This is a genomic window from Hymenobacter sp. 15J16-1T3B (assembly GCF_020711235.1).
In the GTDB taxonomy this organism is placed as follows: domain Bacteria; phylum Bacteroidota; class Bacteroidia; order Cytophagales; family Hymenobacteraceae; genus Solirubrum.
Genome location: NZ_JAJFAV010000011.1, coordinates 57,672 through 173,014, shown reverse-complemented (window position 1 = coordinate 173,014; position 115,343 = coordinate 57,672). Strand labels below are relative to the sequence as shown.

The 115,343-nt window shown below is 65.1% G+C and carries 89 protein-coding genes and 1 tRNA gene (2 of these 90 cut by a window edge); 36 read left to right on the top strand and 54 right to left on the bottom strand.

Features of this window, described 5'->3' with window-relative positions:
- On the top strand, positions 1-813 hold the final stretch of the coding sequence (locus LJ737_RS18415; RefSeq protein WP_227768215.1) for a hypothetical protein. Its footprint begins 1,008 nt before the window's first position; the window shows 813 of its 1,821 coding nt (coding positions 1,009-1,821); its start codon lies off the left edge, out of view; the stop codon is at positions 811-813.
- A gap of 128 nt (positions 814-941) precedes the next feature.
- Here LJ737_RS18415 and LJ737_RS18410 read toward each other — a convergent pair whose 3' ends face one another.
- Together LJ737_RS18410 and LJ737_RS18405 are read right to left on the bottom strand one after the other, a co-directional pair.
- Entirely contained in the window at positions 942-1,820 is an 879-nt protein-coding gene (locus tag LJ737_RS18410) for an SDR family oxidoreductase (RefSeq protein WP_227768214.1), read from the bottom strand.
- 106 nt (positions 1,821-1,926) lie between these two features.
- Positions 1,927-2,811: a hypothetical protein gene (locus tag LJ737_RS18405; protein WP_227768213.1), complete on the bottom strand. Its 885-nt coding sequence runs from the start codon at positions 2,809-2,811 to the stop codon at positions 1,927-1,929.
- A 166-nt stretch (positions 2,812-2,977) separates the two neighbouring features.
- On the opposite strand from LJ737_RS18405, the gene LJ737_RS18400 reads away from it, so the two are divergent.
- The gene (locus LJ737_RS18400) at positions 2,978-3,736 is read left to right on the top strand and encodes a phosphatase PAP2 family protein (protein ID WP_227768212.1); all 759 of its coding nucleotides are present in this window, start codon (positions 2,978-2,980) and stop codon (positions 3,734-3,736) included.
- A 38-nt stretch (positions 3,737-3,774) separates the two neighbouring features.
- On the opposite strand, the gene LJ737_RS18395 is transcribed toward LJ737_RS18400, so the two are convergent.
- Positions 3,775-4,776: a ComEA family DNA-binding protein gene (locus LJ737_RS18395; protein ID WP_227768211.1), complete on the bottom strand. Its 1,002-nt coding sequence runs from the start codon at positions 4,774-4,776 to the stop codon at positions 3,775-3,777.
- 269 nt (positions 4,777-5,045) lie between these two features.
- On the opposite strand from LJ737_RS18395, the gene LJ737_RS18390 reads away from it, so the two are divergent.
- Complete coding sequence (locus LJ737_RS18390; protein ID WP_317206662.1) at positions 5,046-6,506, top strand: family 43 glycosylhydrolase; 1,461 nt, start codon at positions 5,046-5,048, stop codon at positions 6,504-6,506.
- A 16-nt stretch (positions 6,507-6,522) separates the two neighbouring features.
- Here the strand turns inward: LJ737_RS18390 and LJ737_RS18385 are convergent, their stop codons facing one another.
- From LJ737_RS18385 to LJ737_RS18375, 3 genes are read right to left on the bottom strand one after another with little or no spacing between them, the layout of a single operon-like run.
- On the bottom strand, positions 6,523-7,437 hold the full coding sequence (locus LJ737_RS18385) for a hypothetical protein (protein ID WP_227768209.1): 915 nt from the start codon (positions 7,435-7,437) through the stop codon (positions 6,523-6,525).
- Entirely contained in the window at positions 7,427-8,212 is a 786-nt protein-coding gene (locus LJ737_RS18380; protein ID WP_227768208.1) for a UDP-2,3-diacylglucosamine diphosphatase, read from the bottom strand. The genes LJ737_RS18385 and LJ737_RS18380 overlap by 11 nt, the downstream gene beginning before the upstream one ends.
- Positions 8,193-8,849 carry a LutC/YkgG family protein gene (locus tag LJ737_RS18375; protein WP_227768207.1) on the bottom strand — a complete coding sequence of 219 codons (657 nt, stop codon included), beginning with the start codon at positions 8,847-8,849 and terminating at the stop codon, positions 8,193-8,195. Before LJ737_RS18375 ends, LJ737_RS18380 begins: the two co-directional genes overlap by 20 nt.
- 148 nt (positions 8,850-8,997) lie before the next feature.
- Between LJ737_RS18375 and LJ737_RS18370 the strand changes: the two genes are divergently transcribed.
- Complete coding sequence (locus tag LJ737_RS18370; protein ID WP_227768206.1) at positions 8,998-10,044, top strand: formylglycine-generating enzyme family protein; 1,047 nt, start codon at positions 8,998-9,000, stop codon at positions 10,042-10,044.
- Between the two features lie 162 nt (positions 10,045-10,206).
- On the opposite strand, the gene LJ737_RS18365 is transcribed toward LJ737_RS18370, so the two are convergent.
- From LJ737_RS18365 to LJ737_RS18355, 3 genes are all read right to left on the bottom strand, one after another.
- A complete protein-coding gene (locus LJ737_RS18365; RefSeq protein WP_227768205.1) occupies positions 10,207-12,261 on the bottom strand; it encodes an OmpA family protein in 2,055 nt (684 codons plus the stop codon).
- Positions 12,262-12,391: 130 nt separating this feature from the next.
- A complete protein-coding gene (locus LJ737_RS18360) occupies positions 12,392-13,447 on the bottom strand; it encodes a tetratricopeptide repeat protein (protein WP_227768204.1) in 1,056 nt (351 codons plus the stop codon).
- A 77-nt stretch (positions 13,448-13,524) separates the two neighbouring features.
- On the bottom strand, positions 13,525-13,821 hold the full coding sequence (locus LJ737_RS18355) for a hypothetical protein (RefSeq protein WP_227768203.1): 297 nt from the start codon (positions 13,819-13,821) through the stop codon (positions 13,525-13,527).
- 157 nt (positions 13,822-13,978) lie between these two features.
- Between LJ737_RS18355 and LJ737_RS18350 the strand changes: the two genes are divergently transcribed.
- Entirely contained in the window at positions 13,979-14,398 is a 420-nt protein-coding gene (locus tag LJ737_RS18350) for a BrxA/BrxB family bacilliredoxin (RefSeq protein ID WP_317206663.1), read from the top strand.
- A gap of 220 nt (positions 14,399-14,618) precedes the next feature.
- Here the strand turns inward: LJ737_RS18350 and LJ737_RS18345 are convergent, their stop codons facing one another.
- From LJ737_RS18345 to recQ, 3 genes are all read right to left on the bottom strand, one after another.
- Positions 14,619-15,143: a dihydrofolate reductase family protein gene (locus tag LJ737_RS18345; RefSeq protein WP_227768201.1), complete on the bottom strand. Its 525-nt coding sequence runs from the start codon at positions 15,141-15,143 to the stop codon at positions 14,619-14,621.
- 153 nt (positions 15,144-15,296) lie between these two features.
- Complete coding sequence (locus LJ737_RS18340) at positions 15,297-17,366, bottom strand: M3 family metallopeptidase (RefSeq protein ID WP_227768200.1); 2,070 nt, start codon at positions 17,364-17,366, stop codon at positions 15,297-15,299.
- A 151-nt stretch (positions 17,367-17,517) separates the two neighbouring features.
- The gene (gene recQ, locus LJ737_RS18335) at positions 17,518-19,749 is read right to left on the bottom strand and encodes a DNA helicase RecQ (RefSeq protein WP_227768199.1); all 2,232 of its coding nucleotides are present in this window, start codon (positions 19,747-19,749) and stop codon (positions 17,518-17,520) included.
- An 80-nt stretch (positions 19,750-19,829) separates the two neighbouring features.
- Here recQ and LJ737_RS18330 point away from each other — a divergent pair, with 80 nt between their 5' ends.
- Both LJ737_RS18330 and LJ737_RS18325 read left to right on the top strand, forming a co-directional pair.
- Positions 19,830-20,810: a KpsF/GutQ family sugar-phosphate isomerase gene (locus LJ737_RS18330; protein WP_227768198.1), complete on the top strand. Its 981-nt coding sequence runs from the start codon at positions 19,830-19,832 to the stop codon at positions 20,808-20,810.
- Positions 20,811-20,898: 88 nt separating this feature from the next.
- A complete protein-coding gene (locus LJ737_RS18325; protein WP_227768197.1) occupies positions 20,899-21,984 on the top strand; it encodes a mannose-1-phosphate guanylyltransferase in 1,086 nt (361 codons plus the stop codon).
- Between the two features lie 203 nt (positions 21,985-22,187).
- Here LJ737_RS18325 and rlmB read toward each other — a convergent pair whose 3' ends face one another.
- The 5 genes from rlmB to LJ737_RS18300 all read right to left on the bottom strand — a co-directional run bounded on the left by rlmB (position 22,188) and on the right by LJ737_RS18300 (position 29,270).
- Positions 22,188-23,036: a 23S rRNA (guanosine(2251)-2'-O)-methyltransferase RlmB gene (rlmB, locus tag LJ737_RS18320; protein WP_227768196.1), complete on the bottom strand. Its 849-nt coding sequence runs from the start codon at positions 23,034-23,036 to the stop codon at positions 22,188-22,190.
- Complete coding sequence (locus LJ737_RS18315) at positions 22,991-24,220, bottom strand: GWxTD domain-containing protein (RefSeq protein ID WP_227768195.1); 1,230 nt, start codon at positions 24,218-24,220, stop codon at positions 22,991-22,993. The genes rlmB and LJ737_RS18315 overlap by 46 nt, the downstream gene beginning before the upstream one ends.
- A gap of 204 nt (positions 24,221-24,424) precedes the next feature.
- Positions 24,425-27,454 (bottom strand): protein O-mannosyl-transferase family, encoded by a 3,030-nt coding sequence (locus LJ737_RS18310; RefSeq protein ID WP_227768194.1) that lies wholly within the window; start codon positions 27,452-27,454, stop codon positions 24,425-24,427.
- A gap of 144 nt (positions 27,455-27,598) precedes the next feature.
- Positions 27,599-28,231, bottom strand: a complete 633-nt coding sequence (locus tag LJ737_RS18305) for a T9SS type A sorting domain-containing protein (RefSeq protein WP_227768193.1) — start codon at positions 28,229-28,231, stop codon at positions 27,599-27,601.
- Between the two features lie 265 nt (positions 28,232-28,496).
- Positions 28,497-29,270 carry a biotin--[acetyl-CoA-carboxylase] ligase gene (locus LJ737_RS18300; protein WP_227768192.1) on the bottom strand — a complete coding sequence of 258 codons (774 nt, stop codon included), beginning with the start codon at positions 29,268-29,270 and terminating at the stop codon, positions 28,497-28,499.
- A gap of 42 nt (positions 29,271-29,312) precedes the next feature.
- Here LJ737_RS18300 and rsfS point away from each other — a divergent pair, with 42 nt between their 5' ends.
- Both rsfS and ftsH read left to right on the top strand, forming a co-directional pair.
- The gene (gene rsfS / locus LJ737_RS18295; protein WP_111478388.1) at positions 29,313-29,699 is read left to right on the top strand and encodes a ribosome silencing factor; all 387 of its coding nucleotides are present in this window, start codon (positions 29,313-29,315) and stop codon (positions 29,697-29,699) included.
- 183 nt (positions 29,700-29,882) lie between these two features.
- Positions 29,883-32,006, top strand: coding sequence for an ATP-dependent zinc metalloprotease FtsH (gene ftsH / locus LJ737_RS18290; RefSeq protein WP_410779957.1), 2,124 nt, complete (start codon positions 29,883-29,885; stop codon positions 32,004-32,006).
- A gap of 617 nt (positions 32,007-32,623) precedes the next feature.
- Here ftsH and LJ737_RS18285 read toward each other — a convergent pair.
- From LJ737_RS18285 to LJ737_RS18270, 4 genes are all read right to left on the bottom strand, one after another.
- Positions 32,624-33,637 carry an ABC transporter permease gene (locus LJ737_RS18285; RefSeq protein ID WP_227768190.1) on the bottom strand — a complete coding sequence of 338 codons (1,014 nt, stop codon included), beginning with the start codon at positions 33,635-33,637 and terminating at the stop codon, positions 32,624-32,626.
- Between the two features lie 26 nt (positions 33,638-33,663).
- Positions 33,664-34,671, bottom strand: a complete 1,008-nt coding sequence (locus LJ737_RS18280) for an ABC transporter permease (protein ID WP_227768189.1) — start codon at positions 34,669-34,671, stop codon at positions 33,664-33,666.
- A gap of 4 nt (positions 34,672-34,675) precedes the next feature.
- Positions 34,676-36,406 (bottom strand): ABC transporter substrate-binding protein, encoded by a 1,731-nt coding sequence (locus LJ737_RS18275; RefSeq protein ID WP_227768188.1) that lies wholly within the window; start codon positions 36,404-36,406, stop codon positions 34,676-34,678.
- A 63-nt stretch (positions 36,407-36,469) separates the two neighbouring features.
- Entirely contained in the window at positions 36,470-36,697 is a 228-nt protein-coding gene (locus LJ737_RS18270) for a hypothetical protein (protein ID WP_227768187.1), read from the bottom strand.
- A gap of 394 nt (positions 36,698-37,091) precedes the next feature.
- Between LJ737_RS18270 and LJ737_RS18265 the strand changes: the two genes are divergently transcribed.
- Complete coding sequence (locus LJ737_RS18265; protein WP_227768186.1) at positions 37,092-38,594, top strand: hypothetical protein; 1,503 nt, start codon at positions 37,092-37,094, stop codon at positions 38,592-38,594.
- 3 nt (positions 38,595-38,597) lie between these two features.
- On the opposite strand, the gene LJ737_RS18260 is transcribed toward LJ737_RS18265, so the two are convergent.
- The 5 genes from LJ737_RS18260 to LJ737_RS18240 form a co-directional block, all read right to left on the bottom strand.
- Positions 38,598-38,954, bottom strand: coding sequence for a hypothetical protein (locus LJ737_RS18260; RefSeq protein WP_227768185.1), 357 nt, complete (start codon positions 38,952-38,954; stop codon positions 38,598-38,600).
- Positions 38,955-39,184: 230 nt separating this feature from the next.
- A complete protein-coding gene (locus LJ737_RS18255; protein WP_410779956.1) occupies positions 39,185-39,679 on the bottom strand; it encodes a PKD domain-containing protein in 495 nt (164 codons plus the stop codon).
- 150 nt (positions 39,680-39,829) lie between these two features.
- Positions 39,830-40,558: a LytR/AlgR family response regulator transcription factor gene (locus LJ737_RS18250; RefSeq protein WP_227768183.1), complete on the bottom strand. Its 729-nt coding sequence runs from the start codon at positions 40,556-40,558 to the stop codon at positions 39,830-39,832.
- Between the two features lie 37 nt (positions 40,559-40,595).
- Positions 40,596-44,240 carry a hybrid sensor histidine kinase/response regulator gene (locus tag LJ737_RS18245; RefSeq protein ID WP_227768182.1) on the bottom strand — a complete coding sequence of 1,215 codons (3,645 nt, stop codon included), beginning with the start codon at positions 44,238-44,240 and terminating at the stop codon, positions 40,596-40,598.
- A 99-nt stretch (positions 44,241-44,339) separates the two neighbouring features.
- On the bottom strand, positions 44,340-45,311 hold the full coding sequence (locus LJ737_RS18240) for a hypothetical protein (RefSeq protein ID WP_227768181.1): 972 nt from the start codon (positions 45,309-45,311) through the stop codon (positions 44,340-44,342).
- A gap of 222 nt (positions 45,312-45,533) precedes the next feature.
- On the opposite strand from LJ737_RS18240, the gene LJ737_RS18235 reads away from it, so the two are divergent.
- Positions 45,534-46,118 carry a DinB family protein gene (locus LJ737_RS18235; RefSeq protein WP_227768180.1) on the top strand — a complete coding sequence of 195 codons (585 nt, stop codon included), beginning with the start codon at positions 45,534-45,536 and terminating at the stop codon, positions 46,116-46,118.
- Here LJ737_RS18235 and LJ737_RS18230 read toward each other — a convergent pair.
- The 3 genes from LJ737_RS18230 to LJ737_RS18220 form a co-directional block, all read right to left on the bottom strand.
- On the bottom strand, positions 46,115-46,825 hold the full coding sequence (locus LJ737_RS18230) for an outer membrane beta-barrel protein (protein ID WP_227768179.1): 711 nt from the start codon (positions 46,823-46,825) through the stop codon (positions 46,115-46,117). The two genes, LJ737_RS18235 and LJ737_RS18230, sit on opposite strands and share 4 nt — an antisense overlap.
- Before the next feature lie 131 nt (positions 46,826-46,956).
- Positions 46,957-47,784, bottom strand: coding sequence for an outer membrane beta-barrel protein (locus LJ737_RS18225; protein ID WP_227768178.1), 828 nt, complete (start codon positions 47,782-47,784; stop codon positions 46,957-46,959).
- Between the two features lie 171 nt (positions 47,785-47,955).
- Positions 47,956-48,675: a porin family protein gene (locus LJ737_RS18220; protein ID WP_227768177.1), complete on the bottom strand. Its 720-nt coding sequence runs from the start codon at positions 48,673-48,675 to the stop codon at positions 47,956-47,958.
- A gap of 226 nt (positions 48,676-48,901) precedes the next feature.
- Between LJ737_RS18220 and LJ737_RS18215 the strand changes: the two genes are divergently transcribed.
- The 3 genes from LJ737_RS18215 (at position 48,902) to LJ737_RS18205 (ending at position 56,725) form a co-directional block, all read left to right on the top strand.
- Complete coding sequence (locus LJ737_RS18215; protein ID WP_227768176.1) at positions 48,902-55,306, top strand: alpha-2-macroglobulin family protein; 6,405 nt, start codon at positions 48,902-48,904, stop codon at positions 55,304-55,306.
- Positions 55,307-55,457: 151 nt separating this feature from the next.
- Positions 55,458-56,117 (top strand): hypothetical protein, encoded by a 660-nt coding sequence (locus LJ737_RS18210; protein ID WP_227768175.1) that lies wholly within the window; start codon positions 55,458-55,460, stop codon positions 56,115-56,117.
- 134 nt (positions 56,118-56,251) lie between these two features.
- Positions 56,252-56,725: a hypothetical protein gene (locus LJ737_RS18205; protein ID WP_227768174.1), complete on the top strand. Its 474-nt coding sequence runs from the start codon at positions 56,252-56,254 to the stop codon at positions 56,723-56,725.
- A 166-nt stretch (positions 56,726-56,891) separates the two neighbouring features.
- Here LJ737_RS18205 and LJ737_RS18200 read toward each other — a convergent pair whose 3' ends face one another.
- From LJ737_RS18200 to LJ737_RS18190, 3 genes are all read right to left on the bottom strand, one after another.
- Positions 56,892-57,218: a 2Fe-2S iron-sulfur cluster-binding protein gene (locus tag LJ737_RS18200; RefSeq protein WP_111478403.1), complete on the bottom strand. Its 327-nt coding sequence runs from the start codon at positions 57,216-57,218 to the stop codon at positions 56,892-56,894.
- 73 nt (positions 57,219-57,291) lie between these two features.
- A complete protein-coding gene (locus tag LJ737_RS18195; RefSeq protein WP_227768173.1) occupies positions 57,292-58,308 on the bottom strand; it encodes an NAD(P)/FAD-dependent oxidoreductase in 1,017 nt (338 codons plus the stop codon).
- Between the two features lie 368 nt (positions 58,309-58,676).
- The gene (locus tag LJ737_RS18190) at positions 58,677-59,684 is read right to left on the bottom strand and encodes a hypothetical protein (protein WP_227768172.1); all 1,008 of its coding nucleotides are present in this window, start codon (positions 59,682-59,684) and stop codon (positions 58,677-58,679) included.
- 167 nt (positions 59,685-59,851) lie between these two features.
- On the opposite strand from LJ737_RS18190, the gene LJ737_RS18185 reads away from it, so the two are divergent.
- Positions 59,852-60,124, top strand: coding sequence for a hypothetical protein (locus LJ737_RS18185; protein WP_227768171.1), 273 nt, complete (start codon positions 59,852-59,854; stop codon positions 60,122-60,124).
- A 90-nt stretch (positions 60,125-60,214) separates the two neighbouring features.
- On the opposite strand, the gene LJ737_RS18180 is transcribed toward LJ737_RS18185, so the two are convergent.
- Positions 60,215-60,898: a response regulator transcription factor gene (locus tag LJ737_RS18180; protein ID WP_227768170.1), complete on the bottom strand. Its 684-nt coding sequence runs from the start codon at positions 60,896-60,898 to the stop codon at positions 60,215-60,217.
- Between the two features lie 300 nt (positions 60,899-61,198).
- Here LJ737_RS18180 and dinB point away from each other — a divergent pair, with 300 nt between their 5' ends.
- Both dinB and LJ737_RS18170 read left to right on the top strand, forming a co-directional pair.
- The gene (dinB, locus tag LJ737_RS18175; protein ID WP_227768169.1) at positions 61,199-62,281 is read left to right on the top strand and encodes a DNA polymerase IV; all 1,083 of its coding nucleotides are present in this window, start codon (positions 61,199-61,201) and stop codon (positions 62,279-62,281) included.
- A 129-nt stretch (positions 62,282-62,410) separates the two neighbouring features.
- Positions 62,411-63,829 (top strand): T9SS type A sorting domain-containing protein, encoded by a 1,419-nt coding sequence (locus LJ737_RS18170; RefSeq protein ID WP_227768168.1) that lies wholly within the window; start codon positions 62,411-62,413, stop codon positions 63,827-63,829.
- A gap of 63 nt (positions 63,830-63,892) precedes the next feature.
- Here LJ737_RS18170 and LJ737_RS18165 read toward each other — a convergent pair whose 3' ends face one another.
- The gene (locus LJ737_RS18165; protein ID WP_227768167.1) at positions 63,893-64,576 is read right to left on the bottom strand and encodes a sce7726 family protein; all 684 of its coding nucleotides are present in this window, start codon (positions 64,574-64,576) and stop codon (positions 63,893-63,895) included.
- Between the two features lie 70 nt (positions 64,577-64,646).
- Positions 64,647-65,183 (bottom strand): GNAT family N-acetyltransferase, encoded by a 537-nt coding sequence (locus LJ737_RS18160; RefSeq protein ID WP_227768166.1) that lies wholly within the window; start codon positions 65,181-65,183, stop codon positions 64,647-64,649.
- A 225-nt stretch (positions 65,184-65,408) separates the two neighbouring features.
- Here LJ737_RS18160 and LJ737_RS18155 point away from each other — a divergent pair, with 225 nt between their 5' ends.
- Entirely contained in the window at positions 65,409-66,437 is a 1,029-nt protein-coding gene (locus LJ737_RS18155) for a LacI family DNA-binding transcriptional regulator (protein WP_227768165.1), read from the top strand.
- A gap of 169 nt (positions 66,438-66,606) precedes the next feature.
- On the opposite strand, the gene LJ737_RS18150 is transcribed toward LJ737_RS18155, so the two are convergent.
- From LJ737_RS18150 to LJ737_RS18125, 6 genes are all read right to left on the bottom strand, one after another.
- Complete coding sequence (locus LJ737_RS18150; protein ID WP_227768164.1) at positions 66,607-68,304, bottom strand: sodium/sugar symporter; 1,698 nt, start codon at positions 68,302-68,304, stop codon at positions 66,607-66,609.
- A 105-nt stretch (positions 68,305-68,409) separates the two neighbouring features.
- Positions 68,410-69,738 (bottom strand): xylose isomerase, encoded by a 1,329-nt coding sequence (xylA, locus tag LJ737_RS18145; protein ID WP_227768163.1) that lies wholly within the window; start codon positions 69,736-69,738, stop codon positions 68,410-68,412.
- A 190-nt stretch (positions 69,739-69,928) separates the two neighbouring features.
- On the bottom strand, positions 69,929-71,437 hold the full coding sequence (locus tag LJ737_RS18140) for a xylulokinase (protein ID WP_227768162.1): 1,509 nt from the start codon (positions 71,435-71,437) through the stop codon (positions 69,929-69,931).
- 170 nt (positions 71,438-71,607) lie between these two features.
- A complete protein-coding gene (locus LJ737_RS18135) occupies positions 71,608-73,296 on the bottom strand; it encodes a glycoside hydrolase family 43 protein (protein ID WP_227768161.1) in 1,689 nt (562 codons plus the stop codon).
- A gap of 412 nt (positions 73,297-73,708) precedes the next feature.
- The gene (locus LJ737_RS18130) at positions 73,709-74,107 is read right to left on the bottom strand and encodes a group III truncated hemoglobin (protein ID WP_227768160.1); all 399 of its coding nucleotides are present in this window, start codon (positions 74,105-74,107) and stop codon (positions 73,709-73,711) included.
- Between the two features lie 46 nt (positions 74,108-74,153).
- Positions 74,154-74,651 (bottom strand): hypothetical protein, encoded by a 498-nt coding sequence (locus LJ737_RS18125; RefSeq protein WP_227768159.1) that lies wholly within the window; start codon positions 74,649-74,651, stop codon positions 74,154-74,156.
- A gap of 307 nt (positions 74,652-74,958) precedes the next feature.
- On the opposite strand from LJ737_RS18125, the gene LJ737_RS18120 reads away from it, so the two are divergent.
- From LJ737_RS18120 to LJ737_RS18075, 10 genes are all read left to right on the top strand, one after another.
- Positions 74,959-77,466, top strand: a complete 2,508-nt coding sequence (locus tag LJ737_RS18120; protein ID WP_227768158.1) for a heavy metal translocating P-type ATPase — start codon at positions 74,959-74,961, stop codon at positions 77,464-77,466.
- Positions 77,467-77,480: 14 nt separating this feature from the next.
- Positions 77,481-77,645, top strand: a complete 165-nt coding sequence (gene ccoS / locus LJ737_RS18115) for a cbb3-type cytochrome oxidase assembly protein CcoS (RefSeq protein ID WP_227768157.1) — start codon at positions 77,481-77,483, stop codon at positions 77,643-77,645.
- Positions 77,646-77,797: 152 nt separating this feature from the next.
- Positions 77,798-78,232, top strand: coding sequence for a DoxX family protein (locus LJ737_RS18110; protein WP_227768156.1), 435 nt, complete (start codon positions 77,798-77,800; stop codon positions 78,230-78,232).
- Positions 78,233-78,579: 347 nt separating this feature from the next.
- On the top strand, positions 78,580-80,772 hold the full coding sequence (gene ccoN, locus LJ737_RS18105) for a cytochrome-c oxidase, cbb3-type subunit I (protein WP_227768155.1): 2,193 nt from the start codon (positions 78,580-78,582) through the stop codon (positions 80,770-80,772).
- A gap of 96 nt (positions 80,773-80,868) precedes the next feature.
- Positions 80,869-81,075: a hypothetical protein gene (locus LJ737_RS18100; protein WP_227768154.1), complete on the top strand. Its 207-nt coding sequence runs from the start codon at positions 80,869-80,871 to the stop codon at positions 81,073-81,075.
- Positions 81,075-81,983, top strand: a complete 909-nt coding sequence (locus tag LJ737_RS18095; protein WP_227768153.1) for a cbb3-type cytochrome c oxidase N-terminal domain-containing protein — start codon at positions 81,075-81,077, stop codon at positions 81,981-81,983. Before LJ737_RS18100 ends, LJ737_RS18095 begins: the two co-directional genes overlap by 1 nt.
- 382 nt (positions 81,984-82,365) lie before the next feature.
- A complete protein-coding gene (gene ccoG, locus LJ737_RS18090; RefSeq protein ID WP_227768152.1) occupies positions 82,366-83,784 on the top strand; it encodes a cytochrome c oxidase accessory protein CcoG in 1,419 nt (472 codons plus the stop codon).
- Positions 83,785-84,009: 225 nt separating this feature from the next.
- Positions 84,010-84,501, top strand: a complete 492-nt coding sequence (locus tag LJ737_RS18085; RefSeq protein WP_227768151.1) for a FixH family protein — start codon at positions 84,010-84,012, stop codon at positions 84,499-84,501.
- Between the two features lie 112 nt (positions 84,502-84,613).
- Positions 84,614-85,339 (top strand): sulfite exporter TauE/SafE family protein, encoded by a 726-nt coding sequence (locus LJ737_RS18080; RefSeq protein ID WP_227768150.1) that lies wholly within the window; start codon positions 84,614-84,616, stop codon positions 85,337-85,339.
- 101 nt (positions 85,340-85,440) lie between these two features.
- Positions 85,441-86,340 carry a universal stress protein gene (locus LJ737_RS18075; RefSeq protein ID WP_227768149.1) on the top strand — a complete coding sequence of 300 codons (900 nt, stop codon included), beginning with the start codon at positions 85,441-85,443 and terminating at the stop codon, positions 86,338-86,340.
- A 130-nt stretch (positions 86,341-86,470) separates the two neighbouring features.
- Here the strand turns inward: LJ737_RS18075 and LJ737_RS18070 are convergent, their stop codons facing one another.
- Positions 86,471-87,520: a response regulator gene (locus LJ737_RS18070; protein ID WP_227768148.1), complete on the bottom strand. Its 1,050-nt coding sequence runs from the start codon at positions 87,518-87,520 to the stop codon at positions 86,471-86,473.
- A complete protein-coding gene (locus LJ737_RS18065; protein WP_227768147.1) occupies positions 87,498-89,114 on the bottom strand; it encodes a sensor histidine kinase in 1,617 nt (538 codons plus the stop codon). The genes LJ737_RS18070 and LJ737_RS18065 overlap by 23 nt, the downstream gene beginning before the upstream one ends.
- Positions 89,115-89,276: 162 nt before the next feature.
- Between LJ737_RS18065 and LJ737_RS18060 the strand changes: the two genes are divergently transcribed.
- Positions 89,277-89,618, top strand: a complete 342-nt coding sequence (locus tag LJ737_RS18060) for a thioredoxin (protein ID WP_227768146.1) — start codon at positions 89,277-89,279, stop codon at positions 89,616-89,618.
- Positions 89,619-90,081: 463 nt separating this feature from the next.
- On the opposite strand, the gene LJ737_RS18055 is transcribed toward LJ737_RS18060, so the two are convergent.
- From LJ737_RS18055 to LJ737_RS18030, 6 genes are all read right to left on the bottom strand, one after another.
- Complete coding sequence (locus LJ737_RS18055) at positions 90,082-91,614, bottom strand: glycoside hydrolase family 32 protein (protein WP_227768145.1); 1,533 nt, start codon at positions 91,612-91,614, stop codon at positions 90,082-90,084.
- 146 nt (positions 91,615-91,760) lie between these two features.
- Positions 91,761-92,684, bottom strand: coding sequence for a carbohydrate kinase family protein (locus LJ737_RS18050; protein ID WP_227768144.1), 924 nt, complete (start codon positions 92,682-92,684; stop codon positions 91,761-91,763).
- A gap of 139 nt (positions 92,685-92,823) precedes the next feature.
- The gene (locus tag LJ737_RS18045; RefSeq protein ID WP_227768143.1) at positions 92,824-94,155 is read right to left on the bottom strand and encodes a sugar porter family MFS transporter; all 1,332 of its coding nucleotides are present in this window, start codon (positions 94,153-94,155) and stop codon (positions 92,824-92,826) included.
- Positions 94,156-94,462: 307 nt separating this feature from the next.
- Complete coding sequence (locus LJ737_RS18040) at positions 94,463-96,187, bottom strand: RagB/SusD family nutrient uptake outer membrane protein (protein ID WP_227768142.1); 1,725 nt, start codon at positions 96,185-96,187, stop codon at positions 94,463-94,465.
- Between the two features lie 269 nt (positions 96,188-96,456).
- A complete protein-coding gene (locus LJ737_RS18035) occupies positions 96,457-99,627 on the bottom strand; it encodes a SusC/RagA family TonB-linked outer membrane protein (protein ID WP_227768141.1) in 3,171 nt (1,056 codons plus the stop codon).
- A gap of 793 nt (positions 99,628-100,420) precedes the next feature.
- Entirely contained in the window at positions 100,421-103,222 is a 2,802-nt protein-coding gene (locus LJ737_RS18030) for a substrate-binding domain-containing protein (protein ID WP_227768140.1), read from the bottom strand.
- Between the two features lie 275 nt (positions 103,223-103,497).
- Between LJ737_RS18030 and LJ737_RS18025 the strand changes: the two genes are divergently transcribed.
- Entirely contained in the window at positions 103,498-103,794 is a 297-nt protein-coding gene (locus LJ737_RS18025; protein WP_227768139.1) for a hypothetical protein, read from the top strand.
- An 8-nt stretch (positions 103,795-103,802) separates the two neighbouring features.
- Here the strand turns inward: LJ737_RS18025 and LJ737_RS18020 are convergent, their stop codons facing one another.
- The 3 genes from LJ737_RS18020 to LJ737_RS18010 form a co-directional block, all read right to left on the bottom strand.
- Positions 103,803-104,177, bottom strand: coding sequence for a cupin domain-containing protein (locus tag LJ737_RS18020; RefSeq protein ID WP_227768138.1), 375 nt, complete (start codon positions 104,175-104,177; stop codon positions 103,803-103,805).
- Positions 104,178-104,583: 406 nt separating this feature from the next.
- A tRNA-Arg gene (locus LJ737_RS18015) sits at positions 104,584-104,657 on the bottom strand.
- Between the two features lie 124 nt (positions 104,658-104,781).
- Positions 104,782-105,480: a TVP38/TMEM64 family protein gene (locus tag LJ737_RS18010; RefSeq protein ID WP_227768137.1), complete on the bottom strand. Its 699-nt coding sequence runs from the start codon at positions 105,478-105,480 to the stop codon at positions 104,782-104,784.
- A 227-nt stretch (positions 105,481-105,707) separates the two neighbouring features.
- On the opposite strand from LJ737_RS18010, the gene LJ737_RS18005 reads away from it, so the two are divergent.
- From LJ737_RS18005 to LJ737_RS17990, 4 genes are all read left to right on the top strand, one after another.
- Positions 105,708-106,847 (top strand): cystathionine gamma-synthase, encoded by a 1,140-nt coding sequence (locus LJ737_RS18005; protein ID WP_227768136.1) that lies wholly within the window; start codon positions 105,708-105,710, stop codon positions 106,845-106,847.
- A gap of 84 nt (positions 106,848-106,931) precedes the next feature.
- Positions 106,932-107,636, top strand: a complete 705-nt coding sequence (locus tag LJ737_RS18000; RefSeq protein WP_227768135.1) for an SIMPL domain-containing protein — start codon at positions 106,932-106,934, stop codon at positions 107,634-107,636.
- A 104-nt stretch (positions 107,637-107,740) separates the two neighbouring features.
- The gene (locus LJ737_RS17995; protein ID WP_227768134.1) at positions 107,741-108,943 is read left to right on the top strand and encodes a glycosyltransferase 87 family protein; all 1,203 of its coding nucleotides are present in this window, start codon (positions 107,741-107,743) and stop codon (positions 108,941-108,943) included.
- 10 nt (positions 108,944-108,953) lie between these two features.
- On the top strand, positions 108,954-110,246 hold the full coding sequence (locus tag LJ737_RS17990) for a putative hexosyltransferase (RefSeq protein ID WP_227768133.1): 1,293 nt from the start codon (positions 108,954-108,956) through the stop codon (positions 110,244-110,246).
- A 107-nt stretch (positions 110,247-110,353) separates the two neighbouring features.
- On the opposite strand, the gene LJ737_RS17985 is transcribed toward LJ737_RS17990, so the two are convergent.
- Positions 110,354-111,880 (bottom strand): hypothetical protein, encoded by a 1,527-nt coding sequence (locus tag LJ737_RS17985; protein ID WP_227768132.1) that lies wholly within the window; start codon positions 111,878-111,880, stop codon positions 110,354-110,356.
- A gap of 300 nt (positions 111,881-112,180) precedes the next feature.
- The gene (locus LJ737_RS17980; RefSeq protein WP_227768131.1) at positions 112,181-113,191 is read right to left on the bottom strand and encodes an OmpA/MotB family protein; all 1,011 of its coding nucleotides are present in this window, start codon (positions 113,189-113,191) and stop codon (positions 112,181-112,183) included.
- Between the two features lie 220 nt (positions 113,192-113,411).
- Here LJ737_RS17980 and LJ737_RS17975 point away from each other — a divergent pair, with 220 nt between their 5' ends.
- Together LJ737_RS17975 and accD are read left to right on the top strand one after the other, a co-directional pair.
- Positions 113,412-114,461, top strand: a complete 1,050-nt coding sequence (locus LJ737_RS17975) for a class I fructose-bisphosphate aldolase (RefSeq protein WP_227768130.1) — start codon at positions 113,412-113,414, stop codon at positions 114,459-114,461.
- A gap of 292 nt (positions 114,462-114,753) precedes the next feature.
- Positions 114,754-115,343: the 5' portion of an acetyl-CoA carboxylase, carboxyltransferase subunit beta gene (gene accD / locus LJ737_RS17970; RefSeq protein WP_227768129.1), read on the top strand. The gene runs 286 nt beyond the window's last position; 590 of the gene's 876 nt are visible here — the first part of the coding sequence; it begins with the start codon at positions 114,754-114,756; the stop codon falls past the right edge of the window.

Below are 115,343 nucleotides of genomic sequence, written 5' to 3'. Positions count from 1 at the left end.
ATGGGCGGCGGCATGCAGAACAGCTACGGCTCGCAGGGCGGCGACTACAGCGGCCGTAACTACGGCGGCCAAGGTGGCAACCAGGGCGGCATGAGCGGCCGCGGCATGCAAACCAACGACCGCGACGATTACCGCAGCTCGAACGACAACGGTTCGCGCTACGGCCAAGGCCAGGGCTACAGCCAGGACTATGGCCGCTCGTCGATGGGCGGGGGCTACGACCAAGGCCGCGGCCAGCAAGGCGGCATGAGCAACCGCGGCGGCCGCGAGCAGGACGACTACGGCCAGTACAGCACCCGCAACCAGCGCGAAGACCAGGACCGCTCGTCCTCGCGTGGCGGCTACGATAACCAGGGCTCCTCGCGCGGTGGCGACTACTACGGTGGCGGCTACAGCGGCGGCCAGGGCAGCCAGGGCCGCAGCAACATGGGCGGCGGTCAGATGGGCGGCGGCTACGGCGGCGGCTACAACGATGACCGCTACAGCTCGGGCCGCTCGGGCTCGTCCTACGGCTCGCAGAACAGCAACTACGACTCGCGCAGCGGTTACAACGAAGGCCGCGGCGGGTACATGGGCAACTCCGACCAGGGCTACGGCTCGCGCGGCGGCTCCTACAACGACGAGTACGATTCGTCGAACCGCAACTCGCGCCAGGGCTCGGCCTCGCGCGGCGACATGCGCAACGAGGACCGCAGCCAGAACTACGGCCAGCAGAACCGCGGCAACTACCGCAACCAGGACGACAACTCGGACTACGGCTCCGGCTCGTCCTCGCGCCGCAACCGCGGCCGTGACGACGACGACCGGTACTAGGTCGGCGTAACTGACTAAAAAGGCCCCTCGGCATTGCCGAGGGGCCTTTTTTTATGCCGTCGAGGCAACTGCTATTGAGCCAGATCGGCCCAGCCATGGGCACTGACCGATCCGACTACGGGGCGCGGCTAGGCGGGGAGGAAGGCGGCTCGATGCTCCTGCGCAAACTCCTGCAGCGTGCGCGGCCGCCGGCCGGTGAGCTGCTGCACGTCGGGGGTGACGGTGGCCGCGTGCCCGGCGCGGATGAGGGCGTTCAGCTCCATGATGCCGTCGACCATCCACTGCGGAGCGCCCTGCATGCCCTCACGGGCCGCCTCCTCCGGTACGTCGACGTATTGCACCGGGCGGCCCGTCGTCTGGCCGATGATGGCGGCCACGTCGCTGTTGCTCAGCGCTTCGGGGCCGGTGAGCGGGTAGGCGCGGCCGTGGTGCCGGGCTACGTCGGCGGTAAGAATAGCGGCGGCTACTTCGGCAATGTCGAAGGCGTCGATGTAGCTGGCGCGCCCTTCGCCCTGGGGCTGGTAGATGCGGCCCTGTTCTCGGATGCTGGTGCCTTGGTAAGCGAGGAAGTTCTGCATGAAGCTGTTGGGCCGCAGAATGACGTAGGGCAGCCCGCTCTGCGCCAGGTACCGCTCGGCTTCGCGGTGCCAGCGCCCCAGCTGAATGCCGGGCTCCACCTCGGCGCCCATCACCGACAGCTTCACCACCTGCTTCACGCCGGCCGCCTTAGCCGCATCGATGAAGCGTTTGCTGTCCTCGACCATCGTTTCGGTGAACGGCACGAGCAGAAAGACCCGGTCGACGCCGGTGAGGGCCACGCCCAGCGTTTCGGGGCGCTGAAAGTCCAGCTCCACGAGCTGCACCTCGGGGTAAAGGTGGCGCAACCGGTCGCCCTTGATGACGGAATGCACGCCGGCGCGCACGTGCACGCCGCGGTTGCTGAGGGCGCGGACCAACTCGGAGCCGACGGTGCCGGTAGCCCCGGTAATCAGAATGGTTTCGGGCATGGGGTGTAGTGGTTCGGTAGAGGGAAAGACGGATGTGGTGCGACTACCGCCGAGCTCGCCGCTTTGTTTGGGGCCAGACGCTCGGCGGACCCGCCTGCGCCGGGCGCTAGCGGGCCGCGGTGTTGCCGCGGAAGCTGGCCCGGAACAGCTTGCCTTTTTCGTTGCTGAGCACGAAGTCCTGGTTGTTGACGAAGCTCAGGGCCTCTGCTTGCCCGCTGCCGGGCAGGGGCAGGCAGCTCTTGGCCCCGCTAAACAGGGGGTGGCCGGGCTCCACGTCGATCAGGTACACGTGGCCGTAGCCGAGCAGGGCCACGCGGCGGCCGTCGGGGCTGATGTCGGCGGCCGTTATCCAGGTGTTGATGCGGATGCTGTCGGCGAGGCGGGCCACGTAGTTGCCGGGCCGGGCGGGCATGTGGTACTCTTTCACCCAGTTGCCCTCGCCGCGGTTTTTGGTGAAGAGGTAAAGACTGTCGTTGTGGTAGAAAAACGCCTCGCAGTCGAAGTTCCGGGCCTTCTTCTTGGGGGGAAACTGCTTTTGGTCGGGGTAGTGGAAGCGGATGGTGTCGACCTTCTTCAGCCCGGGGCCGCTGAGGCGGTACACGCGCAGGTCGCGGCGCTTGTTGGCGTTGTTGCCGAAGTCGCCGATGAAGAGGTGGCCGCGCTGCCGGTCCTGGGCCAGGTCTTCCCAGTCAACGTTTGTGGCCCCGCGCACCGGGTGGGTGCGGATCAAGTCCCCCTGCGGGCTGACCAAATACAGCCACGTGGTGTTGCCGCCGTCGCCGTGGGTCCAGAGGTTGCCGTCGGTGTCGGCCACCGCCAGGCCCGAGCTTTCCACCACTTCCTCTTTGTGCAGGCGCCCTACGGTTTGCACTTGATAGTCCTTGCTGACGCGCGCAAAGTCGCCGCGTTCATCGTTTTTGGTGCAGCCGCAAAGCAACGAGTGCGCAAAAATCAGCAGGGGAATCAGTTTGTCGCGGAGTACGAACAGCATGGCGCAAGCGGAAAAGCCGGTTTCGCGGGCCGAAACCGAGGGTATTCTGCGCTGCCTTACGCAAAGCGTCGGTGATTGGCTGCAATTCGTCGATTCATCAGCTGGTCTTCATGCTAGGCGCCGGAACTTCCGGGAATAACTGTCCCTGCCCGTGCCCCTGCTGGTTTTGTCCCTACTGCTGCCTTTGGCCGCGCCCGATTCTCTGTTGCCCGATTCGGTCCGGCCGCCCGCGCCGGTGGTCGTCGTGGCCCCGCGCCCGCGCCGGGCGGCGCTGGTCCCGCGCCTGAGCGTGCCGGCCGCGTTTGTGGCCTACGGCGTGGCCACCCTGAACCGCCCCGGCAGCCGCGAAAATGCCCTCAACCACGAAACCCGCGAAGAGCTGCTGGAAACCTTTCCCCGCTTTCACACCCGCCTCGACAACTACACCCGGCACGCGCCCACGGCCGCCGCGTACGTGCTGCCGCTGCTGGGCGTGAAGGGGCGCTACCACGCCCTCGATTTCACCCTGCTCTACCTGACGGGCCGGGCCCTGAACGATGGGCTGACCAGCCAGCTGAAAAAGCGGGTGGGAGAGTGGCGCCCCGGCCCCACGCCCGACCAACGCTCCTTCCCGTCGGCGCACACCAGCGAGGCGTTTTTCTCGGCCACGCTGCTCTACGAGCAATACCGCGAGCAAAACCCGTGGATCGGCGCCGGGGGCTACGCCGTGGCCGCCGCCACCGGCACCATGCGCATGCTCAACGACAAGCACTGGCTCTCCGACGTGGTGGCCGGGGCGGGCATCGGCATTGCGTCGGCCGAGGCGGCGTGGTACCTCTACCCGTGGCTGCGGCGCCGCTTGGTGTCGCCGCTGGCCCGGCGGCTGGTGCTGGCTCCCGTCGCCGGGCCGCACATGGGCGGGCTGGCGGTGGCCTTCCGGCCCTGAGGCGCGTACCCGCGCCGGTGCGGGACGAGGAAGATTCCTCAGAAGCGCAGGTACGGCAGCAGCTTCTGGTACGTGGCGTCGTCGAGCACCCGAATCTGGCGCAGGTCGGCGGGCTGGCGGAAGCGGCCGTGCTGCTGGCGGTAGGCCACCACTACGCGGGCCAGGCGCTTGCCCAGGTAGGGGTGCTGGCAGATTTCGTCAAACTCACCCTCGTTCAGGTTGAGCGGTTGCGGCTGGTAATTCGGGGTCACAAAAGTGTATTTGCGCAGGCTGTCCACCAAGTCGGGCGCGTCGCGCAGGCTGTAAATTTCGGCGGCCTGGTCCAGGCTGATGAAGCCGCCGAGCCGCTCGCGGTACTCCACCACCCGCGCCGACAGCCGCCGGCCGATGCCGCGGATTTGCATGAGCTGGGTGGTGTCGGCCGCGTTCAGGTCGAAAGGCTGCAAGTGACGCGGCTTGCGCGGAAACTTGCCCGCCTGACTCGCCGCGCTGCCTTCGGCCGCAAACGGCTGGGTGGAACGTTCGGGGTAGCGGCTGGCGTAGGCCTTTTTCTCGGACGGCGGCAGCTGCTCGGGTAGCAGCAGGTAAGGCGCCAGGCGCTGGTAGGTCGTGTCGTCGAGGCCGTAGGCTTTACGAATCTGCTCCTTGGCGCGGAAGCCGCCGATGGTGGTTCGGTATTTCACCAGCCGCTTGGCCAAGAAACGGGGCAGCCCGCGGGCCTGCCAGCCGGTTTCGTCTACGGCATTCGGGTCGAAAGGCGCGAGCGGAATGCGGGCCACCCGGGCGTAAGTGGGCCGGCGCGCGGGGTAGCGGCGGGGAGTGGCTTCGGTGGGGCGGGCGGCGGTCAGCTCGGCGGCTACCTGCTCCAGCTGGCGGCGGTCGGCGGCGGGGTTGTAGCGGGGCAGCACGGGGCGCAGCAGGGCCGGCGCGGCCAGCAACGCCAGCAGCAGCAGCAGCAAGAGCGCGAAGCCGTTGGTTTCGGTGCGGGAAAACCCGAAGTGCCGCCGAACCAAGCGACGTAACGTATTCAGCACGGACATAGTAAACTCGCAATAAGGCGTCTAAATCGGTGGAAAATCTACCGATAAATAGCGTCTCGTGCATGTTCACCGGGAAAATTTACGAGTGTTGGGGGCGCCTGTTCACGGACTGGCTTTTCAGCGCGGCCGAGCCCTTGTGCCGCCAACCGTCTGGTAAGTCCGGCCGGCTTTTTCACGTTGCCGTCTGCGCCGCCGTGCTAGTCGTGTTCACAACATGCCAACGCCCGGCCCCTGCGGCTTCGGCCAGCGGCCCTGCACCCGCCAATCCCGTGTTGCCCGGCGACTTTCCCGATCCGTCGGTAAGCAAGTGGGGGCGCACGTACTGGGCCACCGCCACCTCTTCCAACTGGGCGCCGGCTTTTCCGCTGTTGAAGTCCACGGACCTGCGCACCTGGGAACTGGTGGGGCACGTGTTTCCCGGCGAGCCGCCCGCCTGGGCCGATTATTACTTCTGGGCGCCTGAAATCAGCTTCGACCGTGGCCAAGCGTACGTGTACTACACCGCCCACCGCCGCGGGGGCGCGCTGTGCGTGGCCGCCGCCCGCGCCGACCGGCCCGAAGGCCCCTACACCGACCTCGGTCCGCTGGTGGAGCAGCCCGCCGGCTCCATCGACGGCTTTGCGGTGCGCGACGAACACGGCCGGCTGTACCTGGTGTGGAAGGAGGACGGCAACAGCCGCAACCAGCCCACGCCCATCTGGGCCCAGCCGCTGCGCGAGGACCGCACCGGCCTGCTGGATCGGCCCGTCGAGCTGTTCCGCAACGACCAGCCCTGGGAGGGCAACTTGGTCGAAGGCGTGTCCATCGTGCGCCGGGCGGGGTATTTCTACGCCTTTTATGCCGGCAACGGCTGCTGCGGGCGCAACTGCACCTACGGCCTGGGCGTGGCCCGCGCCCGGAGCCTGCTCGGGCCTTGGGAGAAATACCCGCACAACCCGGTGCTACGCAGCACCGACGCCTGGAAATGCCCCGGGCACGGCACCGCCGTGGAGCACGGCGGCCGGTGGTTTTTGCTGCACCACGCCTACCGCGCCCGCGGCTGGGAGTACGTGGGGCGGCAAGGGGTGCTCAGCGAGTTTCGCTGGAGTGCAGCCGGCTGGCCCGAGTTTGGGCCGGAAACAACCGCGGCTGCCCCCGCACTGGCAGCGCCCACGCGTTGGCGGGATGATTTTCGGGGTGCCCGGCTGAACCCGGCTTGGCAATGGCCCGTGCTGGCCCGCCCGCGCGTTGCCCTACGCGGCGGCCGGCTGCACCTCACGGCCCGGCCCGACGGTGGCGGGGCGGCCCTGGGCCGCTCTATTGCCGCAGCCGACTTCACGGCCACCACCACGCTGCTCAACCCTCAGCTCCTGCCCGCCGGCACCAGCGCCGGCCTAGCCGTCCTCGGCGACACGGACAACGCCTTGGCCCTGACCGCCGGCGGCGGTGCGCTGCGGCTTTGGCAGCGCCAGAAAGGCCGGCTGCGGACGCTGGCCGAAACCGCTCTGCCCGCCACCAATGCAGCCCTTACGTTGCGCCTGCAAGTGGTCCAAGGCAAGGAATGCCACGCCGCCTGGAGCACCGACGGCGGCCGCACCTGGCAGCCCTTGGCCACCGCCGAAGCCACCGACGGCTCCTTCCTGCCGCCCTGGGACCGGGGTGTGCGGGCCGGGCTGCTGGCCTTGGGCTTGGCCTCGGTTACCGCTTCGTTTGAGGATTTCGCGCTGGAAAACCAGTTCGATACTCCGTGAGCCGCAACGCCCGCAATCAGCGCGGGAGCTGGTACACGGCGAAGCCGGCGGGGCTGAGGGCGTAGAGGTACTGCTCGCCCACCAGCACCTGGGCGGCGTCGGGCACGGGCAGCAGCACGGTGCGCTCCTGAAAGCTGTAGAGATGGTAGAAGTGCAGCAGGCCGTCCTTGAGGTAGTACAGCTCGTCGCCGCGGAAGCCTACCCAACTCAGGCCGGTGAGCGGCAGGCGCTTGCGGAAGTTGCCCAGGTTGTCGAACACCCAGATGCCGCTGGTGCGGTCGACGAGGTAGAGGTTGTTCTGGTACTCGCGCAGAAAGCGAAAATCGGGCTTGATGCGGCTCAGCAGCACGTCCAGGGGCGTGGCCACCGTCACGCGCTGCTGCCCGGAGTTGTACTGCAGCAGCGTGAGGTTGCTTTCGTTGAGCAGCCAGAGGTTGTCGTCGGGCGCGATGGTGGCCAGGCGAATCAGGCCGTTGTCGATGACTTCGGAAAGCCGCGTGCCGCCGATGGGCGCCAGAAACCGGTCGAGCACCAGCAGTTCCTGCCGGTCGTCGTAGTACACCAGGATTTTGGCCGCGTTCCAGGCTTCCACCGAGCCGGTGTGGCCCACCAGCGGCGGCGAGTAGGTAGCCAGCAGCTGCCCCTCGGGCCCGAACTGGCGCAGGCTGTTCTTGGCGTCGGTCACGTAGAGGTTGCCGCGCCGGTCCAGCGACGCCGGGCCGGGCTGGGCCAGCGGCACGGTGCGCACCAGCGTCAGGCTAGCGGCCGGTGCAGCGGGGCTAGGCGGCAGCTGGGCCGCAGGGCGGGCTTCGGCTGGGGCCGTGGGCTGGGGCGTCGTCGTTTGGGCCAGAGCCGGTCCGCCGAGCAGGCCCAGAGCCACTGCGGCCGGTCCGCCCAACCGGGCACCTAGCCAGCGGCGCTTAGCCTTCAAAACGCTCCAGAGACAGGGTGTGGCCATCGTAGACGCCGTACGTGCAATAATTGACCCACTCGCCGAGGTTGACGTAGCGGCTGTGCTCCCCCACGGGCACGTCGAGGGGCAGGTGGCGGTGGCCAAACACGTAGTAGTCGTGGTGGAAACGCTTTTCCAGCTCCCGGCAGTACACCAGCAGCCACTCGTCGTCGCCGAGGTACACGTCGTCCTTGGCCGTGTTGCTCAGGCGGCTGCGCTGGCTCCAGGCGTTGGCAATGCCGATGCCCACGTTGGGGTGGATGCGCGCAAACAGCCACTGGGCCACCGGCGAAGCGAAGATGCGCTTGAGCACCTTGTAGGTGTAGTCCTTGGGCCCCAATCCGTCGCCGTGACCGAGGTGAAAGCGCTGCTCCCCGATAGTCAGGCTGACGGGGTGGCGCAGCACCGGGATACCCAGCTCCTGGGTGAAGTAGCCGAACATCCACATGTCGTGGTTGCCGGTGAAGAAGGTCACGGGCAGCCCGCCGTCGACCAGCTCGGCCAGCTTGCCCTGCAGGCGAATAAAGCCGCGCGGAATGGCGTGGCGGTACTCAAACCAGAAGTCGAAAATGTCGCCGACCAGGTAGATGGCGGCCGCGTCCTGAGCGGCCATGTCCAGCCAGCGCACGATGCGCCGCTCCCGCTCCCGCGAGCTGGCGGGCGAGGGGGCGCCGAGGTGAAAGTCGGAGGCGAAGTACACCTTGCGGCTGGGCGCCAGGGGCACCGGGGGCAGCTCAGGCAGCGGGGAGGTCATCCAGTAAAAAAAGCGTGATGCTGCGCGGGCCGTGGGCGCCGAGCACCAGGGTCTTCTCGATGTCGGCGGTGCGGCTGGGGCCGGTGGCCAGGGAGAGCATGGACGGCAGCTTGTCCAGCCCGCCAAACTTGTCCTCGGCCAGCTGCAGGGCGTCGGCAATGTCGGCCACCACCTGCGAAGCGCGGGCGAAGACCAGTTGCTGATCGGGGTAGATGCTCAGGCGCCGGCCGCTGGCCGTGGCCGCGCTCAGCAGCACCGAGCCGGTGCGCGCCACCAGGGCCTCGCAGGTGGTCAGGCCCGCGTCGGCGTGGGCAATGAAGTCGGTTTCGTCGCCGATGTGCACGATGCCGGCCGCGTGCAGCAGCTTTTTCAGCTCCGGCTCCCACACGAACAGGTGCTCGATGCCGCGCTCCTTTTTGTGGGCGTAGAGCAGGTCGTAGAAATGCTCGACCGAGTCGCAGTAGTAGAACGTGCCCCCGGCCCGCACGAAGCTCTCGGCGAAGCTGATGGCGAGGTCATCGGCCGGGGCCGGAAACAGCGGCGCGGTGAAGTTGGGCACGGCCGGCTGCTGCGGGCTGGGCTGCTGCAGGGCCGTGCGGATGCGGCGCAGAATTGCTTCTCTTGACGATTCGGCCATACGACAAAGCTACGCAGGGAAGAGGAGTGTTGGCGCGAGGACGCTATTTCCGGCGGGAATGCACGAGGAGCGGCTTCGGGCGGTAGCTTGCAACTGCCACGGAACTACGGCTGAAAGTAGCAGCTCCGTGATGCCTGCACAACAGACTATGAGAAAGGGAAGTTATGCTGTCTTGCTCTTGCCGGTGCTGCTGGGCTTCGGCCTGGCCCGAAACGTGCCAACGGCAACCCGGCCCGGGGCGTACAGCACGGTTAGCGGCCGGGCGTACAACAGCGAGGCCGGGCTGCCCGTCGAGCCCTACGAAGGGCTGGACGAGGCCAAGGTGGCCAAGCAGCAGTACAACCCTCTAAAACTGCTGGAATTCAATCCGACCGGCTCCGCGGATCTGCTGCGCGAACGGGAGCTGGCTTACCAGTACTACTCCCACATTCCCGGGGTGGTCTGGATTGACCGCAACCTTTACATCGACGAAACGGAAGTCGCCAACATTCACTGGTTGGAGTTTCGGCGGGCCACCGGACGCGGTCCGCAACGCACCTTTCCCGGTATGCCAGCCGACTACGCCAGCAACCCCAAGTTTCGGTTTTACCCGGTCGTAGGGGTAAGTTACCAGGACGCACAAGCCTTTTGCGCCTGGCGCAGCGAAGTCGTCACCCAGGCCTATAACGAGAAGAAAGGCTACCAGCCGGCCGACAAGGACTACGCCGTGTTCCGGTTCCGCCTGCCCAGCGAAGCCGAGTGGGGGAAGTGCGCCGCCGGCGGGCTCGACACCCGCCGGTACCCGCACGGCTTCACCGCGCTGAAGGCCCCGGTCAAGTTTTCGGCCGTGGCCGGCGCCTACCTGGCTCCGCTCACCCGGCAGGGCCTGGCGGCCGCGGCGTTGCAACAGCGGCTCGACGCGTTTACCAAAAACAAAGAGCAGGACTACCTCGTCAACTGCCGGCGCGACGAACACGCGTTTTTGAACCTGACGGTGCCCCTGCAGGTCTGGAGCAACCCCGCCAACCAGTTCGGTATTTACAACTTGCTGGGCAATGTAGCCGAAATGCTCAGCGCGGAAGGCATGGCCGCCGGCGGCAGCTGGCTTGACCTGCTCGACGCCTGCCGCCTCGACAGCCGGCAGCACTACGACGGCCCCCAGGCCAACCTCGGCTTTCGGTACGTCTGCACGTTTGAGCGGCCCGACCAGCCCTAGCGCTGGGATTCCACATGAATGCTCTCGGCGCCGTTTGACGCCATCGGCCTCGGCCAGTACCGCCGCTTCGGCTAGTGCGTCCAACGGTATTTCGACCAAACGCACCACGGCCCGGCTCAACGTTGCAGTTGAACCGGGCCGTGGCTGTTGCAGGCGACGATTTTACTTGGCCACCACCTTGAACTCGGTACGACGATTCAGCTGCCGGCCTTCCTTAGTCGTGTTGGGCGCCACCGGCTGAGTGTCGCCGTAGCCGGCCGAGGTCAGGCGGGCGGCGGCTACGCCGTGGGCCGTGAGGTAGTCCACCACGGCCTTGGCGCGGCGCAGCGAGAGGTCCTTGTTGTACTCGGCCTTGCCCACGTTATCGGTGTGGCCCGAAATTTCGATGCGCAGCGCGGGGTATTCGGTGGTCATCAGCTGCACGAGGCGCTCCAGCTCGGCGGTGCTTTCCTTGCGCAGCGTGGCCTTGTCGAAGTCGAAGAAGATGTTGTTGAGCACCACCTTGGCGCCCACGTCCAGCTTCTTGAGCGGAATGTCCTTCACCACTTCCGAGTAGGCCGCGCCGGCCGGCAGGTCGAAGTTTTCGGAGTGGAACAGGTAGCCTTCCTTGCGCACCACGATGCCGTAGTTCACGCCCGAAGGCAAGGACACCAGGTAGCGGCCCGACTGCGAATTGCTCTTAAACGAGGCAATCGACTGGTTCAGGGCGTTGTCGACCAGCTCGATGGTGGCCTCGATGGGCTGCTTCGAGTCGGCATCCGTCACGGTGCCCTTCAAGATGGTTACCTGGGCGGTGGCAATGGGCACGGCGGGGGCCAGCAACGTCTGCCGCACCGGGGCGGCGCGCGAAGCCAGCAAGGGCTCCTCCGACGACAACACCGGCGGCTTTTCAGGGCCCAGGAAGGTAATCATGTAAATGTCGCGGGAGCCCTGCGAATCGTCGCGGGACGAGGCGAAGTAGCCGTGGCGGCCCGAGGCCGACAAGACGAAGAACACGTCGTCGTCGGGGGTGTTGATCGGCCAGCCGAGGTTTTCGGGCTTGGTCCACTGCCCGTTTTTCCACTCCGACTTAAAGATGTCGTAGCCGCCCATGGAGTTGTGGCCCTGGGAGGAGAAGTAGATGGTCTTGCCGTCGGGGTGCACGAAGATGCCGTCCTCGTCGTAGGGCGTGTTGATGACCGAGCCCAGGTTTTCGGCCTTGCCCTTGCCCTCCACGTCGAGGCGCCAGATGTCGTGGCCGCCGCGGGAGCTTTCCGGGGAGCCGTTGCTGACGAAGTAGAGCATGCGCCCGTTCGGGGCGTAGGCTGCGGAGGATTCGTGCGACTGCCCGCCGTTGATGCGCCGGCCCAGGGAGCCGGGCTTGTTCCAGGCGGCGCCCTTCAGGTCGGCTTCGTACAGGTCGCCGGCGCCGTCTTCCACATAGGTCACCAGCTTCTGCCCGTCGGGCGAGAGGGCCACCACCGCGTCGTGGCCCTTGGTATTCACCGTCGGGCCCAGGTTTTTGGCCTGCTGCCACTGCCCATCCTTGCCCTTCACCGACTGCCAGATGTCCTCGAAGTAGCCACCGATGAACGGGTCTTTCTCGTCGCCCACGCCGCCGTCGCGCCGGGAGGTGAACAGCATCACCGACTCGTCGGCCGTGATGACCGGGCCGTACTCGGGGTAGGGCGTGTTGATGGCCGGGCCCACGTTGTCGATAAAAGCGCGGGTGGGCGTCTTCATCAACGCCAGGCCCGATTCGCACTCCTGAATCTTCTTGCGGATGTCGTTTTGCTGGGCGGTGGCGTTTTTGGCGCCGGGCGCGGGCTGAGCGGCCTTATACTCGGCAATGGCCTCTTCCCAGCGGGCGTTCAGGTGCAGGCCGCGGCCGAGCATGTAGCGGATGCGCGCGTCCACCTGCGGGTCGAGTTGGTAGGCCTTCTGCAGGTAGGGCAGCGCCTTCGATTTGTAGGTCGAGTTCAGGTAGCAGTGCCCGATGCGGAAGTTCAGCTGGGCATTGTTGGGGTTGACCTGCTGGGCCGCCAGAAAGTGCGGCAACGCCTGTTCGTAGCGCGGCGGGTCGGTTTCATACCAGCTGTTGGCTTCCTTAAGCTCTTTCTGGGCGTTTTTCAGGCTTTCCTTGTCGCCCTTGAACTCGTCCTTGGTGAATTCCACGTTCTGCGCCTGTCCGTGCAGGGCCGCGAGCAGCAGTAGGGAAGCGGATAGATATCTAAGCATGTTTCGTGTGTCGAGAGAGGATGCGGGCGGCGGTTGGCCCGCAGGGGACGCTGAGGGTTGGGCAACGGCCTTCCTGCGGTTCGCAGAAGGCCCGGTGAGCAAACTCACCACTTCACAGTGGCGCCGCTTGCTACTCGCAGCCCGAGTTGGCGGCGTAGGCGGTGCCGGCCGTGATGCCCAGCTCGGCGGCTTTGCGCCAGTCGGCGCAGGCGCCGCCGGTGTTGCGCAGCATCTCGCGGGCGTGGCCGCGGTTCAGGTAGGCCTCGGCGTACTGCGCGTTCAGGTTGATGGCGGCGGTGGCGTCGGCTTCGGCGGCCTTGTAGTTTTTGAGCTGCTGATACGCCGCGGCGCGGTTGTTCAGGGCCAGCGCGTAGTCGGGCCGCAGCTTGAGCGCCTGCGTCAGGTCGTCGACGGCGGCCTGGTACTCGCCGGCTTCGTAGCGGGCCCCGGCGCGGCCGAGGTAGCCCACCGGGTCGTCGGTGCGGCGGCGCAGGTAGTCGGAGTAATCCTCCGCGGCGCCCTTGTAGTCCTTGAGACGGCGCTTGGCGGCGGCGCGGTTTAGCAGGGCCACGTGCAGGTCGGGGTTAAGGCGCAAGGCCTCGGTGTAGTCGCGCACGGCGGCCTCGGTCTGGCCCAGCTGCCGCTCGGCGCTGGCGCGGTCGTGCCAGGCGTAGGCGTACTTCGGGTCGACCTTGGTGGCCTGGGTGAAGTCCTGCAAAGCGGCCTGGTAGTCGCCTTTCTCGAAGCGCAGGGCGCCGCGGTCGTACCAGGCGGCGGCGTAGTCGGGCTTCAGCTCCGTCACCTTGCTGTAGTCCTGCTCGGCTTCGGCGGGAAGGTTCTGGGCCTGCTTGGCCTGGGCGCGGCCGTACCAGGCGGTAAAGGTCGAGGGGTCTAGGCGGATGGCCTCGTTATAGTCCTGCACGGCCGGGGCGTACTGCTTCAGCTCGTAGCGGGTGGCGGCGCGGTTGTAGTAGGCCTTGGCAAAATCCGGCTTGGTCGCCAGCGCCTTGTCGAAGTCCTGAATGGCGGCGTTGTAACTTTTGTCGTTGAACTTCGCAACGCCGCTATTGTAATATTTCTCGGCAAGCTGGGCCGGCGGTAGCGTGGACGCCCGCACGGTATCGGTTTGCGCCTGGGCAGCAAAACCCGTTAGCGCGCATCCAAAAAGGAATAAGTATTGTTTCATAGAGAGCCCGCGGCGGGGAGAATGGTCTGTGTCTTGTCGAAATATATTGCATTTTTCCGGACCGCTCACTTTCTGCTTTATTCTTTCGGCAGGGCCGCCTGCACCAACGCCTGCCATTCCTCGGCCTCCGAGCCGGCAAAGCGCGCCCGGCCGGCGCGGCGGTACCAGTAGCCGGCGTTGGCCAGGTCGCCTTCGCGGCGGTGCAGGTAGGCGTGCAGCCAGCAGGCCAGCCGGTCGGTTTCGTCCTGCTGGGCGAGGTCGTGGGCGGCGTCCCAGTGCCCGTGGTGCTCCAGCCAGAGGGCCCGGAGCAAGGGCGGCAGCTGGGCCGGCGGGGCCGGGGCGGTGAGGGTGGCGGCGAAGTCGGCGGAGGTCATCGGCGGAAAAATAGTTAGAGTAGGCAAACTTCTGCCCCGGGCCCGGCGGTTATACACGCGGTCCGCTCAGGCGGAGTTTGCGTAGTTTTGCAAACCGCGGCTTCGGCCGTGCGTCCCATCGACATTTTCCTACCCCAAGCGTTTGTCAATCATGGCAATGTACCCCGAATACATGGTGGCCCCCATCCGCCAGGACCTCACCGAAGCCGGCTTCGAGCAACTCTACTCGCCCGAAGAAGTGGAATCGGCCCTCAACACCCAGGAAGGCACCGTGCTGGTGGCCGTCAACTCGGTGTGCGGCTGCGCCGCCGCCAAGGCCCGTCCGGCCCTGAAAATGGCCCTGTCCTCGTCCGACAAGAAGCCCGCCAAGCTGGTGACGGTGTTTGCCGGCATGGAAACCGAAGCCGTGGCCAAAGCCCGCGAGTTCATGCTGCCCTACCCGCCCTCCTCGCCGAGCATTGCCCTCTTCAAAGACGGCGAGCTGGTGCACATGATTGAGCGCTACCACATTGAGGGCAACGATTTAATGCGCATTGTCGACAACCTTCAGGGCGCTTTTGCCGAATACTGCGACTAGTAAAAGTTTTTCATGCACCGAAAAAGGCCCGCGGCACTTGCCGAGGGCCTTTTTGCTTTTCGGAACGGCTTGTAGGTGGGCGTCATGTCGCACGTAGCCGAGGCCTCTCGCGTGCTGCTGGTGGCTAGCATTTTTCCCATCAAACGAAAGGTTTTCTGTCCGGCGTCAGCACGCAAAATGCCTCGGCTGCGCTCGACATGACGTTCAATAGGAACAGGCATTACCGCTGCAAGGCGTAGTCCAGCATCAGCACGCCGTCCGGGTAGCGCGTGAGGTTTTCCAGCACGAGGTGCTGCGGGGGCGGTTGGTTGAGCAGCTTGATGCCGCGGCCCAGAAACACGGGCATCACCGCCAGCATCAGCCGGTCGATGAGGCCGAGGGCGTTGAACGAGTCGATCAGCTGGGCACCGCCCACCAGCCAGGTGCGGCCCGCGGGCAGCTGCTGCACCAGCGCCTCCACCGAATCGGGCCAGAGCCAGACCTGCGGATCAACGGTTGTGGGCAGCTCGCGCCGGGTGCACACGTACACCGGCAGGCCTTTGTAGGGCCACTCCGGCAGGTTGAAACTCAAAAGCTGCTCGTAGGTCTTGGAGCCCATGACCACGGCGCTGAGCGACTTCAGAAACTCCTGGTAGCCGTAGTCGAGGCCGGCTTCTTCGTAGGGCTGCAGAAACTGCACGCCGCCGTCTTCCTCGGCGATGTAGCCGTCGAGCGTGGCGGCGATGTAGAGGACGATTTCACGCATGGCGGAAGGTACTCATTTGGCGTGTCGAGCGAAAGTAGGGGCCGCGCACTAATTGGCAACAGCCCCATCAGGTGCTTTGCAAGGCCCGGCGTAGCCACAAAAAAGCCCGCAGCCAATCGGCCGCGGGCTTTTTTAGGGCAAGCTGCTGCCTGGTTACAGGCCCAGCGACTTGAAGAAGGCTTCCTGGTTCGGTTCTCGGCCGAGGAAGCTTTTCACCAGGTTGTACTCGTCATCGGTGCCGCCCTTGGCCAGCACCAGGTCGCGGTAGCGCAGGCCGGTTTTCTGGTCCATGATGCCGTTTTTCTCGAAGATGGAGAACATGTCCTCGGCGTAGACCTTCGACCACATGTAGCCGTAGTAGCCCGCGCCGTAGCCCGTCAGGTGGCCGAAAGCGGCCTGCATGTTGGTGCCGTCGAGGTAGGCGAAGGGCGTAATCTGGTTTTGCAGGCGCTTGAGCACGTCGGTGGTCGTCTCCGCGCCGTTCGGGTCGAACTTGTCGTGCAGGGTCATGTCGAGCGTGCCGTAGAGAATCTGCTGCGAGGCGGCAATGCCCGAGCCCACGTTGCGGGCGGCCCACATCTTGTCGTACAGGGCTTTGGGCAGCACCTCGGCGGACTGGTAGCGCTTGGCGAAGGTCTTCAGCGCGTCGTAGTTCCAGGCCCAGTTTTCCAGAATCTGCGAAGGGGCCTCCACGAAGTCGCGCTTCACGCTGGTGCCCGACTGGCCCGACAGCTCGGCCGTGGTCAGCAGGTTGTGCATCACGTGGCCAAACTCGTGGAAGAAGGTCACCACCTGGCTGTGCGACATCAGCGCGGGCTTGCCCGGGGTGGGGGCGTTGAAATTGCACAGCAGCACGGCCGTGGGCAGCTGGTAGCCTTTGGGCGTCTGCTTGCCTTTGCTCACCGTGAAGCAGGCGGCGTGGGTGTATTTGTTGTCGCGCGGAAACAGGTCGATGTAAAAGCGGCCGATGAGCTTTCCGTCGCGCTGCACCTCAAACATGCGCGCATCCTGGTGCCACACCGAGCCGCCCTTCACTTCGTTGAACTTCAGCCCGAACAACGACTGCGTGGTCTGGAACAGGCCGCTGACCACGTTGTTGACTTCAAAGTACTCCCGCACCTTTTCGGCGTCGAGCTGGTACTTGTTGGTCATCAGCAGGTTGTTGTAGAACGAGGACTCCCACGGGGCAATGGTCGTCACCGAGTTGTCCTTGAGGTAGGCGCGCTTCACGGTCAGCAGCTCGTCGAGGTCCTGCTGGCTTTTCTGCTTCACGCGGTCCACCAGCTTGGTTTCGAAGGCCCACACGGTTTCGGGGTTCTTGGCCATGCGGCTGCTGGTCTGGTAGGCCGCATAGGTTTTGTAGCCGAGCAGCTGAGCCTTCTTCTGGCGCTCCTGCAGCAGCTGCTTGAGCACGTCCAGGTTGGTGTCGGCCGCGCGGTTGTTGTACTTCACGTACAGCTGCTTGCGCAGGGCATCCGACTGCGCGTACTTCATAAACGTGGAGTACGCCGGGCCGTCCAGGGTAATCTTGTACTGCGCACCTTCCTTGGGCCGGCTCTTGATGTAGTCGTCGGGCAGGCCCTTCAGGTCCGCCTCGCTCACCAGCAGGTAGCCGCGGTCCTTGGCAATGTTGGCGCCGAAGGCCAGGCTCAGGTCCCCGATTTTGTCGTTGATCTGCTGCAGCTCCTTGCGCTTCTCGGGCGTTAGGGCGAAGCCGTTGCGCTCGTAGTCTTCTACTGCTTCGGTCAGGAATTTCTTGCGGGCCCCGGTCAGCGCCTGCGCTTCCTTGGTCTGCGAGTAGTCCTTCACGGCCTTGTACAGCTGCTCGTCGAGCTCCAATTCGTTGCCGTACTTGCTGAAGCGGGCCAGGCTGCGCTGGGCCTCGTTGCGCACCGCCGAGTCGGGGCTGGCGTTGAAGAGGATGCTGATGGGCCCGCCGACGCGGTTGAGGTTGTCGTCCAGGTTGTCCAGCGCCAGCATGGTGTTGGCGAAGGTGCGCTTACCCGTGGGCACCTGGTAAATGGCCGTCAGCGTCGACTTGGTGTTGCTGATGGCCTGGTCCGTGGCCTGTTTTATGTCGGCCTTGGTGACCTTCTGGAAGGCAATCGGCTGGTTGAACGCCGGAAACAGCGGGTTTTGCGCCATGGCCGGCGAAGCCAGGGCGGCCAGCGTCAGCAGGGCCGCCGCGCTACGCAGCGGCGCCGGCAGGAAAAGTTGAATCATGCGTGGGAAGGGTAATGGATCAGAGAAACCGAAAGGTGAATGTAAGGGCAAAAGGTTGCAGCTTCACCCGGCAGCACCGGCCCCAAACGTCAGCGGCCGCCCCGGGTATCCGGGACGGCCGCTGGGCAAGCCTAGCGCCTGCAACGCTGTCTTAGTTGGCTACTTCGCTCAGGAACTTGATGCGCATCAGGCGCAAATCTTCCTCGGTGTAGTCGTCGGTCCCCAACTCCTTCAGCGCCACGGCGATGTTGTCGGTGGTGGCCGACATGAAGTAGTCGTAGATTTCGTCCTGCCGGTCCTCGTCGAGCACCGAGTTGATGTAGTAGTCCAGGTTGAGCTTGGTGCCAGAGTAGCAGATGTGCTCGATTTCCTCCATCAGCTCCCGCATGTCGATGCCCTTGGAGGAAGCAATTTCCTCCAAGTCCATCTTCTTGTCGATCTGCTGAATGATGTAAATCTTGATCTTGGACTTGTTGACGGCCGATTTTACCACCACGTCGGCGGCGGTTTCAATGTCGTTTTCGGCCACGTACTTCTTGATCAGCTCCAGGAACGGACCGCCGAACTTCTGCGCCTTGCCCTGGCCCACGCCCGAAACGTGCGCCAAGTCCTCCATCTTCACGGGGAAGGTGGTGGCCATTTCCTTCAGCGAGGGGTCCTGGAAGAGCACGTAGGGCGGCAGGTTTTTCTGCGTCGCCAGCTTCTTGCGCAGGGCCTTGAGCATGTCGAACAGGGCCGCGTCGTGCCCGGCCGACTGCTGCACTTCCTCTTTCTGCTCCTCCTGCTGCACTTCCTCCTCGTAGTTGTGGTCCTTGGAGAATTTCAGGTTGAAGGGCTCCGCGAGGAAGGCCTCGCCCTTGTCGCAGATCTTGATGACGCCGAAGTTCTCGATGTCCTTGCCCAAAAAGCCGCTGATCATGCACTGGCGGATGACGGAGTGCCAGAAGGCAATGTCGCGGTCCTTGCCCGCGCCGTACACCGGCAGCTGGTCGTGGCCGTAGCTTTCCACGTGCGGGTTGGTCATGCCTGTGAGCACAGCCGTCAGGTGCTCGATGCCGAAGCGCTGCTCCGTCTGCACCACCGCTTGCAAAGCTAGCTTCACGTATTCCTTGGCCTCGAACTTCTCGCGCGGGTGGCGGCAGTTGTCGCAGAAGCCGCAGTCCTTTTCGTACACCTCGCCGAAGTAGTGCAGCAGCTGCTTGCGCCGGCACACCGCCGAATCGGCGTAGTTGGCCATTTCCTGCAGCAGCAGCTTGGAGTTGTCGCGCTCGGTTACCGGCTTGTCCTTGTTGAATTTCTCCAGCTTCACGATGTCGTCGTAGCTGTAGAACATCAGGCAGTGGCCGTCGAGCCCGTCGCGACCGGCGCGGCCGGTTTCCTGGTAGTAGCCCTCGATGGACTTCGGCGTGTCGTAGTGAATCACGAAGCGCACGTCCGGCTTGTCGATGCCCATGCCGAAGGCAATGGTGGCCACAATAACGTCGCACTCTTCGTTGAGGAACGCGTCCTGGTTGTGCATGCGCGTCTGCGGGTCGAGGCCGGCGTGGTAGGGCAGGGCCTTCACGTCGTTGACGCGCAACAGCTCGGCAATTTCCTCCACCTTCTTCCGCGACAGGCAGTACACGATGCCCGCCTGCCCCTTCATCGTCTTCACGAACTGAATCAGGGCCTTCTTGGTCTGGTGCTTGGGCCGCACCTCGTAATACAGGTTGGTGCGGTTAAACGACGACTTGAACACCGAGGCGTCGTCCATCTGCAGGTTTTTCTGGATGTCCAGCTGCACCTTGGGCGTGGCCGTGGCCGTGAGGGCAATAATCGGCACGTTGGCGCCGATGTCGTCGATGATGCCGCGGATGCGGCGGTACTCCGGCCGGAAGTCGTGGCCCCACTCCGAGATGCAGTGCGCCTCGTCGATGGCCACGAAGGAAATAGTCGCCTTCTGCAGAAAGTCCAGCGTCTCTTCCTTCGTCAGCGACTCGGGCGCCACGTAGAGCAGCTTCACGTCCCCGTTGATGACGTCGCGCTTGACCTTGTTGGCCTCGGTCTTGGTCAGCGTGGAGTTCATCACCTGCGCATTCACCCCGAAGGCGTTGAGCTGGTCGACCTGGTTTTTCATCAAGGCAATCAGCGGCGAGATGACGATGGCCGTGCCCGGCAAGACCAGCGCCGGCAGCTGGTAGCACAGCGACTTACCCGCGCCCGTGGGCATAATCACGAAGGTGTTGTGGCCTTCGATGACGTTCTGGATGATGGCTTCCTGCGTACCGCGGAACTGACCGTAGCCAAAAACTTCCTTTAACTTGGCCTTCAGATCAGCCCCGACGGGCTTCGCAGCCCGTTTGACGGGCGCTGCAAGTTCTGCTGTATTTGCTGCTTCTGACATCGTACTTCCTCTCTGAGCAAAAGGGTAAACCAGGCGAAAACTACGTACGGGGTTTACTGCTCAATCTAGACAAATTTAGATTGAAACCGTTGACGGACGTCAATTCCATTGGAAAAAATGTGCTTCTGCAAGAAGCAGAGGCCATTCGGGGAGTCGCCGAAGCTATAAGCCAAACCGGAGATTTTCAAGACTGCGTCGGTGCCATTTTGGGACTGCGCGGGCGCGTAGTCGTTACCGGCATCGGCAAGAGTGCGCACATCGCCGGCAAGATGGTGGCCACCTTCAACTCCACCGGCACGCCCGCCCTCTTCATGCACGCGGCCGACGCCATTCACGGCGACCTGGGTATGATTCAGGAAGGCGACTTCGTCATCTGCATCAGCAAGTCGGGCGACACGCCCGAAATCAAGGTGCTGGTGCCGCTGCTGCGCCGCAAGCAGGTGCCCATGGCCGCGCTGGTGTCGAACAAAGACTCCTACCTGGCCAAGCAGGCCGACTACGTGCTGCACGCCCCGGTAGAGCGCGAGGCCTGCCCGCACAACCTGGCACCCACCACCAGCACCACCGCCGCCCTGGCCCTGGGCGACGCGCTGGCCGTGGCCTTGCTGGAGTCGCGCGGCTTCACGTCCCGCGACTTTGCCTCCCTGCACCCGGGCGGCACGCTCGGCAAAAAGCTCTACCTGAAGGTGGGCGACCTGAGCCGGCAAAACCAGGTACCGCAAGTCTTGGATAACGCCGGGCTGCGCGAAATAATTCTGGAAATCAGCGGCAAACGCCTCGGCGCTACCGCCGTGCTCGACGGCGCCGGTCAGCTGCAGGGCATTATCACCGACGGCGACCTGCGCCGCATGCTCACCAACTTCGAGCCGGAGCGCCTCGGCGAGGTGCGGGCCCACGCCATCATGACGCCCGGGCCGGTTACCATCGAGGTGGAAGAGTTTGCGGCCGAGGCGCTGGCGCGCATGCAGGCGCGCAACATCACCCAGCTGGTGGTGACGGAAGCAGGCCGTTTTCAGGGCTTTATCCACCTGCACGATTTGCTGCGCGAGGGGCTGGTCTAAGCGAATCCCTTACCTTTGCCGGTCCCCAACGGCGCGGACTTTTTCCCCTACCACGGTGCCGCGCCGGGCTTTTGTTACTCCCTTCCTGATGAATCAGAATACGTACCTCGTGGTCATGGCCGGCGGCATCGGTAGCCGTTTCTGGCCCTTTAGCCGCACCAACAATCCCAAGCAGTTCCACGACGTGCTGGGCGTGGGCAAATCCATGCTGCGCCTGACGGTGGACCGCTTCGCTGGCATCTGCCCGCCCGAAAACGTGTTTGTGGTGACCAACCGCGACTACACCGAACTGGTGCAGCAGCATTTGCCCGAATTGCAGCCCGACCAGATCCTGGGGGAGCCCATCGGCCGCAACACCGCGCCCTGCATTGCCTACGCCAGCTACCGCATCGCGCAGCGCGACCCGCAGGCCACCATCATCGTGACGCCCGCCGACCACGCCGTGCTCAAGGAGGATGTGTTTCAGGACGTGATTCGCCAAGCCGTCAGCGCCGCGCAGCAGAATGATGTGCTGATTACGCTCGGCATTCAGCCCTCGCGCCCCGACACCGGCTACGGCTACATTCAGTTCATCGACGAGCAGAAACTCGGCGACACCCACCTGCGCAAGGTCAAGACATTCACCGAGAAACCCAACCTGGAGCTGGCGCAGATGTTCGTCGACAGCGGCGACTTCCTCTGGAACTCCGGCCTATTCGTGTGGCGCGCCGACGTCATCGTGCGCGCCTTCCACCAGTACCTCTCCGACATTGCCGAGGTGTTTGACGAGGGCACCGAGCAGCTGGGCACGCCGCAGGAAGCCTCGTTTATCGACGAAGCCTACTCGCGTTGCCGCAACATCAGCATCGACTACGGGGTGATGGAAAAGGCCGACAACGTGTACGTGCTGCCCGCCGACTTTGGCTGGAGCGACCTGGGCACTTGGGACTCGCTGCACCGCATGGGCCGCCGCGACGAGCACAACAACGTCATCGACGGCGACGCCATGCTCTACGACACCAAGGAGTGCGTGATTAAAACGCCCTCAGAGCGCCTCGTGGTGGTGCAGGGCCTGGAAGGCTACATCGTGGCCGAGTACGACAACGTGCTGCTGATCTGCAAGCGCACCGAGGAGCAGCGCGTGAAGGAGTTCGTGGCCGACGTAAAGTCGAAGAAGGGTAGCGGCTATAACTAAAGCTGTGCGGAAAGCCCGGTCATCCTGAGCGTAGCGAAGGACCCTCCCCGTACCCTGCACAAACGAAAAAGCGCAACCACTACCTGAAAAGTAGTGGTTGCGCTTTTTTATTGACTTGCGTTGGCGCTTGGTATTAACCGGCGGTGCAAGGTGCGAGGAAGGTCCTTCGCTGCGCTCAGGATGACAGGCTTTTTTCGGCGCTACTACTCCTGCGGCGTTACGAGGCGCTGGCGCAGCACTTCGTAGAGCAGGATGCCACTGGCTACCGACACGTTCAGGGAGCCGATTTGCCCGATCATCGGGATGCGGATGCGGGCGTCGGCCAGCTCCTGCAGCTCGGGGCTGATGCCGTCTTCCTCGCTGCCCATTACCACAACGAGCGGGCCGGTCATGTCGATGGAGGCTTTTTCCAGCGTCTCGTTGCCTTTTTCGGTACAGGCTACTACCTGCAGGCCCGAGTCTTTGAGGCGGCGCAGGGTAGCGTGCAGGTTCGACTCGCGGCAGACGGGCACGCGGGTCAGCGCGCCGGCGGAGGTCTTCAGCGCGTCGCCATTCATCTGGGCTGCGCCGTGCGTGGGCACCACGATGGCGTCGACGCCGAGGCACTCCGCGGAGCGGGCAATGGCGCCGAAGTTGCGCACGTCGGTGATGCGGTCGAGCAGCAGAATGAGCGGGCTTTTGCCCTGTTCGAACAGCGTCGGCAGGATGTTGTCCAGCGGGGCGTAGTCGATAGGGGAGAGGAAGGCGACGGCACCCTGGTGGTTTTTGCGGGTGAGGTTGTCAAGCTTCTCGTTGGGCACCAGCGAAATGGGCGTGCCGGCGGCGCGGGCCAGGGCGCTGATGTCGCTGACGATGGTGTTTTTGGCACCCTTCAGCAGGTAGATTTTCTCCAGCGTCTTGCCGGCCTGCAGCGCCTCCATGATGGGGCGCAGGCCGAACACCATTTCGATGCTGCGGTCCTGGGCCTGGCGCGGCGGGTATTTCTTGTAGTCGGGGCGGCGCTCATTCAGCGGCCGGCCCGCGGGGCGGGGGCGTTCTTGCCGGTTCTCCATTGTTGCACGGCGCGCATCCAAAGCCATTCGTACTCAGGCCGACGCACCAATTCGTAGGTATCAGGGGCAAAGGTACTCGGTTTGGGCCGGAACGTGTAAGTACCGGCCCGTTCGGCGCCCAGGTACTCCCACCGCTCGGCCGTGGCGGAGCGCTCCACGCGGTCGGGCGGGCCGAGCACCACGTAGAGCAGGCCGCGGTCGGTCATCCAGCCGGGCTTGTGGGCGGTGAAGAGGCGGTTGGCCGCGGCCACGCGGCCGTAAAAGTCGCGGATGAGTACCCGGGCCACGCTCTGTTCGCCGCCGGCCGCCCGCAGCCAGAACTCATCGACGGCGCGCTTGGGCGCTTCGGCCCGCGCCAGCTGCTCGCGCTCCGCGGAAGTGGTCAGGTAGCGCAGCGGCTCGATCAGCTCGGGCGCGGTGGTGACGTCGGGAAAGCTGCCGGGCTGCACCAGCACACCCAGCGGCGGCGCGTCGCCAAGCTGCAGGGTGTAGAGGCCGGGCTCGGCGAAGCGGATGGGCTGATCGGCCACCAACGTTTGTACCGAAGTAGCGCTGAGGGTACGCGGGGCAGGGCGCTGCCCCGCCGGGTCGGTGTGCGGGGGCAGGGCGGGGCTGAAGTCGTGCGGAAAGCGGCGCAGCGTGAGCACGGCGGCGGTGGTGCCGTCGATATCCAGGCGCACCGTTTCGCCGGCGCGCAGGTAGCGGCGTAGCAGCGGCCGGCCGGCCGAGTCGGCCAGCACGAAGGGCCGGCGGCGCAGCTCGGCCGTCAGCGGCAGCCAGGCCGAGGCTTCGGGCGCGTCGGCAACGGCTTCGAGGGAGCCCACGGCCAGCACCGAGGCAGTGGCTAAGGGGGCCAAGGGCACGCAGAAGCTTACCGTCACGTCGTTGCCCCGGCTGGTCTGGCCGAAAGGGCCGAGGTCGTCCTGCCAGCCTGGGCGGCGCGCTTCGTAGCTGCTCCAGGTGAACACGCGCAGGTGCTGGTCGGCCCGCGGCGTGGTGCCGGCCGGAAAGCGCACGAACAGGCGCAGGCTGTCCGGGCCCTCACGTCGGGCGTCGATGCTGGGGCGGTTGGGCTGGTAGAGGCCGGCAAAGTCGATGCGCCAGGGCACGGGCTGCTTCTGGGCCCTGGCCGGGCCGGCAATTCCGAGGTAGCACAGGGCAAGCAGCAAGAGCGGACGCATCATGTCTCAATAACGGCGGTAGCGCGGAAAAAGCTATGCGAGTAGCAAATCAGCAACGCTTTTAAGACAGCGTCAGATGATGACAACGCTGGTCAACGCGGCGAATGACCGGGGCTGCTGAGCAAGGCCGCTTGGGGGCTGCGCCAAGCAAAACGCCCCGCCGATACAGCATCGGCGGGGCGTTTTCGAGTAGGAGAGCAGGTGGGCTTAGCCGCCCTGCGGGTAGTACTGCTGCAGCAGGTTCAGGGCCTTGGTGGCGCGGCCCCGGTCGCCGATTTGCTCGGCGGCGCGGTACACGCTCTGCAGGGTGAGCAGGTTCAGCTGCACTTCCATGTCGAACAGGCCGCCGTCGGGCGCCGTGTTGTAGTAGGCCAGGGCCTGCTGGGCGCGGTTGGTCATGGTATCCATGATTTCGTTGGCGCGCTGCGTTTCGCCCACTTTCACCAGCGGCACCACGAACTGGGGCACGTAGTAGTCGTAGGGAATAGCCTTGTCGGGCATCACCTTGAAGCAGTAGTCCATCACCTCCTTGGCCTTGGCGTTGTCGCCGGCATCCACGTAGCTCTGGGCCAGGCGGTAGAACTTGTCGCGGTAGTTGGCCGGGAAGCGCAGGTTGTTTTCGTCGTAGAAGATGTCGGCGCGGTCGAGGTTGCGGTAGGCGAAGCGCTTCATCATGATGTTGTACATCAGATCCTTCGCCACGTAGCCTTCTTGGTTGCTCTGCGGGTTGAAATTCGGATCCTTGATGGGCAGCACGCGGTAGGCCATGCCTTCCAGCTGGAAGTAGGGCTGCAGGTTCATGAAGTCCTGCGTGTTCACCGTCGAGGAGAAGTAAATCGGGCGCTGCCAGTTGTTGGTGGCCAGCATGTCCAGAATCACCAGGTTTTTCTTCTCGATGGCGCCGCGGCCCATGTCCCATTCCATGCGCGACACCACTTGGTTGCGCCGCTCGGGCAGCACCAGGCCCATTTTCTCCACCGCGGCGGTGTCGATGGGCAGGTAGAACTTACGCGTCGGGAAGCTCAGCAGCGGGCGGCCGCTTTGCGTCTGCACCTGCAGCAGGGGCGAGTTTTGCTCCACCAGCTGCATGAATTGCTTCAGGTCCACCTCCTTCACGGCCGGGTTTTCGGCGTAGGGGAGGTAGTCGTTGGTGCCCTGCTGGTACACCGAGTGCTCCATCGAAATCGGCAGCGGCTGCGACTTGTAGCTGCGGCGCTTCATCTGGTCGATGTACCAGTCGGTGTTCAGGTAGCTGAGCACGGCCACGCGCACGTCGGTGCGCACGCCTTCCACTTCTTGAGCGTACCAGAGCGGGAAGGTGTCGTTGTCGCCGTTGGTGAAGAGAATGGCGTTGGGCTGCAGCGAGTTCAGCAGGTTCTTGGCCGAATCCACCGAGTTGTAGCGGTCGGAGCGGTCGTGGTCGTTCCAGCCCTGGGCGGCCATCAGCGCGGGCGCCACAAGGCCGATAGCCACGGCAATACCGCCACGGGCCGAATCAGACTTGAGCACCGAGCGCAGCAGCGCCGCGAGGCCCAGCACGCCGAGGCCAATCCAGATGGCAAAGGCGTAGGTGGCGCCGGCGAAGGTGTAGTCCCGCTCGCGCGGCTCGATGGGCGGCTGGTTCAGGTAAATGACGATGGCCAGGCCCGTGAAGAGGAACAGGAAGCCCACCATCAGGGCGTTGTTGCCGTCGCGGCGGGCGTGGAAAAAGAGGCCCACGATGCCCAGCAGCAGCGGAATGGCGAAGAAATTGTTGCGGGCCTTGCTGTCGGCAATGCGCTCCGGCAAGCCGCTCTTGCTGCCCTCGTTGGGCCACATCACGCCGGCCTGTTGCACGTCGGAGTCGCGGCCAACGAAGTTCCACATGAAGTAGCGCCAGAACATGTGGCCCATCTGGTAGCGGAACAAAAAGCCCAGGTTTTCGCCCATGGTGGGCTTGGCGTAAGAGGTCTGGCCGGTTTCCGGGTCCTGCATCTGGCGCACGTTCACGCCCCATTTCTGGTACTGCTGAATGTGGCCGGGGTCGGGCGAGTAAAGGCGGGGCAGCAGCACTTTGTCCTCGTCGCGGTACAGCGTTTCGAGGCGGTGCTCGGCAATTTCGTACTTATCGGTGCCGCGCACGTAGCGCGGAGCGCCTTCTTTCTGGTCGTAGGGCTGGGCGCTGAACTGCGGGCCGTAGAGCAGCGGACGGTCCCCGTACTGTTCGCGCTTGAGGTAGCTCACGAACGAGAGCACGTCGTTGGGCGTGTTCTCGTTGATGGTCGGCAGGAAGGACGAGCGGATGGGGATGATCAGGTACGAGGAGTAGCCGATCAGAATGAATACCAGGCTGAGCAGGGCCGTGTTGAGCAGGCGGCTGCTGCGCTGCTTGGAGTAGCGGAAGCCAAACCAGAGCAGCCCGAAGAAGATAATCAGGAAGAAAATCAGGCCCGAGTTGAACGGCAGTCCGAACGAGTTGACGAACAAGACCTCAAACCAGCCGGCAATGGACGGCAGGCCCGGGATAATGCCCACCAGAATCAGCCCGACGATGATGCTGCTGACTACCAGGGTGATAAAGCCGCCCATCCAGGTCGGCGTAGCAGTGCGGCGGAAGTAGTAGATCAGGCCCAGAGCCGGAATGGCCAGCAGGTTCAGCAAGTGCACCCCGATGCTTAGGCCCATCACGTAGGCAATCAGAATCAGCCACTTGTCTGAGTCGTACTCGTCGGCGCGGTTTTCCCACTTCAGCATCAGCCACACGACTGCGGCGGTGCACAAGGAGGACATGGCGTACACTTCGGCCTCCACGGCGTTAAACCAAAACGAATCGGAAAAGGCCAGCGCCAGCGCCCCAACGGCGCCGCTGCCCAAAATGAGCAGGGTTTGCCCGGCGGTGGGCTCCAGCGGCCGGTCGTCGTGCATGCCGGGGCGGCCCAGCACCAGCTTCTTGGCCAGCATGGTGATGGTCCAGAACAGGAAGAGCACTGTGAACGAGGAACTCAGCCCCGACAAGGCATTCACCAGCACCGACACCTTCGTCACGTCGCCGAAGGAGAGCAGGGAAAACAGGCGGCCCAGCAGCAGGAAGGTGGGCGCGCCGGGCGGGTGGGGCACCAGCAGCTTGTAGGAGCAGGCAATGAACTCGCCGCAGTCCCAGAAACTAGCCGTGGGTTCTAGCGTGAGCAGATAGGTAATGGTGGCCACGGCAAACACCAGCCAGCCCACCAGGTTATTCAGTCGCGAGTAACGCTGCATACAGGGATTTTCAGGAATGCCAAAAGTAGGCATAAATGCGGCAAGGCCCGCCCAGGCGTTTTTCGGGCGGTAACGGCACAAAAAAACATCCGCCCCCAACGCGGGAGCGGATGTTGCCAGATCAAATTGACGCAAGGGCCGGTGTTAGTCTTGCACCGTCACGCGCTTGGTGGCTAGAACTTTGTCGTTGCTGAGCACCGAGCAGATGTAGAGCCCGGCCGGCAGCGCGGAGAAACTGATGGGCTGGCCGTTGGTCACGATGTCGGGGCGCAACGCCACATTCTGCACTTCCCGGCCGATGATGTTGGTGATGCGCAGGCGGTAGGCCTGGCCGGGTTTTAAGTCGCTCATCGTCAGCGTGGCCTCGCCGCCGCGTACCGGGTTGGGGTACACGTTGAGCAGGGCCGCGGCCTGCTTGGTGGCTTCGCGGGTGGGGTTGGCCGGCGACACGCTCACGCTGCCCCACATGCCGACGCGACCGGCCGCGCCGTGGGCCGTGCAATGGTAATCGTAGGTGCCGGCAGTATTAAACGTCACGTCGCGCGTCGGCACCGACGCGCTGGGCGTAAAGGCCGCAAACGCCGCCGGGGAGCTGTCCGACACGGTCGGGTGGGTGCCACTGACCCACTGAAAGCGCACCACGTCGCCGGGCGCGATGTTGACCACCTGGGGCGAATACTCAAAGTCGCGCACTTGCACGACAACGGTAGCTGCCCAAGCAGGAACCTGCAGCAGCAGCAGGCCGGTGGCAGCGAGGAGGCGAGTAAAAAGCTTCATAGAATTTGGCGTTGAGAGCGTGGCCCCGCCGACGCATCGGCTAGGCCTAAGATAGGAAATTTCCGAGGAAAATTGGCGGCAACGGGTGGCTTGTTGCAAGCCGCGTGCCGGAACGAGGCGAGGCAGTGCACGGCCCTTGGAGCAGCAAGAGCCCACCGGGTTTAACGAGCTAGGGTTCAGGCATAGTGGCGAGGGGCAGAAGAGTACACCCACGCACTCGCAAACTGCCCGCTGATGGTTGCCTCACGGCCGGAAATTGCTGCTGCTAGTCGTTGAGCACGTGCCGGATTTCCTGCATGCCGAAGCTACGTCGCTGCCCATTAGTCTGCTCCAGCACCAGCATGCCTTCGTCCGTGACGTCCACAATACGACCCGGCACGCGCTTGCCGTCCACTTCAAAGTGGTGCCATTCGTCGTAGCGGTAGAGCACCTGCCGGTAGGCTTGCTGCAGCTGGGCCACTTGCCCGGCGCGCAGCTGCAGGTAGCGCCGCTCCAGGCTTTCGAGCAGGCGGGCGGCCAGCGGCGGCAAGGCGTAGGCGCGGCCGGTCAAGCGGCTAAGCGAGGTGGCCGTGGACACGTCAAATAGCGTCTGGTTGATATTTATTCCGATGCCAACGACGCTGTAGTGAATTTGTCCGCCGCTAAGTGTGTTTTCTATCAGGATGCCGCCCAGCTTCTGGTCCTGGTAGAACAGGTCGTTCGGCCACTTCAGGCGCAGGGCGGGGTCGGGGCCGAGCAAGGCGCTGGCCCAGTCGTGCACACCGAGGGCCACGGCCAGATTCAGCCGAAACGGCGCGGCAGCCGGCAGAAACGTTGGGCGCCACACCACCGACAGCGTCAGGTTTTCGCCCGGCGCGGCCTCCCACTGGTTGCCGCGTTGGCCGCGGCCGGCGGTCTGCTTGTCCGTTATGACGGTACAGCCATCGGTGGCGCGGTTTTGGCCTATTAGCTCGCGTGCCTCCGTGTTCGTAGAGCCACATTCCGGCAACCAGATAAGCTGTTGGCCCGTGAAGAGCGTTTGGGGACTGATTGGCTCCACTTGTTTTTCGCTACTTTGTATTGACAAACCTACTTTCTCCACATGAAAATTACCCCGGTTCGGCAGGATTCGGACAACTTGGCAGACCTCGTCGTACGTGGGATGCAGGACAAAAAAGCTTCTGACATCGTCGTACTCAATCTTAAACACCTCAAAAACGCCGTTGCCGATTACTTCGTCATCTGCTCGGCTTCGTCCGATACCCAGCTCGACGCCATTGCGCGCTCGGTAGAGGAGGAAGTGGAAAAATCCACCGGGCAAAACCCGTGGCAGAGCGAAGGCCGCCAAAACCGCGAGTGGGTCCTGCTCGATTACGTCGACGTCGTCGTCCACGTCTTCCTGCGCGACCGTCGCTCGTTCTACGCGCTCGAAGAGCTGTGGGGCGACGCCGAAATTTCCTTTATCGAGGAAGAAACGGCGGTTAAGTAAGCCGTCCGCTTCGTTCTCGTCGCTGATTTTGTGCCCCCGGTAAAGTAATTGCCGGGCCGGTGCGTCAGCCCTGGCAACCAGGCCCCGCCGGCCGCGACTTTGCAGCAGGCGGGGCCGAACAAACCGCTTCGGCGGCGTGTTCAGGTCTGCAGTGTCTCCCTTTGTTGAAGACCAATCTTATTCATGCCAGATAACACCCCTTCTCCGAAAAAGAAAAAACCCATGCTGCCAGCATCCGGGGCTCCCAAGCCCGGTGTGCAGCTGTGGGTGCTGCTCGGGCTGACCATCCTCGTGTTTGGGTTCTATTACCTGAACCGGGGCACCTCGGCCGTCGAGATTACCCAGCAGGAGTTTGAGCAGATGTACCAAGCCGGCGACGTGCGCGACGTCACGCTCGTCAACGACCGGTCGGTGGAAGTCACGCTCAAGAAAGACGCCCTGCAGAGCAACAAGTACGGCCAGCAGCTGCGCAACCGTGGCCCGCTGATGACCGACCAGACGCCGCAGTTCAACTTCCGCGTCATCGATGGCAAAACCTTCAAAGAGGACTTCGATAAGCTGCAGGCCAACATTCCCCCGCCCCAGCGCGTGGGCCTGAAAGTCGACAGCCGCCAGGGCGTCACCGACCTGTTTGCCAGCTGGGGCTTCATGCTGCTGCTGCTCGTGGGCTTCTGGTTCCTGATGCGCCGTATGAGCGGCGCGGGCGGGCCCGGCGGCCAGATCTTCAACATCGGCAAGTCGCGCGCGGCCCTGTTCGAGGGCGGCGACAAGGTAAAAGTGACCTTCAAGGACGTAGCCGGGCTGGAAGAAGCTAAAGAGGAGGTGCAGGAAATCGTGGAGTTTCTCAAGAACCCCTCGAAGTTCACCATCCTCGGCGGCAAAATTCCCAAAGGCGCCCTGCTGGTAGGTCCTCCTGGTACGGGTAAAACTTTGCTGGCCAAGGCCGTAGCCGGGGAAGCCGACGTGCCCTTCTTCTCGCTGTCGGGCTCCGACTTTGTGGAAATGTTTGTCGGCGTAGGCGCGGCTCGCGTGCGTGACCTGTTCAAGCAGGCCAAGGCCAAAGCGCCCTGCATCATCTTCATCGACGAAATCGACGCCATTGGCCGCAGCCGCTCGCGCGGCAACGTGCCCGGCGGCAACGACGAACGGGAAAACACCCTGAACTCACTGCTGGTGGAAATGGACGGCTTCGGTACCGACTCGGGTGTTATCATCTTGGCCGCCACCAACCGCCCCGACACCCTCGACTCAGCCCTGCTGCGTCCTGGCCGCTTCGACCGCCAGATTTCGGTTGATCCGCCGGACCTGAACGGCCGTACCGCCATCTTCTCGGTGCACCTGAAGCCGCTGACCCTAGCCCCCGATGTGGACGCCAAGCGCCTGTCGGCTCAGACGCCGGGTTTTGCCGGCGCTGAAATTGCTAACGTCTGCAACGAAGCCGCCCTCATTGCCGCCCGCCGCGACAAGAAGATGGTGACCATGCAGGACTTCCAGGACGCCATCGACCGTGTCATTGGCGGCTTAGAGAAGAAAAACAAGATTATCAGCCCCGAGGAAAAGAAAATCGTGGCCTACCACGAAGCGGGCCACGCCGTGGCCGGCTGGTTCCTGGAGCACGCCGAGCCGCTGGTGAAGGTGAGCATCGTGCCCCGCGGCTATGCGGCCCTGGGCTACGCGCAGTACCTGCCCCGCGAGCAGTTCCTCTACACCACCGAGCAACTGCTCGACCAGATGTGCGTGACCCTGGGCGGCCGCGCCGCCGAGGACTTGGTGTTCGGTAAGATTTCGACCGGCGCGCTGTCGGACCTCGAGAGCATCACCAAGCGTGCCTACGGCATGGTGTCGGTGTACGGTATGAACGACAAGATTGGTAACGTGTCGTTCTACGACTCGCAGGGCCGCAACGAATACGGCTTCTCCAAACCGTATTCGGAGGCCACCGCCCAGACCATCGACGAGGAAGCCCGGAAGATGATTCAGGGCCAGTACGAGCGCACCAAGCAGCTGCTCATCGACCGCCGCACGGAACTCGAAGCCGTGGCGCAGGAACTGTTGCGCAAGGAAGTGCTGCTGCAGGACGACCTGGAACGTCTCGTCGGCAAGCGGCCCTTCTCAGCCCCGACGGCCTACCAAGCGCACATGGAAGGCACCGACCGCAGCGAAACCCTCTCGGAGTGGCGCGACGGGCACCCCAGCGGCGCCTCGCCCATGCACCACGATGCCCCGGAGCCCCCGCTGCCCGGCATCGATACGCAGCCGGCCACGCCCCCCGCGCCTAGTGTGCCGAGTGGTACCGCCGTTTCGTAATCCGCTTTAACGCAAAAAAGCCGCTGCCTGAAAAGGCGGCGGCTTTTTTGTGCTCGGTTAGGCAAAGGCCAAACGCAAAAAAACCGCCGGCATAGCCTGCGGTTTTTCGACACACCTATTGCAACAACCTACTAGAGAAGGGTCTAATCAAGTGACCAATCTCCGGATAGATAGTATCTAAGCGGCCCCTTCCAAGGTGGGGAACAGACCGACTATTATATCTCCGATGCGCACGGCGGCTCCGCGACGCAAGGCTTCTTCGACTTTTGACGCGTCCGTTACCAACAGACCATCTGTGGTACTGACTACGTCTGAGCCCGCTTCCGGCGAGGAATTAGGCGGCAGTGTATTGGCTTGCATTGTAGCAGTGGAGTAAATGCAATGACCTTGGCTAAGAAAGCGCGCAGCTTAGAGACTGATAGAGCCTTTGGGCAGCGGCGTTTAGCAGCGTTTTCGATACAAATGAAGCGTATGGTTTAGCGTCGGTAAAGGAAGATTGGGCTACTGCTGTGACATGAAAATTGTGGCTGATTAGCTCTGTAAAATCGATAATACATAGGGTGGTGTAATTGTAACATGGCGTATTAAGCTGATAAATAGTCATTAATCAGCGCATCCTATTGCTCGATGGATGTAGATATTTGTTGGCTATTTGTGACGTCGGCTGCTGTGCTAGCAGTGGGTAAATGCGCTAAACCGGCATCAGAAGCCGGTAGCAGATGGTAGATAGCGGCCATAGTGCAGGTGAGGGCCAGCAGCCCACTTAGCACCAGCCACCACGCGCCGGGTTCCAGCCGGGCGTTGGCCAGGGTGAGTCCCCAGTCGGCCTGATCAGGACTTAAGCCGATGCCGAGAAACCCAAGCGTGGTTTGCAGTCCCAAGCAGATACTTAAGTTGAGCGGCAGGGTGTTGCGTAGACTGGGCCACACGTTGGGCGCTAGGTGCACCCACAGCAGGCGGCCGGTGGAATACCCCGCGGCGCGTCCGGCCTCTACGTAGGGGCGCTGACGCAATTGCTGCACCAACGTACGCGTGAGGCGGGCGGTGCTAGGCCAGCAAGTAAGGGTCAGGATGCTGACCAGCCACCACCCAGCCGGTGCATGCAGGGCAACCAGGGACAGAACCAATACCAAACGGGGCACTGCTCCGAGCCAAGCGGCTGCACCTAGCACCGCCCAATCCAAGGGCAAGGCGAGGGTGGTTGCGGGTAAAAACGAAGCATAGGTGCAAGCCGACAAGCCGGCCGCAGCCAGCAGCCACCAGCCCGCCTCCGCCGGCTCAGTAACCAATGCGCCTACAATCCCGATTAGCAAGACCACTGCTGCGCTGGTGCGCAACCGTACACCGGTGTTGCCCCAGTAACCCGCAGCGGCTCCTAATACCGCACCCAATGCCGACGCCAACAGCGCTGCTGGCAAACTAATGATGACCAATTGGCGCGTGCCCAGTATCAGGTCGGTAAGCACGTCGCGCCCATAGGGGTCAGTGCCCAGCCAGTGCTGGGCGGATGGCGGATGGCTAAGTTGCTCCAGGTTCAGGGGCGCAGGCTGCCCTGCTGCCGGACCAAACTGCGCCCACGCAGCGGCCAACAGCAGTGCCAACAGCCATAGCCCTGCCAACCAGCGGCTCATCAAGCGAAAACGCGGACCAGTCCAACTCACAGCAGCCGCGGGTCAAGAAGAGCGTTGGCAACGTCGGCCAGCAGCCAGGCCAGCAGGCGCACGGCCGCTATGAGCAGCACACCGCCCACGAGCACGGGAACGTCGCGGGCCGCGGCAGCTTCGGCCAGCAGCCGGCCCATGCCCGGCAGGGCAAATACTACTTCGATGACTACCGCCCCGGCCACCACGCCCGGCGCCAGGTCGGCGAGGCGGGTGATGAATACGGGGGCAGCGTTAGGCAAGGCATGACGCCAGCCGGCCTGCCGCGGGGAAACGCCTTTGGCCCGGGCTGTCACCATATAGGGCTGTTGCCATTGCTCACGCAGGGCGCCCATGAGGGGCAGAAGCAGCGCCGGCAGACTGCTCAACGTGAGGGCCAGCACCGGCAGGACGAAATACGGTACTGCCGACCAGGATAACGCGCCGGCGGCCGAATAGTCAGCCGGCAACCCGTAGGCTGGCAACAGGGAAAGAAAATCCGGATTGGCGAGCAACAAGAGCAGCACCATGCCTATGACGAACAGCGGCAGGCTGTCCAGAAAATACGCTGCCGAGAGCAGCCACCGGTACCATCGCGGGCGGCGGGCGGCGCATTGGGCCAGCAGCAACCCAAGGCCAGCGGCCACGCACAGCGCACTAACTGTCAAAGGGAGGGTCAGGCGCAGCGCCTGGGCCAGGTGTTCCGTGACGGCCACGTCGTCCCGGTAAGACTGGCCTAACTGGCCCCGGCTTAACTGACCCAGCCAAGTATGATACTGATTGGGAGTGCCATACCACCGTCCCGGCAGCAAGCGGAAATAAAACAGCGGGGTCTGCAGCTCCAGTCGACGTTGGTACTGGGCCTCGGCCGTGGTTTGCTGGCCGAAGGTACCGGCGCGCTCATCGGTGAACAAGTGCGGACCGCCGCCCGGTAAGCTGCGGCTCAGCAGAAACACGGCGGAGGCAATCAACCAAGCCGTGCCCAGTGCCCGAAGCACGCGCAATACCAAGGCTCGGACCATCATCTAGTTAGGGTTGCGCCGGGGCCAAGGTGAACGATGGTAGGTCGTAGCCGGGCTCCAGGCCGCTAGGCCGCACGTGCGCGAAGCGCCGCGAGACGGCAAGGCGGTTGGGCTCAAAAAACAGCGGGGTAAACGGCACTTCCTGGTACAACAACGTTTGCAGTCGGCGCAGCAGCCGCGCTTTGCTCACCGAATCCTCCGTGGCGTAGATGGTTTCGAGCAGGCGGTCCGAAGCGGCGTTGCCAAAGCGGCTCCGGTTGGCGCCGCCGCTGCCGATGCTGCCTGTGTGGAGCAAGGGGCGCAGGTCGTACGCAAACGGGTTGCCGTAGAGCGTGCGCAGGCTTAAGTCGAATTCGCCGTTGCGCCGCAGCTCCGACAGCTGCCCGGCTTCGGTCGGGTGCAGCGTGACGGGTAGCCCAATTTGCCGGGCGCTCTGCTGAAAGAGCAACGCTACGGTGGCGTACGTTCGGTCGCTGGCGCTGTAAAACAGGCGCAATGTCAAGGGCTGCCCGGCGCGCCGCCAGCCGTCGGGGCCGCGCTGCCAACCGGCCCGCTGCAGCAGGGTGGCTGCTTCAGCCGGGGCGTAAGGACGCAGCGGTAAGCTGTCGTGGTACACCCATTTTTCGCGCGGGCTGATGAGGCCGGTGGTGCGCTGTCCTTGCCCGTACTGGGTGGCGCGCAGCAACCGGTCGTAGTCGACCAGCAACGCCAGCGCTTGGCGGGTACGGGCGTCGCGCAACGCGGGCTGCTGCACGTTCATTTCCAGCACCACCACGCGGTAAGAAGCGGGTGAATAGAAGCGGAAGGAGGAACTGTCGCTGGTCTTGAGCCGCGCAAAATCGGGGCCGGGCATGTTCGGGTACACGTCCAGCTCGCCGCGGCGCAACGCCAGCAACGCCGTGGCGGGGTTAGGCACCACGTGAAATTCGATTCGGCCGGGGTTGGCCGTCAGGGCTGGCGTGGCGGGTTTGAGGCCGTCGGCCCACCAGCGAGGCTTGCGCACAAAGGTGACTTGCTGTCCGGCTTGCCAGCCGGCCAACTGGTAAGGGCCGCTGCCACGCAAGGTGCGCGGGTCGCGCCAGCGGGCAGCTTGATTGAATTCTTGTTGGAACGTCTGGACGGCGGCCACACTCGCTACCGAACTGTCGGCTTGCGTCAGCTGCTGCAGCGGGACCGAGCGAAGGCGCGCCTGCGGATCGACTAGGTAAGCGGGCAGAATGGGGAATTCCCCGCTGTTGTCGCGGTATTCGGGGGCGTAGCCGCGGCAGACAAGCGTAAAGCGCCGCGGGTCAGCCGCGTCCGTTTGCACGTCCCGGATAAAGCTGACGAGGCCGCGCAGGCTTTCGTTGGGCAGGCCCGGGCAGTTCAGCACTTTAAGGGTAAAAACTACGTCTTGGGCCAGAATGGGAGTGCCGTTGTCCCAAGTTGCTTGCGGGTGCAGCCGGTAGTGCAGGAATGTAAGGGAGTCGCGGTGCTCGACGGCGGGTAGGTCGGCCGCCAGCCAGGGCACGTGGCGGCGGGTGGGGCCGTCCACGGTAAGCAGACTCTGGTACAGCAGGTTGTTGGCCTGCACGGCGTACGCGTTGGGCAGCGTCACCGGGTTGAGCGACTCCGGGTCGCGGGGCCAGCAGACCCGCACGGTGGGGGCGCTGGCGGAGTGGGGTGAGGAGGAGGGCGAGCAGGCGGTCAGGCCAAGAATACCGCTGAGCAGCCCCCAAATAACGGCGAATCGGAGCATGGGCAGAAGCGCTACCGCTGAGGTAAGGCCGGCCAAGATACCGAAGTGCCGCTGAACGCCCGATTACTGACCTTCGCCCCAGCCGGTGCCGCCCGTGTCGAAAGAGGCCGTCGTCGTAACCTGGCCTTCGCCCCAGCCCGTGCCACCGGTATCAGCCGACGTGGTCGTGGTGGTCGTCGTGGTTGTCTGGCCTTCGCCCCAGCCCGTGCCACCGGTTTCGGTAGCCGCAGCGTCAACGCCAACGAAGATCGAGTTGAATTGGAAGAAGGCGGCGAGTAGCAGTTCCAGCATGACCTTGGGTTTTTGGGGTGGTGTCAAATGTTTGATTGACACAAAGTTGGGTCATGCACATACCCGGGGTAAAGGAAGAACCTGCTGTTGCTGTGACTATAATTCCTACTTTATTGGCTGTGATAGATTAAGAATAAATGCGGCGAAGGCCTTCTGCTTAGCGTAGTAAGGGCACTAGCTTTACCAGTAATTTGCTGCTTTCTGTGACAAGATGCCCTGCAAACGGCACCAATTATCCACAATACAAAGCTGCGCCTAGCCACCCCGTATGTTCAAGGAAAAACGGGGGAACGGTGTGACTTGTTCTTTGTGAAGAGAAACGGAGCACAGAAAGCCGATTTTAGCGAAAAAACTAAGTTGAGCCATGAATGAGTTGGTGAATTTGGCTAAGGTTGTGACGAACCGAAGGCTCACGACGGTGCCGCTAATTGAGTTTGCCGGCCGCGGCGATGCCCGCACCCGCGAAGAAGAGCTGCTGGATATCCTGTTGGCCGATACCAATGTCAGCAACTTGCAAGTTGCCAAGCGCATGTACAACAGTGGCTCGGCCAAAAGCCAAGCCACCGTGCGCAAGCTTAAGCAGCGCTTGCAGCAAAAGCTCCTCAACCACCTCTTTTTTTTAGACCACACGGATCCGCGGCACCCTGCTTTCCGGCGCTACGAGCAGCAGTGCCTGGAGATGCTGTACCAAGCCAGCGTGCTGCTGCGAGAAGGGGAGCGGATATTGCTGCCGCAGATGCTGCGCAAAGTGGCGCGCTTGGCCACCGAGGGCGAGTTCACGCAGCACGCCATCACGGCCTGGGACATGCTGCGCGCCATCAGCATCGAAACCAACGACTACTCGCAGTACCGCAAAAGCGTCAAGGCGCTCGAAAAGCTAGAGCAAACGGCCCAAGTTGAGCAGCAGGCCCAGCACTTGTTTCGGGAGGCCAAAATGAATCTGGCGCGCTCAGTGTCGTCGCGGCGCCGGCTGCTGCAGGAACTGCCGACTATTATCGGCAAGCTGGAGGCGCTATACAAGCGCGTGCCGTCTTACAACGTGTACGATACGCTGCTCAAACTGCAACTGATTTTGCAGGAACTGGTCGGCAACTTTGAGGAAATTATCCGCATTACCCAGGAGGCCGAAAACCTGTTTGCGCGGGGCAAGCTGAACGCCCGGCGCTTCGACAGCCGCTTCACGAAGTTTTACAACGTGTACGCGCACCTGCGGGCCCGGCGCCTGAAGGACGGGTTGGCTGTGGCCGAGGGCTACCTCTCGGCCTTTCACCGCTCCAGCAACAACTGGTTCGTGTTCCTGGAAAATTACTACCTGCTGGCCATGCACGACGGCAACTACGCTCTGGCCGGCGACTTGCTGCGGCGGATGCAGAACAACCCGTTCGTGACGAAAATATCGCAGCCGGCCCGGCAGCGCTGGGACTTATTTCGGGCCTATCTGTACTTCGTGCGGCCCGAAGAAGCGGGGCTGCGGCCGCTGCACTTCGCGCAGCTGGTGCAGCGCATTCCCGACCACAGCCGCGACAAGCAGGGCTACAACGTAGCCATCCTGATTCTACAGTTTCTGCACTACCTGCGCGAGGGCAACATCGAAGCCCTACTGGCGCGCTTGGAAAGCCTGCGTAAGTACGAAAGCGCCCACTTGCGCGACGCTGCCACGCTGCGCAGCCGGCTGATGTTCCGGCTGCTGCAGCTCACGGTCAAGGAGAATTTTGACCCAAGGGCCTGCGAAAAGAAGGGGCAGGCGCTGCTGAGCAAGCTCAGCGAAACGCCGCCACCGGGCGAGGCGTTTGCGGAAATTGAAATCATTCCGTACGAAAACCTCTGGCAACAAACCCTGCTACTGCTACAGCACATGGCGGAACAGCAGCAGCAACGGGAGCGGCAAGGCCGCTAACAATTAGGGCTTGGCGGCCGTGGCGTTGGCCGGGGCCGTAGCCGCCCATTGCTCGAAGCGCTGGTACTGCGCGGGCGTGAGCAGCGACTTGAGGTTGGTACGGTATTCTTCGGCCACGGCTTGCAGCTTGGGCTGCCGCACGGCTTCGTCGCCAACGTACATGCGGTCGATTTCCTGTTCTTTCTCCATGCGGCTGACGGTCAGGCGCTTTACCTGAATCTGACGCGCGTCGTCGAGGCCTACATGGGGAGCAAGCGAGCGGGTAAACTCGGTGGCCCGCTGCGAGATGGAAGGCGAGCCTTGGGCATAAGCGCCAACCAGGAGGAGCGACAAGCAAGCGGTGGTCAGGAGCTTTTTCATGGAGCCGTATGGTTGTATTACGTTGTGATGATGTTGGATCAGTTGGACAAAGAAACGGAAGGAAGCTGAATTATTATGAACTTTTGAAATATTTTTTTGCACAGGATTTCGTAACTGATTTAGATTGATCAGGAAACAGTGCAAGTGTCTGGTACGAGTACAACGCAACAAAGCCCGGCAGTATTGGCCGGGCTTAGAAAAAAGCATTTTGTCGGGGTCGTTGTAATTCTTCAGGGCACCACCACCACCGGGCGGCTCACGCAGTGGCTGTCGGGGCACGGATCAGGGCCGTTGGCCCGCAAACTCATGCGCACTTCGAAGCGCCCGGGCTTGCGAAAGGCGTGCGTCAGGCGGCGGCCGTTGCTGATGGTGCCGTCGCGGAAGTCCCAGAGCACGATGGTGTTGGTGCAGGGCGGAATTTGGGCCTGCGAGGCATCGAAGGTGACTAGCTGGCCGACGCGAACGGTGTCGGTGGAAAGGGTAAAATCGACCAGGGGCTCCAGCGTAAAATCGACGGGGTAGGTTTGTTCGGCGGTGCGCACGCGGCCGGTGCGCTCGTCCACCACGTCGAGTTGGATAAGGTAGCGGCGGCGCTCGGCGTAGCAGTGCGACACGACCGGGCCGCTGAGCGTGGTGCCGTCGCCCATGCGCCAGCGGTAGGTAAGCGGGCCCGCGGCAGGGTCGACGGAGCGGCGCGCGTCGAGGTCAACGCAGGGTGGGGGCACAGCGGGACGGGGGCAGGCCACGCTGAGCGTATCGCCGGCCTGCTGGGCTAGTGCCCCGGAGCCGGCCAGCAGCCAGCCGCCCAGTAGCAGAAGTTTGGGGAGACGCCGCGCAGGGCTGATCGGGCGAAACAACACCGGCATACGGGGCGCTTAAAACTTGTTGAGGCGCTGCAGCACGTCGCGCAGGTAGGTCTGGCCGATGGGTAGGTGCTTGCCGTCGATAACCACGGCGTTGTCGTCAATGGCCTGCACGTAGCGCAGGTTGACGATGGTGGAACGGTGAATGCGCACAAACTGCTGGGCAGGAAATTTCTCCTCCACGGCGCGCATGGTGCTGTACACAATGAGTTTCTGCTGCCCGAGCACAATGTGCACGTAGTCGCCCAGCGCTTCGACGTAGTGCACCTCGTCGAAGCCCACGCGCACGAGCTTGCTGTCGACTTTGACGAAGGTGTGGTCGGTTGAGACGGGGCTGGCGGCCGGCGCGGGAGTTGGGGCGGCCTGCGCGGTTTCGAAGGCTTTTTGCGCCGCCTTGAGGAAGCGGGCGTAGGCCACGGGCTTCACTAGGTAATCAACCACGCGATGCTCGAACGCGGCCACGGCGTGGTCGCGGCTGCTGGTGACGAGCACCACCAGGGGCGGCTCGGTGAGCGTGTCGAGCAGGTCGAGGCCGCTCATCTCGGGCATGTCCACGTCGAGAAACAGCAGGTCGACGGGGGTGGTGCGCAGCGTGGCCGCAGCTTCGATGGCGCTGCTGCAGGCGCCCACCGGTTCGAGGAAATCAGTGTGGGTAATGCAATTCTGGATAACCTGGATAGCCAGCGGATCATCGTCGACGACGAGACAGCGCAACACGGTGGGCGTAGTGGAGTTGGGCATACGACCAAAGGTAGGCGCCCGGGCGGAAAAAGCCTCGTCAGGCCGGGGCCCCGTCGCGGCGGCGCTGCAGCAGCGGAAAAAGCGCCTGCAGACGACCGGCAATGCGGGCAGTTTGGGCGGCCGTGGCGGGGGGGAGGGCACCCCGTTTGGCCTGCTGCTCCAGTTGGTCGAGCTGCTCGTGCAATTCGGGCAAGCCGAAATACGCCAACTGGCCCTTGATGCGGTGGGCAAGGCTGGCCGTAGCGGCGGCATCAGCGGCGGCGGTAGCGGCCTGGAGCTGGGGCAGCAAGGGCGGCACGTCGCGCAAAAATGTGTCGATGATCTGGGCAATGAAGGCTTCGTTGCCGAAGGCCAGCTCTTCCAGCAACGACCAGTCGGGGGCATCAACGGGGGCGCCGAGGGTAGCTGCAGGGGCGCAGGCCGGTTCCAGGGGCTCGGCGGGCGCAGCCGGCGCGGGCCCGGTGGCCGCGGCGGTGCGGCCGGTAAAGCGGGCCAGGCTGGCGTAAAGCTCGGCCGGGTCGAAGGGCTTGGGCAAAGTGTCGTTCATGCCCGCGGCCAGGGCCAGGGCGCGGTCTTCGGGCAGGGCGGAAGCCGTCAGGCCGAGGATGGGCAGCGCGGCGGCATCGGGGAAGCGCAGGCGCAGCTGGCGGCTGGCCTCGTAGCCGTCCATTTCGGGCATCTGCACGTCCATGAGCACCGCGTCGAAGTGGGCGGCAGTGGCTGCCTCCACGGCCAAGCGGCCATTGGCCGCCACCGTCACTTGCACGTTCCAGGCCTCCAGGGTTTTGCGAGCCACCAGTTGGTTTAGCTCGTTGTCTTCGGCCACCAGCACCCGCAGCGGCGGCTCGAACGGCGTCAGTTCCGCGGGCGCCTCGGAGGGTAGCTCGGCGGGGGCGGCTTCGGCGTAGGGCAGCTCGAAAAGAAACGTGGAGCCCACGCCCACCGTGCTTTCCACCCAGAGCTGGCCGCCGTGCAGCTCCACCAAGTTGCGGGCAATGCTCAGGCCCAGGCCGGTGCCGCCAAACTGCCGGGTGGTGCTGGTGTTGGCCTGCGAAAAGTCTTCGAAAATGGCGTCGAGCTTGTCGGCCGCAATGCCGATGCCGGTATCCTGCACCGCAAAACGCACCAGCCACTGCCCCGCCGCGGCGGCACCGGGTTGGGCCGTTACGCGCACCGCCACGGCGCCGCGGGCGGTGAATTTGATGGCGTTGCCGACCAGGTTGACGAGCACCTGGTTCAGGCGCACCGGGTCGCCGAGCACGGCCACGGGCACTTCGGGCGCCAGCTCCAGGCGCAGCTGCAGGCCCTTGCTGGCGGTGGCAAACTCAAACATGCGCGCCACCCGCTGCAGCAGCCCGCGCAGGCCGAACGGCACGCTTTCCAACGACATCTTGCCGGCCTCGATTTTGGAGGAGTCGAGGATGTCGTTGATGATGGTGAGCAGGTTTTGCGAGGAGCCTTGAATAGCCGCCAGGTACTCGGTCTGCTCGGCGTTGGTGGGCGTGCGCTGCAGCAAGTGCGTCAGGCCGATGACGGCGTTCATCGGCGTGCGGATTTCGTGGCTCATGTTGGCCAGAAACTGCGCCTTGGCCCGGCGCGAAGCCTCGGCCGCGTCGCGGGCCAGCACTAGGTCGCCGTTGATTTGCTCGATGTGCGCCTTTTGCTGGCGCAGCTGCTGGGTTCGTTCGCGCACCGTGCGCTCCAGCTGCAGCTTCTGGCGGCGCAGGGTGGCCTCGCGGGTGCGGACGACAGCCCACACGCCCGCGGCGGCCGTCAGCAGGGCCAGCGCGGCAAACCACCACGTGCGCCAGAACGGCGTGGCAACGCCGAACGGCACCCTAGCCGGCGTGCTCCAGGGCGCCCCGGCGCGCAGCCGCGCCCGCACTTCCAGCGTGTAGCGGCCGGCGTCGAGACCCGGGAACTGGGCTTCGGCCAGGCGGCTGGGGCGGCTCCAGGCGTCGTGGTAGCCGCGCAAGCGGTACTGGTACTCCACGTCGGCGGCGCCGGAGAGGCTCAGGCCGCGGAAGTCAAAGGCCACGCGGTGCCGGCCGGCCGCCAGGGTGCCGATGGCCCCGGGCCGGCGGGCTTCGCCGTCGACTTCGGCCCGGGTCACCGCGAGGCCGGCCAGCGTGCGACGCGGAAACAAGCTCGAATCGGCCGTGCTGAGGCAAATCAGCCCCGTGCGCGTGGCGGCCCACACGGCAAGGTTGCGCGTATCCAGCGCAACCAGCGGCAGCAAGTCGCGCAGCAGCGGATTACTTGGCGAAGCTAGTGGTACAAAGCGTTTCTGCACCGGGTGGTAGGCGCTCAGGCCGTTGCGGTGCACCACCAGCAGCTGGTCAGGGTAGATGGAATCGGGGGAATAGCCGGGGGCGTACACGCCGTGGTAGGTCTGCCCGATGCGGAACCGCGTCAGCGCGTAGCAGTACATCGACGGCAGGCCTTGGGCGCCAGTGAACTGGCGCAGCTGGCCGCGCTCAAAGCAGAACAGGCCCGCGCCCTCGGTGCCGATCCAGACGCGGCCGGCGCTGTCTTGGGCCAGGGCGCTGACGTCGAGGGCGCCACTGGGGAAGCGGTGGTAGGCGAAGCGGCCGCGCTGCCACACGGCCAGGCCGGTATCGTGGGTGCCGAACCACACGCGGCCATCCCGGTCGCCGAGCAGGCTGAAAATGGTGTTGTGCAGCAGGCCGTTGGCGGTGGTATAGTGCTGGGCCGGTTGGGAGGCGTCGGCGGGCAGGTAATAAGCGCCATCCAGCGCAGTGCCGACCCACAGGCTGCCATCGGGCATGGCGGCCAGGGCGGTGGCGCGTAGGGTGGCGGGCAGGCGCGACACGCGCTGCCAACCGTCAAGGCGCGTCAATTCCCACACGCCCGCGCCATCGGTGGCTACGCGGTAGTGAGTCGTCGCGCCCGAACCAGTGGGGGCCAAGGCGAATGCCGTAACGGGAGCCGGAACGTGCAACGGCTCTTCCCCCATGTACAAAGGCTGAGACAGCGGCACCAGCGAATGGTCGGGCCGTAAGGCGTGCATGCGGCCCAGCGCTGAGCCGTACAGCGCCCGAACGGCGTCGCGCCCCAGCGCCGTGGGGACCGTGAAGGTGGGCGGCTGATACGGGTACAGCGTGATGTGCCGGTCGGAGTGCCGCCACAGGCCTTGGCCGGCCGTGCCCAGCCAGGCGTTGCCTTCCCGGTCTTCCACCAGGCAGCTGATGTCGGCTACTTCCTGCGAGTTGAGGCGAAACTGCCGCCGGTACGCACCGATGCGGGCCGTGTCGGCGGGTGGAATGCCGGGCTGCGGTTTCAGGCCGGCTGGCAGCCGCGTGGCTTTAGCGGCCCGATGGAACCGCTGCCCGTCCCAGCGCGACACGCCGCCCTGGTAGTGGCCCACCCAGAGCGTGCCGGTACGCGGCTCTTCGTAGAGGCGGGTCACGAAGTCCTCGGCCAGCCCGTGCTTGGTGGTGAAGGTGACAAACTCGGTGCCGTCGTAGCGCACCAAGCCCTCGGCGGTGGCCGCCCAGAGGTAGCCTTGCCGGTCTTGGTGCAGGGCGTAGACGAAGCTGGGCGCGAAGCCCTCGGCCGGCCCGAACTGCTTCAGCCAGTGCCGCTGCTGGGCGCGGGCCGGCAGCAGCCCGGCCCATAGCAGACAAAGCAACAGCCCAAACCGCGCGCAAAAACGAATCATCGGGGAAAGATACGGCCGAGGCCGGGGGGCGGGAGTCGTTGGCGTTGAACGCAGCGCCCGGCTCGGCCAACGCGCCCGCCGCCTCGGTGGCCGCCCGGCTTAGCGGCGGATTTTCACGTCCACGTCGTAGCGGTACTTGGGCGGGCCGCCCAGCGGAATGGCAAAGAAGGGGAGGGCCGTGTCGTACTGGTCGGTGACGTAAAACACCAGGTCGTTGGCGGCGCGGGAGCGGCTGGTCAGCTGCATGTCAATGGAGAGGCCGTGCTCCTTGGCGCTGACGGGGTGGGTGCTGCTGGCCCAGCGCGTGTCGCCCGACACGGCCGCGTCGTGCCCGTTTTTGGCCACGGAGTAGAGCTTGATGCCCAAGTCGTCGTCGGCGTCGAAGTTGCTCTGCTTGATGCTGACCACGTGCTCGTTGACGAAGGGGTAGAGGTGCGTCACGGCGTTGCGCTCGGGCGTGAGGCGGATGGCGTACTCGTAGGTGAAGGCGTTGCCGCCTTCCACGGCCACGTTCTGCGCGGGGCTGCTGCTCAGGAAAAACCGGTAGAGGTTGCCGTCGTCGCCCTTTTTGCCCTGCACCACCACCTTGAACACGTAGCCCTGAAACTCGGGCACCAGCTCGCCCTCCAGCGGGTTGAGCGGGCCGAAGGTGTACCACTGGTTGTCCAGCTTGGCATCCGGGCCGAAGGCCACCGTTTTGAGCGGAGTGCCGCTGCGCAGGCCGGCTTTGGGCTCGGGCGAGCGGGCGTCGGGCGCGGAGTGGGTGCCGGGGCCGCCGTAGAGGCTGAACTCGGTCTGGGTGTTCCAGCCGAACTTAGCCTCGTCGTGCTTGCCGCCGCAGTCGGGGTCGAACACGCGGATGTAGACGGGCTGGCGGCGCTCCTTGGGCACCAGAAAAAAGTACACCGAGGTGAAGTCGTCGTCGCCCCAGCTCTTGTCGGCTTGCGCCCCGAAGGTGACGAGGTAGGCAATGTTTTCGCCGGGATTGGGCACGGCCTGGGCCCGGGCGGCCGCCGGGCCGAGCAGCAGGAAAGCCAGCAGCAGCCGGCGCAGCGGGAAGTGGAGCAACATAAGCGGCAAGATATGAGCTGCCCGCACATGGGCAGTAGCGGACGGGTAGCGCGCAGGGCCTGAACCGGTAGCGCCCCGGCCAGCCCGGCGCCACCGGCCGCCGTGCTTGGCCGGGCCAACCTCCCGGGCCGTTTTCGCGTTGGCAAAGCCGCCGGCCCGCCGTACCTTGGGCGGGCCGAGTTGTTATCCATTCCTGTCCGCCGCATTCGTTTCCGCCCGCCGATGGCTGCGTCCACCCCGCTTCGTACCACTGAGTTTCTCGATCAGCTAACCCAGGCCGTGGCCGATGTGCGCCGGGTGGCGCAGGAGCGGTTTCGGCCGCTCAGCGAAGACCAGCTGAACCGCGGCCCGGCCCCCGGCAAGTGGAGCGTGGGCCAGTGCTTGGAGCACCTCAACATCATCGGGGGGCTGTACTTGCCGGTGATGAACCAGCGCCTGCGCCGGGCCCAGGAGCGCGGCACCCAGCCGGCCGAGCAGGTCAAGCACGGCTACTTCGGCAAGAAGCTAACGGCGGCCATGCAGGCGCCGGCCCGCGAAAAGCCGCTGAAAACGCCCCAGCAGTTTGCCCCCAGCGGCTCGCGGCTGCCGCGCACCGTGGTGGAAGTATTCTTGCGCCAGCTCGACGACCTGAGCCACCAGCTGCAGGTGGCGCGCACCATCAACGCCAACGCCGTGCGCATTCCGAACGCCATTGTGCCCTTGCTGCGCCTGCGCCTCACCGACCAGTTTGCCTTCATGATTGCCCACCTGCAGCGCCACATTGCCCAGGCCGAGCGCGTGCTCGACAGCCGGCCCGGCAGCCGCTAAGGTGTCAGCAGCCAGTAGGTGAGCGTGAGGGCGGCCGTGCGGTGGTACTGCCGAAAGTCGGCGCTGCGGGCGTAGCCAAACAGATTGCACAGCCCCCAGCTGTACTGCGCCTGCGCCAGCCAGCGGCCCCGCGCGTAGCCCAGGCCCGCGTTCAGGCCGTAGTCGAAGGTGCGTGGCCCGCCCGACTGGAAAAACAAGCCCGCGTACCGCACCGGCGAGTCGTTGACCTGGGTGCCCAGGTAGTTGCCCTGCTCGTCGAACTGCTGGTACTCGCTGTGGTAGCGCCCGCCCACGCCCACGGCGCCGTAAGGCCCCCCGAACACCTGCAGGCCCCGGGCCCAGGCCGGGCCGTACGCCACGTGAAGCGGCAGCTCGAGGTAGGCGTAACGGGCGCGGAAAGTGGCGGTGGCCTCCACGGTGCGCCCGCCGGCCTGAAAGCTGTACGTGTTGGTTTCGTGGTTGCCTTTGGTGACGACGAGCAGGCCCGATTGCAGCGCCACGCGGCTATACCGCAGCTGCAGCATGGCACCTAGCTGGTACGCCGCCAGCCGCCCGGCGCGGGTAGTGGCCGGCAGCGCGGCGCTGTAGTGCACGGCGCTCAGCCCGCCGCCCACGCAGGGCCCAAATGTGAACTGCGCCTGCGCCGTGGCCAGGCTCGGCAGGCTCAGCAGCAGGCCGGCAATCGGAAAGATTCTAGCAAAAGGCATCGGGACGGCGCGAAGTAGATGACGCCGCTAAATAACACGGTCGGCGGCCGTAGTAACCGCCGCGTCGGCAGATAATTAGCGGCCGCGCGCCGGTATTTGCCAGCGTCGCCGCTGCCCGCCAACCCGGGCCGTTACTGGGCCGGCTTCAAGTTCAGGAAGTTGAGGAAGGCGGGCAATTTTCGTTCGCGCTGGCCGCCGATAAGGTAGCTGAGACGGGCCTGCCACACGCGGTAAGGGGTGTAGAAGTGGGCCGAGGTCGAGGTGTTGTAGGTTGGGGTCGTCGGCGGGCTGCCGGCCAGGCTTACGCTGTAGATGGCCTGCACCTGCCAGTGGCCCAGAGCGTAGCCCGCGCCCAGGTTGGCACCCCAGTCGAAGCGGTGCAGCGGCAGGTCGCCGGAGCGAGGGTCGCCCGACTTGCCGATGCGGTAGTCTTGGTCGTAGGCGTGGCGGTCGAACGAGGGATGCTCACTGCCGGGCGCCACCACAATCTGCTCGTCGTAGTATTCTTCGAAGTGCCGGGTACCGCTCAGGGTCAGGGCCACATAAGGGCCGGCCAGCAGCTGCAGGCCGCGGCCGTCGCGGCCCAGCGTGCCCACCACGTTGACGGGCAGTTCCAGGTAACGGGCGGAGAAATTGTACTTCGTGTGCGAGTGGTAGCGCTGCGACTGGTAGCTGTACTGCCCTTCCGCGTCGCGGGACGTCAGCAGGCCTTTTTCGGTGTAGAGCAGCGCGGGTTGCAGGGCGAAGTGCCCGAGCCGGGCACTGAACGTGACGCCGGCCTGCGGGGCCGTAAGTCGGCTTTTCTCGTAGGCCGAGCCGTAATAGCCGAGAAACATATCCCCCGACACGGTGCTGGAAGAAACGCCCAGCGTGGGGCCGGCGCTCAGATACACCTGGGCTTGGGCGGCCGAGGCCGTGAGCAGCAAACCCAGCAGGGCAACAGAATACTTGGTGAACATAAAGCAGTAGGGAAAATATAACCGGCTGACAGCAACGGCGCAGCCCGGCAAAAATAGGCGCTGGTCCGGCAGTTGGTTCACTCCCAAGTACTCTAGTTGGAGTAAGCGCCCGTTGCTTTTCCGCGGCCTTGGCTGGTGCCAGCCAAGGCCGCGGAAAAGCCGCTGGCCGGACTAGTTGCCGCTGAAGAAGTATCCGGCCGTGAGCTGAAAGCCCCGGTTGCGCACTTTGTCGTCGGAATCCTGGCCGACGGGCTCGTCGGGAATGATGTTGGCCAGCCCCATGCCGTACACCAGTTGCACCTGGAAGGCGTTGATTTTGCCGCCCACGCCCACGTTCAGGCCCGCGTCGAGCGAGCGGAAGAAGGCGTGGTCGCCGGGGTTGCGGGTCGGGTACTTGTTGACAAACTTCACGTCGTGCGTTTCGTCGACCACGCCGCTGTCGTTGATGAAGGCGTCGCGGTAGCTCCAGGTTCCTTTGGCCGACACCTTGCCGCTCAGCCCGAAGCCCACGTACGGCCCGGCCAGTACCTGAAAGCCCTTGTCGCCGCCGGAGGTATACACCAGGTTCAGCGGCACTTCGAGGTAGTTTGTGCGGACTTTCGACTCGACGGTGCTTATGTAGCCGCCCGAACTTTTTTCCTTCGCCGCGAAGCCTTTCTGGCTGAACACCAGGGCCGGCTGCAGCGCAAACTTGCCCATCGGCACGTTTACCGCCACGCCCAGCTGCGCGCCGGGGCGGGCCTGGGTGTCGGTGTCGACGTTGGCGTCGTCGGTGTCGATGGCGACGTTGCTCAGGTTCAGGCCGACGCGCGGACCGAACGTGACCTGGGCCTGGGCGGCCGAAGCCGTCAGCAGCAAACCCGCCAGCACCGCGAAATACTTGTGTTGCATAAAACAGTTGAAAAAGGGATAGAAGCAAGCGGTGAATTCTTCACCATTCCGGCAAAAGTAGGGCCTGCCGGGGCATTCGGCCAATAGCCGGCCGCGCAACTCGGCCGGCCCCGGCAGGGGCGGTGGATGCCCCGGCGGCAGCTAGCCCGACAATAAAAACCGGCCCGCAGCGTGTGAAATCAGCCCCAAGCGCGCATCCCTTAGCCGTAAATACCTTGCTTTGCCCATGCGTTTTTTCCACCTGCTGATACCCTTCTGGTTTGTACTGATGGTGCTGCCCTCCAACGCCTCGGCCCCGCCCGCCGGCGGCCCCTACGACGCCCAGTGGAAGAAAATCGATGCGCTGCTGGCCAAGGACCAGACCGAAACCGCCCAAAAGCTGGTGCTCGACATCTACCAGCGGGCCCGCGCCGGGCAGCACACCGCCGACTACGTGCGGGCCCTGACGTACCGCCTGCACATTCTGGAAGAGCGCGAGGAGGACGCCGACGAAAAAGGCATCGGCCTGCTCGAAACTGACCTAGCCGCGGCGACTTTCCCGGCCCGGCCGCTGCTGCACAGCCTGCTGGCCGAGCAGTACCACCAATACCTGCGGCAAAACCGCTACCGCCTCTACCAGCGCACCACCCTGGCCCCAGCCGCCGACGCCGCGGAGCTGGCCACCTGGGACGCCGCCCGCCTGGCCAGCCAGGTAGTGCGCCACTACCGCGCGTCGGTGGAAACCGACGCCGCCCGCCAGCAGCAGACCCGGCTGGCGGCGCTGGGCCGCCTAGCCGCGCCCGCCGATGCCCAGGGCGCCGCGCTGCGCCCTACGCTCTACGACCTGCTGGCCCACCGCGCCATCGAAGGGCTGAACGACGACGAACTGTACCTGACCCGGCCCGCCGAGCAGTTTCGCTTCACCGACCCCAAGCTGCTCGGCCCCGACGCGGAGTTTCTGGCCCTGCCGCTCACCGCGCCGGCCGCTGACTCGCTCAACGGCCCTTGGCACGCGCTGCGCCTTTGGCAGCAGCTCACGCGCTTCCACCAGGCCGATGCCCCGGCCGTGCGGGCCGACGTAGAGCGGCTGCGGCTGGCTTTTGCGTACCAGCACGCGGCTTTTCCAGGTAAGCTCGCCGCTTACGAGGCCGCCCTGCGCCGCGCCCAGCAGCAGTACAGCGCCCTGCCCGCCTGGGCTGATTTTCAGGCGGAGCTGGCCGCGCTGGCCCGGCAGCAAAACCATTTGACCCAGGCCGCCGCGCTGGCCCAAGCCGCCGTTGAGCGGTTTCCCCGCTCGGTAGGGACGGCGCGGGCCCAGGAGCTGCTCAATGAGCTGCAACAGCCCGAGCTGAGCGTGCAAACCCTGGCCACGCAGCTGCCCGGCCAAGCCGTGCTGCTGAACGTGCACTACCGCAACCTCACCCAAGCCCACGGCTTCGCCTGGAAAATTACCGGCCGCGCCGCGCTCGACGAAGTGCTGGGCCGCCGCACCGGGGAGCTGACCAAAGCCTACGCCAAGCGCCTGGCCGAGAAGCCGGTGGCCGAGTGGCGCCTCGCGCTGCCCGGTCCGGCCGACTACCGAAGCCACCGCGCCGAACTGGCCGGCCCCGCCCTGCCCGCCGGCCACTACCTCGTGGCCCTGAGCACGGCCGGCAGCCAGCCCGCCAAGGTGCGCGACAACGTGACGACCAGCTACGCCTTCGTAACGGTGAGCGAGCTGGCGGCCGTGCACCGCCCCGCGCCCGGCGCCGGCACCGACCTCTGGACGCTGAACCGCCGCACGGGCCAGGCCACCGGCGGCGTGACGGTGCAGCCCTGGTACCAGCAGTACGACGGCGGCAAGTGGCAGTATACGGCCGGCCCTGCCCAGTCCACCGCTGCCGATGGCCACCTGCTCGTGCCGGCCGACGCCGCCGGCCAGCGCCGCTACATGCGCGCCTTTGTGCTCAGCCAGGGCCGCGACTCGCTGGTGGTGGCCGAAGGCCTGAACGGCTACCGCCAAGCCGTGGAGCCGGAGCCGCGCCAGCAGCGCCAAGCCTTTGTGTACACCGACCGCGCCATTTACCGCCCGGGCCAGACTTTGTACTTCAAGGGCATTGTGGTGGCGGGGCAGGGCGGGGGCCGCAGCGCCGTGCTGAAAAACCAGGCCGTGCGCCTGCGCCTGCTCGACGTCAACCAGCAGCAGGTGCTGGAGCTGCCCTTCACCACTTCCGAGTACGGTTCCTTCCACGGCGAGCTGACCCTGCCCACCAGCTTGCTCAACGGCGAGATGCAGCTTGTGGTAGTTGATGCCGCGACGCCGGCCGGCAGCGGGCCCTGGGACGGCAGCCTGGGGATACAGGGCTTTGCGGTGGAAGACTACAAGCGGCCCACCTTCTTCGTCGCCCTCGACCCGGTGACGGGCACGCCCAAGCTCGGCGACACGCTTTCGGTGCGCGGCACGGCCACGGCCTACGCCGGCCCGGCCGTCGACGGGGCCACGGTGCAGTACCGCGTGGTGCGCCGCACGGTGTGGCCCCTGTTTGGCTGGCAGGCGCTGGACTTCGGCTTCGGCGGCGAAAGGGGCGGGGGCGGCTACAAGCCCTACTTCCCCGGCCGCGGCGGCGAGCAGCAGATTGCCAGCGGCACGGCCAAAACCGACGCGCAGGGCCACTACCGCGTCAGCTTCACCGCCAGCCCGCCCGACGACGCGGCCAACCAGAACGAGCGGCCCGGCGACGAAGACGACTACGGCCCGCGCCCCGGCCGCCCCACGTACGTGTTCGAGGTGACGGCCGACGTGACCGACCCCAACGGCGAAACCCATTCGGCCCAGCGGGGCGTGAACCTAGGCGGCGCCCCGCTCAACCTCACGCTCAGCGGCCCCGCGGAAGTCAACCAGCAGGCGCTGCAGGGCTTCGCGGTGCGCAGCCAAAACGCCACCGGCGAGACCGTGCCCGCCGCCGGCACCGTGCGCCTCTACCAGCTCACCCCGCCCGCCCGGGTGCTGCACCCGCGCTTCGGCCCGCGCCCCGACCAGCCCGGCCTCAGCCGCGAGGAGCATCTGAAGCTGTTTGCGCACGAGCCTTGGCTGCGCGAAGACGACCCCGCCACCTGGCCCAAGCGCCTGGTGGGCGAGTGGCCCTTCGACACCAAGCAAACCGGCGCCCTGCCCGGCGTCGCCCAGGCCCTAGCCGGCCAGCTGCCCGGGGCCTACCTGCTCGAAGCCCAGAGCCTGGCCGGCGCCGATACCGCCCGCGCCCGCCTCGGCTTCACCCTGTTCAACGCCGCCGCGGCCCAGCCGCCGCTGCCCTTGCCCGCCTGGCTGGCCGCCGCCCGCGACACAGTGGCGCCCGGGGAGCCCGCCCAGGTGCTCTTCGGCACCGGCTTCGACGAGGCCACGCCGCTGCGGCTGGAGGTGGAAAGCCGCGGCCAGCTGCTGCGCGCCGAGTGGTTTACGCTGCGCCGGGAGCAGCGCCTGCTGAGCCTGCTCACCCCGGCCGGCCAGACCGGCCCGCTCTACGTACGCCTGATGCTGGTGCACGACGGCCGCTTCTACCAGCGGCAGGTCACTATTGAGGTAGCCGAGCCGCCCCGCCCGCTGGCCCTGGACATCAGCACCTTCCGCGACAAGCTGCAGCCCGGCGAGAAGGAAACCTGGCGCGTGACCATTCGCAACAGTGAAAACAAGCCGGCCGAAGCCGAGCTGCTGGCCACGCTCTACGACCAGTCGCTGGACGCCTTCCGCCCGCACAGCTTCCGCCGGCCCGAGCTGCCGCCGCCCTACGTGGGGCCGCAGTTCAACTGGTCGGCGCAGTTCGAGGCGAAGCAGTGGGAAACCTTGTTTGCCAGCTTCCCGGGCAAACCCACCGGCCAGACGTTCTACGCCTATCCGGAGCTGCGGACTTCGTATTGGGAATGGCGGGAGCTGGAAAAGCAGGCCGTGCACTTCACGCCGCCCGTCATCAAGCGCGACGCAGAAGCGAAGCCCGGGTTCGGCCGCACGAGCGTGGTGCTGCGCGGCCGCGCGGCCGGCGTGCAGATGGAAATGGCCGCCGCACCCGCCCCGATGATGGCCAAAGTGGCGAATTCTAAAGCGCCAGTAGACTTGCAAGGGTTGGGCGCGGCTGATGCCGCGGTGGCCGAGGAAGTACGCATCGGCTACGGCGCGCCCAAGCTCAGCGCCGACCTTAGCGCCGTGCCCGTGCGGGCCGACTTCCGCGAAACGGCCCTGTGGCAGCCTGCCCTGCGCACCAACGACAAGGGCGAAGTGGTGCTGGAATTCCAGATGCCCGAGGCCGTCACGCGCTGGCAGCTGCTGGCCTTGGCCCACACCCCCGACCTGCAAACCAGCCTGCTGGCCCGGCAGCTCGTCACCCAAAAGCAACTGATGGTGACGCCCAACGCCCCGCGCTTTTTCCGCGAAGGCGACCAGCTGCGCCTCACCGCCAAAATCAGTTCCCTGGCCGCCACGGCCCTGAGCGGCACCGCTCAGCTGCAGCTGCTCGACGCCCGCACCAACCAGCCCCTCGACGCGCAGCTGCTCAAAAGCCCCGCGCAGGTAACGTTCAGCGTGGAAGCCAACCAGAGCACCACCGTGGGCTGGGAGCTGGCCATTCCGGCCGACCAAGCCGTGCCGCTGGAGGCCGTAACCTACCGGGTGGTGGCGCAGGGCCAAGCCCAGCCGGCCGGCAAAGCCGCGCAGAAAAAGGCCAAGAAAGGCAAGGAAGAAAAACGGAAAACCAAGAACGAACAGACCGGTACCTTCTCCGACGGCGAGGAAAACACCCTGCCGGTGCTGCCCAACCGCCTGCTCGTCACCGAAACGCTGCCGCTGACGCTGCGCGGGGCCGGTACGCGCACCTTCGAGCTGACCAAGCTCACCAGCACCTCCTCCGCCACGCGCCGCAACCAGAGCCTGACGCTGGAGCTGACCAGCAACCCCGCCTGGTACGCCGTGCAGAGCCTGCCCTACCTAATGGAGTACCCCTACGAGTGCTCCGAGCAGACCTTCTCCCGCCTCTACGCCAACCTGCTGGCCGCCCGCATCCTGCAGCAGAACCCGCGCATCCGCCCGGTGCTTGAGGAGTGGAAAAAAGCCGCGGCCTCGGGCGACAAAACCGCGTTCCGCTCGAAGCTGGAGCAAAACCAGGAGCTGAAAAACCTGCTGCTGCAGGAAACGCCCTGGGTGCGCGAGGGCCAGACCGACACGGAGCGCATGCGCCGCCTCGCCGAGCTGTTCGACGAAGCCCGCTTGCAGGCCGAAACCCAGCGCGCCGTGCAAAAGCTCGTGGAAATGCAGAGCCCCAGCGGCGCCTTCCCGTGGTTTAAGCAGATGCCCGACAACCGCTACATCACCCAGCTCATCGTGGCCGGCTTCGGCAAGCTGCGCCAGCTCGGGGCCTTCGACGCCATGCAGGACGAGCGCACCGCCGACCTGCTGCGCCGCGCCACGGCCTACCTCGACCGGGAGCTGCAGCAGGACTACGCGCGGCTGCGCCAGCAGAAAAACGTCAAGCTCACCGACGACCACCTCGGCGACGACGACCTGCACGCCCTCTACGCCCGCTCGTTCTGGCGCCAGCCCGCCGATCCGGCCGTGGACAAAGCCGCTCAAGTGGCCTACAACTACTACCGCGGGCAGGCCGCGCAGTACTGGCCCAAGCGCAGCCGCTACCTGCAGGGCATGGCCGCGCTGACCTTGCACCGCGCCAGCGGCGAGCAGTCCGACAAAAACGTGCCGGTGCTCATCATCGAGGCCCTGCGCCAGAACGCGGTGCAGTCCGAGCAGTTGGGCATGTACTGGAAAGACGTGCAGGCCGGCTACCACTGGCAGCAGGCGCCCGTCGAAACCCAGAGCCTGCTCATCGAAGCCTTCCATGAGGTCGTCGGTGACGATAAGTCGGTGGCCGACATGCAGCTGTGGCTGCTGAGCCACAAGCGCACCCACAACTGGGAAAGTACCCGCGCCACCGCCGACGCCTGCTACGCCCTGCTGCTGCAAGGCGGCCGCGACTGGCTGGCGCCGGTGCAGCCCCTGCAAGTCACGCTCGGTGCCACCCCCATCAACACCACCGCGGGCGCCGAGGCCGGCACCGGCTACGTGAAGCGCAGCTTCCCCGCCGCCGAGGTGCGCGCCGACCTGGGCAAGGTGACGGTGCAAAAAGCCGACGCCGGCGTGGCCTGGGGCGGGCTTTACTGGCAGTACTTCGAGCAGCTCGACAAGATTACCGGCGCCGCCAACGCCCCGCTGACCTTGGGCCGGCAGCTCTTCCGCGAAACCACTGGCGCCAGCGGCCCCGTGCTCACGCCCCTGACTGCCGGCGCCCCGCTGCGGGTGGGGGAGGTGCTGGTGGTGCGCCTGACGCTGAAAACCGACCGGGAGCTGGAGTACGTGCACCTGAAGGACACCCGCGCCGCCGGGCTGGAGCTCATCAGCCAGACTTCGGGCTACCGCTACCAGCAGGGCCTGGGCTACTACGAAAGCCCCCGCGACGCGGCCACCAACTTCTTCCTCGACTTCCTGCCGCGCGGCAGCCACGTATTCGAGTACCGCTTGCGTGCTGCCCAGGCCGGCGACTTCAGCTCCGGCATCAGCGAGGTACAATGCATGTACGCGCCGGAGTTCAGCAGCCACTCCGCCGGCCAACGCCTGCGCATCGGCGGGCAGTAGCGGCGTAGGCCGCGGCGAATTGCCCGCCCCGGTGGCCGGCCCCCAAGCGGGCAACCGGCCACCGGGGCGGCGTTTGTGACATGCATATGTGAGCCGCGCCGTGCAACAGCCGCCCGGCCCGCGCGACTATCCCGGCAACTAGCGCCGCCTCATGCTTCAATTCCTGCTGCTTTTCTGCTTACCCTTGCTCCTCGGCTGCGCGTCCGCCCACCCGCAGCAGGTAGCCCAGCCCGACCTGGCCCGCCTGGCCGGGGCCGGACAACTCCGCGTCGTGAACCGGGCCGTGACGCCGCTGCGGGAAGCCGGCCGTCGCGGGCTGCGCTTCGATTCGCGGCCGCTCAACGGGCTGGCCTGGCTGCCCGGCGTGGCGCTGCGCGAGGGAAGCGTCGAATTCGACGTGCGCGGCAAAGACGTGCTGCAGCGCAGCTTTGTCGGGCTGGCCTTTCACGGCCTGAACGACTCCACCTTCGAGGCCGTGTACTTCCGGCCCTTCAACTTCCGCCACGCCGAGGCCGAGCGGCGCGCCCACGCCGTGCAGTACGTGGCTGAGCCCGAGTTTCCGTGGAACCGCCTGCGCCGGGAGTTCCCGGGCCGCTACGAGGTTGCGCTGACTGCCCCGCCCGCGCCCACGGAGTGGTTTCACGTGCGCGTGCTGATCGGCGGCGCGCAGGTGCAGGTGTTTGTCAACGACGAGGCCGTGCCCAGCTTGCAGGTGGCGCCGCTGCGCACCGCGGCAGGCGCGCAGCTCGGGCTGTTCGTGGGCGACAACTCCGATGGCGACTTTGCTAACCTGCGCATCCGCGCCCGCTGAGGGCTGCCAGGGGATGATGCGGTACCGCTGGGAGGAAAAATTGGCTTATACCTAGCTGATCCGTAGCGGGTTTGCGCGCTGCTGAGTTGCGTAGTACTTTCGCAGTCCGGTTGATTTTTTCTGGAGGATTGCTGATGCTACGAACCGCCCTGTGCACGGCCGCGCTGGCCGTAATTGCGCTGACTGCTCAGGCCCAGAAGGGGCCTAAACCCACCGTCCAAGCTGGCAAAGCCGTGGACACCGCCGGCAAAGCCACCATTCCCGTAGGCCCGGTGCTGGCCGGCGAAGAAAAGCTGAGCGCCCAGGAGCGCGCCGAGCGCACGTTCCTGATGCCGCCGCGCAAAAAGATGCCTTCGGTGCAGCCCCCCGCTTCGCACGCCGATGCCACCAGCAGCACGGCCGTAGCCATCGGCCCGCCCACGGCCGAGGAGGCCGCCGCCGAAGAAGCCGCCAAAGCCGAAACTGCCAAACCGACTACCACCACGCACCGCTCGTCGGCGCGGCGCCACCGTACTGCCGCGTCGCACCGCAGCAGCCGCAAAAAGACGGTAAGCAAGAAGAAAACCTCGGGCTCGAAAAAGAAAAGCTCGTCGCGTCGTCGGCGCTAAGCCCGCCGCAAGCCGCCCAACGCAGCGGCGTCCCGGAGACGGGGCGCCGCTTTTTTTGCGGCCGCGCAAAGGCTCGTATCCGGCCCCCACAAAAAAAGCGCTGCCCCTAGCGGAGCGGCGCTTTTTTGCTTCAACTAAAGCCAGGTAAAACCGGCGGGCGCAGGCGCTACGCGTTCTGCGGCATCAGGCGCACCACCAGCCCGTCGAGGCGCTCGGTGATGCGAATCTGGCACGAAAGGCGGCTGCCCTGCGACATGATGGGCAAGGATTCCAGCATGGCCATTTCGTCGTCCGAGGGCTCGGGCAGCTCGGGGCCGGCCAGCACCTCCACGTGGCAGGTCCCGCACAGGGCCATGCCCCCGCAGGTGGCCTGGATGTCGTAGCCCGAGGCCTTCATTACTTCCATCAGGCTCAGGCCCATATCGGTGGGCGCCACCAGCTCCGTGCGCTGGCCCGGCGCGTCCTCCACGTACACGCGTACTTCGTCGGTCATAACTTCAATGAGTGGTTGAGTGGTTGAGTGAAGGAGCGAAGTAGAACGACCAACTCACTCACTCATTCACCGGTTACAGCGTCGGTACCCCGTTGACGGTGGTGTACTTCAGCACGTATTTTTTGTCGGGGAAGATGTGCTTGTAGGCGCCTTGGGCCATCAGCGCGGCCTCGTGGAAGCCGCAGAGGATGAGCTTGAGCTTGCCGGGGTAGGTGTTGATGTCGCCGATGGCGTACACGCCCGGCACCGAGGTCGAGTAATCCAAGGTGTTCACCTTCACCGCGTCGTCTTCGAGTTCCAAGCCCCACTCACCGATGGGCCCGAGCTTGGGCGTGAGGCCGAATAGCGGAATAAACGACTCCACGGCCAAGGTGCGGGCGGTGCTGTCGTTGGCCGTGATGGTCACGGCTTCCAGCGCGTCCTCGCCGTGCACGTGCGTCACGTTGGAGCTGAGCACCAGGTTGACCTTGCCCGCGTCGTGCAAGGCTTTCACCTTCTCGGCCGAGTCGACGGCGCCGCGGAAGGTGGTGCCGCGGTGCACCAGCGTCACTTCCTTGGCCACGTTGGCCAGGAAGATGGTCCAGTCTAGGGCCGAGTCGCCGCCGCCGGCAATGACGATGCGCTGGTCGCGGAAGGTTTCCGGGTCGCGCACCATGTAGTACACGCCCTTGCCGGCCTCGTAGTTTTCCAGGTTCTCGATGGCGGGCTTGCGCGGCTCAAATGAGCCCAGGCCGCCGGCAATGCAGATGGTCTTGCAGTGAATCACGGTCCCATCGGCCGTAATCAAGTGGAAAGTGCCGTCCTCCAGCTTCTCGAAGCGCTCCACCCGTTCGCCCAGCGTGAAGGTGGGGTGGAAGGGCTCGATCTGGCGCATCAGGTTCTGAATCAAGTCGCCGGCTAGCACCTCGGGGTAGCCCGGGATGTCGTAGATGGGCTTCTTCGGGTAGATTTCGGAAAGCTGGCCGCCCACCTGGGGCAGCGCGTCGACGACGTGGCAGCGGAGCTTGAGCAGGCCGGCTTCGAACACGGCAAACAGCCCCACGGGGCCGGCGCCGATGATGCAGATGTCAGTGGAAATGGTAGGGTGCATTACGGGGGTAAAACGGTCAGCGGTGCGCGGCTGCGGGAAGGCGGCGCCGTTGGAATCAGGCTGATAACCACTGCCGCAGGCAAGAGGTTGCCGACAGCCTGCAAACGTTGCGCAAAGGTACGCCGGCCGGCCCAAACGCGCACGGCCGGTCCCGTGCGAAAGCAGCACCTGCTTCCGCGCAAGCAGCCAAAGCCTTCTATATTGCGAACTAACAACAGCTTTCGGGTTTGTAAATTAGTTTACAAATAGTCAAGTAATCAGGTTTACTACCGGTCGATAAAGCAGTATCAGTCAGAAAACCAAAGCACAAAAAAGCCGGCGCGGGAAATTTCCCGCGCCGGCTTTTCACTTAACCGAAGAAGTGGCGGCTAGTAGCGGCCGCGGCGGTCGTTGTCGCGGCCCCGGTCGTTGCGGTCGTCTTCGTCGTTGTAGCCGCGGCCGTACTGGCTGTTGCGGTCGGAGTTGGTGCGGTTGCCGTAGCCGCGGTCCATGTCCTGGTCGTAGTCGTTGAAGTTGCCGTACATCGACGAGTCGTAGGAACCGTAGGCCGAGCCGTACGAGGAGTTGTCGCGGCCCGACATGCCCGAGTTCATGCCCGACATACCCATGCCGCCGGACATGCCCGAGTTCATGCCGCGGCTGCCGCGGTTCATGTCCATATCCATGTCGTCGTTGCGGCCGCGGCGGTTCATGCCCATGCTGCGGCCTTGGTAGTCGTCGGTGTTGTCGTAGCTGTTGCGCCCGTAGGAGTTCGACGAGCCGTAGGAGGAATTCGAGCGGCCGTAGGAGGACGACCGGTCGTCGCGGCCGGAGTAGTCGCTCGAACCGTAACCGCCGCCCATGCTTCCGCGCGACGAAGAGTAGTTCGTGCTGCCGTAGCCATCGTAATCCATGTCGGACGACGAGCCGCGGCCCATGCCCCCGCTCATGCCGCGCGACGAGCTGCCGCGGTAGTCGTCACGGTCCATGCCCGACTTCGAGCTGCGGCCCGACGAGCCGTAGCCGTAGTCGGTGGAGTAGCTGCCGGCGCGGTCCGTGTCCATGCTGCCGCGGCCGGAGCGGCCCATGTTCTGCATGCCGCTGTTTTGCATACCGCGGCCCGAGCGGTAGTCGTCACGGTCCATGCCGGAATTCATGCCCGACATGCCCATGCCGGACATGCCCGAGCCCATGCCGCGGCCGGATGAATAGTCGCGGTCCGTGTAATCGTCGTACGACGACGACATGCCCGAGCGGGAGCCTCGGTCTTGTGCGCCGTACTGCGAGGAGCCCCGGCCGGAGCGGTCTTGGTCGCCCGAGCGGTTGCTCGAATTCTGCTGGTTGCGGCCGCGGTAGTCGTCGCGGTCCTCGTCGCGGTGCTGGTTGTAAGTTGCCATGGATGGGAATGTGTTTTGGTTTGGGCAACTATTTACTAGCGCATTTTTCGAAAGGTTATGGTTGAGCTGTGGCGGCTGGGTATCCTATCCGGCCGCGGAATGTCACCATAACTCTGCCTCAGCAGTATTGCGTATACAGGTATTGTCCGCCAACTGATTCACAGTCAATGTCAAGCAAATATTTCAAAGACATTCCTGCGGACCTGCCCGAAGCGGAGCAGGCCGCCCGGCACAAACGGCAACACCACGCCGAGTGGGGTATTGCCGTGGCTGCCCTGGGCGGCACCATTCCAAGTGCCGCCATCCTCACCGAACTGCAGCGCTACATCGACGGCGAGCTAACCATCGAAGAACTGGCCGGCCTGGGCCACCCGCCCCGGCCCGAAACCAAGGCCTTCGAAGCCGTGGTGCAGCGCGAACGACTAAGCCGGGCTGCCTGAGCGGCTGACCCAGCGCACATACTAAAAGGCCTTTCGAAGCTCGAAAGGCCTTTTTTATGCCTGTAGCCCTGCAGAGCAGGTAGGCTCGGCTTAGAGCCGAATAAGTTTGTGCTTGAGCGCGTACTGAATCAGGCCGATGATGGACTTGCTCTTGGTTTTGGTGAAGATGTTGCGGCGGTGCGTTTCCACGGTCCGCTCGCTGATGAAGAGCTTTTCGGCAATGGCGGCGTTGGAGTATTCTCCCGCAATGAGCTGCAGGATTTCCCGTTCGCGGGCCGTCAGCGGGGCGGCTTGCTCGGCCGGGTCGCGGGCGGCGGGCACGTCGAGGTGCTCCAGCAGCGTGGCGCCCACTTCGGCGTTGAAGTAGGTGCGCCCGGCGGCCACCCGGCGCACGGCGGTGGTCAGCTCGTGAGCGGTGGTGTTTTTGAGCAGGTAGCCGGCCCCGCCCGCGTCCAGTACTTCCTGCACCGAAGCGTGGTCGTGAAACATGCTCAGCACGATGATGCGCACGCCCGGGTGGGCCGCCCGGATGGCCTGCGTAAGCTGCACGCCCGACATCTGCGGCATGTTCAGGTCCACGATGGCCACGTGCACCTCCGGGTGCAGGGCAAGTTGCTGCAGCGCTTCGGGCCCGGAGTAGGCGGTGGCGGCGATGCGCAGGTCGGGTTCGTTTTGCAACAGCACCCGCACGCCTTCGAGCACGAGCTGGTGGTCGTCGACGAGCAGCACCGAGATATGGTCGGCGGAAGAAGGTAGGTCGTCGGCTGGAGTCATGGGCGGCGGAGGAGAGGAAGCATTGGCTATACTAATAAACTACATTAGCCTGCGCCGAACAAAACAAAATCTGGTTATCGGCCTATTTTTATATGCTTCGGCACCCAGGCTAGGCTCCATGTGCCCGAAGTAGAGCCGGTTATCGGGCGGCAAGGTGCGCACCGGCGGCGTGAGCTGCTTAGTGAGCCAGTGCGGCTGAGCAGGCGCACGGCGGGGAGCTGCGCAAGACCTCGGCAGCGGATTAGCGAGCTGGGCGTTGTGCCGTATCTTTGCCAACGTCATTAGCAAGCTGAGTTGGACGTGGAGCCGCAAGTGCCGCAGCGCAAGATCATTCACCTCGATATGGACGCGTTTTACGCGTCGGTGGAGCAGCGCGACCAGCCGGAGCTGCGCGGGCGGCCGGTGGCCGTGGGCGGGGCGCGGCAGCGCGGGGTGGTGGCTGCGGCGTCCTACGAGGCCCGGCAGTTCGGGGTGCGCTCGGCCATGCCCTCCGTCACGGCCCAGCGCCTCTGTCCCGAGCTGGTATTTGTGAAGCCGCGCTTCGAGGTGTACAAGGCCGTTTCGCGGCAAATTCGGGCCATTTTTGCCGAGTATACCCCGCTGATCGAGCCGCTGTCGTTGGACGAGGCATACCTGGACGTGACCGAGAACCTGCCGGGCATTGCCTCCGCTACCCAAATAGCGCGCGACATTCGGGCGCGCATCTGGGCGCAAACCCAGCTGACGGCCTCGGCGGGCATCAGCTACAACAAGTTTCTGGCGAAGCTGGCCTCCGATTACCGCAAGCCCAACGGGCAGTTCGTCATCCGGCCCGAGCAGGGGCTGGATTTCGTGGCCGGGCTAGAGGTGGGGCAGTTTCACGGCATCGGGCCGGCCACGGCGCGGCGGCTCAACGACCTGGGCATCTTCACCGGGCTGGACTTGCGCAACCAGGAAGAGGCGTTTTTGCGCCAGCACTTCGGCAAAGCCGGCGGTTACTACTACGCCATTGCGCGGGCCCAAGACCACCGCCCGGTGGTGCCCGACCGGGTGCGCAAGTCGGTGGGTTCCGAAACCACGTTTCAGCAGGATCTGACCACCATCGAGGAGCTGACCGAAGGCCTGCAGCCCTGCCTGGACGAAGTGTGGGAGTACTGCCAGCGGGCCGAAACCCTGGGGCGCACCGTCACGCTCAAGGTCAAGTACGCCGACTTCCAGCTGATTTCGCGCAGCCGCACGTTTCTCACGCCGGTGGCCACCGAGGCCATGCTCGGCGTGGTCAGCGCCGAGCTGCTGCGCGGGCTGCTGCCCCTGCCCAAGGGCGTGCGGCTGCTCGGCATTTCGCTCTCCAACCTGGAGCCGGTGGGGGAGGTGGCGGGGCGGCAGCTCTCGTTCGGGTTCTGAAAAAAGCAATCTGGCAGTGCCCAGAAGTGGAAAGTGGGCCGCAAGCGTGGGCCGCGGTACGTACCTTTGGGCCGGCGGCCGCTAGTTTACGCCGTCGTTTCACCCAGCCCTTTGCCGCTACCCACGCCTATGCGCTTTTCTTTACCCTTGCTCGCCCTGGGGTTACTCAGCAGTGTTGCCTCGCAGGCCCAATCGGCATCGGCCACCCCGTGGCTGCGCGGCGTCGCCCGGCCGGATTCGCTCCTGGCCTCCGGGCCCGCGTACCGCACCACCGCCGACGTGAAGGTGCCGGGCCGCATCGTCAGCTACACCTGGAGCAGCGGCGCGCGGGCCTGGACGACGCCGGTGCTGCGCACCAGTACCTACGACGCCAACGCGCGCCTGCTGGTGGACCAGTTGGCTGATTCGGCCACGCAGGTGCCGAGCCAGCGCACTACCTACACCTACACCCCCGCCGGCCGGGTGAGCAGCACGCTGCTGGAAGAATGGAACAGCGGCAGCCTCGTGCCCGTCAAGCTCAGTACCTACACCTACGACGCGCAAAACCGCGTGATTCACTCGCTGGCGCAGATGTGGCAGAACGGCGCCTGGGAAAACAACTTCCGCATCCTCATCAGCTGGGACGCCAACGGCAACGAAACGGAGCGTACCGGCGCCACCTGGACCAACGGCGCCTGGCTGACGCGCTCCGGCACCCAGCGTACGTACCGCTACTCGGCCAGTGGCAGCGTGCTGGAGCTGACGACCTCGGGGTGGATAATTCCGACCGGCGGCTTTTCGCCCGGGACCAAGGAGATATACACCTACGGCGCCAACCCGCAGCAATACACCAGCTACGTGGTGCAGCTTAACTCGGCGGGCACGTTTGTCAACACCACGCGCGTCGGTAATGTGCAGTACGACGCGCAAGGCCGGCAGACGTACTACGAAACTGAAACCTGGAACGCGGGCGCGTGGCAGCTTACCGGCCGCTACACCCTCACGTACGCCGCCTCCGGCCCGGGCTACGTGACCCTTGCGGAGGCGCGCTCGGGCAACAGCTGGACGACCAGCTACCGCGTATCGGACACCTACGACGCCAACGGCAGCTCCACCGGGCTCTACGTGGAGAACTGGACCAACAACGCCTGGGTACCGTCGTCGGGGCAGCGCTACCTGCTGCGCTACAACGTCGACAACGTGGTGGACCGGCGCGTGGTGCAGACGGCCAGCAGCGCGACCGGCACCTTCGTCAACGCCAGCATGGAGCGGTACAGCAACTTCGTGACGGCCGCGCGCGGCGCCGCCCGGCTGCTGGCGGCCGTCGAGCTATACCCGAACCCCAGCGCCGGCAGCGTGATGCTGCGCCTGGACGGCCTGCGCCAAGCCGGCGAGGCCCAAGCGGAGGTGCTCAACGCCCTCGGGCAGGTGGTGCAGCGCCGGCGCCTGCGGGTGGGCCCGGGGCTGACCGAGCACCAGTTGGACCTAAGCGCGTTGCCCGCGGGCCTCTACTCGGTGCGCCTGCAAACGGTCGAAGGCGTGGCCACCAAGTCGGTGGTGCGCCGCTGATGCCAACGGGCTGTTCCTAACGCATCGGGCCCCGGACGTGAGAACGGCCGGGGCCCGGTGACTTTAGCGGGCAGCTGATTTTCGGGTGGTCGGCGACGCTTTGGCCTTGGACGTGGGCGTGTGCACCGGCTTGCCCTTGGCCCCACCCGTGGGTTTGCGGCCGCGGGCTTTCAGGCGTTTTTTCGTGGCCCGCTCGGCCTTGCGCACTTCGCGGTTTTCGAGGCGCTGGGGCATGCGGGCAATGAGCCGGTCGCGCACAAACTGGCAGAGGTGGGAGAGCGGGATGACTTGGGTGCCGTTGAGCAGCTTGCTAACGTCGCGGCGGCGCAGCAGGCTCACGTGGTGCAGGCCGTGGTCCATCAGGTACTGCTTCACTTCGGATAGGCGCAGCAGGCCGGCCACCGCGCCGCGCTCCACGGTAGCGTTGTAGCGGGCGGGGCGGTGCTCCCGCAGCCCGTCGGCTGAGGCCACCAGCACGCCTACCCACTCCGGCACCGCGTCGAGCAGCTTGGCGAGGTGCTTTTCGGTGACCACGAAGGTCACGAAGTCGTAGGCGCGAGCGTAGCAGGGCAGCTGGTCTTTCACCCGTTGCAGGGTGTCGCCGTCGCTTTTCAGCTCGTAGCCGTGCATAAACTGCGCGGTGATGTGCACCACGTCGGCGCGGGTGGTGCCGGTGGGCAGCTCATCGACGTACACGCCGCCCTGAAGCAGCGGGTAGAGCAAAGCGCGGATTTCCGGGTCGTTCATGGAATCCCGAAGATACTCACGCCCGCGCATTGCCGCACCACCCGGCGGCCCGAATCGTGCGCCCAGGCGGCTACTCGGCCAAGGATTTTTCGAGCACCTGCAGCACCAAGGGGTCCTGAGCCTGGCCGTGCGCGCCGTCGAGGGGCAGCTGCTCGGTGCGGCCGGTGAGCTGGTAGCCGCGGCGCAGGTACCAGGCCAGCAGCTCGGGGCGGGCGTCGAGCACCGTCATGCGCACCACCGGGCGCCGGTGCTGCCGACCGTAGGCCTCGGCCGCCTGCAGCAGCTGGCGGCCGACGTGGCGGCCCTGCTGGGCGGGCGCCACGCCGAGCAGGCCGAGGTAGAGCGCGTCGGGCTGCGGATGCACGAACACGCTGCCGACGAGGTGGCCGGTCTCGTCGTGGGCGAGCAAAACGGCGGCGTGGGCGGCGGCGTGGCGGCTGAGCAGGTCGGTGAGCTCGGCCACGTTGGTGCGCGGGCCGCCGAGCAAGTGGCCCTCGGCCGTCCAGCCCACCGGGCCGCCCTCGCCCCGGTAGGCCTGGTTGATCAGCGCCACCACGGCGGGCAGGTCGGCGGCGGTGGCGGGGCGGATGGGCAGGTCGGCGTTCATGCCGCAAACATACTAGCACCGGGCGGGAAAGTGGCCTGAGCGGGGTGAAAACCGCCTTTGGAGCTAGGCTCGCGGGGCAAAGTTGAGTAGCTTGCGGCAAGGGCGCCCGCGCGCCGAACCCGGACCTGCACTGATCTGCCCGCGTCGCCCCGACGGCGGCTCCCGCCGGCGCCGCTGCCGCGCCGCAACTTCCATTTCGCCGCCCCGCTACCCCGCTCTTCTGGCATGGCCAAAGCCAACAAACGCCTTTCCATTGCCGACCTGGCCGCCGAGCTGGGGCTGTCGATTTCGACCGTTTCGCGGGCCTTCAACAACGCCCCCGACGTGAGCGAGGCCACCAAGGCGCAGGTGTGGGCCCTGGCCGACAAGCTCGGCTACCGCCCCAACAGCCTCGCTGCGGCCCTGCGCCGGGGCCGCAGCAACATGCTCGGCGTCATCGTGCCGCACATCAACGGGGCGTTTTTTCCGGCCGTGGTGCACGGCATCGAGGAAGTAGCCAGCCAAGCCGGCTTCAACGTGCTCATCTGCCAGTCGAACGAGGACGAGGCGCAGGAGCGCAAGCACGTGGAGGCCCTGCTCACGGCCCAGGTCGACGGGGTGCTGGTGTCCATGTCGAACACCACGCGCAGCTTCGCCCACTTCGAGAAAGTGCGCAACCAGGCCACGCCGCTGGTGTTTTTCGACCGCATGCCCACTGACTTGCCCAACGCCTGCGGGGTGGTGGTCGACGATTACCGCGGGGCCTACCAGCTCATGGAGCACCTGATCCGGCAGGGCTTTGAGCGCATTGCCCACTTCGCCGGTCCGGCCACCATCAACACCACTGCCGACCGCCACCGCGCCTACCGCGACGCCCTGCAGGCCCACGGCCTGCGCTACGACGAGCGGCTGGTGGTGCGCCTGCGCAACTCCTCGACCGAAGCCGGCGCCGAGGCCATGCAGGCCCTGCTCGACGGCCCCGTGCGGCCCGACGCGGTGTTTTCGGCCTACGACTTTCCGGCCGGCGGGGCCCTGCAGCTGCTGGAGGAGCGCGGCCTGCGCGTGCCCCAGGACGTGGCGCTGGCCGGCTTCAGCAACGAACCTTTTACCACCATGGTGAAGCCCCGGCTAACTTCCGTCGACCAGCGCGGGGAGCTGATGGGCCGGGCCGCCGTGCAGCTGTTTCTGCAGATTCATAAGCGCACGGAGTATTTCACCGCTCAGCGCATCGTGCTCAAGCCCCAGCTCATCGTGCGGGATTCGTCGGTGCGCTAACCCGATTCCCCTCGTCGTTCTGACGGTACGCCTCCCCCGCCGAAAAGGAGAGGAGGTGCCAGACGATTTTCGCCAGAAATACCTTTTTCGGTTGAAAAAACGGCGCCGGCTCACTCCGCTTGGGAGCGAGCCGGCGCCGTAATCAATAGCGCGTACGCGGGCCGGTGGTCTACCAGTAGATGGTGTAAAGCGCCGTGAGCAGGGCAATGACCACGACCGAGCCGATGGCGAAGCTGCGGTGCGGGCGGAACATCGAGGCGTCGACTTCCAGGCCCTTGGGCTTGACGCCGCGGCTGGTTTCGAGGAGGCTGATGATGACCATGGCCACCACGCAGAACACGAACACGATGCCCATGCGGTCGAGGAAGGGAATCACGTACATGCCGTGTTCCTTGGGGTCGGTGCTGGGGGCCGCAAAGCCGATGGGCGCCAGGAAGGCCAGGTCGACGAAGCGGGGCAGGAACTTGAGGAACACCGAGCCGGCGAAGCCGCCGATGGTAGCAAACAGAGCCGCCGAGGAAGTCGTTTTCTTCCAGAAGAAGCCCAGAATGAACATAGCGAAGATGCCCGGCGACACGAAGCCGGTGTACTCCTGAATGAACTGGAACCCGCCCTTCTTATCGATGCCCAGGAACGGGGCGATGAGCACGCCCAGCACCATGGCCACCACCACCGCAATTTTGCCCACCGATACGAGCTTTTTCTCCGAGGCTTCCGTGTTGATGACCTTCTTGTAGATGTCGAGGGTGAAGATGGTGGCAATGGAGTTGGCCTTGCCGGCCAGCGAGGCTACCACGGCCGCGGTCAGGGCGGCGAAGCTCAGGCCTTTCAGACCCACCGGCAGAATGTTGAGCAGCACCGGGTAGGCGCGGTCGGGGTTCAGCTCGCCGTCCTGCATGAATTCGGCCGGGCCGAACACGTTTTCCTTGTAGAGCACGTAGGCCGCAATGCCGGGCAGAACGACGATGACGGGCATGAGCAGCTTCAGGAACGCGGCGAACAGGATGCCGTTGCGGGCCGTGGGCAGGTCAGCTCCCAGCGCCCGTTGCGTGATGTACTGGTTGCAGCCCCAGTAGTTCAGGTTCACAATCCACATGCCGCCGAGCAGCACCGTGAGGCCGGGCAAGTCGAGGTAGTGCGCGTCGTCGCGCTTCAGGATCATGTGGAAGTGGTCGTTGGCCAGCTTGGTCATCTGCGAGAAGCCCGCCAGCACGCCCGACTGCCCGTAGTGCTCGGCCACCAGGTTCAGGGCCAGGTAGGTGGTAGCCAGGCCGCCCAGAATCAGGAAGAACACCTGAATTACGTCGGTGAAGCCAATAACCTTCATGCCGCCCAGGGTGATGATGACGGCGAAGACGGCCAGCGTAATCATGCAGAACGTCAGACTCAGGCCCGAGATGCTGCTCACGGCAATGGCGCCGAGGTAGAGAATCGAGGTCAGGTTCACCACCACGTACAGGGCCAGCCAGAAAATGGCCATGATCATGGCCACCGTGCCGTTGTAGCGCTGGCTCAGAAACTGCGGCATCGTGAAGATGTGGTTCTTCAGGTACACCGGGATGAAGAACGTAGCCACGATGACTAGCGTCAGCGCCGCCATCCACTCGTAGGTGGAAATGGCCAGGCCGATGCCGAAGCCCGAGCCCGACATGCCCACGAACTGCTCGGCCGAAATGTTGGAGGCAATCAGCGAGGAGCCGATGGCCCACCACGTGAGCGAGCCTTCTGCCAGAAAGTAATCCTTGGAGTCGCCTTCGGCGGTGCCGTCGTGGCCGGTCTTGCGGCGGTACACCCAGATGCCGTAGCCGGCGACAATCAGGAAGTAGATGAAAAAGACGACGTAGTCGAGGGTGGAAAGTTGGTGCACTGGCAGAAGATTGGTGGTAGGCAATGGCGGTAAAAATGCGCACTGCCGCCGAGAGTAGCATCCTGTAGGCTCAGGAATTCTCGGCGGCAGCGCGTATTTCTTCGCTTAGATGTAGCGGTTGATCAGGTTCTCCAGGTACTCCTGCCGGCCGCTGATGATTTGCGGCTCGCCGTGCTCGGCGGCGTAGTCGCGCAGCTGCTCCAGCGTTAGCTCGCCCCGGCGGAAAGCGGCGCCGGCGCCCGCGTCAAACGAGGCGTAGCGCTGCTGGCGGATCTGCTTGTAATCCGACTTCTGCAGGATGTTGTCGGCCGTGATGAGGGCGCGGGCGAAGATGTCCATGCCGCCGATGTGGGCGTGGAACAAATCCTGCACGTCGGTGGAGTTGCGGCGGATTTTGGCGTCGAAGTTGATGCCGCCGCCCTGCAGCCCGCCGGCTTCCAGAATCACCAGCATGGCCTCGGTCAGCTCGTAGATGTCGTTGGGGAACTGGTCGGTGTCCCAGCCGTTCTGGTAGTCGCCGCGGTTGGCGTCGATGCTGCCGAGCAGGCCCGCGTCGGCGGCCACCTGTAGTTCGTGCTGGAAAGTGTGGCCGGCCAGCGTGGCGTGGTTTACTTCCAGGTTCAGCTTGAAGTCCCCGAGCAAATCGTACTGGCGCAGGAAGCCGATGACGGTGGCCGCGTCGTAGTCGTACTGGTGCTTGGTGGGCTCCATCGGCTTGGGCTCGATGAAGAACGTACCCCGGAAGCCGTTGCGGCGGGCGTAGTCCTTGCAGGTGTGCAGGAAGCGGGCGAAGTTCTCCTGCTCGCGCTGCATGTTGGTGTTCAGCAGGGTCATGTAGCCTTCGCGGCCGCCCCAGAACACGTAGTTTTCGCCGCCCAGCTCGATGGTCGCGTCGATGGCGGCTTTCACCTGGGCCGCGCCGTGGGCCAGCACGTGGAAGTCGGGGTTGGTGGCGGCGCCGTTCATGTAGCGGCGGTGCGAGAAGAGGTTGGCCGTGCCCCAGAGCAGCTTCAGGCCGGTTTCCTGCTGCTTTTGCTTGGCGTACTCCACCATGGTCTGCAGGCGACGCTCGTTGTCGGCCACGTCGTTGGTGTAGTCCACCACGTCCACGTCGTGGAAGCAGTAGTAGGGCAGGCCCAGCTTAGTCAGAAACTCAAACGCGGCGTCCATCTTGGCCTTGGCGCGCGTGATGGCGTCGCCTTCCGAGTCCCAGGGAAACAGGTGGGTCGGTTCGCCGAAGGGGTCGGCGCCGGAGCCGTTGAAGGAGTGCCAGTAGGCGCCGGCGAAGCGCAGCCACTCCTTCATGGGTTTGCCGGCCACCACGCGGTTTTCGTCGTACCAGCGGAAGGCCATGGGGTTGTCGGACTCCAGGCCTTCAAACTTGATGGTGGGAATGGCGCTAAAGAGCGTCTTTTGGTCGAGAACGGTGCTCATGGGAAGTATGATTGGGGTGTTGTGTTCGTGGGGAAGAAGAGGCACTGAGGTCACCAGGCCGTCATGTCGAGCGAAGTCGAGACATCTCGCCGGATAGTAATTTCCTGTTGGCTGGCTGTTTACTCTTGGACGTCAGCACGCGAGATGTCTCGACAAGCTCGACAGGACGGGTTGGGTGGCCCGACAGGACTTAGCTTTTGGCTAGGGCGGCTTCCGGCTGCGGGAGGCGGGCCAGCAGCTCGGCTTTCCAGCGCTGGTAAGTCTGCTCGTACACCGGGGCCTCCGCGTTCGGCTCAATGAGCTGCAGACGCTGCACGTTGCGGAACGCGTCATCGGGCGTAGCGAAGGTGCCGGCCCCGATGCCCGCGCCCAGGGCCGCGCCCACCGAGCCGTCGGTCTGGTACAGCTCCACCGCGAGGCCGGTGGCGTTGACGAAAGCCTGGGCGAAGACCTCGCTGAGGAACATATTGGTCTTGCCGGCCTTGACGACCGTGGGGTGCAGGCCGTTTTCGCGCATCAAATCCAAGCCGTAGCGGAAAGCAAAGGCCACGCCTTCCTGGGCCGCCCGCAGCAGGTGGCTGCTGGTGTGCACGTTCAAGTCGAGGTGCAGGAAGTGGGCGCCCACGGGCTCGTTGGCCAGCATGCGCTCCACGCCGTTGCCGAAGGGCAGGCACAGCAGGCCCTCGGCGCCGGCCGGCACCTGGGCGGCGCGCTGGTTGAGTTCGGGGTAGCTCAATTCGCGGCCCACCGCCTGCTTCGCCCAGCGGTTCATGCTGCCCGCCCCGTTGATGCACAGCAGCACGCCCAGGCGCATCTGCTCGGCCGCGTGGTTGACGTGGGCGAAGGGGTTGACGCGCGAGAGGTGGTCGACGAAGAGCTGGTCGGTCACGGCGTAAATCACGCCGGAGGTGCCCGCCGTGGCCGCCACTTCGCCAGGGCGCAGCACGTTCAGCGACAGGGCGTTGTTGGGCTGGTCGCCGGCTTTGTAGGTGACGGGAATGCCCACCGGCAAATCCAGCTCTTCGGCCACCGACGCGCGCAAGCGGCCGTGCTCGGCAAACACCGGCTGCACCGGCGGAATCAACTCTTCGTCGAAACCGAAGAAGCGGAATACGTCCTCGGAGAGCTGGTGCCGGGCGAAGTCCCAGAATATGCCTTCCGACAGAGCCGACACGCTGGTAGTAGCCTCACCGGTGAGCTGCAAGGCCAGGAAGTCGCCGGGCAGCATCACCTGGCGGATGCGCTGGTACACTTCGGGCTCGTGCTCCTTCACCCAAGCCAGCTTGGCGGCGGTGAAGTTGCCGGGCGAGTTCAGCAGGTGCGTCAGGCACTGCTCCGGGCCGATGGCCTGAAAGGCCGCCTCGCCGTAGGGCACGGCCCGCGAGTCGCACCAGATGATGGCGTCGCGCAGCACGTGGTGGTGCTCGTCCACCAGCACCAAGCCGTGCATCTGGTAGGCAATGCCGATGGCGCCTATGTCCTGCGGGTTGTACTGCTGGGTGGCGTGGGCCAGCAGGATGGCCTGCTTGGCATCCTGCCACCACTGCAGGGGCTGCTGCTCGGCCCAGCCCGGCTGGCGCGCGAGGATTTCGCGCTCCGTCTCGGGGTAGCTCACCGACGCCAAGCAGCGCTGCGTGGCCGCGTCGACCACCGAAACCTTTACCGACGAGGTGCCAAGGTCAATTCCTAGGAGAAGCATGGGCGTTTGAAGTTTGCGCAGAACGTCATTCCGAGCGAGTTCGAGGCATCAAGCGAGGATCGAAGAATCTCGCCGGTTGATGCTGGATAGCGTTTTCATCCTCGGAGAAATAATTAGTATCCGGCGAGATGTCTCGACAAGCTGGGCATGGCGTTCTTTGGGTATGCTGATTACTCGATTCTAAACCAGTCGATGTCGGCGTTGCCGCTGTCGTTGAACTTGCCGGGGCGGGTGCAGAACAGGCCCACTTTGGCGCCGATCCACTTGCCTTCCCGGGCCTGAAACTCCGCCCCGAGCGGTTGGAAGGCCTGCCCGTCGAAGCTGTAGCTGAACTGACACTTGGCGCCGGGCTTCACCGCCACGCGCAGGTACACGGGCTGTTTGGCTTGGTCGGCGGAGAGCGGCACGGCGGCCGTGGTGGCTTCCGCCGAGCCCTTGTCGGCGTCCTTGCACACGCTCTGGCTGAGCTGCAACTTGCCGCCTTGGTTGGTCAGACTGAGGTAGGCGTAATCCAGGCCCATGATTACCAGACCCAGCTTTTCACCTTCCAGGCGGGAGTCGAAACGTAACTTGGCAGTGGCGGTAAACACGTCAGCGGGCAGCTTCTGCAGCAGCAGGTTGGGCTGCTGCCAGAGGTTCTTGTAGCCTTCGGCCAGCGGCATGGCATAGAGGCGCAAGTAGCCCTGCGGGCCGTTCAAGAAAGCCCAGTAGTCCTGCGGGTTGGCGTGCCACTGCCATTGCAGGCCCAGCTGGTTCGAGCTGAATTCATCCGACGTCGGCGGGGTGGCCAGCGGCTGGGCTTTGCCCTTGATTTTGGGCTTGCGGTAGGTCAGCACCGGCTGGCCTTTGCCGTCCCCGTCGGGGTCTTCGCCGATGACGGGCCAGCCGTTTTTCCAGACCATGGGCTGCAGGTGCACTACGCGGCCGTAGGGGCCCTGGTCCTGGAAGTGCAGAAACCAGTCTTCGCCGGCGTTGGTATCCACCCAGGCGCCCTGGTGCGGGCCGTTGATCGGGGTCTTGCCCTGGTCCATCACGATACGCTCCTCGTAGGGGCCGTACACGTTCGTGGCGCGCAGCACCAGTTGCCAGCCCGTGGGCACGCCGCCGGCCGGCGCGAAGATGTAGTAGTAGCCGTTGCGCTTATAAAACTTCGGCCCTTCCAGCGTGGGGTGGCCTTGGTGCCCGTCGAATACCAGCGCGTCGGGGCCGGTCAGGCTCAGGCCGTCGGCGCTCATCGGCGACACGGCCAGAATGGTTTTGATGCCCGCCCGCGAGCCGGCGAAGCCGTGCACGAGGTAGGCCTTGCCGTCCGCGTCCCAAAGCGGGCAGGGGTCAATCCAGCCGCTGGCCTGCTTCAGGCACACCGGCGCCGACCACGGCCCGGCGGGGTTCTTGGCCTTGGTGACAAAAATGCCCAGGTCCGGGTCGGGGTAGTAGATGTAGAACTCCTTGTTGTGGTAGCGCAGGGCCGGGGCCCACACGCCGTTGCCGTGCTGGGGCACCGCGTAGCGCGCCAGCGGCGGCTGCTCGTTGAACACGGCCCCGATTAGCGACCAGTTGACCAGGTCCTTTGAGTGCAGGATTTGCAGGCCCGGCACCGCGTTGAAGCTCGACGAGGTCAGGTAAAAATCCTCGCCCACGCGAATGGCGTCGGGGTCGGAGTAGTCGGCGTAGAGTATCGGGTTTTTGTAGCTGCCGTTGCCCAGGTCGGGCACCCACACCTTCGACAAGGTGCTTTGGGCTTGCGCGGCTCTAGGCAGCCCGCCGCCAACTGCCGTCAGCAGTAGCACCAGCCAGACGGCCTGGGGCAGCCAGGCAGAGGCCAGAACGAATGCACGAAGCCGGGGAACGAAGCGCATTGGGTGGGAAAGGGCGGGCAGGTACTCAGCAGCGAAGCCTCGGAAAGGTAAGAGGAAATTTGGAATTAGTGCTATTCGGAAACGATACCGAAAATGCGAGTAGGTATGGGGCTTTGTGTCTGATTTGTGCGTTTTATGCGTCATTATGCGGTTTTTGGTGTTGCGCGGTTAGGTAGAAAATAATACCGGTATCGTTTCCGGAAGTTGGCAAAAGGCTTAGGATTGTAGAGGGCGAAAGTTCTAACGGAAGGACAGCGCGTTTGTCAGGCCTGTTGGCTGGAGGTACGGGTTCAGTCCAGGAAGCGGCGGGAGAGACGGGGTGGCAACGCGGGGCAAAAGATAAGCCGCCGGGCCCGGTCAGCGCAGCGGCTGGCCCGGACCCGGCGGCTTACGGCCGGTCGGCGGTGACCTTTTAGAGCAGCGACAAGGACGACTTGGGCCGCATGCGGTACTCAAACATGGTGGCAATGTTCAGGGCCTTGACCTTGGCTTCCTCGGCCTTAGGGCCCGCAAAGTTTTCGGCTACGGTCTGGTAAAACAGCTGCAGCCAGCGCTGAAAATGCGGTTTTTCAATCGGCAGGGCCAAGTGCTTGGGGAACGGACGGCCCTTGTAGCGGGCGGTGCCCAATAGAATGCTGCTCCAGAAGTCGTACATGGTGGGCAGGTGTGCTGGCCAGTGCACGGCGGCCACGTCGTTGAAAACCGGACCGAGCAGTTCGTCCTGATTGACCTTGTCGTAAAACCAGTCGACGAGAGCCTGTATGTCGGCTTCGGTTTGAATATCGGGCAGGGAAGCGGGGGCAGCGGACATGGCAGCGAAAAGTGAGCGGGCGGGAATACGGCGGGACAACAACGGCTCAGGCCGCTTGGTGCCGCCGGGCATAGCGGTGCGACTCTTGCCGGCGGGTCTGGCGCAGCGTCCAGCGGAAGGCCAGCATGCCGGTGGTCAGCAGGCAAAGCAGCTTGCCGGCTTCCAGCACCACGTAAGTCACATGCTGGGAGTTGGGAGGGTTGGGCGAGCCCGCCTGCAAAGCTACGGCCCGCACGTCTAGCGCGGGCAGCAGCCATAGCGTCTGGGCGGCCAGAATCAGCACGGCGACGAGCAGGGTCGTCCAGATGCGCGAAGCCACGCCCAGGCGGGCGGCGCAGAGCAGGGCCACCACGCTCAGGGCCAGCTCCACCTTGTTGAGCGCGTGGAATACAATGCGGCCGATGCCCACGCCCAAGGTCACGGTGATGCCCGGGGCGGTAAACTTCAGGGGCGCTTCCAGAAAAGAAATGCCGCAGATCATGCCCGCCCACAGAAATAGGGCCAGCACCAGCAGCAGGGCAAGGGTAGGGGACAGGGGACGCATACGCAAGGAAGGCAAGGTGGCACGCGCACTTCAAAAGCCGTCGTGTCACTTGTAAAACAACGAAAGCGAGAGCCGTGAAGCGGCTCCAATCCGCCGGTTAAAGCCGAAGGGCGGCTACAGGGGAAAAGAAACGGCCGGCATCAGCGCCGACCGAACCCCGGAACAACACCCCAAAAGTCCGGCGAGGGGCGGGCGCGGGCGCTGACGAGGATCAGTTCGGCGGGCTGACGTTCGTCAGCTTTTGGCGGGCGGGGGCGGGGGAAATTTGCCCAGCCACCAGAAGCCCCGTGTCGGGCGCCCTTCCCGCGTGAACCTCACCGCCGAACCAATCCATACCGCCACGGCCTGCGCCCACTGCGGCGACGACTGCCCCGCCGAGCCCATCCGGCTCCGCGGCAAGGCCTTCTGCTGCCAGGGGTGCAAGGCCGTGTACGAGCTGCTCGACGCCAGCAACCTGTGCCAGTACTACGCCCTGGACGAGCACCCCGGCCAGAAAATTCAGCCCGTGGAGCTGCCCGGCCGCTTCGATTACCTCGACGCCGACTCGGTGCAGGCCCAGCTGCTGAGCTTCCGCTCCGCCGAGCTGGCCCGCCTCACCCTGCACCTGCCGCAGATGCACTGCGCTTCCTGCATCTATTTGCTGGAGCGCCTCTACCAGCTCAACCCCGGCGTGACGGACTCGCGGGTCAACTTCCTGCGCAAGGAAATCAGCCTGAGCTACCGGCCCGCCGACACCTCGCTCAAGGAGGTGGTGAAGCTGCTGGCTGCGCTGGGCTACGAGCCGCAGATTACGCTGGCCGAGCTGGGCGCGCAGCCCAACCACGGCAACCGCCGCATCTACTACCAACTGGGCCTGGCCGGCTTCTGCTTTGGCAACGTGATGCTGCTGGCCTTCCCCGATTACCTTTCCTTCACCGACGAGCTGGCCGCCAAGTTCGGCCACTTTTTCGGCTACCTGAGCTTGCTGCTGGCCCTGCCGGTGCTGCTTTACGGCGCCCAGGGATTCTACCGCTCGGCCTGGGCCGGGCTGCGCCAGCGCACCATCAACCTCGACTTCCCCATCAGCCTGGGGCTGACGTCGCTCTTTAGCGTGAGCACCTACGAGGTGCTCAGCCACAGCGGCGCGGGCTACTTCGACTCGTTTACGGGCCTGGTGTTTTTCATGCTCATCGGCAAGTGGGTGCAGCAGCGCACCTACGACGCGCTGCGCTTCGACCGCGACTTCACCTCTTACTTCCCGGTGGCCGTGACCTTGCTCACGGCGGAAGGGGAGAAGTCGGTGTCGGTAAAAGACCTGCAGGTGGGCCAGCGCATCCGCGTGCGCAACCAGGAAGTCATTCCGGCCGACGCCATGCTCATGCGCGGCGCCGGGCAGATCGACTACTCCTTTGTGACGGGCGAGAGCGTGCCGGTGGCCAAGGTGGCGGGCGAAGTGGTGTACGCCGGCGGCCGGCAGGTGGGCGAGGCGGTGGAGCTGGAGGTGGTGCGCGAGGTGTCGCAGGGCTACCTCACCCAGCTCTGGAACAACCCCGCGTTTCAGAAAGCCGACGCCCAAACCCTGGAAACCTACGCCAACCGCGTGGGCCGCTACTTCGTGGCTGCTACCCTGCTGATTGCGGCCGGCGCCATCCTGTACTGGTACCCGCGCGATGAGCAGATGATGTGGCGGGCCTTCACCTCGGTGCTCGTCATTGCCTGCCCCTGCGCCCTCTCGCTGGCCACGCCCTTTGCCCTGGGCAGCGCCCTGGCGGTGTTTGGCCGGCACAAGTTTTTCCTGAAAAACTCGGGCGTGGCCGAAACGCTGGGCCGCGCCACCACCATTGTGTTCGACAAAACCGGCACGCTCACCGACGTGCAGCGCTCGGCCGTGGAGTACTGCGGCCCCGTGCTGACCGAGCGGGAGCAGCAAGCCGTGGCGGCCGTGGTGGCCCAGAGCACCCACCCGCTCAGCCAGCGCCTGGCCCAGCAGCTGCCCAGCGCTGCGCTGCCCGTGGCCAATTTCGTGGAAGTGCCCGGCCAGGGCCTGCGCGGCGTGGTCGGCGGGGTGACGGTGAAAGTGGGCTCGGCCGCATTTGTGGGCATAGACACGGCCGAGCCCTCGGCCGCGGGTGCTGACCCCAGCCTCGCACCGGCCCAAGGGGTAAACCTCGCGCAATCGGCCGGGGCGCCCGAGGCCACGCTGGCCGCGTCCGCCACGACCGACAAGCTGCAGTCGCGCGTGTACGTGAGCCTGGCCGACGACCTGCAGGGCTGCTTCGTGTTCCGCAACGTGTACCGTCAGCAGTTGGGCCCGGTGCTGGCCGACCTCGGCCGCCGCTACCGCCTGGCCGTACTCTCGGGCGACAACGACACCGAACAGGACCGCCTGCGCCAGCTGTTCGGCCCCGCGGCCGAGTTGCGCTTCCGCCAGACGCCCCAGCAGAAGCTCGACTACGTGGCCGAACTGAAGCAGCGCGGCGAAACGGTCATCATGGTCGGCGACGGGCTCAACGACGCCGGCGCCCTGCAACAGGCCGACGCCGGCGTGGCCCTCACCGACACGCTCACCAACTTCTCGCCCGCCTGCGACGCCATCCTCGACGCCGGCAGCTTCGGGCGGCTGAGCACCTTCCTGGCCTTCACCCGCGACTGCCTGCAGGTGGTGCTGGCCACCTTCGTCCTCTCCTTCGTCTACAACGGCCTCGGCCTGGGCCTCGCGGTGCAAGGCAAGTTCACGCCCATCGTGTCTGCCATTCTGATGCCCATCAGCTCCCTGAGCGTGATGGTGTTTGCCACCCTGCTGGTGCGCTACGCCGCCCACCGGCGCCACCTCTAACCCCACTCTGACTTATGGAAATCATCTTCGGCCTCATCACCATTTCGCTCTGCGTGGCCGTGCTCTTTCTACTGGCCTTCGTGTGGGCCGTGCGCACGCAGCAATACGACGACACCTACACGCCCGCCGTGCGCATGCTCTTCGAAGACGACGAAACGCAGCAGCGCGCTGAGCAGTAGCAAGCAGAAAGCAGGACGTTCGTCGTAACGGCGCCTAGCGCCGCGTCCGTTCAACACCTTGGCTGCTTCGCAGAATAGGCGCCGGGTGCCACCCTATTGACCAGCCGGTGCGTACGCATGGGCAGCGGGGCCAACTCCCCGCGCCGACCACCATGCGACACCACACCAAGACGACTACGTTGCAGGATGCCGCCCGCAGCATCCTCGGCACTTTTATGGTAGCGGCCGGCACCGGCCACCTCACCTTTCAGCGGCGCGAGTTTCAGGCCCAGGTGCCCGACTTCGTGCCCCTCGCCAAAGACACCACCGTGCTGCTCTCGGGCGTGGTCGAAATCGGGCTGGGCCTCTCGCTGCTGTTCTGGAAGCGCGAACGGGCGGCGCTGGGCCTGGCGCTGGGCGCGTTCTACGTGGCCGTTTTCCCCGGCAACGTGCACCAGTACACCCACCACCTGAGCGCCTTCGGCCTCGACACCGACCAGAAGCGGCTGGCGCGGCTGTTCTTCCAGCCCGTGCTGGTGGCCTGGGCCCTGTGGAGCACCGGCGCGCTCAAGGCGCTGTGGCAAAGCCGCAAGCAGCGGGAAGGCTGAGTAGCGCAAAAAAGCACGTCATCCTGAGCCGCAGGCGAAGGACCTTCCGCGCACCTTGCACCAACTGTAAAGCGCAGCCACCAACGCCCAATCGTCCGGGCCGTGGGGGCTGCGCTTCGGCATTTCTAAAAAGCGTCGGCGCTTCGTAGGCAGCGGCGGGGCGGGGTGGGAGGAGGGTCCTTCGCTGCGCGTACGCCAGATGAGGATGACGGGCTTTTTTCGACGCTGGTTGACCGTTCTGCCAGGTTCGCCTGACATCAATCAGCCGGCGTGGCTGACGTTCGTCATCTTTTGCCGGCGGCCCGATTCGGAGTTTTGTCCTACTTCAAAACAACCCGTTTCGCGCTATGGCTGTGCTGGCTCCAGCGAAACTGCCGGGAGAGGAAAAACCTCTGTCCAAGGCCGTTCTCGCCTCGTTTTACGACAACAAAATCGTCCGAGACTTCGGCGTTGCCACCGTGTTCTGGGGCATTGCCGGCATGCTCATCGGCGTCATTGCGGCCTTTCAGCTGGCGCGGCCCGAGCTGAACATGGGCACGCCCTACACCACCTTCGGCCGCATCCGCCCGCTGCACACCAACGCCGTCATCTTCGCCTTCGTCGGCAACGGCATCTTCACCGGCGTGTACTACTCCCTGCAGCGCCTGTGCAAGACCCGGATGTACTCGGATTTGCTGAGCAAAATCCACTTCTGGGGCTGGCAGCTCATCATCGTTTCGGCCGTGGCCACCTTGCCGCTGGGCTTCACCACCTCTAAGGAATACGCCGAGCTGGAGTGGCCCATCGACATTGCCATTACGCTGATCTGGGTGGTGTTCGGCTGGAACATGTTCGGCACCATTGCCCGCCGCAAGGAAAAGCACCTGTACGTCGGCATCTGGTTCTACATTGCCACCTTCCTGACGGTAGCGGTGCTGCACATCGTCAACTCGATGGAAATTCCGGTGTCGTTTATGAAGAGCTACTCGCTCTACGCCGGGGTGCAGGACGCGCTGGTGCAGTGGTGGTACGGTCACAACGCGGTAGCCTTCTTCCTCACCACGCCCTACCTGGGTTTGATGTACTACTTTCTGCCCAAGGCGGCGGAGCGCCCCGTGTACTCGTACCGCCTCTCCATCATTCACTTCTGGTCCCTGATTTTCATCTACATCTGGGCCGGCCCGCACCACTTGCTCTACACCGCCCTGCCCGATTGGGCACAGTCGCTGGGCGTGGTCTTCTCCGTGATGCTGATTGCTCCGAGCTGGGGCGGCATGATCAACGGCCTGCTCACGCTGCGCGGCGCCTGGGATAAGGTGCGGCAGGAGCCCATCCTGAAGTTCATGGTGGTGGCCATTACGGCCTACGGCATGGCCACCTTCGAAGGCCCGATGCTGAGCCTGAAAAACGTCAACGCCATTGCCCACTTCACCGACTGGATTGTGGCCCACGTGCACGTCGGCGCCCTGGGCTGGAACGGCTTTTTGACCTTCGCCGTGCTCTACTGGCTGTGGCCGCGCCTCTACCAGACCCCGATTCACTCGCGCAAGCTGATGAACGTGCACTTCTGGCTGGGCACCCTGGGCATCCTGTTCTACGCCCTGCCCATGTACTGGGCCGGCTTCACGCAGGGCCTGATGTGGAAGCAGTTCAACGAGGAAGGCATGCTGCAGTACGCCAACTTCCTCGAGACGGTGATGCAGATTGTGCCGATGTACTACCTGCGCGGCATCGGCGGGGTGCTCTACCTGAGCGGCGTGTTCCTGATGGTGTACAACCTCTACCAGACCGCCAAAGCCGGCACCCTGCTGGCCAACGAGAAGTTCCACGCCCCGGCCGTCATCGACCACGAGCACAGCCACGAGGGCGGGCACTGGCACCGCTGGATTGAGCGCCGCCCCGTGCAGCTGAGCATCGGCGCCACCATTGCCATCCTCATCGGCGGCGCGGTGGAGATGATTCCGACGTTCATGATCAAGTCCAACGTGCCCACCATTGCCTCGGTGAAGCCCTACACCTCGCTGGAGCTGGAAGGCCGCGACCTGTACATCCGCGAGGGCTGCGTGAACTGCCACACCCAGATGGTGCGTCCCTTCCGCTCCGAAACCGAGCGCTACGGCGAGTACTCCAAGGCCGGCGAATTCGTGTACGACCGGCCCTTCCTCTGGGGCTCGAAGCGCACCGGGCCCGATTTGCACCGCGTGGGCCAGAAGTACCCGCACTCCTGGCACTACAACCACATGATGGACCCCACCAGCATGTCGCCCGGCTCCATCATGCCGCCCTACCCCTGGCTGTTCGAGAATAGCATCGACTACTCCAGCACCCCGGCCAAAATCAGCGCCCTGCGCAAGCTTGGCACGCCCTACCCGGCCGGTTTCGAAACGGAAGCCGTAGCCGCGGCCCAAAAGCAGGCCGCCGGCATCGTGGCCGACCTCGCGAAAGAGGACATTCAGGTGAAGTCGGACAAGGAAATCGTGGCGCTGATTGCCTACCTGCAGCGCCTCGGCACCGACATCAAAGTGAAGGACGAACAGGCCGCCGCCGTAGCCGCCGAATAACCCACATGGCCCCGGGCGGGGCGCCGAACCCCCTGCGTGCTGGAAACACCTGCTTCCGGCGCCCCGCCCTCAACCGGCCAGCAAGACCGAGCTGTCATGTACAAGAACGTTCTGGAGAACATCACGGGCATCGAAATCTACCCGCTCATCTCCTTCGCCATTTTCTTTCTCTTCTTCCTCTCGCTGCTGGTGTACGTGGCCGTGGTTAGCCGCTCGCACGTGCAAGCCATGAAGCAAATGCCGCTGCTCGACGACGACCACGCCGCCCTGCAGGCCCAAACGGAAGGAGGTGCGTTGTGCTAATGCGTAAGCTACCCCTCGGCGCCTTGCTGACGCTGAGCGCCCTGCTGAGCGGGGCCGCGGCCCTGGCCCAAGACGCGGCCCCCGCCGCCGCGCCGGCCGCCGACGCGGCCCAGAAAGCCGCCGAAGCCGGCTCCGACCTGACGGCCATGCTCTGGCTCATGGGCGGGCTCACGGTGCTCATCATCTTCGTGCTGCTGATGCTCTTCGCCCTGCTCTGGCAGATGCGCCCGCTGCTGCGCGAGGTCTACGCCATCGAAACCATCCGCGAGTCGTGGTACGGCCGGGCCCTGGGCCTGTTCCTGGGCGACACGGTGGGGCTGACCGGCAAGTACAAGGTCGACGTGATGGCCGGCCACGACTACGACGGCATCACCGAGTACGACAACGACCTGCCGCCGTGGTGGAAGTACGGCTTCTACCTCACCATCGTGTTCGGAGTGGCCTACTTCATCCACTTCCACGTGACGCAGGATGGCCAGCTGAGCGAGGCCGAGTACCAGCACGAAATGGCCGAAGCCGCGCTGATGGCCGCCAAAATGGGCGCCAACGACGACCCCAACAAGCCCACCGATTACAAGCCCCTGACCGCCGCCGCCGACGTGGACGCGGGCAAAACCATCTTCGCCCAGAACTGCGCCGCCTGCCACGGCCAGAGCGCCGAGGGCAAAGTGGGCCCGAACCTGACCGACGAGTACTGGCTGCACGGCGGCGAAGTAAACAAGGTGTACCACACGGTGAAGTACGGCGTGCAGGGCAAGGGCATGGTGGCCTGGAAAGGCAAGCTTTCCTCGAAGCAGATGCTGCAAGTAGCCTCCTACATCCTCACCCTGCAGGGCTCGAACCCGGCCAACGCCAAGGCGCCGCAGGGCGAGAAGGAAGCCGCCGGCAAGCCCGTGGCCAAGCTGTAAGCCTTCCGAACGTCATGCCGAGCGCAGCCGCGGCATCTCGCGTGCTGATGCCGGATAGTAAACGCAACGAGCATATTACTATCCGGCGAGATGCCGCGGCTGCGCTCGGCATGACGACCTAGTAAATCAACACCAAACAGCCCGCGGCGGGGCTTCCTCCTTCCTCCCCGCCGCGCGTCCGAACGCTGCTTTCAGCACAGCCCAGGTTCGGGCGAGCCGCTGGCCCACCTGCCAGCGGCGGGCTTCTGGGGCCTTTTCGGTGGCCCCGCGCCGCCACGCCAGGCCCGCAAGCGGCCCGACGGCATAGTGCAGTAGACCATAGTTAACGCCCGCCGCGGCTGCGCGCTCCACCGGAGCCGCGGCCGGGCCCGGGCCGCCCCCGATGAGTACCGTCGTTAATCAACCCGCCCCCGCCGACCAGTCCTTCCGCGACTCTATCGCCACGATAGACAGCAAGGGCAAGCGCGTGTGGCTATACCCCAAAAAGCCCAAAGGCCCGCTGTACAACGCCCGCAAGTGGGTCAGCTACGGCCTGCTCACGCTGCTCTTCGCCGGTCCCTGGCTGCGCATTCACGAGCTGCCGGTGCTCATGCTCAACGTGGTGGAGCGGAAGTTCATCATCTTCGGACAGATCTTCTGGCCCCAGGACTTCTTCATCCTGCTGCTGGGCATGCTGGCCTTCGTGCTCTTTATTATCCTCTTCACGGTGGTGTACGGCCGGATTTTCTGCGGCTGGGTGTGCCCGCAGACCATCTTCCTGGAAATGGTCTTCCGCCGCGTCGAGTACTTCTTCGAAGGCGACGCCCCGCAGCAGAAAGCCCTCGATAAGGCCGACTGGACCTGGAACAAAATCGGGCGCAAGACGGGCAAGCACGCGGTGTTCCTGCTCATCTCGTTTCTGATTGCCAACACTTTTCTGGCCTACATCATCGGTTCCGACGCGCTGACGCGCATCGTCACCGACTCGCCCCTGGAGCACCTGGGCGGGCTCAGCTCCATGGTGCTGTTCACGGGCGTGTTCTACGCCGTGTTTGCCCGTTTCCGCGAGCAGGTGTGCACCATTGCCTGCCCTTACGGCCGCCTGCAGGGCGTGATGCTCGACAAGAACACCATCACCGTGGCCTACGATTACGGCCGCGGGGAGCCGCGCGAGAAGCTGCGCAAAAACCAGGAGCGCACGGCCGGCGACTGTATCGACTGCCGGCAGTGCGTGCAGGTGTGCCCCACCGGCATCGACATTCGCAACGGCGCCCAGCAGATGGAGTGCATCAACTGCACTGCTTGCATCGACGTGTGCAACTCCATCATGGACCTGATCAACAAACCCCAGGGCCTGATCCGCTACGACTCGGAGGCGCACATCGAAGCCGGCACCAAGTTCAAGGTTACCGGCCGTATCAAGGCCTACTCGGCCGTGCTTGTGCTGCTGCTGGGCGTGATGGTGGCCCTGCTCGTGACGCGGGCCAACGTGGAAGCCACCGTGCTGCGCACCCCCGGGCAGCTTTACCAGAAAACTGAGCGCGGCACCGTCACCAACCTCTACAACGTGTCGGTCATCAACAAAACCAACCGCGCCATGCCCCTGGAGCTGCGCGTGCTGGAGCCGGCTGGCGGCACGGTGCAGCTGGTGGGCCAGCCTGGCCTGAAGCTGCCCGCCCAGGGCATCGTGGAGGGCGTGTTTTTCGCCGAGCTGCCCCGCACGGCCCTGCGCAAGACCAGTAACAAGATTCGGGTGGGCGTGTACAGCGGCGGCCAGCTGATTACGGAAGCCAACACCAAATTCCTGGCCCCGCCGCAGTAGGCAAGGCGCTAAACCAAACAGTGACCGAATAGCAAATAAGAACGTCATCTGAGCCAAAGGCGAAGGACCTCCTTCAAGTCCAGTACCAACCGAAAGGCGCAGCCACCAACGCTCTTTTGTCAGAACGTCGAAACCAGGACCTACCCTCTGGTGCCGGGCGTGCGCAAGTTTCTTCGTCCGCGCTTGATGCGCGACATGCTCAGGATGACATCACCAACCCACCCCATGACTACCCTCACCGTGAATAAACCCGCCCCGGCCCAGCCGCGCAGCCTCTGGCCTTACGCCATCATTGCCGCCTTCGTGCTCTTCGCCGGCTTTATCGGCTACATGGTGCGCCAGGCCATGCGCAGCAGCGTCGACCTGGTGAGCAAGGACTACTACGAGCAGGAGCTGCGCCACCAGCAGCGCATGAACGCCGTGGCCCGCACCGCCGCCCTGGCCCAGGGTGTGCAGGTAACCTACCAGCTGGCCGAGCGCCGCCTCACCGTACAACTGCCCGCCGCGCTGGCCGGGCAGGACCCGAGCGGGCAGGTGCAGTTCTTCCGCCCGGCCGACCAAACCCTGGACTTCACCGTGCCGCTGCAGCCCGACGCCGCCGGCCGGCAGCAGCTGAGCACGGCCCGGCTCAAGCCCGGCTACTGGCGCGTGCGCCTCGATTTTGAGGCCGGTGGACAGCCGTATTTCGTGGAGCAGAGCATCGTGGTCGGCAACTGATTTTCGTCATGGTATACGGCGGCGGCGCTGACGAACTTGCCCTTCGTCAGCGCCGCCGCGGCGTTTGGGCAGACCGCCAGAACAACCAATTCACCACTTCACACTTCCACCGATGCTCTGGGCCGGGTTTCTTTTCGGGCTGCTGGGTAGCTTCCACTGCGTGGGCATGTGCGGTGCTATTGCATTGGCCTTGCCGGGCGCAGGCGCGCGCGGCTGGGGCTTCGTGGCGGGCCGCACGCTCTACAACCTCGGCCGCATCAGCACTTACACCGCTCTGGGCGCCGGGGCCGGGCTGCTGGGCCAGTCGCTGCGGCTGGCCGGGTTGCAGCAGGGCCTGTCGGTGGCGTCGGGCGTGCTGATTCTGCTGCTGGTGGTGGTGCCCGAGCGGCACACCGGCCGCGCCGCCGCCTGGCTGGGCCTCGACCGCGTGCTGGCCCGGCTGAAGCAGGCCTTGGCGTACTGGTTTCAGCGGCACGGGCTCGGAGCCTTGTACCTGAGCGGGGTGCTAAACGGCCTGCTGCCCTGCGGGCTGGTGTACCTGGCCTTGGCGGGCGCGTTGAGTGCGCCGGGTGGCCTGGGTGGGTCGGCGGCGTACATGGCGCTGTTTGGGCTGGGTACCCTGCCGCTGATGCTGGCCCTGTCGCTCACGGGGCAGCTGGTGCCGCTGCACTGGCGCACCCGGCTGCGGCAGGCCGTGCCGGTGGCGGCCACGGCGCTGGCCGTGCTCTTCATTGTGCGCGGGCTGGGGCTGGGCATTCCGTACCTGAGCCCGCAGCTGAGCAAGGCCGTGCCGGCGGCCCACTCCCAGCGCCCCGCCGCCATTACCATGTGCCACTAGTGCCCGCCGCCCGGCGGAGTTGCTTTCATCTCTCACTTCTAATCAAACACCCTCGGCCGGCTGCTTTTCTTCCCGCAAAAGCAGCCGCGGGGTAGGGCCCCATGAAGACCATCCTCGTTCCCCTCGACCTAACGGCCGCCGCCGAGCCCACCGTGGTCTACGCCAATAAGCTGGCCGTACGCCTCGGGGCCGAAGTCGTGCTGCTGTACTGCCACCACGGCGCCCTCAGCCCCGCCGACGCCGCCGACTACCAGCAGCGCCTGCACACGCTGGCCGAGCGCCTGCGTTACGTGCAGCTCGTGCGCCAGGACGGCCGCCGCATCCGCTACCGCTTCGCCGTGCGCACCGGCTGTTTGCACGACCACGTGCAGGACGTCATCGATGAGTGCGGGGCCGAGCTGCTGGTCATGGGCCTGGAGCACGTCGACTGCGGCGAGGCGGCCATTGGCGGCAACCACGCCGCCCGCATTGCCGGCTTGGCCCGCTGCCCGGTGCTGGTGGTGCCGCCCGGTGCCCGCACCCTGCCCCAGCGCGCCGCCTTTCTGGCCGATTTCGGCCACCTCGATGCCGCGGCGCTGGCGCCGCTGATACCGCTGTTGGAGCAGCTCAAGCCGCAGCTGCAGCTGGTGCATTTCTACCAGCAGCTCGATTTGCCGGAGCTGCTGCGCGTCAAGCGCGGCATGCAGCTGATGCAGCGCGAGTTGCCGGGCATCCCGCTGCGCACCCGCCTCGTGCTCGACGACGACCCGCTGGAGGGCATCGGCGAGTTCTGCGAAGCCACGCAGGCGCAGTTGCTCGTCTTCGCGCCCACCGGCGCCGCCCTGCTCGACCGGTTTTTCGACGTGTGCTACACCAAAACGCAGGCCTATCACACCCGCATTCCGCTGCTGGTGCTGCCTCAGCCCACCCGTTCCGCCGAGGGCGTGTGCTGCGAGCATTGCGCCCAACTGCGGCCGGCCGGCGAGGTGAAAAAAGCCTTGTCCGTAGCCCTCGGCGCGTAGGGCTCCTCATAAACACAAGCGGCGGCCCCTGCCGTAGGAGCCGCCGCTTGCGTGTGGTTAGTGTCGCACGAAGCGTCGTTCGACGACGGCGTTGCGCCTTGCGTGCGGAAGCCGGCAACGAGCCGCGGCCCTACCAGTGCGCCCGGCGCAGCTTCTCCGGCTGCAGCACGCGGATATCCTTACCCGCCAGCTCGATCAGGCCGTCCTGCTTGAACTCGCTCAGCGTCCGAATCAGCGACTCCGGCGCGGTGCCGACGAGGGCGGCCATGTCGTCGCGGGAAAGCTGAAAGGCCGAGGCATCGGCGGCGTGCTGCTCGTGCAGGCGCAGCAGCGTGTCGGCCACGCGGCGGCGGATGGAGTTGTAGGCCATGCCCACCAGCTGCTGCTCCCGCTCGCTCACGCGGCCGGCCAGCAGGCGGATGAATTGCTGGCTGACCTCGGGGTTGCGCAGCACCAGCTGGGTGAAGTCGTCCTTCGGGATGTACACCAGCTCGGAGTCGTCCACGGCCACCGCGGAGTCGCTGTGCTTGGTGTGCTCCAGCAGCGGCATGTAGCCGAAAAACTCGCCCGGCCCATAGATGCCCGTAATCAGCTCCTTGCCGGCGGCGGTGGTTTTGATGGTTTTCACCCGGCCGCTCTGCACGAAGTAGAGGCGGGTGGGCTCGTCGCCCTCGCGGTAGATGGTCTGCTTTTTGGGCGCGACGTGTAGCTTGCGGTCCACGGTAAGGCCCTCCAGATTGCCCACGACGCGGGCGTCAGCCAGAAACTCCTGCAGGCCACCGCGCTGCAGGTCGTAGTCGGCGCGCAGCTGGCGGAAGCGGTTCAGGCGCCCGCTCACGGCGCTCAGCAGCTCGCTTTCCTCGAAGGGCTTGGTCAGGTAGTCGTCGGCGCCCAGCTCCATGCCCTTGCGCATGTCCACGCGCTCGGTCTTGGCGGTGAGGAAGATGAACGGCAGCCCGGCCAGCTCGGGGTCCTGGCTGAATATCTGCAGCACGCCGTAGCCGTCGAGCACGGGCATCATGATGTCGCAAATGACCAGGTCGGGGCGGGTGGCGCGGGCCTGTTCCACGCCCAGCTTGCCGTTTTCGGCGGTGAGCACGCGGTAGCCGGCCAGTTCCAGAATTTCGGCCGTCGATTCGCGGATCAGCTCGTTGTCCTCAATCAGCAGGATGGTTTTCATAGGGAATGGTGACGGTGACGGTGGTGCCCTGCCCCAGCTGGCTGTGCAGGCTGATCTGCCCGCCCATCAGTTCGAGGTAGCGCCCCACAATGTAAAGCCCCAGGCCCGTGCCGGGAATGTTGGTGACGTTGCGGGCGCGGAAAAACCGCTCGAACAGGTGCTCCTGGTCGTCGGCCGAAATGCCCACGCCCTGGTCCTGCACGGCCAGCGTGAGCTGCCCACCTTGGCAGGCGGCGTGCAGGAGTACTTCGGAGCCCTCGGCGGAGTACTTGACGGCGTTGCTGAGCAGGTTGACGAGGATTTTACGCAGCAGGGAGGGGTCGAGCACCACCGGGGCGGGGCAGCCCACCTGCTGGCGGATGCGCTGCCCGGCCTTGAGCAGGGGCTGCACGTCGGCCACCACGTCGCTGAGCAGGGCGGGCAGCTCCAGCTCCACCGGCCGGGCCTGCACCTTGCCCTCCTCGATGCGGCCCACGGAGAGAAACTCCTCCAAGATGTCGTTGAGGTGCTTGACGGAGTTGCGGATGCGCTGCAGGTGCTTCACGCGCTTGTCCTGCTGCTCCGTGTCGGGGTATTTTTCGATGAGGGTGGCCGAGTTCATCACCGCCGTGAGCGGGGTGCGAAACTCGTGCGAGGCCATGCTCACGAAGCGCGACTTCAGCTCGCCCAGCTCCTGCTCGGCGGCCAGGGCCTTGGCCAGCTCCTCGGAGCGCTGCTCCAGCTGGGCCAGGGTGCTGAGCAGGGCGTGGGTGCGGTCGGCCACCTTCTGCTCCAGCTCGGCGTTGAGCTTTTCCACGCGCTGGCGTTCGGCAATCAGTTCCCGCTCGGCTTCTCTCTTATAGGTGATGTCGAGGATGTAAGATACCACGTACAGCTCCTCGTCGAGGTGAAAGTAGCTCAGGCTGACCTCCACCGGAAACACCGAGCCGTCCTGGCGCTGGCCCTGCAGGTCGCCGCGGTGGGCGCCCATGGCCCGCACCGAGGGCGCGGCGTTGAACGACTCGCGCAGTTGCTCGTGGTGGTGGCTTACCGTGCGCGGCACCAGCACCTCGATGCGCTGGCCTAGCAGCTCGCCCGGCCGGTAGCCAAACAGCTGCTCGGAGAGGTGGTTGGCCGACACGATCTGCCCGTGCCGGTCGCACATGATGATGCCGATGGTGGCGTTGGCCACTACCGCCTCGAAGCGGCTCACGCTCTGGGCCAGCTCCCGCTCGGCCAGCAGCAGGCGGTCGGGGCCGCTCAGGCGCACCAGGTGCAGGGGGCGGCCTTCGTGGTCGAAGGGCGTGAGTTCGATGCGGACGCGGGTGGTGTCGCCGCCGGCGCGGGTCACCACGGCTTCCAGCAGTGCGTGGCCAGTCTGGTGAGCCGTCAGCAGGGCGGCTTCCCAGTTGTGGCCGGGGGCAGGCTGCACCGGCAGCGCGTCGTCGGCCACCTGGGCTTGCAGAAAGGCGGCTTCGGAAGGATAGCCCAGCAGCTGCGCGCCCATGGGGTTGACGCGAATGAAGCGGCGGGCGGGCTCGTCGTACACGCCGATGAATTCCTGGGCTTGCGTGAAGAGCAGCGAAGCGAGGGCGTGGGCGTAGGTGGAAGGCATGAGCGGGAAGAAGCGCCGGGCAGGGCTACGGCAACGCCCGGCGGCCCAAGTTGGGCATAATCGGGCGGGAATGATAGATGTTAAGCCCCCAAGATGACGAATATCATAGAATCCGGCGGCGCCAAGGCCCAATTTTACCCTGCAATTCAACCCCGCACCCGCATGAGCGTCCTGTCTTCCACTTCGTTGCTGCCTGCCGCCGACGCCGCCGTGTTGCTGGTGCTGCTGCCCGTGGCCAGCCACGCCGACGGCGGGGCGCCGCGCTTTACCCCGGCCGCGCTGGAGCAGCTGCAGCGCCGCCTCGGGCCGAGCATTCGCGTGCTGCGCATCGACGAGGCCAGTCACCCCACGGTGGTGCGCAGCTTTCACGCCCAGCAGCTCCCGGCCTGCGTGCTGGTGCGTCAGGGCGTGGAGCTGTGGCGCCAGCCCGGCCTACCCGACGACGACGGTGCCGCTGCCGAACTGCTCGGCAAGCTGGCCGCCCCCGCCGGTGTCAGCGACTAGTCCCGACACCCCATCATGTAGCCGCCCGGGCGCCGCGCGGTGCGGCGCCCGGGCGTGATGAGCTTTGCGCCCTGGTTTCGTTGCCGCCTCAGGGCCGGGGTGTGGTGAGTTTTTGTGGAACAGGACACTACGTCGCCCACCAGAACCAGGCGTAAAAGCAATAGTCGGTGCTTGCGGCGCGGGGCGTGCCGGTCAGCGCGTTGCCGCCGCCGGTTGTGCCCGGGGCCGTGGTACGGCGTCTTTCCGGCAGCCGGCCAAGCACAGAACCGCCGCGACGCGGCCAATCAGCGGCAGCGCGGGGTGCAAACGGTTCATCGGGAAGTAGTTGGAACTGGCAAAGCCCCACCGCCGCGCTTCCAGCTCGGGAAGCGCGGCGGTGGGGCTTTAGGTGATGTAGCGCAGGGGCGTCGGCGGCTAGCCCCAAGGCGCCTTCTTTGCGCGCTGTTTCTACCGAATTGGTGCGCTAGTTCGCGTCGGGGGCCAGCTTGGCGTAGTCGAACTCGCTAATGACGAGGCCGGCCGAGGAACGGAGCTTGAGGGTGGTGTAGGGCTCGGAGGGGAAAAACAGCTCGGTCAGGGTGGTCAGGCCGCCATCGGCAAACACCTCCACGGAAGACGCGTCGAAGAGGAGCGTGAGGTCGGCCGCGGGGGCAGTGGTGCGGCGCGGCGCTGGGTGGCGGCCCGCAAAGTCCTTGCTGAAGCCGCTCGGGCCGGCTTTCGAGCGGTCCACAAAGTACTGGTTGGCCTTTTGGTCGTAGCCGATGAGCAGCTCCTCGCCGCGCTGGTTGCCGAGCACCAGGGCGAAGTCGGCGAGCTGGGCAGTGCTCAGCTCGATGCGCATTTTGTCGCTGAGCGGCTGGGGCAGGCGCGTGGTCAGGTCCAGCTCGGTCTTCACCGGCAGGCCCGTCAGGTGCACGGCGCCGGGCTGCATCAGCTGGGCCACTTCCCGCGCCGGCCGCGAAGTCAGATACACTTCTTTGCCGACGCGCTTCAGGGCTAGCTCGCGCGGCACGGTCATGGCGTTGCGCCAGGGCGAGGTGGGCACTTGGTTGGCGTACTGCCAGTTGCTCATCCAGCCCAGAAAGAGGCGCCGGCCGCCGGGGGCGTTGTTCCAGGTCACGCCGGCGTAGTTGTCCTTGCCGTAGTCCACCCAGCGCACCGGCGGCGCGGCCTGGTCGGGCCGGAACGTGTGGCCGTCGAACTGCCCGAGGAAGTACTGCGTGGCCGAGCCGCCGTTGGGCCCGCCGGGGTTGATGCTCACCAACAATACCCACTTGGTTTGGCCGTCCACGGTCAGCGGAAACAGGTCGGGGCACTCCCAGACCCCGCCGTGGGCGCCGAGCTTGGCCCCAAACTCGCTCTCCTTGGCCCAGGTCTTCAGGTTGGGCGAGGAGTAGAAGGTGATGCGGTCCTTGGTGGCCAGGGTCATGATCCACTTTTTCACCTGCGGGTTCCAGCTCACTTTCGGGTCGCGGAAGTCCGGAATGCCGGGGTTGGGCAGCACGGGGTTGCCGGCGTACTTGGTCCAGGTCTGGCCGCCATCCGTGCTGTACGCCAGGCTCTGGTACTGGTGCTTGTTGGTTTTTCTCTTTTCCTCCGGGTCGTTGTGGTGGGTGAAGATGGCCACCAGGGCGTTTTTGCCGAAGCCGGCGGTGTTGTCCTTGTCCACCACGGCCGAGCCGGAGAAAATCCAGCCGAGCTTATCCGGAAACAGGGCAATGGGCTGCTGCTGCCAGTGCACCAGGTCGGTGCTGGTGGCGTGGCCCCAGTGCATGGGGCCCCACACCATGGCCTCGGGGTAGTGTTGGAAAAATAGGTGGTAGGTGCCGTCCACGTACACCATGCCGTTGGGGTCGTTCATCCACATTTGGGCCGGCGAGAAGTGGTAGGCCGGGCGGTATTGCGGGGTGGCGGGCGGGATATTGGCGGCCGGGGTCTGGGCGTGGCTGGTAGCGGCGGCCGTCAGCAGGGACAGGGCCAGCAGAAGTCGTTTCATGCGGTGGGAGGTCGGAAAGGAGGACAAATTAGGCCGTCATGTCGAGCGCAGCCGAAACATCTCGTCGGATAGAAATTTCAATCAGCAGGGTACTATCTGCCATCAGCCAGCGAGATGTCTCGCGGGGCTCGACATGACGTTCTTTTTTAATGCGGGGCGGGCTGCTCCGTCTGCGAGGCCAGCAGCTCGCGCACTTCGGCTTCGCTGAAGGCGGGCGTGGCGCCGTAATGCGTGGCCACCAGCGCGCCGGTGGCGCAGGCGAAGCGCAGGCACGCGCCGGGCTCCTGCCCGGCCAGCCAGCCCTTCAGCAGCGCGGCCAGAAACGAGTCGCCGCTGCCGATGGTGTCCTTGACCTGCACGCGCACGCCGGGGGCCTGGTAAAGCTGGTTCTGCGCCCAGAGCAGGGCCCCGTCGGCCCCGCAGGTGACGCACACGGCCTGCAGGCCGAAGCGCGCGGCCAGCCACTGCATGGCGGCGGGCCGCTCGGGGCCGGCGGTGTATTCCTGCCCAAACCAGCCCATGATTTCGGCCAGCTCGTGGTGATTCATCTTCACCAAATCGGCCTTCTGCAGCAGGTATTTCACCACCTCCTTGGTGTAGTGCGGCGGGCGCATGTTCACGTCGAACACGCTGAACTTGGCGTGCTCGATGAGGCGGTACAGCGTCTCGCGGGTGGCGGGGCTGCGGGCCGAGAGGCTGCCGAACACGAGCATGTCGGCCTGCTCCACCAGCGCGTCCAGCGCCGGCTCGTGCTGAATGTAGTCCCAGGCCACGGGCTGCACGATTTTGTAGGTCACCTCGTTGGCGTCGTCCACGTTGGCCTTCACCACGCCGGTCAGGTGGGTGCGGCCGCGCTGCACGTAGTCGGTGCTCAGCCCTTTCGAGGCTACAAAATCGAGCAGCTCCACGCCCAAATCGTCGTCGCCGACGCGGCTGATGAGCTGGGTGGGCACGCCGAGCTGGTGCAGGTGCACGGCCACGTTGAAGGGCGCCCCGCCGGGCTGCTTGCCCGAGGGCAGCACGTCCCAGAGAATTTCGCCGAAGCAGACAACTTGGGTGGGAGTAGTCATGTGATGGTGGGTTTAGAGCGTCATGTCGAGCGAAAAACATCCCGCGTGCTGACTCTTGACAGTAACCTCGACAAGAAATTACTATCCGACGGGATGTCTCGGCAAGCTCGACATGACGGCGGATTGTGTACAGCCTGAGCTAGTGCAGGACCAGCGTCTTGTCCAGCTGTTCCAGCGAGGTGCCCTTGGTTTCGGGCATCAGGCGCCACACGAAGAGCAGCTGCAGCACCATCATGGCGCAGAAAAAGGCGAAGGTGTTGCCGCCGCCGAGCCACTCGGCCAGGGGCGGGAAGGCAAAGGCAATGAGGGCGGCCATGACCCAGTGCGTGCTCGAGCCCAGGGCCTGCCCCTGGGCGCGCACCGTGTTGGGGAAGATTTCGGAAATAAACACCCAAATGACGGCGCCCTGCGAGAAGGCGAAAAAGGCAATGTAGACGAACAGCAGCCCCGGCACCAGCATGCCCCCGAAGGCGGTGAAGTTTTCGGAGTAAAAGGCCCAGGCCACCAGGCCGAGCGTGGCAATGAGGCCGAACGAGCCGATGAGCATGAGCTTGCGGCGCCCAAACCGGTCGATAACCTGGCGGGCCAGCAGGGTGAAGATGAAGTTCACCAGTCCCAGCCCGGCCGAGGAAAGCAGGGCCGAGCTTTTGCCCAGGCCGGTCATTTCGAAGATGCGCGGGGCGTAGTAGATGATGGCGTTGATGCCCGATACCTGGTTGAACAGCGCAAAGAGCACGGCCAGCATCACCGGCGTGCGGTACTGCCGGGCCAGCAGGGAGCTGCCGCCCTCGGCCCGGTCGGCGGCGTTGGTGGTCAGGATGTCGGTGGTCAGCTGCTCGGCCGTGGCCGGGTCGATGCGGCGCAGCACCGCGCGGCCCTCGTCCACGCGGCCCTGGCCGATCAGCCAGCGCGGGCTTTCGGGCACCAGAAACAGCAAGCCCAAAAACGCCAGCGCCGGCGCGGCCTGCACGCCCAGCATCCAGCGCCAGTCGTTGTCGCCCAGGCCGGTGAGCAGGTAGTTCGACAGGTAGGCGGCCAGAATGCCGAACACGATGTTGAACTGGAACATGGCCACCATTTGCCCGCGCTTGGCGGCCGGGGCCACTTCCGAAATGTAGAGCGGCGCCGTGACCGACGAAGCGCCCACGCCCAGCCCGCCCAGGAAGCGGAACAGCAGGAAGGCGTACCAGTTGGCGGTCAGCGCCGCGCCCAGGGCCGACACGAGGTAGAGCACCGCAATCCAGACCAGCGTCTGCCGCCGCCCCAGCCGGTCGGAGGGAATGCCGCCGAAAATGGCCCCGAACACCGTGCCGATCAGCGCCACGGCAATGGTGAAGCCGTGGGCCACCGAATCGAGCTGCCAAAGCTGCTGAATGGCCTTTTCGGCCCCGGAAATAACGGCCGTATCGAAGCCGAACAAAAAGCCCCCGAGTGCAACCACCAAGGACCAGAAGAAAACGCTGTTTTTCACGACGGAAGAGGTTGTAGAAGTGCCCGGCGGGGAGCAGGGTAGCTTCCAGGTGGGTGGTTGTAGGCTGTATACGAGGTAATTAGCGGTAGAGAAAAGTGCCGTGCCAGGCGCCGCCGGGGCCGCCGCGGCCGCCGGTTGCAGCCCGTTCACTCAGCGGGCTGCCCCTATCCCCAGGGGCGGCCGTCGGCAGCTGGCTTGCGCCCTTCCCACAGCCCGGCGCGCCCGGCACGGCTATTTCAAATGGTGAGATGGTGAATGAGTGATTCGGCTTGCTGCTTCACCCATTCACCAAGTCACTCATGCACTGCTACCAGCCCGGGTTCTGTTGGTAGAGCCCCTTGCTGAAGTTGATTTGATTGAGCGGAATGGGCAGGTACTCGTCGCGGCCGCGGGTGAAGCGGGCGTTCTGCAGGTAGCTGCGGCGGGTTTTTTCCACCTGGAAGTAGTCGTTGAGGTAGTCGGCGGCAATGCCCCAGCGCACCAGGTCGAAGAAGCGCGAGCCTTCCATGGCAAACTCCAGGCGCCGCTCCCAGCGCAGGGCTTCGCGGGCGTAGCCCTGGCTCCAGCCGGCGCCCGGGTAGAGGCCGATGCGGTAGTTGGAGGTGGGCTGCCCGTTGCGCTGCTTGAGCAGGGCGGTGCTGCGCTGGGCGCGTTGCCGGACCTGATTGATGAGGGGCAGGGCCTCGGCCGGGCGGTTCAGCTCGATGAGCGCCTCGGCCTGCATCAGCAGCACGTCGGCGTAGCGGATGACGGCCCAGTTCTTGGTGCTGCTCATGAAGGGCGGCAGCTTCTGAAAGGCCGGGTCACCGGGCCCCACCAGCTCCTTTTGCGACATAAACTGCCCGTACACATCGGGCACGCGCACCCAGCTGCGCCGAAACACGAACGTGGGGTCGTACTTCCAGGGGTGCGTCGGAATGGCCACGGTGTGGTCCAGGCGCGGGTCCACGCCGTGAGTCTGAAAATCGGCCGAGTCCGTGAGGCTGCCGGTGTTGAAGGTCGCAAACTGCGGCAGGCCCTGCGCGTCGGTCTTGAAGGCGTTGACCAGGTTCTGGCTGGGCTGGTGGAAGCTGCAGCAGCCGAATTCCGCGTTCATCGGGTAGTTCAGCTTGCTGCCCTGGTTGATGCGCCCGCGCGGGGTGCCGTCGTCCTTCGAAAACTGGATGGCAAACACCGATTCCGCGCCGTTATCGAAGGCCGACATGAAGTTGTTGCCGAAGTCGGGGTACAGGCTGTGCTTGCCCGAGGCTATGACCTCGGTGGTGAGCCGCAGCACCTCCTGCAGCTTGCCCTGGTCGATGCTCGTCACCTGGTGCTGCTCGTTCTGCACGTAGGCCTGAAACAGCCGGACCTTGGCCAGGTAGGCCTTGGCCGCCACTTGGCTGGCCCGGCCCACCTCGGGCTGCGTGGCCGGCAGGCTCGTCGCGCCGGCCTGAAAGTCGTCGGCAATCTTGTCCCAGAGCTGCTGGCTGGTCAGTGCCACGTTCGACACTTGGTCGTACTGGTCCACCGGCACCGTCTCGTCGATGTAGGGCACGCGGTCGAACAGCTCCTTGAGAATGAAGTAGAAGTGCCCGCGCAGGAAGCGCGCCTCGGCGATGCGCACCTGCCGGGTGGGCATCTGCGCGTCGGTCACCGCGTTGAGGCGGCGCAGCGCGTCGTTGGCCCGCCCGATGCCCACGTAGAGGCGGAACCACACCTCGTCGGTGTTGCCCACGTCGGTGCGGTTGTAGGTGAAGGTCTCGTAGAAGTGAAAACCTTCGATGTCGCCGATGCCGCCGCCGCCCTTGTAGGCGTCGCCGGAGCGCAGGTTGCCGTAGGGCCACAGCGAGGTGTACGGCACCGTGAAGCCGTCGTTGGCCAGGGCCGAGTAGGCGGCAATTACCTGCTTATCGGCGTTTTCGGGCGTGTTGAGCTGGTCGTCGCTGAGCGAGCCGCGCGGCGGCACGTCCAGAAAGTCTTTGTCGCTGCAGCCGGCGGTGCCAAGGGCCAGCAGGGCCGCGGCCAGGGTGAGTACGTGTATGGATTTCATCGTGGGAAGCTGGTTGGGAGTAGGGAAGTGGGGGGTGACGCCAGCAGGCCGTCAGCGCCTATCAGGCCGTCATGCTGAGCTTGTCGAAGCATCTCTACCGCTTCGTCTGGCTCGGTTTGGGTCGTCATGTCGAGCGAAATCGAGACATCTCGCGGGCTGACTCCAAAGAGTAATTTCACTATCTGGCGAAGCGGTAGAGATGCTTCGACTTCGCTCAGCATGACGTGCTAGGGTGGCCGTTCTTGACTGGGCGTTCTGGTCTGGTCGTGCTAGAACGTCACGTTCAGGCCCGTCGAAAAGGCCGGCGCAATGGGGAAGCCCAGCAGCTGCACTTCCGGGTCGGGGCTGGTGTAGGCGTTGGCGCCCTTGCGGTCCTTGAAGGTGACGAGGTTGGTGCCCTGTACGTAGAGGCGCAGCTGCTGCAGGCGCAGCTTTTCGGTCAGCGGCTTCGGGAAGCTGTAGCCGAGCTGGGCGTTGCGCAGCTTCAGGTAGGAGCCGTTTTCCACGAAGTAGGTGGAGGCCCGCCACTCGTTGTTCTGGTTCAGCAAGGACACCGCCGGAATGGTCGAGGAAGTGTTGGTGGGCGTCCAGGCGTCGAGCACGCGGGTGCCCCAGTTTTCCTGGTTGGCGAAGGTGAAGTCGGTGCGGAACTTGGTGTCGTTGAACACCTTCAGGCCCTGTACGCCCTGCCAGAACAGCTGCAGGTCGAAGCCCTTCCACGAGCCGCCCAGGGTCAGGCCGTAGGTGAAGTCCGGGGTGTTGTTGGTAATCCAGGTCTGGTCCAGGTTGTCGATTTTGCCGTCCCCGTTCAAGTCCTGGTAGCGGATGCGGCCGGGCGCGGCCCCGGTCTGGGTGGCGTGCGCGTCCACCTCGCCCTGGCTCTGAAATAGCCCGTCGGCCACGTAGCCGTAGCGCGAGCCGAAGGCCTGCCCGATGATGGTCACGTCCTGCCCGTTGCCGCCGTAGGCGTTAATCACCTCGCGCGGCAGCTTGGTCACCTCGTTGCGGTAGCGGCTCACGTTGGCCGTCACGTTGTAGGCGAAATCCGAGCCCTGCACTTCGTCCTGGTAGCTCAGCAGCACTTCCCAGCCCTTGTTTTCGATGGAAGCGCCGTTGACCCAGCGCGCCCCGCCCTCGCCCACCGCCGCCATGTAGGGCGGCAGCACCAAGATGTCCTTGGTGTTCTTCACGAAGTAGTCCACCGAGCCGGTGAGCTTGTTTTGCAGCAGGCCGATGTCCGCGCCCAGGTTGGTTTGGGTGGTGGTTTCCCACCGCAGTTGGTCGTTGCCCTGTTGAAAGCGGCGGTAGCCCGAGGGCAGCGCCCCCGTTTTGATTCCGGCAATGTCGTAGGCCGTGCCCGGGTCCGGGTCCCAGGTCGGGTCCGCGCCGTAGAGCGGGCGGTAGAGCGAGTAGGCCGCGTCGTTGGCAATGTCCTGGTTGCCGGTCTGGCCCCAGCCGGCGCGCAGCTTCAGGTCCGAAATCAGCGCCGCGCTGTTTTTCAGGAAGCCCTCCTCGCTCAGGCGCCAGCCCACCGACGCGGCCGGAAACCAGCCAAACTGGTTTTCCTTGCCGAAGCGCGAGCTGCCGTCGCGGCGCACCGTCACCGAGGCCAGGTACCGCTCGTCGAAGGCGTAGTTGACCTTCGCGAAGTACGAGGCCAGCCGGTAGGCCGAGGAGAAGCCGGTGTTGCCCTGCTGCCCCGCGCCCGCGTCGAGCACTACGTAGTTGATGTCCTCGCTGGCAAAGCCCGAGCGGGTGGCCACCACCTCGTTGAAGTTGTAGCTGATGCGCTCGGCCCCGAGCAGCAGGTCTGCTTGGTTTTTGCCCGCGCCGAGGTGGTAGTTCAAAGTGTTCTGCCACACCCAGTTGCCGAAGTTGCGGTTCACCACCAGCAACCGGTTCACGTTGTCCGACAGGTAGCCCGACTTGTACTTCTTCTGCAGGCTTTTCTGGTCGAACAGGCTGTAGTCGATGCCGAAGGAGGAGCGCAGGTGCAGGCCCTTTAGGACTTCCAAGTCGGCAAACACGTTGCCGAAGGCCCGGCTGGTCACCCCGAAGTTCTGCTTGTTGTCTTCGAGCAGGCGCACCGGGTTCTGCCGGTCCGAAATGCCGTTGACCGGCCCGCCCCAGCCCACGCCGTCCGCCGTGTGCACCGGCACGATGGTCGGGAGCACCGTGGCGTAGTTGATGGCGTCGCGGTCGGCCCCGAAGCGCTGGCGGTTGCGGGAGAGCAGCAGGTTCTCCCCGATTTTTAGTTTGCTGTCGAAGAAGGAGTAGTCCGAGTTCAGCCGCGCCGTCATGCGCTTGTAGTTCGAGTACTTCACCACCCCGTCGTTGTCGTAGTAGTTCAGCGAGAACAGCGCGTTGCCCCGCTCCCCGCCGTTGGCCAGGCTCAGGTTGTAGCTCTGAATCAGCGAAGTCTGCTGAATTTCCCGGAACCAGTCGGTGTCGGCCGCCCGCTGGGTTTTATCCGCGTCGATAAACTCCGGCGTCGCCACCTCGTCGAGCACCGGCTGCCCGTTTTCCAGGTGCTGCCGGTAAGTGTAGAGCGGCGAGGTTGGCGCGGAGTTGCCCGAGTTGACGGCCGCCTGCCAGTACACCCGCCCGTACTCCTGGGTGTTGAGCATGGAGGTGATGCGCCGCGGCTGCTGCACCGTGGCGAAGGTGCTGAACTCGACCCGGTTGTAGCCTTTCTTGGCCTTCTTGGTGGTGATGATAATGACGCCGTTGCCGGCCCGCGAGCCGTAGATGCTGGCCGCCGAGGCGTCCTTGAGCACCTGAATCGACTCGATGTCGTTCTGGTTGAGCTGGTTGATGCCGTCCTTGGTCGGGATGCCGTCGACGACGTACAGCGGGTCGTTGTTGCCCAGCGTGCCCAGCCCGCGGATGCGCACCGACACCGAGCCGTCGGGCGCCCCGTCGGTGTTGATGCTCACGCCCGGCACCCGGCCCTGCAGGTTGCGCATCACGTTGCCCGAGGGCAAGTCTTTCACTTCGTCCACCTTCACCACGGCCACAGCCCCGGTCAGGTCGGCTTTTTTCTGCACCTGGTAGCCGGTTACCACCACCTCGTCGAGGGCCTTGGTGTCGGGCGTCAGCTGCACGTTCAGCTCGGCGCGGCCGCTCACTGGTACCTCCTGCGGGGCGTAGCCCACAAAGGAGAGCAGCAGCGTCGCGTTGTCGGCTACGGTCAGGGCAAAGCGGCCGTCAGCGTCGGTCTGGGTGCCGTTGGTAGTGCCCTTCACCACCACGGTCACGCCGGGCAGGCCCTGGCCCTTGTCGTCGGTTACGCGGCCGCTGACTTTGATATCGGCCAGCATGTCGCCGGTTGGCTCGGCACCGGTGGGGGTGGGGCCGCCGGCCAGCGCGGCGGTCAGCGGCAGGGCCGTGAGTAGCGTCGCGGCCACGGCCCGGCGCAGGTGGGGTACAGGGTGTTTCATGGGAATGGCTGGTGAGAACAGGAGGGGAGGTTGCGGGCGGCAAACCAGCAGTTACCGGCTGCCGCTTGCCGCTGAAGCCGGCCCGCGGTACCGGCCGTGGGCCCCGGTGGCGAGCAGCAATTGTCGCCGGGCTTCAAGTCAAAATTGCGGCGCAAACGTTTGCAGCAGCTTCCTCTAATCGTTCAAAGTCTTGTACTTTTGATTCAGAATGAAAATTATTATTAACGACCAGTAAATCAGTTGTTTGGATATGAGTGTTGGTACGGATTTTAAAGCCTTAGTTTTAATTTTGATACCCGATTTGCAGAAATGTTACCCGCCTCAGCCCCGGCAGCGCTGCCCCGGCTCGGGCCATCAGCTCCAGCGGGCCAGGTGACCGGCAAGCGGGTTGCCGCAATGGAGCGGCTCGCTCGGCTACTACCCGTCATGATTCAGTGCCGGCTCCTGCGGCCACACCCTTTTTGCTACTGCAGCCCTTGCTCAGCGGCGTGCGCACCGGCTGCCGGGCGGCCGTGTTTTTCTGGGCTCCAAGGAGACCATGGCGCGGATGAGGCAGGCCCCGGGCCTGCCGAAAATCTTCGCGCTGCGGTGGCTCGGGGCTGTCGTCCCCGGCGGCTTGTTCGCGGCTTGGCTTGTACAATCGAACCGGGCGCGCTTGGGGCCCAGGCACGGGTGGACCCGGCCCCAGCGGGTGGTCCGGCTGGCGCTGCTGCTGCTCTGCGCCCTGCTGGGCTGTCTGGTTTCACCTGCGCCGCCGGCCCGGCGGGCCAGGGAGGGCCGGCGGCTGAATGCCTTAGCCCGCCGTGGTGTGCAGGGCCCGGAACTCCGAGGGCGACACTTGGTAGCGTGCCTTGAAGCTGGTGGAGAAGTAGGAGGGCGAAGAGAAGCCCAGCTGATACGCCACTTCGGCAATGGTCAGCTCCTCGTCGAGCAAGAGCTGCCGGGCCTTGGTCAGGCGGATGCCCTGGATGAAGTCCGTTACGCCGGTGCCGAGCACGGCCTTGACCTTGCGGTAGAGCTGCACCCGCGAAATGCCCAGGCTGCGCGCCACGTCTTCCACCGACAGCTCGGCGCGCGACAGGTTGGCTTCTACAATGGCCGTCAGATCGGCCAGGAACTTCTGGTCCACCCGCTGCGGGGCCACCGTGGCGGTATCCACCGACAGCTCGCGGCGGAAATGCTCGCGCTGCCGGTCACGGTTGGCCAACAGGGTGCGCAGGCTTTCGAGCAGGAAGGTGGGGTTGAAGGGCTTGGTGAGGTAGAGGTCGGCGCCCTGCTGCACGCCTTCTACCTGCTGCTCGGGCGCGTTGCGGGCCGTGAGCATCACCACCGGAATGTGCGAAGTGCGCCAGTCTTGCTTGAGCTGCCGCACCACCTCCAGTCCGCTGATGCCGGGCAGCATCACGTCGCACACGATGAGGTCGGGAATGGCCTCGGCCGCCAGGCGCAGGCCGTTTTCGCCGTCGGCGGCGGCATTGACCTGAAAGTGCGGCCGTAGCTTCTGCTGCAGAAAGGCGCTGACGTCCGGGTTGTCCTCAATTACCAGCACTAGCGACTCGCTGCTGGTGACAGCCGGCGCGGGCTCGTCGGACAGCATGGGGGGCGGCGGCAGGCTCACGTCCTCGTCCAGCGCAAAAGCGGCGGGCGCCGCGCTGGCCGGGCCGCGGCTGCGCAGGGCCTCGGGGAGCTCCTCCGGCAAGGTCACGGTGAAAATGCTGCCCTGGCCCGGCTGGCTGCTGAAGCTCAGCTGGCCCTGGTGCAGACGCGTCAGGCCCTGGGCCAGCGCCAGGCCCATGCCCGAGCCCCGGGCCGACTGGTGGCCCTGGTAAAACCACTCGAACATGTGCGCCTGGTCCTGCTCCGAAATGCCGCAGCCGGTGTCTTCCACGCTCACCCGCACCGTTTTGTCGGCCGGGACGCGCTGAATGCTCACCGTAATTTGCCCGCGGTCGGGCGTGAACTTGAAGGCGTTGCTGAGCAGGTTGAAAAACACTTTGTCGACGATGTTGGCGTCGAACCACACGCTGATGCTGGGCTCGGCCGGCAAAAAGCGCAGGGCAATGCCGCGCTGCCGGGCCGGGCGCTCAAATACGTCCATGATGTCGCGCACGAAGGCCACCAGATTGCCCTGCGCGGCCCGCACCGGCATCTTGCCCACGTCGATTTTGCGGAAATCCATGAGCTGGTTGACCAGCTGCAGCAGGCGGTGGGTGTTGCGGCGCACCAGGGTCAGGTCGTGGCGCTGGGCGGCCGAGAAGTCCTGCCCGCTGGTGAGCAGCTCTTCCACCGGCCCCAGGATGAGCGTGAGCGGGGTGCGCAGCTCGTGGGAGAAGTTGGTGAAGAAGCGCAGCTTGGCCTCGGTGGCCACGCGGGCTTGCTCGGCCATGTCCATGATCTGGTTGCGCTGGGCCAGGATTTCCTGGTTCTGCCCCTCCAGCTGCCGGTTGATGCGCCGGTTCACGCGGAAAGCCCGCCAGGCCACTGCTCCGAGCAGCGCCGCCCCGAGCAGGGCTGCCGCCAGCACGTAGAGCACATTTTGCTGGCTGGAATAGGTGGCCCGTTGCGCCCGCAGCAGCTCCTGCTGCCGCCGAATGTCGCGCTGCTGGGCGCTGAGTTGCTCGGTTTGCAGCTTCATCGTCAGCGCGTTGGTCGAATCGATGACCATGGTGCTGAGGATGTTTTCCTTGGCATAGGGCTGGCGGCGCAAAATCTTCATGGCCGTTCGGATGGCCTCTTCGCCGCCCGGCGAGTACAGCAGGGTGGCCGTGATGACGCCGTCTTGCACCAACTGAATGCCGCCGCGCACGCCCGGCAGCCCGTCCACCCCGATGATGCGGATGCGCCGCTCCAGCCCGAGCTGCTTGCACACTTGGTAGGCGCCCAGGGCCACGCGGTCGTTGTGGGCGAAAATCAGATCCACGTCGGGGTGCTGGCGCAGCACCTGCGGCAGGCGCTCCAGCACCGACGGCCGCTCCCAGTCGCTGTTGACCTCGGCCACCAGCTGCAGGCCCGGGTACGCCGCCAGCGCCTGCGCAAAGCCCCGGTGCCGGTCGACGGCGGGGGAGGAGCCGGGGGCGCCGCGCACTTCCAGTACCTGCCCGCGCTGGCGCAGCAGCCCGGCCGCGTAGTGGCCGGCTTGCTGGCCCACTTCCACGTTGTTGCCGCCCACGTAGGCCGTGTAGAGCTTGGAGGTGGTGCGCCGGTCGAGGATGACCACCGGAATGCCGCGGTTGTACACTTCCTCCACGATGGGCGTCACTGGCTCGGCCTCGTTGGCCGACACGATGAGCAAGTCAATGCCTTCGCGCAGCAGCTCCTTGATCTGCTGTTCCTGGCGGGCGCTGCTGTACTGGGCATCCTTGATGCGGAAGCTCACCTCGGGGTAGAAGCTGAGCTCCTTGTTCATTCCCGCCAGCATAGCCTGCCGCCACGCGTCGCCGTTGGTGCACTGCGAAAAGCCGATGCGGTAGCGCGGCACCGGCGCTGCGGGCGTGCATCCCGCCAGCCCGCTCAGCAGTAGCCAGGCCACGGCCAGCCAGCGGCCCAGGTACGGCCGCCGCGGCGGTAGCGGCCGGGCAAAGAAGGAGGCGGACATGCAGGGGAAGCAATGGGTAATGTTCCAAAGCTAACCAAGCCCGGCGAGCTTTGCCGCCGCCACTGCCCTCGGGAGCTGTGTGGGTGGTGAATTGGTATTTATAATTTTATAATACAGCGTTTTATGATTGGTTGTCTGGGCGCGGCCCGCTTCTCCGCATAATCCGTATTTACTGGCATTTTACAACAAGTGCGTAGCCCTGAGGTCCGTGCCTGCGTATTACCCGCATTGCCCGCGCCGGGCAGGATGCTTCCCCCAACGACTCTCCGCTAGGTATGATGGCAACTCCCCGCGTTCGGGCCTTGGTCGAAACCAGTAAGTCCGTGGCCGAAATCCGCGTCGTGGTGCAGCTAGCGCCCGACCTCGTAGTTCCCTGGCGCTGGGACCTGCCTTACTTGCTGTGGGCCGCTTGGGGCACCGAGCGCACTGCCCGCTGGCTGACCGATCAGTTTCACCAGCACGACCAGGACCTGTCGCGCCTGATCGGGGCCGAAACCGTGTGCCAGGCGTTGCGGCGGGCGCTGGAGGTGCACCGTCGCTTTTTCCGCATCGCGTGGCTGGCTAGCCTGTAGCGACTAGCCTACGGCGCGGGCAGCACGACCCGGTCGCCGTGCGCGTGCGGCTGTGAGCTGACAGTGAAATGCAGGTCATCGGCGCCGAGGTTCAGAATGCGGTGCGCAGCACCGGGCGGCACATGCAGGCCGGTACCGGGCGTCACCGTCAGGCGCCGGCCTGCCACGTCGAAGGTGGCTGTGCCCTGCAGCACGTAAAAAAACTGCTGAGCCCGCTCGTGGTAATGGTACTGCTCGGCCGTGCCCGGCGGCATCCGCTCCTGAATCACGCTCAACTCGGGCGTATTTACCAAGTGCCACCCGTCGCACTGCTCACCCCAGCGGTAGTGCTCGGCCGAGTCAATGGAACGCAGCTGCGCGGAAGAAGTAGAATCAGTGTGCATCGGAGAAAGGCTGTTACCCGTTGTGGGGCCAAAAATACTGAGGCAGCAGAAGGATGACCCGTCAACACAAGGACAACATAGACGCCTGAACATGTTGGAGCTGCCGTGGCGCCAGGAAACGCGAAAGGGGCGTTTGGTCAATGAATAATGCGGTCTGAACTGCCGACGTGCCGCTGCAGCTTGTGCCTCCTATTCCAGCGAGGCTCCGTCGCCGATTACAGGGCGCACCTTCAAGGTAATGATTCACGCCTTCGGCCTGCAACGCCGCTAAAATGCTGCGGCAGTGCTGTTTACTGGTAAAAAGAAGGCTGGTTCTAACTGCGTTAATGCAACCAGGAGGGCTAGGATAAAGGCAAATAAGATAAAAGCAAAAACGCCCTCAGCGCAGTGCTGAGGGCGTTTTCAGTGGTCACGTAGGGAGTCGAACCCCAAACCTCCTGGTTCGTAGCCAGGTGCTCTATCCAGTTGAGCTACGTGACCGTTTTTCCGTTTTGGTGGTGCAAAGATAAGAGCTCTTTTTCGGGCTGTGCAAACACTGGCTTAACATTTCTGCGGAAATACCGCGGCTGAAACGGCAACCGGCTGAAAGCCAAGCGGAATTTTTTTAGCTTTTTTTCAAGGCCCGCTGCAGCGCCCGGTTGAAAAGCCAGTACAGCCCCAGGGCCGAGCCAGCTAGCAGTCCAATCACCAGCAGCTTGCCGGCGGTGCCGGTGTCGGGGTCGCTGAGTAGGGCAAACACGTCGTTGGCTTTGGTGCCCAGCCAGTAGAAAAACAGCGTCCGCGGGAGCATGCCTAGCACCGAGGCGGCCAGAAACTGCTGCCGCGGCACCTTTACCACAGCCAGAATAAAGGTAATCATGGCGAAGGGCAGCACCGGGGAGATGCGCGTGAGCAGCACCAGTTGCCAGCTTTGCTTGCGTAGCTCTTCCATTACTGCTTCGGCCTTGGGGAAGCGGTGCAGAAAGCTGAGCATTTTGCCGTGGTCGAGGGAGGAGGCAATGAGGTAGCCGACCATGGCCGCCAGGATGTAGCTGAGCACGAGGCCGCCGAAACCCGGCCAACCGAAGTAGAAGCCGGTGATGAGCGTGACGAGCGTGGTGTGAGTGAGCGACAGCGCCATGGCCACGGCCACCACCGCAAAGTACACCAGCATGTGCACGGCCCCGGGGTGCTGCAGCCAGTGGCTGTTGGTGTGCAGCACCCAAGTCAGCACACTGTCGCCGACGAGCGGCAGGCCGGCCAGCACCACGAGGGAGAGCAGGGTGGAAGCGTTTTGTTGGAGTAATTCGCGGAGAAAGCGCATGGCGGGCGGCAAAGGACGACGAGCGGGATGGTCGGGCGACCGGGCCGCTCGTTCGCCTCAAACGTAGAATCGGGCGCCGAAGCTACGCCGGGCGGCGGGGATTCTTGGGCCGCAACCGAGGCGGCGCGGCCAATCAAGCAGGGCGCCAGAAGAAAAGCGGCTTGCTACCTTTGGGGCCTTTATCTTTCCCGGGCTTACCATTCCCAGCCCCCGTTTCCCGACTCGCTATGAAATTCGGCACCAAAGCCATTCACGCCGGCGTGCACCCGGACCCGACCACCGGCGCCATCATGACGCCCATCTACCAGACCTCGACCTACGTGCAACGCTCGCCGGGCGACCATAAAGGCTACGAGTACTCGCGCACCCACAACCCCACGCGCACCCAGCTGCAGGACGCGCTGGCCGCCCTCGAAAACGGCAAGCACGGCCTGTGCTTCGCCTCGGGCATGGCCGCCATCGACTGCATCATCAAGTTGCTGGAGCCCGGCGACGAAGTGGTGGCCACCAACGACCTGTACGGCGGCTCCTACCGCATCTTCACCAAGGTCTTCGCCAAGTATGGCATCAAGTTCACCTTCGTGCCCATGCACGACGCGGAGGCCGTGCGCGCGGCCATGACTGAGCGCACCAAGCTGGTGTGGGCCGAAACGCCCACCAACCCGCTGCTGCACGTGGTCGACATCCGCGCCATTGCCGAAGTGGCCCACGCCGGCGGTGCCCTGCTGGTGGTCGACAACACCTTCGCCACGCCCTACCTGCAGACGCCGCTGGACCTCGGGGCCGATGTGGTGATGCACTCCCTGACCAAGTACATGGGCGGCCACTCCGACGTGGTGATGGGCGCCCTCATCGTGCAGGACGACGAGCTGCACCAGCGCCTCGCCTTCATCCAGAACGCCTGCGGCGGCACGCCCGGGCCCCAGGACTGCTTCCTGGTGCTGCGCGGCCTCAAGACCTTGCACATCCGCATGCAGCGCCACTCCGAAAACGGCCGCGCCGTGGCCGAGTACCTGCGCCAGCACCCGCGCGTGGACAAGGTGTACTGGCCCGGCTTTGAGTCGCACCCCAACCACCAAGTGGCGCGCCAGCAGATGCGCGACTTCGGCGGCATGATGTCTTTCGTGCTCAAGGGCGACAAGGTAGAGGACGCAGTGGCCGTGCTGGAGAAGTTCCAGCTGTTCTCGCTGGCCGAAAGCCTGGGCGGCGTGGAAAGCCTCTCGGGCCACCCCGCCACCATGACGCACGCCAGCATCCCGGCCGAGGAGCGTCGCAAAGCCGGCCTCTCCGATTCGCTGATTCGCCTCTCGGTGGGCATCGAAGACGCCGAAGACCTCATCGAGGACCTGGCGCAGGCCCTGGGCTAAGCCCCGCCATACAGCAAGGCCGTCATTTCGCGTTTAGGCGGGAAATGACGGCTTTTTTGTATTCGTTTCGCCTTTATGAGTTCAATGATGCGCCTGTACCATTGCCTGTTGGCCGCCCTCTTGCTGGCGGCTCCCCTGGTGGCCGCGGCCCAACTGCCGGCCCCGCCCAAGCCCCGCACCGTGGCCGTGCGCGGCAACGCCACGGCCGAGGTGGAACCCGAACGGGTGGAGCTGCTGATTACCTACCGCGTGTCGGATAACGTGAAGGACAACGAGAAGGCCAAAGCCCAGGAACAGGCCTTGCTGGCGGCGGTGCAGGGCTTTGGCGTGCCGCGCGACAAGCTGGTGCTCGACAACCTCTCGGCCTACGGCTACGGCCTCTCGAAAACCTACAACTCCAACGTGTCACTGACGCGGGTGTACCGCCTCATGCTCGACAAACCGGCGGTGCTCAACGACCTGATTCCGCGCCTGGTGCAGACCGGGGCCGACAACGTAAAGGTGGCCCGGCTGGAGAGCACGCAACTGGAGGCGCGCAAGCAAGAGGTGCTGGCCAAAGCGGTGGATAACGCCCGGCAGAAAGCGGGCGTGCTGGCCCGACAGCTCGGGCAGCAGCTGGGCCCGGCCGTGTCGGTAAGCGAAGTGACGCCGTTTACCGGCATTCGGGTGCAGCAGGCGTACTACTACAAAGAACGCCTAGAGGAAAGCGGCACTGATCAGGCCCCGCCGCCCAACCTGCGCACCATCCCGGTCAGCAGCACCGTGGACGCCGAATTTGAGCTGAAGTAAGCCGCGTGAACGAGTCTGCCCGCTCCGCCGCCCGCCCGGCCTGGTGGCTCCGCTGGCCTTTGGGCCCGTACGCCGGCTGGTACGCGCTCTTACTGACCCTGCTGGTGGTTTTGTTGCCCGCCACGGGCTTCAAAAACGACTTCTGGTTGTGGGTGCGCTGGGCCCAGTACAGCCGGGCCCACGGCCTGGGCAACGTGTACGCGGTGCCCGGCAACAACTACAACCCGCTCTACCACTACATGCTCTGGCTGTTTGGGCAGCTGGCGGGCAGCAGCGCGGCCATCGAGACGCAGCGCTATTCCCTGAAACTGCTCACCCTGCCCTTCGACGTGGCCGGGGCACTGCTGGCCGCCTCGCTAGCGGGCGGCGGACGGAGGCGCTTCCTCAGTTCGCTCGGGCTGCTGCTCAACCTCGGCTACCTCTACAATTCGCTCGTCTGGGGCCAGGTCGACGCCATCTATTCCTGCCTAAGCTTGGCGGCCGTGGTGCTGGCCCTGCGCGGCCGCGGCGCCTGGAGCGCGGCCTGCTTTGCCCTGGCGCTGGCGGCCAAGCTGCAGGCGCTGATTTTCCTGCCCCCGCTGCTGCTGCTCTGGGCACCGCGGTGGTGGCAGGCCCCGCGCCGGCTGGCCGCTGCCCTGCTGGCCGGTGCGGGTACGCTGGCCTTGGTGCTGCTGCCCTTCGCGGTGGGCGGAGAACGGAGCTACCTGGCCGACATTTGGCGCATCAACCGGCAGGCGGTGGGCTACTACCCGTTTTTGTCGATGAACGCCTTCAACTGGTGGCAACTGACGGCCGACGGCCCCCTGCTCACCCGCCTCGACTCCGACCTTTGGCACGGGCTGAGCTACCAGCGCTGGGGCCTGCTGCTGTTCGGGGTGGCCGCCACGGCCGTGCTGCTGCCCCTGCTGCTGCACGCGCTCAGCCGGCTGCGCCAGCCCCGGCCCCCCGACCGGCCCCTGGCGCTGCTCAGCTTCGCGCTGGTGCCGCTGGTGTTCTGCTTTTTCAACACCCAGATGCACGAGCGGTACTGGCACCCGGCGGTGCTGTTTCTGGGTGCCTACGCCGGCGTGAGCCGCCGTTACGCGCTGCTAGTGCTGGTGAGCCTGGCCTATTTGCTTAACCTGGACGCCGTGCTGGGCTACCTGCCGCTACGGGCCTGGTCGCCCGGCCTGCTGCACCCAAAAGTGGTGGCCCTGCTCTTTGCCGCCGCCATTGGGGTTGGGCTGACCGAATTGTACCGGCTAGCCCCGCTCGGCACCGGCCTGCGGGCGTTGGGCCGGCAGCGCGCCACCGCGCGGCTTGCGTAGTTTTGAGGGCATGAAAAGGGTGTGGTCGAGCCGAAGCGCGCAATGGTGGCCGAAAGGGGCCCACGCGGGCCTGTACGCGCTGCTGTTCGGCCTGCTGCTGGCCCTGGCCGGCCCCACCGCCCACGAGGGCGACCGGGCTGCCTGGCAGGCCTGGGCCGTGCACATTTTCCGCCACGGCCTCGGCAATGCGTACGCGTTGCCCTCGCTCGACTACAACCCGCTTTACCACTACATCCTCTGGTTGTTCGGCCGGCTGGCGGGCAGCGAGGGGGCTATTCAGGCGTACTCGCACGGGCTGAAGGCGTTTACCCTGCTCTTCGACTTCGCCGGGGCGCTGCTGGCGGCCTCGTGGCTGCGCGGCCACTGGCAGCGCTTCGTGGGCGCGCTGTGGCTGCTGCTCAACGTGGGCTACCTCTACAATACCCTCGTCTGGCAGCAGGTCGACGCCATTTTTACCGCCCTCAGCTTTGCCGCCGTGGTGCTGGCCCTGCGCGGGCGGCTGGCGCTCAGCTTGGTGCTTTACGTGCTGGCGCTCAACGCCAAGCTGCAGGCCATTGTGTTTCTGCCCCTGCTCGGGCTGCTGTGGCTGCCGCTCGGGCGCCACCGGCCGCGGCAGGTGCTGACGGGCGTGGGGGCCGCTGCCGCGGTGCAGGCGCTGCTGCTGGCGCCGTTTATCTGGGGCGGCGAGCACAACTACCTGCCGCGCATTCTGGCCATCAATTTCACGGCCGTTAGCCTGTACCCCTACACCACCGTCAACGCCTTCAACGTGTGGACGCTGCTCATGCCCGACGCGCTGTTTTGGGTGCCCGACACCCTGCGCAAATTCGGCCTGAGCTACCGGCAATGGGGGCTGCTGGCTTGGCTCGGCGGTTCGGCCCTGGCGCTGGCGCCGGTGGCGTGGCTGGCCTGGCAAAAACTCCGGCGGGCCGCCACGTTTACCGCCGCCGAGGCGCCGCTGGTGCTGCTAGTCGGCGGACTCTTACCGTTGGTGTTCTGCTTTTTCAACACCGAGATGCACGAGCGGTACTGGCACCCGGCGGTGCTGTTTTTGGGCAGCTACGCCCTGCTCACCCGCCGCTGGTGGCCCTACGCGCTGACGTCGCTGGCCTACTGGCTGAACCTGCAAACCATGTTTCGGCACTACCACCACCAGCCCACCTGGCTGGTGCAGCACCCGCAACTGGTGGCCGGCTTGTTCGCGTTGGCCCTGCTGACGGGGTTTCGCTGCCTGTACTCCGAGTACCGCCGGCCCGCTCGCGCGCTGACGGCTGGTGCGGGCCACGCTGCGGCTGGCGACTGATCAGCGCCGAGAAGCAGGCTGCCGCGCAAAAGGCAATAGAGAAACGCCGGCAAGCACCGCACTGGAGCGGGCTCACCGGCGTTGACTGCCAGGCTTGCGTCCAGTGTTTAGTCCGCCTTGACCAGACGGGCCACCTGCTGGCCGTCGGCGGTGCGGGCAAAATACACCCCGGCCGCCACCGGTCCGGGCTGCCAGGTCACGCTGCCATCGGGGCGGCTGCGCAGGCGGGCCACGGCGCGGCCTAGCCCGTCGGTGATGAGCACCGCCTGCTCTTGCGCCGCGGGCAGCCGGAATGTGACGTGGTCGGTGAAGGGCACGGGGAAGGCCGGCAGGGGCATGGCGAGGCGCGCGGGCGTGCTGGCGGCGGTCAGGCGGTTGTCGACGCGCAGCATGACGGTGCGCACTTCGGTGCCGTTGAGGGGGCAGGCGTTGTCGGTCACGCGCACGGCAAAGGCGTAGGTGCCGTTGGGCGCCGTGGCCGGCACCTGCCAGCTAAACTGAGCCGTGGGCGAAACCAAGTTGGGCTGAAACGTGGCGCCGGGTAGCAGCGTGGCCACGTCGCTGCTCAGGCGTAGCGCCTGGCCGGCGTCCGGGTCCGAGCCGGTGAAGGTGAGTGTCACGTTCTGGCCCGGCGCTACCGCCAGCGGCTGGCCGAGGGGCAGGGTGGTGCCGCCACGACTCATGCTCAGGCTCGGGTTGCGGTTGGCGCTGGCCACAATGGTGTAGGGCACTTCGCGTAGCACGCTGCCAATCAGGACCGGAATGCCATTGAGGCGGCGGTACTCGTCCACGCGTACGGCCACGGCGTAAGTGCCCAGCGCGGTGGGCAAGGCCCGGAACTCGCCGCTGCTCGTGTTTAGATTCAACCAAGGAGTGGCTACGCCGCTAGCCACCCGGTACGAGGGAAACGGGAAACTCCCCGAAAACTGCCCGGCGGCATAGCTGCCGCTCTGGCCCGTGGCCCCGTCGGATGCGGTGCCGGCCGGGAAAGTGCGGTACGGCATGTTGGTCGGGCACGGATACGAAGCCGGGGGCGTAGAATTGATGGTCGTGTACGTGGCCGGCGCCAAGCTATACGCCAGCGAGTCGCCGTCGGCATCGAAGGCGGCAAAGCTGGAGCGGTGCTCCTGGCCCAGCACCACATACGGCAGCGCAACATCCGCAAACCGGGGCGAGGTATTATCCGCCGCCACGAGGTTAAACAGCGTAGCTTCCAAGTGCAAGCTGCGTATATCCGGCGAGGTCAGGTTGCCAGAAACCCAGGCGCGGTTCTCCGCGTCCACGCTCAACGTCCACCGGGCGGGCGGCAGCGTCACCGTGGTTTCGGCGGTTAGCATCAGCACGGGTGCCCCGGCGCAAACTGGGCCGGCCAGATTGGTGATGGTGCCCTGTACATCGGCCGTGAAGCTGCCCGGGCCGCCGTTGGTACAGCCGTTCTTCTTGCACACCAGTGTCATCATCAGCGCCTGGGGCGACTGGGAAGCCGATGCGGTGGCATCCAAATAGTGCTCGATCCGCACCCGGTATTGGTTGCCGCCGAGCGAGGTGTAACTAATCTGCCCGCCCATGTCGTGGGAGGCCAGGGCTGCCGCGGGTAGCAGCAGGGCAAGCGGAAGCAGGTACAGGTGACGCATAACAGAATTCGAAAAAGATTAAACAACAGACGCAAACGTAACGCGTTTGGCATTACCGTGTTGTGCCGTTTACAGCGGATTGGCAGTTGAAAAAGAGCTACTAGTAGCTCCTAGTCCGGCAGAAAGGCAACGGCGGTGTTGCCGTCCGTGCCCACGCACGCTGCCAGCGGAGTGCTGGGCTGCTGCCCACTGGGGCGTGCAATGACGTTTGGACCTAACAGCAAGCGCAGCCCTGCTCGGCGGGTTGCCAAGCAGGGCTGCGCTTTTACTATTGGAATAGAAAATTAGCCGTCGGAGCCCTTACTTCCCCGTCTCCGAATTCGTGCCGAGAATCTGGAACAACTCGTCGAGCTTGGGCGTGAGGATAATTTCGGTGCGACGGTTCAGGGCCTTGTTCTGCGGCGAGTCGTTCTGGGCCACGGGCACGTACTGCGAGCGGCCCGAAGCCGTCACGCGCTCGGGTTGCACGCCGCCCACGGTGAGCAGGCGCGCAATTTCGGTGGCGCGCAGGGCCGATAGGTCCCAGTTGTCCTGCATGCCGGCGGTGCCCTTCAGGATGGGCACGTTGTCGGTGTGGCCTTCCACTACCACGTTCACGTCGCGCTGCTCCTTGAGCACGGCGGCCAGCTTGGTCAGCGCCTCCTGGCCCTTGGGGTCGACTTTGGTGGAGCCCGACTTGAAGAGCAATTGCTCCGACAACGACACGTACACCTTGCCGTCTTTCACCTTTACCTGCAGCTCGTTCGACTTAAACGCCAGCAGGGCGTTGCTGACTTTGGAGCGCAATGCACTGACGGCCGCGTCCTTTTCGGCCAGGGCTTTTTCCAGCTCGGCCAAGCGCTGTTCCCGCGTTTTCACGTCGGTGGCCAGCTTGTCGATTTCCGTGCGGCTCTTGTTCAGGTTGGCCGACAACTCGCCCAGTTCGGCTTCGCGGCGGGCCAAATCCTGCGCCACTTTCTGGTAGTCGGCGGTTTTGTTGGCCAGCACCTTCTCGTTGTTCTTGATGAGCTTCTCGTAGGTGTCGCTCAGCTCGCGGTACAAGGTCTGGGTGCGGCGCAGCACGTTGCCGGTCTGGGTGGAGTCGTTGACGAGGCGGCGGTTTTCCAGGCGCAGCTCGCCCAGCTGGCTGGTGGCTTTCTGCAATTCGGCCACGGCTTCGCGGGCCTGCCGCTCGGCGGTGGTTTTGGCCTGCTCGGTAGCGGCCTGGCGGGCCCGCAGGTCGTCGTACTTCTTGGCGGTGACGCAGCCCGGTAGGCTAAAGCTGCCGGCGGCCAAGGCGGCCAGCAGGAGGGAGGAGGTGTACTTCTTCACGGACAATCGAAAGGGTCGGGCGCCCGGCCCGGCGCGTGGGCGTACGACCCTGCCAAGGTAGCCCCGCCGGACCAGACTTTCCAACCGCCGCGGCGCCGGGGCCGGCCAAGCGCGTGCAAACCAGCCGCTCCGCTGCCGGCGCAAACGATTGCGCTCGGCGCGTTTCGGGCTATATTTGCCCGCCCTTTTCCTCCAGTTTCATCTCCTTATTCCCCGCGTAATGGCCACGTCCCTCCAGCTCACCGCCGACCACGAAGCGCTGCTGCAGCACGAGTGCAAAACCATCCCGAAAGAGCAGCTGCACCTGCCCGGCGCCGATTTTCTCGACCGCAGCTTCGTGCCCAGCTCCCGTTCGGCGCAGGTCATCCGCAGCCTCGGCCAGCTCTACAACTCCGGCCGCCTCGGCGGCACCGGCTACATGAGCATCCTGCCCGTCGACCAGGGCATCGAGCACACGGCCGGCGCCTCCTTCGGCCCGAACCCGATGTACTTCGACCCCGAAAACATCATCAAGCTGGCCCTGGAAGGCGGTTGCAACGCGGTGGCCACCACCTTCGGCACCTTCGGCACGGTGGCGCGCAAGTACGCCCACAAGATTCCCTTCCTGGTCAAAATCAACCACAACGAGCTGCTGACCTACCCCAATAAGTTCGACCAGATCATGTTCGGCTCGGTGGAAGAGGCCTGGAACCTGGGCGCCGCCGCCGTGGGGGCCACCATTTACTTCGGTTCCGAAGAGTCGGGCCGGCAGATTCAGGAAGTATCGGCCGCCTTCGAGCGGGCCCACGAGCTGGGCATGGCCACGGTGCTCTGGTGCTACACCCGCAACAACGCCTTCAAAACCGCCGACAAGGACTACCACGTGGCGGCCGACCTCACCGGGCAGGCCAACCACCTGGGCGTCACCATCGGGGCCGACATCATCAAGCAGAAGCTGCCCGAAAACAACGGCGGCTTCACGGCCCTCAAGTTCGGCAAGACCCACAAGGCCATGTACGAAACGCTCAGCTCCGACAACCCCATCGACCTGACGCGCTACCAAGTGGCCAACTGCTACATGGGCCATATCGGGCTGATTAACTCCGGCGGCGAGAGCAAAGGCGCTACCGACCGCGACGAAGCCATCCGCACGGCCATCATCAACAAACGCGCCGGCGGCCAAGGCCTGATTTCGGGCCGCAAAGCCTTCCAGCGCCCCTTCGCCGAGGGCGTGGACCTGCTCAACGCCATTCAGGACGTGTACCTCGACGAGCGGATTACGCTGGCGTAAATAGCCCAGCGCCCCCGTCATCCTGAGCGCCGCGAAGGACCTTATCACGCGTGAACGATAATCGTGACAACGACTCGTGCTGCGGTGATAAGGTCCTTCGCGGCGCTCAGGATGACGACTTTTTAGCCTGTCGGCCGCGGCCGCATTAGCTTTGCCCGCGTCGGATGCGGGAAGTAGCCGGCCGCTACTTTACTTTTGTGGCGCCAAGCGGCCCCTCCCGGCTGCGGCTGCGTAACTTAGCTTCGGCGCCGCCGGGCGGTTCCCTCATCATCTGACTCAGTTCCCGAACATAATGGCTTGGTTTAAACGGCAGGAAAAAGGCATCATCACCCCCACGGAGGAGAAAAAGGAAACCCCCGACGGCTTGTGGTACAAGTGTCCCGAGTGCGGCACCGTGGCCGATATGGGGGAGCACCGACGCATGCTCTACACCTGCGCCAAGTGCAACTACCACGACCGCATCGACTCGGCCGAGTACTTCGAAATCCTTTTCGACAACAACCAGTTCGCGGAGCTCGACGCCGACCTGTCCTCCGGCGACCCGCTGCACTTTGTCGATACCAAGGCTTACCCGCAGCGCATTGCCGCCACGCAGCGCAGCACCGGCTTGAAAGACGCCGTGCGTACCGCCCACGGCCCCATGCACGGGCAGGAACTGGTGGTGGCCTGCATGGACTTCCGCTTTATCGGCGGCTCCATGGGCTCGGTGGTGGGCGAGAAAATTGCCCGCGCCATCGACTACGCCCGCCAAAACCGCGTGCCCTTCCTGATGATCAGCAAATCGGGCGGCGCGCGCATGATGGAAGCCGGCTATTCCCTGATGCAGATGGCCAAAACCTCGGCCAAGCTGGCATTGCTGGCCGAAGCGGGCATCCCGTATAT

Coding starts and splice junctions, on each gene's coding strand:
- LJ737_RS18205 (WP_227768174.1), top strand. CDS start 56,252: ATGCTACGAACCGCCCTGTGCACGGCCGCGCTGGCCGTAATTGCGCTG.
- LJ737_RS18360 (WP_227768204.1), bottom strand. CDS start 13,447: ATGAAACAATACTTATTCCTTTTTGGATGCGCGCTAACGGGTTTTGCT.
- LJ737_RS18165 (WP_227768167.1), bottom strand. CDS start 64,576: ATGAACGACCCGGAAATCCGCGCTTTGCTCTACCCGCTGCTTCAGGGC.
- LJ737_RS18130 (WP_227768160.1), bottom strand. CDS start 74,107: ATGTCCGCTGCCCCCGCTTCCCTGCCCGATATTCAAACCGAAGCCGAC.
- rsfS (WP_111478388.1), top strand. CDS start 29,313: ATGAAAATTACCCCGGTTCGGCAGGATTCGGACAACTTGGCAGACCTC.
- LJ737_RS18280 (WP_227768189.1), bottom strand. CDS start 34,671: ATGATGGTCCGAGCCTTGGTATTGCGCGTGCTTCGGGCACTGGGCACG.
- ccoS (WP_227768157.1), top strand. CDS start 77,481: ATGGAAATCATCTTCGGCCTCATCACCATTTCGCTCTGCGTGGCCGTG.
- LJ737_RS18070 (WP_227768148.1), bottom strand. CDS start 87,520: ATGAAAACCATCCTGCTGATTGAGGACAACGAGCTGATCCGCGAATCG.
- LJ737_RS17985 (WP_227768132.1), bottom strand. CDS start 111,880: ATGCGTCACCTGTACCTGCTTCCGCTTGCCCTGCTGCTACCCGCGGCA.
- LJ737_RS18310 (WP_227768194.1), bottom strand. CDS start 27,454: ATGCAGCGTTACTCGCGACTGAATAACCTGGTGGGCTGGCTGGTGTTT.
- rlmB (WP_227768196.1), bottom strand. CDS start 23,036: ATGGAGAACCGGCAAGAACGCCCCCGCCCCGCGGGCCGGCCGCTGAAT.
- ccoG (WP_227768152.1), top strand. CDS start 82,366: ATGAGTACCGTCGTTAATCAACCCGCCCCCGCCGACCAGTCCTTCCGC.
- recQ (WP_227768199.1), bottom strand. CDS start 19,749: ATGTCAGAAGCAGCAAATACAGCAGAACTTGCAGCGCCCGTCAAACGG.
- ccoN (WP_227768155.1), top strand. CDS start 78,580: ATGGCTGTGCTGGCTCCAGCGAAACTGCCGGGAGAGGAAAAACCTCTG.
- LJ737_RS18410 (WP_227768214.1), bottom strand. CDS start 1,820: ATGCCCGAAACCATTCTGATTACCGGGGCTACCGGCACCGTCGGCTCC.
- LJ737_RS17975 (WP_227768130.1), top strand. CDS start 113,412: ATGGCCACGTCCCTCCAGCTCACCGCCGACCACGAAGCGCTGCTGCAG.
- LJ737_RS18135 (WP_227768161.1), bottom strand. CDS start 73,296: ATGCGCTTCGTTCCCCGGCTTCGTGCATTCGTTCTGGCCTCTGCCTGG.
- LJ737_RS18350 (WP_317206663.1), top strand. CDS start 13,979: ATGTACCCCGAATACATGGTGGCCCCCATCCGCCAGGACCTCACCGAA.
- LJ737_RS18230 (WP_227768179.1), bottom strand. CDS start 46,825: ATGCCTTTTGCTAGAATCTTTCCGATTGCCGGCCTGCTGCTGAGCCTG.
- LJ737_RS18220 (WP_227768177.1), bottom strand. CDS start 48,675: ATGCAACACAAGTATTTCGCGGTGCTGGCGGGTTTGCTGCTGACGGCT.
- LJ737_RS18340 (WP_227768200.1), bottom strand. CDS start 17,366: ATGATTCAACTTTTCCTGCCGGCGCCGCTGCGTAGCGCGGCGGCCCTG.
- LJ737_RS18215 (WP_227768176.1), top strand. CDS start 48,902: ATGCGTTTTTTCCACCTGCTGATACCCTTCTGGTTTGTACTGATGGTG.
- LJ737_RS18095 (WP_227768153.1), top strand. CDS start 81,075: ATGCGTAAGCTACCCCTCGGCGCCTTGCTGACGCTGAGCGCCCTGCTG.
- LJ737_RS18250 (WP_227768183.1), bottom strand. CDS start 40,558: ATGCCCAACTCCACTACGCCCACCGTGTTGCGCTGTCTCGTCGTCGAC.
- LJ737_RS18315 (WP_227768195.1), bottom strand. CDS start 24,220: ATGATGCGTCCGCTCTTGCTGCTTGCCCTGTGCTACCTCGGAATTGCC.
- LJ737_RS18060 (WP_227768146.1), top strand. CDS start 89,277: ATGAGCGTCCTGTCTTCCACTTCGTTGCTGCCTGCCGCCGACGCCGCC.
- LJ737_RS18080 (WP_227768150.1), top strand. CDS start 84,614: ATGCTCTGGGCCGGGTTTCTTTTCGGGCTGCTGGGTAGCTTCCACTGC.
- LJ737_RS18125 (WP_227768159.1), bottom strand. CDS start 74,651: ATGCGTCCCCTGTCCCCTACCCTTGCCCTGCTGCTGGTGCTGGCCCTA.
- xylA (WP_227768163.1), bottom strand. CDS start 69,738: ATGAGCACCGTTCTCGACCAAAAGACGCTCTTTAGCGCCATTCCCACC.
- LJ737_RS18075 (WP_227768149.1), top strand. CDS start 85,441: ATGAAGACCATCCTCGTTCCCCTCGACCTAACGGCCGCCGCCGAGCCC.
- LJ737_RS18365 (WP_227768205.1), bottom strand. CDS start 12,261: ATGCTTAGATATCTATCCGCTTCCCTACTGCTGCTCGCGGCCCTGCAC.
- LJ737_RS18110 (WP_227768156.1), top strand. CDS start 77,798: ATGCGACACCACACCAAGACGACTACGTTGCAGGATGCCGCCCGCAGC.
- LJ737_RS18375 (WP_227768207.1), bottom strand. CDS start 8,849: ATGGCCGAATCGTCAAGAGAAGCAATTCTGCGCCGCATCCGCACGGCC.
- LJ737_RS18275 (WP_227768188.1), bottom strand. CDS start 36,406: ATGCTCCGATTCGCCGTTATTTGGGGGCTGCTCAGCGGTATTCTTGGC.
- LJ737_RS18185 (WP_227768171.1), top strand. CDS start 59,852: ATGTCAAGCAAATATTTCAAAGACATTCCTGCGGACCTGCCCGAAGCG.
- LJ737_RS18355 (WP_227768203.1), bottom strand. CDS start 13,821: ATGACCTCCGCCGACTTCGCCGCCACCCTCACCGCCCCGGCCCCGCCG.
- LJ737_RS18305 (WP_227768193.1), bottom strand. CDS start 28,231: ATGAAGCTTTTTACTCGCCTCCTCGCTGCCACCGGCCTGCTGCTGCTG.
- LJ737_RS18030 (WP_227768140.1), bottom strand. CDS start 103,222: ATGTCCGCCTCCTTCTTTGCCCGGCCGCTACCGCCGCGGCGGCCGTAC.
- LJ737_RS18345 (WP_227768201.1), bottom strand. CDS start 15,143: ATGCGTGAAATCGTCCTCTACATCGCCGCCACGCTCGACGGCTACATC.
- LJ737_RS18000 (WP_227768135.1), top strand. CDS start 106,932: ATGATGCGCCTGTACCATTGCCTGTTGGCCGCCCTCTTGCTGGCGGCT.
- LJ737_RS18050 (WP_227768144.1), bottom strand. CDS start 92,684: ATGACTACTCCCACCCAAGTTGTCTGCTTCGGCGAAATTCTCTGGGAC.
- LJ737_RS18005 (WP_227768136.1), top strand. CDS start 105,708: ATGAAATTCGGCACCAAAGCCATTCACGCCGGCGTGCACCCGGACCCG.
- LJ737_RS18020 (WP_227768138.1), bottom strand. CDS start 104,177: ATGCACACTGATTCTACTTCTTCCGCGCAGCTGCGTTCCATTGACTCG.
- LJ737_RS18035 (WP_227768141.1), bottom strand. CDS start 99,627: ATGAAACACCCTGTACCCCACCTGCGCCGGGCCGTGGCCGCGACGCTA.
- LJ737_RS18210 (WP_227768175.1), top strand. CDS start 55,458: ATGCTTCAATTCCTGCTGCTTTTCTGCTTACCCTTGCTCCTCGGCTGC.
- LJ737_RS18270 (WP_227768187.1), bottom strand. CDS start 36,697: ATGCTGGAACTGCTACTCGCCGCCTTCTTCCAATTCAACTCGATCTTC.
- LJ737_RS18225 (WP_227768178.1), bottom strand. CDS start 47,784: ATGTTCACCAAGTATTCTGTTGCCCTGCTGGGTTTGCTGCTCACGGCC.
- LJ737_RS18010 (WP_227768137.1), bottom strand. CDS start 105,480: ATGCGCTTTCTCCGCGAATTACTCCAACAAAACGCTTCCACCCTGCTC.
- LJ737_RS18065 (WP_227768147.1), bottom strand. CDS start 89,114: ATGCCTTCCACCTACGCCCACGCCCTCGCTTCGCTGCTCTTCACGCAA.
- LJ737_RS18200 (WP_111478403.1), bottom strand. CDS start 57,218: ATGACCGACGAAGTACGCGTGTACGTGGAGGACGCGCCGGGCCAGCGC.
- LJ737_RS18040 (WP_227768142.1), bottom strand. CDS start 96,187: ATGAAATCCATACACGTACTCACCCTGGCCGCGGCCCTGCTGGCCCTT.
- LJ737_RS18160 (WP_227768166.1), bottom strand. CDS start 65,183: ATGAACGCCGACCTGCCCATCCGCCCCGCCACCGCCGCCGACCTGCCC.
- LJ737_RS18260 (WP_227768185.1), bottom strand. CDS start 38,954: ATGAAAAAGCTCCTGACCACCGCTTGCTTGTCGCTCCTCCTGGTTGGC.
- ftsH (WP_410779957.1), top strand. CDS start 29,883: ATGCCAGATAACACCCCTTCTCCGAAAAAGAAAAAACCCATGCTGCCA.
- LJ737_RS18085 (WP_227768151.1), top strand. CDS start 84,010: ATGACTACCCTCACCGTGAATAAACCCGCCCCGGCCCAGCCGCGCAGC.
- LJ737_RS18285 (WP_227768190.1), bottom strand. CDS start 33,637: ATGAGCCGCTGGTTGGCAGGGCTATGGCTGTTGGCACTGCTGTTGGCC.
- LJ737_RS18100 (WP_227768154.1), top strand. CDS start 80,869: ATGTACAAGAACGTTCTGGAGAACATCACGGGCATCGAAATCTACCCG.
- LJ737_RS18380 (WP_227768208.1), bottom strand. CDS start 8,212: ATGACCTCCCCGCTGCCTGAGCTGCCCCCGGTGCCCCTGGCGCCCAGC.
- LJ737_RS18180 (WP_227768170.1), bottom strand. CDS start 60,898: ATGACTCCAGCCGACGACCTACCTTCTTCCGCCGACCATATCTCGGTG.
- LJ737_RS18235 (WP_227768180.1), top strand. CDS start 45,534: ATGGCTGCGTCCACCCCGCTTCGTACCACTGAGTTTCTCGATCAGCTA.
- LJ737_RS18025 (WP_227768139.1), top strand. CDS start 103,498: ATGATGGCAACTCCCCGCGTTCGGGCCTTGGTCGAAACCAGTAAGTCC.
- LJ737_RS18055 (WP_227768145.1), bottom strand. CDS start 91,614: ATGAAACGACTTCTGCTGGCCCTGTCCCTGCTGACGGCCGCCGCTACC.
- LJ737_RS18405 (WP_227768213.1), bottom strand. CDS start 2,811: ATGCTGTTCGTACTCCGCGACAAACTGATTCCCCTGCTGATTTTTGCG.
- LJ737_RS18240 (WP_227768181.1), bottom strand. CDS start 45,311: ATGTTGCTCCACTTCCCGCTGCGCCGGCTGCTGCTGGCTTTCCTGCTG.
- LJ737_RS18190 (WP_227768172.1), bottom strand. CDS start 59,684: ATGGCAACTTACAACCAGCACCGCGACGAGGACCGCGACGACTACCGC.
- LJ737_RS17990 (WP_227768133.1), top strand. CDS start 108,954: ATGAAAAGGGTGTGGTCGAGCCGAAGCGCGCAATGGTGGCCGAAAGGG.
- LJ737_RS18325 (WP_227768197.1), top strand. CDS start 20,899: ATGAATCAGAATACGTACCTCGTGGTCATGGCCGGCGGCATCGGTAGC.
- LJ737_RS18395 (WP_227768211.1), bottom strand. CDS start 4,776: ATGTCCGTGCTGAATACGTTACGTCGCTTGGTTCGGCGGCACTTCGGG.
- LJ737_RS18155 (WP_227768165.1), top strand. CDS start 65,409: ATGGCCAAAGCCAACAAACGCCTTTCCATTGCCGACCTGGCCGCCGAG.
- LJ737_RS18370 (WP_227768206.1), top strand. CDS start 8,998: ATGAGAAAGGGAAGTTATGCTGTCTTGCTCTTGCCGGTGCTGCTGGGC.
- LJ737_RS18245 (WP_227768182.1), bottom strand. CDS start 44,240: ATGATTCGTTTTTGCGCGCGGTTTGGGCTGTTGCTTTGTCTGCTATGG.
- LJ737_RS18140 (WP_227768162.1), bottom strand. CDS start 71,437: ATGCTTCTCCTAGGAATTGACCTTGGCACCTCGTCGGTAAAGGTTTCG.
- LJ737_RS18170 (WP_227768168.1), top strand. CDS start 62,411: ATGCGCTTTTCTTTACCCTTGCTCGCCCTGGGGTTACTCAGCAGTGTT.
- LJ737_RS18195 (WP_227768173.1), bottom strand. CDS start 58,308: ATGCACCCTACCATTTCCACTGACATCTGCATCATCGGCGCCGGCCCC.